The following is an 83467-nucleotide window of genomic DNA, read 5'->3' as shown; positions in this document are numbered from 1 at the left end:
TTATTTTCGTCCGAACAGCGTATTTTTAGAAAACTTCAGGTTATGAAGCAACATTTTCTCGGAAAATAGACGCTTATGATTTTTTTATTGATTTATGAAATTCCCCCGTTTTTGGGGGCTAACCATACTAATAGTTTGTTAAAAATGTAGGAAAATCATTCTTTTAACCTATCCTTAAAATAAAATTTAGTAAGAAGGAACCAGATGAAAAATATCCCTTGATAACTCCGGTATATATGTTAAAATAATTCTCAACTTTGATCAGGGGGCGCAAATGATGTTTTTATTTGAAATTGACGAAGAAATTGCTTTGAAGCACCTGGAAATCACTGATGCAGCTCCTCTGTTTCAGCTGACGGATGACTCAAGGGAAACATTGCGGCAATGGTTGTCGTGGGTTGACCATACCAAAACACCCAACGATTCCCGGTCCTTTATTGAATCCGTATTAAAGCAGTTTGCAGAAAGAAGAGGCCTCACCACCGGTATTCTCTATCAGGGTGAGCTTGCCGGTGTTGCAGGATTCAATTTATTTGACTGGACGAATGGCATTGGGCACATCGGCTACTGGCTTGGTGCTGAATATGAAGGAAGAGGGATTATGACACGCGCTGTCAGCGGTTTGATAGATTATGCCTTTTATTCACTGGAGCTGAACCGGATCGAAATACGGGCCGCTTATGCCAATCATAAAAGCCGGGCAATTCCGGAGCGGCTGGGCTTTGTGCAGGAAGGCCGGATCCGACAGGCAGAATGGCTTTATGATCATTTTGCAGATCACGCTGTTTACGGTAAGCTGGCACATGAATGGAAACATCATAAAAGATAAAATGCGGGTAATATGCCCGCATTTTTTATTTTGCTGCTTTTTCATAAAGATCATCAAAGTGGTTGACCATTTCAAAGTCCAGATCAGTCAATCCTTTCATCTGCCATGATGATATTTTCATCGTAACGATTTTATAATCAATTGAAATAAACGGATGATGCTGTTTGCTTTCTGCATATTCAGCAACCTGATCGACAAAGCGCACACCATTCAAAAAGTCACTGAACCGGTAGCGACGACCGATCCACTTCTCATCAATCCGTTTCCAATCAGGCAGACTTTCCAATTCTTTTTCAATTCGTTCTTCACTTAAACGTTCCATTTGTTTTTTTACCTCCATTCAATTTTCTTTACCCCGTATCATGTTGTTACCCACAGTTTAACAAATTTTAACGTTTTGAACAGTGGCTCCTGCACTATCCACAGACTATCCACAGAATTTTGGGGATAACCTGGTGAATAGTTCTCTTTTATTTTACTGAAACTACCCTTGAAAGAGAGGGGTCTAAATGAACGAAAAGGAATTATACTATACAATTTTAGAACAGAAGCAAGAGCTAGAAAGTCTTATGAAGGAACATTGGCAGCTATTTTCCGGCATGGATACGTGGTTTTTCTGGATTAATCTTGCTACCATTATTGTTCCGCTTATTATCTTATATTTTACAGTAGACAGGAAACGGTTGTTTGAAATCTCTTTCTTTGGTTATAGTGTACACGTATTGTGGCTTAATATAGACACACTGCTGACAGCCAATAACTATTTCAATCACCCGCACAGCATTTCATACCTGCTTCCGGAAGGTGTTACAGTAACAGCCGTTCTTTTTCCGGTGATCTTTATGCTGTTGTACCAGTATTGCACCAACAACGGGAAAAACTTTTATCTTTATGCGATTGTAGCCAGTATAATATTTGTATTTGGATATGGTACCTTTTCAGTATCGGTTGACCTGCTCAGGGTGCACAAAGGCATGAATTTTTTCTACTTAACACTGATTGATATTGCGATCGTTTTCATCGCTTTCTGGGCTACGAAACTTTTCCAATTAATAAAAAGACAAGCATAGTACAAGTTCCAGACTGTGCTTGAATACGGAGCTTTTTTATAAGAAGGTTGTCAAGGTTGCCCACTATCTTGCATACGTATTAACCATCACTAACGATGGAGGTGTTTCTCGTATGCAAACAATACATGGGTCTAAGTGGATTGCCTATGCGGTTGGGTATGTTTTTTTGACATCGGGGATTCTCAAACTCGTGTCCAGCGACTTCAAGACAACATTCATAAACCTTGGACTGCCATCCCCTGAAAACATGCTGCTTCTCGTCGCTCTCACGGAAATTGCCTGTAGTGCATTTATATTGGCGCGATTATTTGTTAGACATGCTGTTGCACCGCTTGTTCTCATAATCCTTGGGGCGCTTTGGTTCACGAAACTGCCAATCCTAATGAATCAGGGGATCCTGCAATTTGCCTTTGAAGCCCGGCTTGATATTGTGATGCTTATTTTATTGGTACTACTCTGGTGGCGTAAATCAGCCGGACAGCTTTGACAAGACTATCCACAAAATTATCCACATATGCACAAATGTTCGCGGTTATTTTGGTGCAGAAATGATGTTCTATACAAGATATGGATGTTATCTACATGTTGTTCACATACTGTGGATAACAAAAGAGAAGGCAGTTAGATATGATTAAAGCTATCCATTACATAATGGATAGCTTTAAACTTTTTAAAATGAACCGACTCTGCTTACAGCGCTCACCGCTGTTCAATCAATTCAAATGTTGCCTCTTGCTGTTTGCCATCACGGTAATAGGTGACCGTCAATGAATCGCTGACTTCTTTTTCCTGGTATAAAATTTTACGCAAATCAATCATGTTCATGACCTTGGTACCATCAACCGCCGTGATGACATCCAGTCGGGTCATTCCGGCTTTATCTGCCGGCGAACCAGGTTCAACGGTCCATACGTAGACGCCGCCCTCTACCTTATCCGGAAGGTTTAATGTATTTTTCCATTCTGTTTGCGGTACTTCTTCCAAAGAATATATTTCCACACCCATATATGGACGTTTCACCTGTCCGGTTTTTTCAAGCTCGTTTACAATCGGTCGCGCTGCATCGATCGGGATGGCAAATCCGATGCCTTCAACCGCTTCCTGATTGATCTTCATCGAATTAATCCCAATCAGCTTCCCATCAATATTAATCAGGGCTCCACCGCTATTTCCGGGATTAATCGCTGCATCAGTCTGAATAACTTCTGCCTGCCAATCATTGCGGCCATCCTGGTTAAAATCCTGTGGAATCGTTCGTTGTGTACCGCTGATAACACCTTGAGTTACCGATCCCAGAAACATGCCAAGCGGGTTGCCAATTGCAATGGCCGGTTCCCCAACCTTTATACTCTTCGATGATCCCATTTCAATGGTTTGTTGAACCTTGTCGCCGTTCATCCTTAACACGGCCAAATCAGAGAACAAATCACTGCCGAGAATTTCAGCTTCAACCCGTTTATCATCCGAGAGCACAACCTCAACGGTATCTGCTCCCTCAATCACGTGATGGTTGGTGATTACATAGGCCTTACCTTCCGATTTTTTATAAATGACACCGGATCCCGAGCCAGCTTCACTCTGCTGCTGACCTTCCTGCTGCTGCCAGAAGTCACCTTGCCGCTGAATATTGATGACGCCGACGACAGCAGGTGTGACCTTATCAACCACTTCCGTTATTTGAGAGGATACATTGACCGATACAAAACCACTTGATTCCGGACGAGTATGATTGCTATCTGTACTATCCTGAGCAGTTTCACGATCATTATTCCATGCTTCAGATAAAAAACCTGATTGTAACACACCGGGTAACGCGATCAGTGCAATAATAATGCCAATTATAATGCCGGCAAAGACAGGGCCTATCCAGCGCCGTTTCTTATGGCCCTCTTCCCGTTCATCATCAAAGTAGCCCATTTAAATTGCTCCTTTAACATAAAATGGCTCAGGCTGTTTCATTAGCTGCTTCATATCAAAAATAATGAAAACAGCCTTTCTTCACATTATAGTATTACACTAATCTTAAAATTATTATCCGACCTCATATAACCTTGTTGGGATTTTGGGGTCTGTATCCTGAATATCAAGTGTCATGCCGCGTTCTTTTAAAATATTATCCACTGACATACGCGCCAATTCCTTCATATTATTATCCTGGCTTAAATGCGCTAAATAAACCCGGTTTGTCCGATTCGTAATCAAGTCACTAAGGGCAAGACCACAGTCTTCATTCGACACATGTCCGGAGTCACTTAAAATGCGGCGCTTGACGTTCCACGGATAGCGCCCCATTCGCAGCATGCCGATATCATGGTTTGCCTCAAAAATGTAAACATCAGCGTCCTCCACAGTTCGCTTAATCCGCTCTGATACATATCCAAGATCCGTCACAAGAGCAACTTTTTTTCCATCATTCCGGAACGTAAAAAACATTGGCTCAGCAGCATCGTGGGAGACACCAAACGATTCCACTTCAATATCACCGAATGTATTGACTGTCTCCATACCAAAATCAAACTTTTGATCAGGCGAAATCGTACCTATGGAATTTTCCATGGCTTTCCACGTCTTTTCATTCGCATAAATCGGCAGATTATACTTACGGGCGATTATCCCAAGTCCTTTAATGTGATCACTGTGCTCATGGGTTACTAGAATACCATCCAAGCTCGCTGGATCAACCGCCACTTCGTCGAACAGCCTGTCCATTTGCTTCCCGCTCAATCCGGCATCAACTAACAACTTTTGCTCATCCGACTCTATATAAAAAGCATTTCCGGTACTTCCCGATGCCAGTACACTAAAACGTAATGTCATTCAATCTCACTCTCCGGTTGCTGATTAGATGTCAGTTTTTCATTCAGGTGTGATAACACAAAACCTTTCATATCATTGTCTTTATTAAGCTTTTGTACTTTTTCAATCGTAGATGAGATGGCACCTAGTAAAAACGTCTGTTCATTACTCGAAACGATCAGGTTCTCAATCGCATTGACATGAAAGCTTTCTTCATCATTCACTGTTATCCTCCATGCCGGAGAAAAAACTTGCTCGCCGCTCTCAAGCGGAATTCTTGTATGCAGTCCCATACTCACATTCGTTATCTCATCCCCATTTTCCAGCCTGTTACCATCAAACAAGGCCTGAATAGCCGTTATCGGCTCAACCAGCGCCTTCTCTTCTAACGGTGACTCATTGCCAAGCATTGTCTGTGTATAAAAAATCATTTCATTATCATCATTTAAGTAAACAAGCACGATTCCTTTTTGATTGTAATAGATCGGATAACCGTTTTTTTGCTGGAAAAATACAAGAACGTTCATTTCCTTGTTCCAACCGCCAAATCTATAATTATTAGATAGAAGAATGCTGTTCTTCACAACTTCTTTTATAAGGTTGTCATCAGCATCTTCCGGTATTGAAACGGGATTGTCAAAACGCGACAGTATTAATTTTTCATCAATGGCCTCAGCCTGCTGGTTCTCCTTATCGTCAAAAAAAGTCAGCTCTTCATCCGTAAATTTTTTTGAGTATAATGATAAGTAAGATGCGCTGAAGTCTCCGCTGGGCAAATCAGCGCTAATACTGATATCCTCGGACTTCAATTGTTCCTCAAATGAGGAATTGGATGTGTCCGGCAAAGCAAATTCAGCTTCACTTTGTTTATTCAAAAACGTCAGCAGCAGATAAACATCCAATATGAGAAAACAAAGGATAAAAAGCGTTTTAATCTGTTTCCATTGCATCCTCAGTTCCCTCCTTCTTGCTGAGGTGACAGATTAGAAAAATCAATTTTCTGCCAGCTGCCATTGTAATCCATAAACCATGCCGGTTCCAACATTACCGCGTCGGCATCGCTTTTATAAGTCAAACAATAGCCCACTTTAATATCATATACCTGGTCCATATGGTAAGAACTGCTGCTCGAAAGTTTGTCAATGACGCGTGCGCCTGATATTAGCTTCGTTGCCTCATCCCCGCCCAGATAGTTGACAAGCCTGAACAGCGGACGATTATACTGGTGCAGTTCCGTTTCCCGGTATTGCTGTTCAATGACCGAGGAATAGTTGCTGCCAAAAATCGGATAACCCTCATAATACATCTGATAGCGTACTTTGTTATTCGATGCGTTTGTATTAACAGCCATTAAATTATATTCATCCGTCCAGCCCTGGTGATCATTAATATTCAATCTGCTTTTATCTATCAATTCCGCCGGTTCCATCTGCTCATATGATGACTGGAGCGGATTCTGAAATTCAACTGTCCGCCTATTCGTGTAAACACGCATAATACCGCGTGCACTGTCAGTGAAGTAAATTTCATTTTCATTGACGCGATTCCGTCTTACAATATCCGGATCGGTGAACAGTGTATCAACCATAAGTTTTGGGTCGATTTTCTCGACTGCTATCGACTTGCTTGAGATACTCTGCTGATTGCCCGGTACATAGATAGACCCCTCAGCGCCTTCAGTCCGTATATATTTACTTAAGCCCTCAAATGTCGTGAGATACTCCCATAATTGCGCATATTTTTCAGAGTTATTGACAGTCGCCATTGCCTGCTTGTTACCGTCATCGGATAAGAAGGTTACGTTCATAGTCTTGGTATCCTGGTTAAACGTAAAAAACAGACGCTTAAATCCCCATCCGGGCATGTTAATGTCTCCGTTAAACGTAAACAAATCATCAGCCAGTTCCATTGGGACGACCTCCGGGAAGATAACTTCCACTCGGTACTTCCCGGAAGGCGTACCATTTGCACTGCTTGTCCGAAACTCATATAAACTCCATTTATGCATGTCCTGATATAACGAGTTGCGATCAGCCGGATTACTGAACCCATAGTAAGTATTGTCATTTTCAAAAATAATCGAGTCCGGTTCAATCAGCTCTTTTATGGACTTCTCAGATCCGCCAAGACTTGTGCTCTCCTCCACGACATTTTGGGGAAGCTCTTCGAAATTCGGACGGTAACTCCATAGGGCAAATGAAAGCACAAAGCTGATGCCTACCAGGACCCACAGTATAAATGACTTTACAGTTTCAAGCTGCATTATTTTCCCCTCCGCTTCTTATTCACCAGCGGAAGTGTAAAGAGAACCGTCGTCCCTTTACCTTCTTTACTCTTAGCCCAAATGCTGCCATGATGTGATTCAACGATTTCTTTGGCAATTGCCAGCCCCAGACCTGTTCCGCCAAGTTTCCGTGATCTGGCATTATCAGCTCTGTAAAAACGGTCAAACACTTTATCGACCTTATCATATGGTATGCCGGGGCCCTCATCTGAAACAGATACCAGTAATTGTCCTTTCTGCTTTTCTGCTTTAAAACGGATCGTACCGCCTTCCGACGAATACTTGATCGCATTGGAAATGACATTATCAAGCACCTGATTCATCTTATCCTGATCAATCCAGACATACAACTTTTCATTCGGCAGCTCGCGCTGCAGCGTTATTTGGTCTGATACGTTCATTTCAAAACGGTCAATCACCTGATGGAAAAAGTGTATGAAATCCGTTCGTTCCTGCTGCAGCGCCTCGCTTTGATTATCCATTCTGGAAAGCTGCAGCAAATCATTGACCATTCGGATCATTCGATCTGTTTCATTTTGGGTGACATCAAGAAATTTTGGCGCAATATCTTTGTCTTCCCATGCCCCTTCCGTTAGAGCTTCAATGTAACTACGCATCGTTGTCAGCGGTGTCCTTAACTCATGTGATACATTTGAGACGAATTCACGACGCTCACGCTCAATTTTCTCCTGTTCGGTCACATCACTAAGAACCGTAATAAATCCGCTGATATCATTATCTTCATCGGCAATGGTTGAGAAATTGGCACGAATCAGATAAATATCGTCATCATCGCTGAAATCAATAATCATCGTCCCGCTCTCGGCTAATTCTGAGAGGTCGACTGAATTCTCATCCAATTGCAATACATCAGGCAGGAAATTCCCCTGTACTTTATCAGGATCCTGACCCACCAGAAGCCCGGAAGCATCGTTTGCCAGCGTTATGAATCCATTGCGATCAGTTGCCATAACACCGTCGGACATGTTGGATAGGACTGAACTCAGCTTACGCCTCTCTTCTTCTGTCAGTGCCCTTGAATGTTTCAATTTGGCATTTAAATCATTAAATGATTCGGCAAGCTGGCCAATTTCATCCCTTCCATAGACATTAACTTTTTGAGAAAAATCCTCACGTGCCATTGTCTGTGCCTGCCTGCGCATTTCCTTAATCGGCTTGGTGATCGTTCTGGCAACGAGAATTCCCAGAAGCGCCGATACAGTAATGGCTAAAATGGAGCCCTGCAGAAAAACACGGTTAATGTCATCCAGTTGACTATAAACCCCTTCAAGTGATGCTTCAATATAAAGAGCGCCAACCTGTGTCTGTTCATTATCATAAATCGGGACTGCTCGTCTGTAGTTCCGATTTCCTTCGCTGTTAATCATCTTGCCTTTGTCTTCATTTCCGAATCGCAGGACATTATTTATAAAATCATCAGAGGTCCTTTTATCGATATTGCTGCTGCCGGATGTGTCATTTGAAGCAATAATCCGGCTTTGCATATTAACGACTTGGATCGTAATGATATCTGCCGTGTCGTTAACTTTTACGATATCCTGAACTTCCTGCTGCAGCGTCAACTCTTCATCATTGTTATCTGACCGATCCTTACTGAAGGCCTGCTCAAGGTTCACTTCCAAAATTTCGACACTGGCTTCAACCGACTCTTCGAAATTTTCTACAAGTTCCTGTTCCAGGCCACGGACAAAATAGGCACTGATCACCTGAATGGTTACAAGCAACAACAATATAAACATGATGATAAATTTCAATTGTATCGATCGGAAAAAACCAACATTGTGCATCAGAATGACCTACTCTTGTTCAGGATTACGCAAATAATAACCAACACCTCTTCGTGTCACAATCCACATTGGGTTACTTGGATTCTCTTCAATCTTTTCACGGAGGCGTCTGATTGTCACGTCAACCGTCCGGACATCACCAAAGTAATCATAACCCCATACCGTTTCAAGCAAGTGTTCACGCGTCATCACCTGACCGATATGACGGGCAAGATAATAAAGCAGTTCAAATTCCCGGTGAGTCAGATCCAACTGTTCATCATCCCGTGTTACAGCATACGCATCAGGATGAATCACCAGACGTCCAATCTCAATATTTCGTGTTGTCTGGACGGCATCATCAGGAATTTGCTGCTGTCTACGGATATTTGCTTTTACCCGGGCAATCACTTCCCGATTACTGAATGGTTTTGTCACATAATCATCCGCCCCAAGCTCCAGCCCTAGCACTTTATCAATTTCTGCATCTTTTGCTGTCAGCATAATAATCGGCATGGATCGTGTCTTGCGGATTTCCCGGCAAACTTCATTACCATCTTTGCCCGGAAGCATAAGATCAAGCAGCACAAGATCCGGTCCTTCGTCTTCAGCGAGCTTGATCGCCTCATCACCATCATATGCTATGATAACGTCATAGCCTTCTTTTTCAAGATTAAATTTTAAAATGTCTGCTATTGGTTGTTCATCATCGACTACCAGTATTTTTTGAGCCATACGGTCACTTCCTTTTCAACGTTGTTTCAATCAAACACGCACTGCCTGCGACTCCTTCTATCCATTCTATCGTACTTTTACTTAAATGTCTTTTGTTATAAGCCGGAATTTAAAAGGTCAGCATGTTCTTATTTTCCTTATTTTTTACTGACGATTATCTTCATAGAGCCGAAATCTTCTTATAAGGCCATCCATCATTTATACTTTCTGACGTTATAAAAAAGCCTAACCCTTATAACCAAATCAGTCACGGTTTTAGGCGTATTCTTCTTGCTAATTTTACATTTATATTACAGATTTTGGTGAACAGCCCAGATTTTTAGTGAACATTAAAATAAGCCCCCTGCTCAAGCCGAGCAGGGGGCTTATTTCCCATTAGGAGGCTAGGGTCTTGGACAAAAGTCGTTTTATTAAGGAAGAAACCGAACTAGTTAGAACGTATAATCTGCTCCGGAAATATACTTCGCACTGTGGCCTATGCCTATCCTTTCGCAGGAGTCTACATATATTTCCAGAGCTTAAGGTATATATTCCTAGCTATATACGCTTCTGACAACATTTGTCTGAGTGCGATCCGGTCCAACTGAAAAAATGGATAAACCGATCTCAGTTAATTGTGAAATCCGTTCAAGATAATGGCGTGCGTTTTCCGGAAGCTCATGGATACTTTTAACGTTTGTTATATCTTCATTCCATCCGGGCATCTCCTCATATACCGGTTCGCATGCCGCCAAATTGTTCAGGTTTGCCGGGAACTCATGGATAATTTTTCCTTTATACTTGTATGCCACACAAATTTTAAGTGTTTCAATACCAGTGAGGACATCCAGTGAATTAATCGATAAATCTGTAATTCCGCTCACTCGCTGAGCATGACGGACAACGACACTATCAAACCAGCCAACACGTCGGGGACGTCCTGTCGTGGTTCCATATTCATTGCCGGTCTCACGGATCCGGTCACCAACATCATCATGGAGTTCAGTTGGAAACGGGCCATCACCAACACGTGTTGTATAGGCCTTTGAGACACCGACAACATGATTGATTTTCGATGGACCGACACCCGATCCAATGGTCACTCCGCCCGCAATTGGATTCGATGAGGTAACAAATGGATATGTCCCTTGGTCAATATCAAGCATGACGCCTTGTGCCCCCTCAAACAATACCCGTCGCCCACTGTCGAGCGCCTCATTTAAAACAACTGATGTATCACATACGTACGCAGCCATCTGCTGTCCGTATTCATAATACGCGTCCAGTATATCCTCAACTTGAATTGGGTCAATTTCATAAACTTTTTCAAACAGACGATTTTTTTCCCGTAAATTTTGTTCGAGTTTTATACGGAATGTTTCTTTATCAAGCAAATCTGCAATCCGAATGCCACTTCTGGCTGCTTTATCCATATACGCCGGACCGATACCTTTTTTCGTTGTACCGATTTTATTGGCGCCTTTATCTTCCTCCTGGAGTGCATCCAGTTTTAAATGATATGGTAAAATAACATGTGCCCGGTTGCTGATACGCAAATTGTCCGTTGAAATATTGCGATCATGCAAATACTTGATTTCATCCGCAAATGCCTTTGGATCAATCACCATACCATTACCAAGCACACAAGTCTTATCATCGAAAAAAATACCGGATGGGATTAAGTGTAATTTATATGTTGCATTATCAAATTTAATCGTATGCCCTGCATTATTACCACCTTGATAACGGGCGACAACCTCAGCATTTTGCGATAAAAAATCTGTGATTTTTCCTTTTCCTTCATCGCCCCACTGTGTTCCTACCACTACCACTGAAGACATAGCGCACCTCCATGTATATTAACATCTGCTTTTTCCCTAATAACAGCGTAATTTTATCAACAAATTCACTTCCTGTCAAAATAAAAACGAATAATATTGCAAAAATAAATTTCAACGTTCGTGTTACTACTTAAAGATCAAGCAGAAAAAACAGCTTCTTTCTTTGAAGCTGTTTTATGCCTGTACAGGAGCCGGCGGTACATCACTGTCTGAATAGCGGTGATCCAAGTCAACGAATTTATTATATTCTTTTACAAATGCCAACTCAACATTGCCGACCGGACCATTCCGCTGTTTGGAAATAATGATTTCAATAATATTTTGTTTCTCTGATTCCTGATCATAGTAGTCATCCCGATATAAAAAACCAACGATATCCGCATCCTGTTCAATGCTTCCCGATTCACGCAAGTCTGACATCATTGGACGTTTATCCTGTCGGGACTCGACACCACGGGATAGCTGAGAGAGAGCAATCAGTGGCACATTAAGTTCACGGGCAAGAGCTTTAAGAGCACGTGATATTTCCGAAACCTCCTGCTGCCTATTTTCCCGAGAGTTACCGCTCCCTTGAATAAGCTGCAAATAGTCGATCAAAATCATACCAAGTCCGTGCTCCTGCTTAAGCCGACGGCATTTTGACCGGATCTCGCTGACACGAATACCGGGGGAGTCATCAATATAAATGCCCGCATTGGACAGGCTACCCATCGCCATCGTCAGTTTGCTCCAGTCATCCGGTTCAAGCCGTCCTGTCCTCAACCGTTGTGCATCAATATTGCCTTCTGCGCAAAGCATACGAGAAACCAACTGATCGGCTCCCATCTCCAAACTGAAAATCGCAACGTTTTCGTCGGTATTAACCGAAACATTTTGAGCAATATTCAAGGCAAAAGCCGTTTTACCAACTGACGGTCGTGCAGCAATAATAATAAAGTCATTTCGCTGGAAACCGGACGTAATATGGTCCAAATCACGATAACCTGTTGGAATCCCCGTCACATCACCATCGTGGTGGTGGAGTTGTTCAATATTATCATATACATCTATCAGAACATCTTTAATCGTTTTAAAAGTCCCGGTATTTTTCCTCCCCGAGACTTCCAAAATGTTCTTTTCTGCTTCATTTAAAACTTCTTCCACATTATCTTCATGAGAAAAACCCGATGTCACAATGTCTGTTGCTGTCCGGATCAGCCGGCGAAGTACAGCCTTTTCTTCAACAATCTTACTGTAGTAGACAATATTTGCTGCCGTCGGGACACTACCGGCCAAATCCGATAGATAAGCAACCCCACCGGCCTCGTCCAACTTTTTTTCATTCGACAGGGACGTTGTTACCGTCACTAAATCGATTGGTTCACCTTTATCCACCAGCTTCAGCATCGTATCAAATATGCGTTGATGACTTGCCCGGTAAAAATCTTCAGGCATCAGCCGTTCTGCGGCCGAAGATAGTGCATCAGGCTGCAAAAAGACAGCACCAATCACAGCTTGCTCTGCTTCAATATTGTGTGGTGGAGTGCGATCATTCCAAAGTTCGCTCATTGTCCTGCCTCCTCGTGAAGAAATTGTTCAAAGATGCCGGATATATCATGCAGCTTATTTCTCCACAATGTGAACTTTAATGATGCCGGTGACATCCGGATGCAGTTTCACTGGCACATCCGTATAACCTAGTGCGCGAATCGGATTGTCGAGTTCGATTTTGCGTTTATCGATTTTGTACCCGTAATCTTTTTTCAGCACATCAGCAATATGCTTTGATGTGACAGATCCGAAGAGTCGGCCGCCATCGCCTGATTTTGCTGAGATTTCAACTGTCGAGTCGGCAAGTTCATTTTTCAAAAGTTCAGCTTCTTTCTTTTCTTCTTCCGCTTGCTGCTGCTGCTTTTTCTGTCGTGCCTCAAGTGCCTTCATATTGCCCGGTGTCGCTTCTTCGGCCAGGTTATTTTTTAGCAGGTAGTTGCGGGCATAGCCATCTGAAACATTCTTTACCTCATCTTGTTTGCCTTTGCCTTTGACATCTTGTTTGAATATGACCTTCATTCGGTTTCCCCTCCTGTAAAATATTCCTCTAATATATCTTTCAGCAATGCCTCCGAGTCTTCAATCGTTGTATCTTCAATTTGTGTGGCGGCATTTGTCAAATGACCGCCTCCATTCATTTTCTCCATTATAATCTGAACGTTCACATCACCAAGTGAACGGGCACTTATTCCAATCCGTCCATCCTTTCGTTCAGAAATGACAAACGATGCGTTAATACCGCTCATTGTCAGCAAAGTGTCCGCCGCCTGGGCAATTAAGACACCACCGTACGATTGTCCGGGCTCTCCCTTCGAAATAGCAACTGTATCATGATAAATTCTTGCCCGTTCAATCAACTTGCTCCGTTTAATATAAATATCCAGATCTTCTTTCATAAACCGTTGAACCAGCACCGTATCTGCGCCTTTTGAACGCAAATAAGAAGCTGCATCGAATGTTCGTGACCCGGTCCTTAGTGTGAAACTCTTTGTATCGACGATAATCCCGGCCAGTAGAGCCGTCGCTTCCAGCATTTTTAGTTTCAACGTATTCGGCTGATACTCAAGCAATTCTGTCACCAGTTCAGCCGTTGACGATGCGTATGGTTCCATATAAACAAGAGTCGGATTATCAATGAATTCCTCAGCACGGCGATGATGGTCAATCACCACTTTATACTCTACTCTGTTTAAAAGTTTTTCATTGGCAACCATGCTTGGTTTATGCGTATCGACAACAACAGCAAGACTCCGGCTGGTTACCAGTGCTTCTGATTCTTCTGGTTCAATGAAGTGTTGCCATAAATCTTCCTCTTCTTTAAGCTCTTCAATAAGACGGTAAACACCGGTATCAATATCATCAGGATCAAGCACAATATATCCTTCCACACCATTGGCTTTAACGATATTTAATATGCCGATTGCTGCACCAATCGAATCCATATCAGGCGCTTTATGTCCCATAATAATGACATTATCGCTTCCCTGAACCAAATCCTTCAAGGCGTGGGAGATGACACGTGCTCTAACCCGTGTGCGTTTTTCCATTGGATTGGTGCGCCCGCCATAAAACCGGACTTTACCGGCATCATCTTTTATAACAACCTGGTCACCGCCGCGTCCAAGACCTAAATCAAGACTTGACTGGGCCATTTCACCAAGATCGGGCAACGTACTGTCCCCTACACCGATTCCAATACTCAATGTAATAGGGATATTTTGCTCAGCGTTCAACTCGCGCACTTCGTCCAGAATATCAAATTTCGATTTCTCCAACTGATCCAGTGTTTCTTTCGTTAAAACGGCCACAAATCGATCCTGAGACGTACGTTTCAGATATATGCCGTAATCATTTGACCAGTTATTCAGGACGGAAGTTACTTTGGAATTTAATTGACTCTTCAGTGTATCGTCCATGTTTTGTGTAATTTCTTCATAGTTATCAAGAAATATAATGGCAAGAACCGTTTTTTCATTTACGTAACGTGACTGAATTTCGGATTGTACGGTACGGTCTGACAAATATAAAAGACGTTCATCCTTTTTGATGAAAACCCGAAAATGATATCCTTCCAAATCAAGCCATAATTCATTGTCATTCTCTTTAACTTTAGACACGAGATCATCTGAGAGCATATTAAGGGAATTCCCGATCAACGTATCATCTTCTGTCAAACGGTTCATGTAAGGATTAGCCCATTCAATCTTATAGTCCTCATTAAATAATATAATCCCAATCGGCATTTCCAATAGTGCTTCTTCTCCAACACGTTTCACACGGTGTGAGAGCGTCGTGATATAATTTTCTATATCCTGCTGTCTCTTTTTCTCTGCATAAATGCTAAAGTACATTGATGCAGCAAGCACAATGGTCAACATCAGACCAATCGTCCAGTGAAAAAACCAAATAAAGCCAAGCAGTATAACAGATAGTGAATAAATCACCCACAGGTGACTGCTTAACATTCGCTTTCTTTGATAATCTTGCATATCATCAGCTCCTACCTGAACTCCCATTTACTTTTTATCATCGGAAATGCGATCTCTCAAGGAAAAGCCTAAATCAATTATACCCAACAGTCGCACAAGGTAAAGAAAGATGAACGGCAAAATAATCGTCAATACAACACTCCCGATTGGCAACGCCTTAGACATCTGTTTAACATGGGCGTAATAAAAAATAAACGAAAACCCTTGTAATGCCATCAAAATCCCGACAAGCATCAAAATGTTATTAACGGCGAGATAAATCATGCCATCCTGATCAAGACCAAAAAATGTCATAATGAGTGAAAAGAAATAAATCCAAATTAATGAAACCGGCAACTGCATCATCCGAAATGGAGGAAATTGCAGCTGTTTATTATCCAAGCGGCTAATCACTTTGTAACTTACCCATTGACTGACAAATGCGAGCAACAATGCTGTGATTGCTATGATAACAGGCAAGAGATCTGTCAGCATTCCGAATTGTTCGATTAGCATGGTCATCTGCTCTTCCGTCAACTTTTCCATACCCAATTGATCCAGGACATCCCGGCTCATTGTAATCGACTGCTCAAACATGTTGTTTAACTCATTTACCAAATTTACCTGAAATACATATTGGCTAAAAACAAATATAAATACAAGCCCAACCACAAATCCAATCGTTCCGCGAGCCAGCGTCTCATATGCAGAAAGTTTATGATAGATGGCACTGCCAACCATGATTCCACCAAGCCCCATTGCTATAGGGAGTGGCAAAGATAAAATGGATGTTAACAATGCTGACAAAATAGAAGCCGCTATCAGCATAATAGCCGCTGGCTTCCAATCATATCTGGAAGCAAACATAATAAATGGGACAGGCAATAAAAACACAGTGATTAATGTGATGACAGGAACAAAAATCGCAATCATCATTAATATCATAAATATCACTGTTAAAAGTGCACCGTCAGTTAGCTGTCGTGATTGGTTCATCGATTGCACCCTCTTGGATCACCTGAATTTATTGCTGTAGTTATTTTTATATTACACATGTAAGGGTATCACCTCATTATTATATGATAACACGATTTCAGCAGCATTTGGTGTTCGAAATAATATAAACTCATTATTTCCCGGGGAATATTTTCGGGAATTTTGTCGATATGTGAAATTCAAGGAATATTTATAGTCAACTTGTGTTATTAATGGTATTTTAAATATAGATATGTGAGTATGTATGAAGCCCTTTAAAGATGGCCTTTCTCGCACAGCTCATTGTATGATAATATACCGGAGATGAAAAGCGTGAAATTTTGGATTGCATTTATTAATAGTATTAAATTGCCGAACAGGCAAGCAATATTTGCCTTGAACCGAATTAGCATGGATATAGCAGTTCTGTATTTGTTTATTCTTCTGCTGATTGTCTCCGCCCCTTCGTTGGCTGATCAGCTAACCGATCCCGGAACGGGAATGCACTGGCTACTATTGCTTATTTACTTTTTTATTTTTTACTACTTGCCACTGAACATGGTTGTACTTTTGCTTGTTTCACTGATGGCGTATATAGGCGCGGGTATAGCAAAACTACTTAAACGCAAAATAAGATTCTCAATATTATGGAAGTTGGTTGTCTATATGACGACAATCCCTTTTTTGCTGTATACCATCATAGCATTATTTTTCCCGATTGGTGACGTATTAACAGGTTTATTTATTTTGTACACCTTTATATTCATGATCAAGGTTATTATAGCTTTTCCCAAACGAAAACGACGAAAATAGGAGATCTGGTTATGCGATATGTTACATTTGCTTTTCTGATTATCAGCACCATGTTTATTGCAGGCTGTTCAAGCGAGCAAAATACAGACGAAACAACATTACCTGTGGCAGCCGCCTCCAGTCTGAGCGGAACACTTTCCGAACTCAAAAAGGCCTTTGAATCAGAGCACCGCGACATCACATTAACGTTAAACTACGAGGCATCAGGCAAGCTTTCCCAACAGATTCGATCGGGTGCACCGGTTGATGTCTTTCTTACTTCTGATCCAAAGTGGATGGACAGACTTGCTCAGGAGGACGCCATTGTGGCAGATACACGAATCGACTTTGCCCAAAACAGCCTGGTTTTTGTATCAAGCCGCAACAAATCCATCTCAGCCAGCCAATTGAGTGATTTACCAAATATGGAAGTGGAACAAATTGCGATTGGCAGCCCCGATAGTGTATCGGCAGGAAAATATGCCAAACAGGCGATGACTGCAAGCGGCATTTGGGATAATCTTGAAGATAGACTGATTTACACCAATAATGCGCAGCAGACTCTTACATATATTGAATCCGGCAGAGCGGAATTTGGTATCGTTTGTGCTAGCGACCTGACCCAGTCTGATTTGATCAAGGAGATATTCCCGGTTGATAAGGCGCTCCATGAACCAATCCAGTATCAAGCTGCGGTCACTTCCACCAGCTCCACAATGGAAGCGTCCAAGGAATTTAATCAATTTCTTAAGACAGATAAGGCGCAGTCGATTTTACGTGAAAATGGATTTATGGACTGAAGTGAAGATAGGGATGAACATACCACCGCTTCTTCGTCTTCGAATTAAAAACCCGATTCACGCATTACCACGTGAATCGGGTTTTTATTACTCAGCCACGTATGGCAATAATGCCATTTGACGGGCACGTTTGATTGCTTTTGTCAATTTACGCTGATATTTTGCAGATGTTCCAGTTACACGGCGAGGGAGAATTTTCCCACGCTCGGAAATAAACTTTCTCAAAAGATCAACATCTTTGTAATCAATGTGCGTAATGCCATTCGCTTTGAAATAACATACTTTACGACGTCTTGCACGACCACGACGAGCCATATCGTAACCCTCCTTATTGCTAAGCTCTTTTAACACGGTTTGTTAAAAAGGCAAATCATCGTCTGATATATCAATCGGTTCTCCATTGTCTCTAAATGGATTATCACTGTTTTGATTTGGCTGGTTCTGGTTCTGATTTTGATTTTGGTTCTGATTTTGGTTGGGTTGGAATCCTGATGGCTGCTGACCTTTGTTCTGTGACGCTCCTTTTGATTCCAGAAACTGAACACTATCTGCCACTACTTCGGTTACAAAGACGGTATTACCATCACGTCCTTCAAATGTACGTGACTGGAGCCGGCCATCAACACCAACCATGCTTCCTTTTTTCATATAGCTTGCCAGGTTTTCAGCGGCCCTCCGCCATACAACACAGTTAATGAAATCGGCATCCCGATTTCCTTGCTGGTTAGAAAAAGGGCGGTTAACTGCCAATGTAAAATTAGCAACAGCAACACCATTTGGCGTATAGCGTAAATCAGGATCCTTCGTTAATCTGCCAACTAAAACGACACGATTTAACATCAGAACCACTCCCTGTTTTATTGATCTTCTTCTCGAATTGCCATACTGCGGATTATATCACCAGTAAACTTTGCCTGGCGATCAAATTCATTGATTGCCGTTTCGTCACCATTGAACTTAATGACAACATAATATCCATCACGATAGTCGTTGATTTCATATGCAAGACGACGCTTACCCATTTCATCAACTTTTTCAATTTCCGCCCCATTATTTTTTAACACGTTGGTGAAACGCTCGATTAAACTTGTTTGCGCTTCCTCTTCCATGTCAGGGCGGATGATGTACATGATTTCATATTTTCTCATCCGTAACACCTCCTTTTGGTCTTAGCGGCTCTTTTTTGTTAAAAAGAGCAAGGAGTAATATCATTTTCATTACTCACGATGGTATATTATATCAAAATAAACCTAAAAAAACAAGCACTCGAGAAATCCTGATTTGTAATATACGTCTATACATTCTCTTATTTGTCACAGCCAATAATACACGCCGTTTTTTTCAACCAACAATTAACCCTATTGTATTTACCAAGCTGCAGACTTGTCTCCAACTTTAAACATTAAATCGGAAATGGATGACATCACCATCTTGTACGATGTATTCTTTGCCCTCCAAACGAGCCCTGCCTCTATCTCGTGCATGGGCCATAGATCCAGCTTCCATAAGATCTTCATAGGAAACCGTTTCTGCCCTAATAAATCCACGTTCAAAGTCTGTGTGGATAATGCCGGCTGCCTGTGGTGCCTTTATCCCTTTAGGGAAGGTCCATGCACGTACTTCAGGTTCTCCTGCTGTAAAGTAGGTGCCAAGTCCCAATAAGTTATAGGATGCTTTGATCAGCTGATCCAGCCCAGCTTCTGATATCCCCAAATCATCGAGGAACATCTCCTTTTCCTCAGCATCCAGTTCAGCTACTTCCTCTTCAATTTTAGCGCAGACAACAATTACTTCGGCGTTTTCACCAGCAGCGTATTCTCTGACTTTTTGTACCTCTTTATTTGCTTCGGGTTCTGCTACATCATCTTCGCTCACATTCGCAGCATATAATGCCGGCTTGCTTGTCAGCAAATGAAGACCCTTCACCAGTTTCCATTGATCATCGGAAAACTCCAGAGCACGGACAGGTTTTTCTGATTCCAGTCCTTCTTTCAATTTTTCCAGCAGATCATATTCTGCTACAGCTTCTTTTTCTTTCTGTCTGGCCATTTTTTCGACCCGCTGCAACCGTTTATTAACTGTTTCCAGGTCTGCCAGAATAAGTTCAAGATTAATTGTTTCAATATCATCGATCGGACTAATCTCACCGGACACATGCGTAATGTTATCATCCTGGAAACAGCGGACCACCTGGACAATCGCATCCACCTGGCGAATATGGGATAAAAACTGGTTCCCCAGGCCCTCGCCTTTACTTGCTCCTTTTACAATTCCGGCTATATCTGTAAATTCAAATGTTGTTGGAATCGTTTTTTTCGGTTTAACCAATTCACTTAATTGATTTAAGCGATCATCGGGAACTTCTACAATCCCCACATTCGGATCAATCGTGGCAAACGGGTAATTCGCAGCCTCTGCACCCGCTTGTGTGATAGCATTAAACAATGTGGATTTGCCAACATTGGGAAGCCCGACAATTCCTGCTGTCAATGACATTAACTTTCACTCCTTAAGGATTCCATTCATATGAACGCGTCAGTCATTACAATTATAGATATAAGGTATTAAAATGACAAGCCGTAAAAATGCAAAAATAAGCATTCAAAGATGCTTATTTTCACCGTGTGTTTCACTAAAATTCATATTGTCATCCATAGTGTTTAATAAAACAAACAATTATAGCGTCTAAACCGAATTTCGGATAAATTTTAGAAAAACTTGGCATTCGCCTCGTCTTATAGCGAATGCCGAAGCTTTTCTTATAAGGTCAACCATTTTATACTTTCTGACGTTATTAGAAAACTTGGCTTATCGCCAAGCTTTAATGGCGAAAGCCTTAGTTGCACTTATGAAGTAAGAAATAATTTAAACCTTCTTAACTGCTAAAAATATATAACGGGATTCGTCGCGTTCACAAACCAAAATCAAAATCCCCGCGCCCCGGACTATTCAGCTTTCTTCTTCTACAGCGTGTTCAAGAACCTTTTTCATTTTTTTCGCAAACTCTTTACGAGGGATCATCACACTATGACTGCATCCCATACACTTTATCCGGATGTCCATACCCATGCGGATAATTTTCCATCGATTTTCACCGCATGGGTGCGGTTTTTTCATTTGTACAATGTCATTTATACCAAATTCCTTGTCCGCCATGCTTTTTCTCCTTTCTCACATTTCCCGCTGCCGGTCAACTTCTTGTGAATCATGCTCCTGATTCCGCGAATACATAATAAGACGTGGCGCCGGAATCTGTATGCCTTCTTTATAAAGTACTTCTTTAATCTCTTTCCGGATATTTCTGGCGCCTTTCCATTGATAAGAAGGCAATGTTTCCGCAACAACCCGAAGCACAAAGTGGGATGTATCCAATGCCTGTACTCCGAAAATCTCCGGCACTTTAACAATTTCTTCATGTTTATCAGGCAGTGTACTGATAACGTCCCCGATTATTTCTTCAGCAGCTGCAACGTCATTCTCATAAGGCACATTCACATCAACTATAGCAAGTCCATTATGAATTGAATAATTGGTCACCTGCGTTACGTTTCCGTTCGGAACAACATACTGCTCACCAGTCCAGCTCTCAATTTTGGTTGTGCGCATTCCGATTTCTTCAACATACCCTTCTACTCCGGCGGTAAAAATATAATCTCCAACGGAAAACTGGTCTTCAAATATAATGAAAAAACCTGAAATGATATCCCGTACAAGATTCTGTGCACCAAAACCGATGGCAAGACCTGCTACACCAGCGCCTGCCAGCAAAGCACCAACATCAAAACCGAATGCGTCATCCAGCACCATGATAAATGCAACGAAATAGACGGTATATTTCATTGAATTTTGAATCAGCTTCTTAATGGTGACTTCACGTCTTTCGGTAATACGTAATGGGCCTCGAGTTCGGCTTTCAAAAATTCGGCCGATGACTTTATTTCCGATTCTGACGATAACCAGAGCAATCACGATAATTGCAATTGCTTTAAATAATACTTCACCAAGTCCAAGCCAAAGCTTAGGTCCAGTTATATAATCCCATAAATCAACAAACTCACCATTTACAAAATCCAAAATAAAACCTCCGACAACTCAACTATATATATATTGATTTTACAATATCCACCCCATTATTAAAAGAGAAGTGAAATCACACACGTCTGTTTTCTTTCCCATTCCACAATGGATAAAGAAGTAATCGTGTCAGCACATATAAATTTAAAATACCATATACCGGATAAATATAGTTAATGAGTGCGGAAAACCCAACGGTCGTTAATGGTATCATCGGAATGATAACTGCTGAAGCCAATATCCAAACCGGTGCATTCCAGCGGTTTTGGATTCTAGTCACAATGCCAAGTACACCTGATGCAGCAGTTGTGAAAATTGCAAACCACAAAAGAATTGATAAAAAAATAAGAATTTCAACCGGATAATGCTTCAATATAGCAAATAATGGGATTTCATATAATAGCAGTTCATCTGCAATTTGTATCAAACTGTTATTATAAATAAAGGATATAGTGCCTAATATCAGCCCACTGCCAATTGCTGCAACATATATTTCCTGTTTTGATTTGATCTTATTGCCAATCGCCCCCAAGACAGCAATGAGTGGCAGTATATTCAATGCTGTAAACGGGAAAGCTGCTGTCCAATTCCGTTGTTCATGCAGATGAGCCCATACATTCAGTCCTTGATCATTGATAAATAATAACAAAATATACAGCAGCCCGCCAATCAATAACGGCAGTATAATTTGATTCATAGCCAAAATGCCGTTAATATCTCTTAAAAATAATGCAATTAGACAGGCTGTTATAATCAATACCCCCCACCAGTAGGATAAATTAAATGCTTGTCCGGTCGCACCGCTTCCTGCAATCATAACTATTGTTGTCGTCGTTAAATATAGGAAAATCATGACGTCATACACCTTTGTCAGCTTGTCCCCAACAATAGCGCGCAGTACCGGTAAATAATCACTTGATTCTTTTTTATAGCTTACATACATAATGACATAGCAGGACACCGAAAAAAATATGGCAAATAAAAGAATAGCCAGTCCGCTTTCATGGCCGAAAAATTGCCATAATTCCCGTCCGGAAGCATAACCAGCTCCAATTGTTGTCCCGATGATTAAAAACATCCATTTCAGACCAGATCGCATCATTGCTTCTCCTCCATTAGGTTTATCAGGTATAGATTGATATTTTTTTCCGTATACTAATACCAATATGTTTGTGGAGGAAAAGCTATGAATCTGATGAACCGTTTCATTTCAAAAAAAGAAAAACTTCAACTCAATTATATGAACCCGGATCTGCTTAGCAAGATGAATCAACGCATTATCTCCTGGTTGCCGGAAGCACCGAAAGAGTACATTGTCGTTTGTATTGGGACAGACCGGTCGACAGGTGACGCTCTCGGGCCTTTAATCGGTTCCTATTTGTCAGAACTTGAGCCAAGGTACTTACACGTATATGGCACATTACCGGAACCTGTTCATGCCACAAATATACCACATTACATTCAACACATTTATAAGCAACACCCAAATGGATTTATTATTGCAGTAGATGCTTCTTTGGGAAAAGCTGCTTCAGTCGGTAGCATCATTGCTGATATCGGTTCGTTGAATCCCGGAGCAGCTTTAAATAAAAGCCTTCCTGCCATTGGTGATATCCATCTTACCGGCGTTGTTAATATCAGCGGATTCATGGAATTCACTACATTACAGAATACACGCCTCTCCCTTGTTGTTAATATGGCAAAGCGTGTTGCGGCTTTATTAGAAAATATTGACAGGCAATTAACACACACAGCAACATTTCCCGCAGTTATTGCACCCGAAAAACAGCCACCAATGGAAAAAGAAATATAAAAACCCCTGCCCGAAACGGCAAGGGCTTTCATATTGACTGTTTTTCGTTGTTATTTAATCCCGCAGCAACATACACATGCTCGTCAACCTAATAAGAACTGGTGGTCTCTTGATTTGGCGCTTCTTGGGAGTCACTAAATCTTTGTTCACCTGTTACCTGCTTGTAACAGCTCGCTCAGAGTACCCGCCGAAAAGTGGTTTCCTTTTTCGAGGAAAGTGTTCTTTGCTTCCCGGGGAGGCTGAGGTCGTGTCCATGAAAAGCGAAGTGTATTGCCTAACCGTCTTAAACGCTTCTCGTATTCAGAATGAAAGAAGCCTTACACTATATCGTATTTCAACTGCAAGAGTAAAACCTAACGAATGATACAAAAAGCTTAAAAATCAGCTTCATCTTAAAACAACAAATAAATGTAATAGACGACTCCAACCGTCACAATTGCCGGAAGTAAATTACCGACTCTTATTTGAACAATTTTTAATAAATTCAAGCCGATAGCCATAATCAGTAGACCACCGACTGCTGTCAGTTCCCCAATAAGTCCATTTAAAATTGATTCAGGTATCCATTGATTAATATATGTCGCAAGCAAGGCAATCGTACCCTGATAAATAACAACCGGAATAACTGACAAAACAACACTGAATCCGAGTGTTGTTGTCAACACAAGAGCAACAAAACCATCGATGACTCCTTTTGTTATTAGCACTTCATGGTCTCCGCGCAAGCCACTATCCAATGCACCGATAACTGACAAAGCGCCAATCACAAAAACGAGTGATGCTGTGATAAATCCTTGCGCAACACTAAAATTATCATTTGTAGTCGTAATTTTACTGCCTATCCAGTTACCCATCCGGTTAAGTCCTTCTTCAAGATGTACGAATTCGCCTATAATAGCACCGGTCAATAAACTTAGTAACACAACAATAATCGATTCCGTTTCCAATGCCATCTGGACGCCTATTAAGATAACCGCCAGTGAAATGCCATGCATGACTGTTTCTTTATATCGTTCCGGAATTTTCGTAAAAAAGACTCCAACCAGACTTCCTGCTATTATACAAAGCGCATTAACAATCGTTCCAAATAGGGCCATTAGTCCATCTCCATCTTATGATCTTACATCTTACAAGGTTTTATAAGATTCTGCGATTTCTTGTATAACCTGCAAAAACTGCACAACTTCTTCTTCTGTATTATACATGCTAAAACTAGCCCTGACGACACCTTGTTCAGTTGTGTTTAACGTTTCATGTGTCAAAGGACTGCAATGAAGCCCCGCTCGGACAGCTATATTATAGTATGAATCAAGGATCATTGCGATCTCCTGGGATGGAATATCTGAAACATTAAACCCCACAATGGGCATACGTTCTTCCTGAATATCAGGCCCATAGCATGTGATTCCTTCAATCTTCTTCAGGCCTTTCAATACGACCTGACTCAAAATTGTTTCACGTGGAACATTTTCGGCATCACGTGCCTCATATGACTTCATCGCAGCGTTAAGTCCTGCGATACCCGGCGTGTTTAATGTTCCACTTTCCAGCTTTTCAGGCCACTGTGACGGCTGATCAGGACTTTCGGAAAAATAGCCGGTCCCGCCGTGATTCAATGGGTATAAATCGATGTCACCTTCGACTAACAACATGCCTGTCCCTTGAGGACCTAATAACCCCTTATGGCCCGGAATAGCCATCATGTCGATTCCCGCGTTTTTCATATGCAGCATTTTGTGCCCGGCGGTCTGTGATGCATCAACAAGTAAAGGTATATCATGCTGTTTGGCAGATAATGCAATTTTTTCAACAGGAATAACAGCTCCAGTCACATTGGAAGCATGTGTTGCTGCAATTAGTTTGGTTTCAGGTTTAATAGATTGTTTAATCCGATGCAAAAAACTTGTCTCATCCCCACACCAAGATACATATGTAATGTTTAGACCATACTGCTTTTTAAGACTTTCAAGTGGTCTTCGTATCGAATTATGCTCAAAAGTTGTTGCAATAATATGGTCTCCCTTGACCCATGACATTCCTTTTATTGCCTGATTCAAAGCAGCTGTTGCATTGTGATAAAACAATACTTTCTTGGGGTTGCTGCAACCAAAAATACGAGATGCGGTTTCTCTGGTTTCAGATATTAGATTTGCCGCTTTTTTAGCTAATTTATGGCCGCCTCTACCAGGATTGGCACCTATCTCATTTAATGCATAGAGCATCGCTTCCCCTACTGCCGATGGTTTGGGATGAGACGATGCTGCCTGATCAAAATATATCATATTTAACATCCTTTTATTATTGGACTAGAATAGAATCACGCGGCATTCGCCCGTCTTATAGCGAATACTGACGTTTCTTATAAGGTCATCCATAATTTATACTTTCTGATGTTATAAGAGGTTGTTCAAAAAGTCCGGTAAACATGACACTTCGAATTTCTTCGTTGGCTTGTTTCTCCGCTGCTCGAAACTGCGCCGTCTCGAACTTCTTGGTCCTTTTTATCCTCCTTTTTGAACACGCACTATAAAGAAAAAGACTGACCATTTTTCGCTCATAGAGTCAGTCTTTCCTTCATTATTTTTCCAGCGTGTCCAATATACGATCCAAATCTTCGTTTGAATAAAATTCAATCTCAATTTTACCTTTTCGTTTTCCCCGATTGATAGAAACTGCTGTACCCAGTCGGTCACGCAATACAGACTCATATTCTTGTAAAAAGATATCTTTCTTTGGTTTTTCTTTCTTCTTAGACGGTTTCTCATTCATCTGCGTAATCAATTGTTCAACCTGGCGCACATTTAATTTTTCATGGCGGATTTTATTAACAAGCGGAATCACTTTATCTTTATCTTTTACACCAAGAAGCGCCCGACCGTGCCCCATTGACAACTCACCGTTGTTAATATAGGCTACCACTTGTTCCGGGAGCGAGAGGAGACGGACAATATTCGCAATGTGAGACCGGCTTTTCCCGAGGCGTCTCGATAATTCATCCTGTGTAATGCCGAGTTCATTCATTAAGTTCTGGTAAGCATACGCTTCTTCAATAGCTGTTAAATCTTCACGCTGTAAATTTTCCAGCAGGGCTACTTCCATCATTTTGTCATCTGATAGATCTTTAACAACAGCTGGAATTGTTTTCAAATCCGCTTCTTTAGCAGCGCGAAAACGCCGTTCCCCAACTATGATTTCATAGCCTTTGATACTTTTTCTTACGATTAACGGCTGGACAATACCATACTCTAGAATTGAATTCTTTAATTCTTCAATAGCATCTGCATGAAAGGTTTTTCTCGGTTGATAAGGATTTGGACGGCACTCATTCACGGGAATTTCCTGAATAATGTCATCCGTCTCTTCTTCAAGTTCAGGCGGAAAAAACGCATTAATTCCTTTACCCAACCCTTTCGCCATTACCGACCACTTCCTTTGCTAATTCAAGATATACTTCAGCGCCCTTTGATTTCGGATCATACTTCAGAATAGGTTGTCCATGACTTGGCGCTTCTCCCAGGCGAATACTTCTCGGGATGACTGACTGATATACTTTATCCTGAAAATACTTTTTAACTTCCTCAATAACTTGGATGCCCAAATTCGTCCGTGCATCAAGCATTGTCAACAAAACACCTTCAATCATTAGCGTCTTATTCAGGTGTTTTTGGACTAATCGGATCGTATTCAATAATTGGCTTAATCCTTCCAATGCATAATATTCACATTGAACAGGAATAAGCACCGTATCTGCTGATGTCAAGGCATTAATGGTAAGAAGACCTAAAGAGGGCGGACAATCAATAATGATATAATCATACTGCTCTTTAAGGTCTTCGAGTGCCTTTTTAAGTCGAACTTCACGTGAGATTGTAGAAACGAGTTCAATTTCAGCACCCGAAAGTTGAATAGTTGCAGGTATCATATCCAAATTTTCAATTTGAGTCGGTACACAAACTTGTTCGGCAGGTAAATCTTCCACCAAAACATTATAGATACACTGATCCATGTCGGCTTTGCTGATACCTAAGCCACTGGTAGCATTACCCTGAGGGTCAATATCAACGACCAGCACTCTATTTTTTAGTTGAGCAAGACCTGCACTCAAGTTTACTGCTGATGTTGTTTTTCCAACGCCACCCTTTTGATTAGCAATGGCTATTATTTTTCCCATGTTGTCACCTACCTAACATCTATAGTTATATTCTATCACTTTTTTAAACAAGCACCTATTAAAAAGATATTTTTTCAAAAAACTAGCTACAATATATAGATTAACAAACCATTCCAAGCTCTTACTGCTTTGTAGAATTTATGGATTTAAAAACCACCCATCTTAAGCCTTTAAAAGATGAATGGTGTTTTAGTATATGATGGTATATATTAATTCTTCTTTGGTATTTTAATTGTTATTTGATAAAACTCATCAAGTTCCTCTTCATTTGTCTCTACATCGATTCCTGTATCAGAAACCATATTCAGAGATTGGCGGATTGTATTCATGGCGATTCGGACATCCTTGTTAACACCCTTCCGCTTAGGCTTTTTTTTCATTTGTTTTCCTTCAGGCTGGTTCATTTTCTCTATCTGTTCTTCAGTCTGCTTTACATTTAAATCGTTACCCAGAATTTTTTTTAGCATTTCCTCTTGTTTTGCTGGGTCATTTATTTTAATTAATGCCCTTGCGTGTCTTTCTGTTATTTGTTTATCCAATACTGCATTTTGCACTTGTTCAGGAAGCTTTAACAACCTTAATTTATTGGCGATGGTTGACTGATTTTTTCCGAGCCGCTGTGCTAGTGCCTCCTGTGTCAAATCGTGCAGTTCCAAGAGCCTTGCATAGGCACTAGCCTCTTCAATTACTGTTAATTCTTCACGCTGTAGGTTTTCAATTAACGCAACAGAGGCAATTTCAGTATCTGTCATGGTGCGGATGATCGCGGGGATTTTTTCCCATTCTAACGTTTGTGCTGCCCGCCATCTGCGTTCTCCAGCAATAAGCTCATATTTTTCTTCATTTTCCAGCCTTCGGACAACTATTGGCTGAATCATGCCATGTGTCAGGATTGTTTGGGCCAATTCGCTTATTTTTTCTTCATTGAACACAGCTCTTGGCTGGAATCTATTTGGTTCTATTTTTTCAACAGCAATTTCGGTTACCTCATCCGGATGGTAGTTTTCTTCCTCTGGTACGGATTCATTTTTACCGCCCATACCAAAAATTCGGTTTAAAGGCCTTACCACCACCTAACACCACCTTTATAATCATGTTCTTTCACTACAAACCTGCTGAATTCCCTATTAAATAACGAAAAAGTCATATATCATCACAACTAACATTGTTCCACGTGAAACAATTTATGAAGGCTATTATTTTTTGAGGAAACTTATAATCCATCAATCCGGCAAATCCTATTGTTATTTTATCATATATATTTCTGAATGAGTATGAAATCACCAAATAATCTTTCAGGTTAACAAATAGAAAAGGCTAAGTAATCGGGCTTTTATTTGGCAAACCCGGCTTTCGCGGATATTTCTTAGGTGTAATTCGGTTTTTATGTATAGATATAATAGACCGCTCACTATTTTCTTCAGGTAAGCGAAATGTATGCATTTTATCCAGCTCGCCACCTAATACGTTCACGGCATTTTGACCATCATTTAACTCATCTTCAGCCTGAGATCCTTTCATCGCGATAAACCAGCCATTTTTCTTTGTGAGTGGCAAACATAATTCACTCAATACTGACATACGGGCAACGGCCCGGGAAGTGACAATATCAAACGATTCCCTGAATTGTTTTTTCCTTCCAAAATTTTCAGCTCGATCATGATAAAAAGCAACATTTTTAAGACTCAGTTGTTCTCCCAATTGATTTAGAAAATTAATCCGTTTTTGCAATGAATCGACTATGGTCACACTTATGTCGGGAAAACATATTTTAAGCGGGATACTGGGGAACCCTGCCCCAGCACCCACATCACATATCATCACGTTTCCTGTAAAATCGTGATAAAATGCAGCTGAAATAGAGTCATAAAAGTGTTTCAAATACACATCTTCTACGCCTGTTAAAGTGGTTAAGTTTATTTTTTCATTCCACTCCACCAGAATTTGAAAATAATCAGCAAATTGCTCTTTTTGTTTTTCATTCAATTCAATTCCCTGTTCACTTAAAGCATCGACAAATTGTTCTGATTTCATGAAATGGCTCCTTAAGCAGTTAGTTGGCTACACGGGCAACTTTTCCTTGCTCAATATACACAAGCAGAATGGATACGTCTGACGGGTTAACCCCTGCTATGCGTGATGCTTGACCGACGGATAGTGGACGTACCTTTTTAAGTTTTTCCTTTGCTTCATAGGCAATGCCGTCTATATCATCATAATCAATGTTATTTGGAATTTTTTTATTTTCCATTTTTAGCATACGATCCACTTGTTCATTCGCCTTTTTAATATAGCCTTCATATTTGATTTGGATTTCAACCTGTTCTTTGACAATATTGGGCAAACGGTTATCTGTTTCAATGACATCTTCCAGCATATGATACGTCACTTCTGGACGCTTCAGCATATCATATGCTTTCACGGCTTCTTTTAATTGTGAACCGCCGGCATTTTCCAACATTTGCTGAACAGGCTTTTCCGGTTTGATAATTATTTTTTCAAGCCGTTTCTTTTGCTGCTCGACAAGACGCTGCTTCTCAATAAATTGATCATGACGTTCGTCAGTTATTAAGCCGTAGTCATAACCAATTTCAGTTAAACGCAAGTCAGCATTATCATGACGCAACAATAGCCGGTATTCAGCTCTGGATGTCAGAAGACGATATGGTTCTTTGGTTCCTTTGGTAACCAAATCATCTATCAGAACTCCAATATATGCGCGAGATCTATCAAGAATCAATGGCTCTTTGCCGACTATTTTTGCTCCGGCATTAATACCAGCCATAATTCCTTGTGCTGCCGCTTCTTCATAACCTGAGGTACCGTTAATTTGACCAGCTGTAAACAACCCTGGGATATTTTTCACTTCCATTGTTGGCCATAATTGTGTCGGAATAACTGCATCATATTCAATGGCATATCCACCGCGCATGATTTCAGCATTTTCCAGTCCTGGCACTGTTTTCACCATATCATGCTGAATATATTCGGGAAGTGATGTTGATAGGCCTTGAACATATACTTCCTCCGTATCCCTTCCTTCGGGCTCAAGAAAGACCTGATGACGGGGTTTATCATTAAACCTGACAATCTTATCTTCAATTGACGGGCAGTAACGCGGTCCTGTGCCCCGCTTCATACCGGAATACATAGCAGACGATGACAAATTATCGTTAATGAGCCGATGTGTAAATTCATTCGTATACGTCAGCCAGCACGGAATCTGATCTGTAATATATTCTGTCGTTTCATATGAAAAACTTTGTGGCTTTTCGTCTCCCGGCTGAATCTCAGTTCTGGAATAATCAATTGAGTGACTGTTCACGCGCGGCGGAGTTCCTGTTTTAAATCGTGTAATATCCAATCCAAGCTCCTCAAGGTTTTCGGAAAGTTTGATGGAAGCCCGCTGGTTATTTGGTCCACTCTCATATTCAAGATCACCCATCAACACTTTGCCACGCATAAATGTGCCAGTTGTCACAATGACATTATCAGCATAGTAAACTGCTTTTGTCTCTGTAATAACCCCTTTGCATTCACCATCTTCCATGACCAGTTCATTGACCATGCCTTGTCTGAGAGTCAGGTTTTCCTGATTTTCGAGTACATGTTTCATTTCTTTGATATACAGCGGTTTGTCTGCTTGTGCTCGCAATGCTTGAACTGCGGGTCCTTTCCGGGTATTTAGCATGCGCATCTGGATATATGTTTTATCGATAACTTTAGCCATCACTCCACCCAGTGCGTCAACCTCACGAACAACAATACCCTTTGCAGGTCCGCCGAGTGACGGATTACACGGCATAAAAGCAACCATATCAAGGTTCAGTGTCAGCATTAACGTTTTTGCGCCCATTTTTGCTGCCGCAACACCTGCTTCTACACCAGCGTGACCGGCACCAATAACAATTACATCATAGCGTCCAGCATCATATACCATCATTTTCACCCTTTCTGTTTTTGTAATATATCATCTAAATCGCGTTCAGCAAACTGCTCAGAAAAGCTTCTGAAAGGTTTATTTTATCCCTGAAAACTCTGCTCTTATTTTAGCTTTTTTCTAAAAGGTTGTTGTTTATGACGTTAAATCCATAAACTGCGACGTAAGTGTTAATGGTTGAGTACTATGAAAGCGCTCCAGCAGATTACTTCGCTTTCTGTGGGCACGGCTTCAGCCTCCTCGCGGAAAACCAATGCTGCGGGGTCTTCAGACACGTGCTTTTCCCACAGGAGTCTTCGTAATCTGCCTACGCTGATGGTGGTCTTTTAATTAAATATTTCAATGGTCCTGAGAATTATTCGGTCACATTTAGCGGAGGAAATACACTCCTCCGTGGAAAGCGGCGTGTGTTTCCGGAGCGGTATTATAGCACTCAAATATGGTTTCATAGTATGTCGCAGTTTATATCAACTGCGAGAGTTAACAAAGAGCAACAAAATTGACAAAAAACCATACTAATAAAAAAACGAATTTAACACCATTCTTATTTGCCTAAGCAAAATTGTGAGAATAACTGATCAATTAAGCTGTCACTGGCTGTATCACCTATTATTTCGCCCAAAAACTCCCATGTACGAGTGACATCAATCTGGACGATATCAAGCGGCATTTCCATATCAAGACTGCTCATGGCATCTTCCAGTGCTTCCTTGGCCTGTTTGAGCAATTGAATATGACGGATATTGGAAACATATGTCATGTCACCTGTATCAATATCACCAGCAAAAAAAGTCTCGGAGATAGCTGATTCCAATTCATCAATTCCTTCTTCTTTAATTAGGGAGGCAGTTATGACCGGTTTGTCCTCGGCAAGTTCATTTACCTTTTCTAAATCAAGCTTTTGTTCCAAATCCATTTTATTGATGATTACAATATAGTCCAATCCCTGTGCTGCTTTAAATAGTTTTCGGTCCTCTTCAGTCAATTCCTCATTATAACTTAAAACAAATAAAATAAGATCTGATTGTTCCAGTACTTTTCGTGACCGATCAACACCAATTCTTTCCACAATATCTTCTGTTTCGCGGATTCCAGCCGTGTCAACCAGTCGCAGCGGGACACCGCGGACATTGACATACTCCTCAATTATATCACGAGTTGTTCCGGGAACTTCAGTCACAATCGCTTTATTTTCCTGAACCAGGGTATTCATCAATGAAGACTTACCCACATTCGGCCGTCCAATAATGGCAGTGGACAATCCCTCACGTAATATTTTTCCTTGTTTGGCAACTTCAAGCAAATGCTCGATTTCAGCATGTACCTCTTTTGATTTTATACGCATCATCTCGTGTGACATTTCCTCAACATCGTCATATTCCGGGTAATCGATATTCACTTCAACATGTGCAACTGTTTCAATCAATTGCTGTCTGAGGCGACCGATTAATTGTGAGAGCCGTCCATCCATCTGTTTCAGTGCAACTGACATGGCTTTATCGGTTTTTGACCGAATCAAATCCATAACCGCCTCCGCCTGAGATAAATCAATTCGCCCGTGCAAGAAAGCGCGTTTGGTAAACTCACCTGGTTCTGCTATCCGCACACCTTGTTCAAGAATGACTTCGAGCACACGATTAACGGCGACCATGCCACCGTGACAGTTAATTTCAACAATATCCTCACGTGTAAATGTCTTTGGCGCCCGCATAATCGTGACCATCACTTCTTCAGCAATTTCATTTGTATTGGGATCAATGATTTTTCCGTAATGAATCGTATGCGAATCTACATCGTGCAGATTTTTCCCCTCAAACAGTTTCGCGGTAACCGGGATTGCTGCCGAACCACTCAAGCGAACAATTGAAATTGCCCCTTCGCCAACAGGGGTGGATATTGCTGTAATCGTATCAGTCTCCATTACCTCACCTCCATTCTACGTCATTTATTATCTATATCAATTGGATTTATTTTTTCTTTCACTAATACAATAGAATATCATATAATCAATTAAAAATAAACTTGTCCACAGCGATAATAAAGGGATCGATCAAAATCCATCTATCCACATGTGGATAGATGGATTCAGTAAGCCCCGCGAGATACTTAAGCCATTTCTATTATCTATTTCCTTTTTAGTGCATGTTCAAAAAGGAGGATAACAAGGACCGAGAAGTTCGAGGCGGCGCAGTTTCGAGCAGCGGAATGTATGCATTTAGATACATGAGCCGCGGAGAAACAAGCCAACGAAGAAATTCGAAGTGTCCTTGTGCCGGACTTTTTGAACAACTTCTTTTAATGCCTCTTATACAATAAGCACAAGATAAGCTTCGGCATTCGCCTCGTCTTATAGCGAATGCCGAAGCTTTCCTTATAAGGTCATCCATCATTTATACTTTCTGACGTTACAAAAAAACCTCCGTAATCCGGAGGTTTTTATTTTACTATGGTTTTATGACAATGTAACGGTACGGCTCTGCGCCTTCAGAACTAGTTATTACGTGCTCATTCGTTTGCAATGCGCTATGGATGATTTTTCGTTCAAATGCGGGCATTGCCTCGAGTTCTACTGTTTTATTAAATCTTAACGCCTTATCAGCCATTTTATGTGCCAACGATTCAAGTGTTTCTTTCCTTCTGCCACGATAGCCTTCCGCATCAACGCTAACTGTATAATAGTGATCCCCATCCTTATTCAAGACAAGGTGCACTAAATATTGGATCGCATTCAACGTTTGTCCGCGCTTACCGATCAATATAGCAATCTTGCCACCTGACAGATCAAACGTGATATGATTTTCAGAAAACGTTGTTGTTACGTTGGCGTCAACATTCATTTTTCCGATTACGTCACGCAGGAACTTCTCGGCCTCCTCAATCTGATTTTTTTCCATTGTTACCTTAACATAGGCACGCTTGGAACCAAATACACCCAGAAGCCCTTTTTTTCCTTCATCAATCACTTCAACTTTAACATGGTCTCTTGTGGTGTCTAACTGCTCTAATGCTGATTGGACCGCTTCATCAACCGTTTGTCCGCTAGCAGTTATTTCTCTCACTTTTTGTCTCCCCCATTTTTATTATCATTCATCATCGGTTTACGAATGAAAATCGTCTGGGCAACCATGAATACGTTACCTACTACCCAGTATAACGCTAATGCTGCCGGGAAGAAATATGCAAAGACCGTAATCATGATCGGCATCACATACATCATGACCATCATTTGCGGGTTTTGCCCCGCGGGACTGCCGGCCATCATCAGTTTTTGCTGGAAAAACGTCGCTGCACCGGCAATCAGTGGCAAAATATAATCCGGTGATCCCAGTTCAAACCATAGGAAAGTATGGGTTTGGATTTCGGGTGTCCGTCTTATGGCATGATACATTGCAATCAGAATCGGCATTTGCACAAATATTGGTAAACACCCTGCAAGCGGGTTCACACCATGTTTTTGGAATAACTGCATCGTTTCCTGCTGCAGTTTTTGCTGTGTATTGGCATCTTTTGAAGAATATTTTTGCTGAATTTCTTTAAGCTCAGGTTGTATTTCCTGCATCGCTTTTGAACTTTTCAGCTGTTTAACGTTTAATGGCAGCAAAATCAAACGCACAATAATTGTTACAATGATTATAGCTAATCCATAACTTCCATTGAACAATCCTGCAAAGTAAGTAATCACTTGCGATAGTGGCCATACAAAATATGAATTCCAAATTCCAGTACTCTCCGGAGTAATCGGTTCTGTTATATCCATGCATCCGGAAAGAAGCGCTAATAACCCGAATAAGGCTACTAGCAACCAAATCTTATTACGCAATTTATTTCCTCCTAACAAGCGAAAAACAACCTATGTATAAAACCTAATAGTTATTTTACCATTAATTCAATAGAAGATTCCATATATAATCAAAAAAGCCCACTATTTTTTTAACAATAGCCTTTCCTTGGACAATAGATGAACTAAACTTTTTTTAACTTCATGAAAATTCATCTGCCTCGTTGGATGACGCGCAATGATAATAATATCTTTTGTTGGCTTAATACAGCCTTCCAGCTCAAGAAACGCCTGTCGCAGATAACGTTTAATACGATTCCTCATGACAGCATTTCCAATTTTCTTACCAACAGACAAGCCAATACGAAAATGCTCCTGTCTGGGTTTTTCTATATAGTATAGAACGAGCTGCCGGTTTGCAAACGACTTGCCATGTTTAAACACATACTGGAATTCTTTATTGTCTTTTATCCGGTATATTTTTTTCAATTCGATCACCTTCACCATTCATCTTTCCACTATAGTGGAAAAAAGACCACTGATAATGTCAGTGGTCTATGCAGACAATACTTTTCTTCCTTTACGACGACGCCGCTTCAGTACTTGGCGCCCCTCTTTTGTACTCATTCGTTTACGGAAGCCGTGTACCTTTTTCCGCTTACGAGTATTCGGTTGAAATGTTCTTTTCATTTATCATACACCTCCCTGAGGAATTTAAACATAACATTCATATTTAAAGGCAGTCTTTGACATTATAAAGAAAAGCAATTCTGTCTGTCAACTTTTCTTTTCACAATTTTTATCCACATAATCCTGTGACATTTTTTCAGACAAACTTTTTTTATTCACAACACATATCGACAATTCACTCACAAAATATAGTGGTGTGGATAAAAAATGTCTACAAGCAATTGTTATTGTGGATAAGTATCGAAAAAGCGTTGCATGGTGCTTTTTTATTTGGTATTATAATTGTGTTCAACATGTGTAATAAATGATTTTAGGAATATGTTTTCCACAGAGTGTGGATAACGTGTGGATATTTTTACACACCTTTGTTTATTTAACTATTAACATCAGTGTGGACAACGTACATAACCCTAAATTTATGCTGCAATGGCCACACTTAAGCATCCACAACCAAATATGTATCCATTTTTAACAGAAAACCTTTCCGTCTGTTCCTGTCAGAATATGAACCGCGAAAGGGTTTTTCTATCATCTATTAAGGATGAAAGGGGTGAAGAAAATTGGAAAATATCGATGAATTATGGAATGCAGCGCTTGAAAAAATTGAAGAGAAAATAAGCAAACCCAGTTTTGAAACATGGCTAAAGAACACAAAAGCCCAATCTATAAAAGAAGACACACTAATTATTCTAGCCCCAAATGAATTTGCACGTGACTGGCTTGAAGGTCGATATACTAAACTGATAGATGAAATTCTACTGGAGATAACAGGTGCCCATTTATCGACACGATTTATCGTTCCGGATTCTAATGATTCGGCAGATAACGAGGATAACGCTCCAAAGAAAGTTCCTATCGAAAATAATAATGGCGGAACAAATCATACCAAAACGATGCTGAACTCTAAATATACCTTTGATACGTTCGTTATCGGATCCGGAAACCGCTTTGCACACGCTGCATCCCTTGCTGTGGCAGAGGCCCCTGCAAAAGCGTACAACCCGTTATTCATTTATGGCGGTGTCGGGCTTGGCAAAACACATTTGATGCATGCCATCGGTCATTATGTCCGGGACCACAATCCGGAAGCAAACGTCGTCTATTTAACATCCGAAAAATTTACGAACGAATTCATCAATGCGATTATGGACAATAAAGCAACCCAATTTCGAAATAAGTACCGCAATATAGACGTTCTATTAATCGATGATATTCAATTTATCGCCGGAAAAGAATCAACTCAGGAAGAATTCTTCCATACATTTAACGCTCTACATGAAGAGAACAAACAGATTGTCATATCGAGTGATCGGCCTCCAAAGGAGATTCCGACACTTGAAGACCGGCTGCGCTCTAGATTTGAGTGGGGACTGATTACAGATATTACACCGCCGGATCTGGAAACGCGAATTGCCATATTGTCAAAAAAAGCAAAAGCAGATGGTCTCGATATACCAAATGAAGTAATGCTTTATATTGCCAATCAGATTGATACCAATATTCGTGAGTTGGAAGGCGCATTAATACGGGTAGTTGCCTATTCCTCGCTTGTTAATCAGGATATTGACGCTTCACTAGCAGCAGATGCACTGAAAGATATTATTCCCAGCAGCAAACCACGTACTATTACCATTCAAGGTATCCAGGAAGCGGTCGGGAAAAAATACAATGTCAAATTAGAAGATTTTGCAGCGAAAAAACGGACTAAGTCTATCGCTTTTCCTCGACAGATTGCGATGTATCTATCGCGTGAACTAACAGATTTTTCATTGCCTAAAATTGGTGAGGAATTTGGCGGAAGAGACCACACCACCGTTATTCATGCCCACGAAAAGATTGTAAAAATGATGGAAAACGACACACTGTTACACCGGGATATCGAAGAATTAAAAGAAGAGATGAAATCACTTTAATAGATTTTCACTGTTAATCATGTGAATGAAAAAAACAAACATATAAACAGTTTATCAACATGTGTATAACTCCATTGGTGTGGAATTTCTAAAGATATCCACAAAATCACAGACACTATTAGTAGTATTATTATATATTTATAAAAAAATAATAATATGTATCCAAAAGGAGAATTAAAGTTCATGAAATTTATCGTTCAGCGTCAGCAATTGATTTCAAGTGTCCAAAATGTCATGAAAGCTATCTCATCCAAAACCGCTGTTCCGATTTTGACAGGAATGAAAATTGACGCGACAGCTCAGGGTATTACTTTAACCGGAAGTGATTCAGATATTTCAATTGAATCGTTTATCCCTTCAGAGGAAGACGGTATGGTAAATGTTGAACAGATTGAACCAGGCAGTATTGTAGTACAGGCGCGCTATTTTCCTGACATTGTGCGGAAACTCCCGGATAATACAGTCGAAATTAAAGCTGATGAAAACTTTAATATGACCATTCAATCAGGCAAGGCAACGTTTAACCTGAATGGGCAAGATGCCAGCGAATATCCACAGCTTCCTGTTTTACAGACAGACAACAATCTTGAAATCCAGTCTGACTTGCTGAAAAATTTAATCAAACAGACCGTTTTTGCTGTCTCAACGATGGAAACACGGCCTATTCTCACTGGTGTTAATATCAAAATCGAGAACGGTAAATTGCTTTTTACTGCTACAGACAGTCACCGGCTGGCACTACGCAGTATTCCGCTGGAAGATGTGACATTAAATTTACCAAGTATCGTCGTGCCAGGTAAAAGCCTGAACGAGTTGAATAAAATTCTTGACGATAAAGGTGAGAAGGTGGAAGTTAGTGTTACAAATAACCAAATTATGTTTCGTACAAAACATTTAAATTTCCTGTCTAGAATACTTGATGGCAATTATCCGGAAACATCCCGGCTAATTCCGGACCAGAGCCAGACAGAGCTTCATGCTAAAACAAAAGAATTAATCGATACTATTGACCGCGCATCTTTGCTTGCCAGAGAAGAACGAAATAATGTTGTTAAATTAACGACCCAGCACAACCAAATTTTGCAAATTACTAGCAATTCACCTGAAGTCGGTCAGGTCGCCGAAGAAATTACAGCGGAGTCATTTGAAGGCGAAGATGTGAAAATTTCATTCAGTTCAAAATATATGCTTGATGCCTTGAAGGCCATAGATAGTGATGAGATCGTTATTAAGTTTACCGGAGCAATGCGCCCATTCATTATTCGTCCAATTGACGATGATTCTATTTTGCAGCTGATTTTACCAGTGAGAACTTATTAAATAGGATAATGAGGAATCGGCTTATTCGCCGATTTCCTTCTTCTTCCATTCCCCGGATATCTGTATTTTCCGCTGATTTTATAATAATTAAGGTATCTTTCCTTTCCATAGCATCAAATCTTTAGTAAAATAGATAAGAAGTACAACAAACGTCAATCAATAACTGTAAAGTCTGGTGATCAGCATGCATGAACCTGAAAAGATACACATTGAGACGGATTATATCCTGCTTGGTCAATTCATCAAATTGTTGAATGTACTGGATTCCGGTGGTATGGTAAAAGCCTTTTTGCAAGATCGGGGAGTGCTGGTGAACAGTGAACCCGAGCATCGAAGGGGAAGGAAACTTTACCCGGGCGATGTGATCAAAATGGAAGATATAGGGACTTATGTTGTCACACGGGATTAATCAAGGGAAATTCGCATGAACATTGAACAATTGCAACTAAAAAACTACCGTAATTACGAAAAAGTGGATATTTCCTTCAACGACAAGATAAATGTGATTATTGGTGAAAATGCCCAGGGAAAGACCAATGTGATGGAAGCCATATATGTACTTGCATTTTCAAAGTCACATCGCACACCAAGGGAAAAGGAACTGATTAAATGGGAGCAGGAGTATGCTAAAATAGAAGGCAGGATCACAAAGCGGAACCAGACAATCCCCCTTGAAATCATTTTGTCGGCAAAAGGGAAAAAAGCAAAATTAAATCATATTGAGCAACGGAAATTAAGCGATTATATCGGTGCATTTAACGTCGTCATGTTTGCCCCTGAGCATTTATCACTTGTAAAAGGATCACCACAGACAAGAAGACGATTTATCGACATGGAACTTGGGCAAATTCAGCCCACATATATTTATCATCTTGGACAGTACCAGAAGATTTTAAAGCAGCGGAATCACTTGCTGAAACAGCTACAGCGTCGGGAGGTACAGGATAAAACAATGCTGGATATATTGACAGATCAATTGATTCAGCATGCAGTCATCTTGTTGGAACGCCGATTTATTTTTCTTGATTTGCTCCGGAAATGGACCAGCCCGGTTCATCATTCGATCAGTCATGGTACAGAGAGGCTTGAAATCAGCTATATTCCTACAGTTGAAGTATCAAAATCGGCAGATAAGGAAACGATAGAAAATATATATACCAATAAATTCCATGAATTAAAGAATAAAGAGATAGAACGTGGTACAACGTTAATCGGACCGCACCGGGACGATATCGTTTTTTATGTCAATGATAAAGATGTTCAGACTTATGGATCCCAGGGGCAGCAGCGAACAGCAGCGCTATCGGTGAAACTAGCGGAAATTGAACTTATCTGCAATGAAGTAGGCGAATATCCTGTTTTACTTCTGGATGATGTATTAAGTGAATTGGATGATCAGAGACAATCTCACTTGCTAAATACAATTAAAGGCAAAGTTCAAACGTTTGTATCGACAACGAACGTTAATGGCATCAATCATGAAACATTGCAGGAAGCGCAACTGTACCGAGTAGAAAATGGTATGATTGAGACATGATTGTGGAGGAATTCGATGTTTATCCATATTGGCAATGATAATGTAATCCAGTCAAAAGACGTCATTTCCATTATCGATCACAGTGTTGTAACATCTTCGGGAATAATGGCTAAAATGATGGAAAATGCCGTAAAGCAGCATACACTAATTGGTCCAACTGACGAAATAAAGTCAGTTGTTGTTACGAAAGAGAACATTTATTACAGTTCCTTATCCGTCTCAACACTGAAAAAGCGAGCCAGTATGATTTCGACAATCAGCAAATTGGATGACTTTTCAGATGAAATAGAGTAAATCATGAAGGTCTATTCAGACCTTATAAGAAAAACGTCGCTCTCGCTATAAAGCAAGAGGAGTGACGCGTTTTTCTAAAAGTATGCAAAAACTTTGGTCCTCGCTGCCTGAGTGAGCTGAGACATAAGTTTTTCCAGGAAACGTGGGTGAAAAAAATGTCAGCAGAGAGAAAAGTTTCAAATGAACAAGCTTATGGTGCCGATCAGATTCAAGTACTGGAAGGTTTGGAAGCAGTGCGTAAAAGACCTGGCATGTATATTGGCACGACCAGTGAAAAAGGACTCCACCATTTGGTGTGGGAAATTGTCGATAACAGTATAGACGAAGCACTTGCCGGTTACTGCGATAAAATACAGCTCATTATTGAAAAAGATAATAGTATAACTGTCATTGATAACGGTCGCGGTATTCCGGTTGATATACAGAAAAAGACGGGTAAGCCTGCACTCGAAGTCATCATGACAGTATTACATGCTGGTGGAAAATTCAGTAATGACAGTTATAAAGTGTCCGGCGGGCTGCATGGTGTTGGTGCATCAGTAGTTAATGCCTTGTCCAGCAGTCTTGACGTTTACGTACACCGTGATGGAAATATTTACTACCTTGGTTTCAAAAAAGGTGTACCACAGGGAAAGATTGAAACAATTGGTGAAACAGATATTACTGGAACTAAAACACAGTTCAAACCTGATCCGAATATTTTTGTCGAATCGACAGAATTTAATTTTGAGTTACTTGAACAACGTGTGCGCGAGCTTGCTTTTTTGAATAAAGGAATCATGATCTCACTTGAGGATAAGCGGACAGATCATGAGCCCGTCGAATATCATTACGAGGGCGGCATTAGTTCATACGTTGAATATATTAACCGTAACCGTGAAGTGCTCCATGAGCCATTTTATTCAGAAACTGAAGAAGAGCAGATTATGGTTGAAGTGGCGATTCAATATAACGATGGATTTGTCAGCAATATTTATTCGTTTGCGAACAATATTCACACATATGAGGGAGGTTCGCACGAATCGGGCTTCAAGTCCGGTCTGACACGGGTTATTAATGATTACGCACGTAAGAATAACATGTTTAAGGAAAATGACCCGAACTTGAGTGGTGATGATGTTCGTGAAGGCTTGACAGCTATCATTTCCATTAAGCATCCAAATCCGCAGTTTGAAGGGCAGACAAAAACAAAACTCGGAAACAGTGAAGTGAAAAAGGTAACGGATTCAGCATTCAGTGAAGCTTTTTCGAAGTTCTTATTTGAAAACCCCGATGTGGCAAAAATTGTTGTTGAAAAAGGTCTGATGGCATCACGCGCTCGTCTCGCTGCTAAAAAAGCTCGTGAATTGACGAGACGCAAAAGTGCGCTTGAAGTTTCCAATTTACCCGGAAAACTTGCTGACTGCTCATCAAAAGATGCAAGTATCAGCGAGCTCTATATTGTTGAGGGTGATTCTGCCGGCGGTTCAGCTAAACAGGGCCGGGATCGGCACTTCCAGGCTATTCTTCCATTACGCGGCAAAATATTAAATGTGGAAAAGGCACGTCTTGATAGAATTCTATCCAATAGGGAAGTTCAGGCAATGATTACGGCAATGGGGACCGGTATTGGTGAAGACTTTGATATTACGAAAGCCCGCTACCATAAAGTCGTCATCATGACCGATGCTGATGTTGATGGCGCGCATATCCGCACTTTATTGTTAACCTTTTTTTATCGCTATATGCGTCCTTTAATCGAACATGGCTATATTTATATCGCCCAGCCGCCACTGTACAAAATCCAACAAGGAAAGGCTGCTCATTATGCATATGACGATACCGAAATGGAACGTCTTCTGAATGAGCTTCCGAAATCGCCAAAGCCGGGTCTGCAGCGCTATAAAGGACTTGGCGAAATGAATGCCGAACAGCTGTGGGAAACCACTATGGATCCTGAGACTCGTACATTGCTTCAAGTGGGGCTTTCCGATGCAATGGATGCCGACAATATTTTTGATATGCTTATGGGTGATAAAGTGGAACCACGCCGGAATTTTATCGAAGAAAATGCCCAATATGTCCAGAACCTCGATATTTAGTGAAACGTTCTGATATGAAATAGATTGGAAGCAGGCAGGAAGATTTGGAGGTTTTGTTAATGGCGGATGAACAACGTCCCAGTGTTCAGGAAATTAATCTTAATCAGGAAATGCGCACATCTTTCCTTGACTATGCAATGAGTGTTATCGTATCACGGGCATTGCCGGATGTGCGAGATGGCATGAAACCCGTCCACCGCAGAATACTGTATGCCATGAATGATCTTGGAATGCATGCAGATAAAGCATATAAAAAATCTGCACGTATTGTCGGTGAAGTCATCGGTAAATATCATCCGCATGGTGATTCTGCTGTCTATGAGTCGATGGTACGTATGGCACAGGATTTCAGCTATCGCTATATGCTTGTAGACGGTCACGGCAATTTTGGGTCTGTAGACGGTGATTCAGCAGCAGCTATGCGTTATACAGAAGCACGTATGTCAAAAATTTCCATGGAACTATTGCGTGATATCACGAAAGATACGATTGATTTTGCGGATAATTATGATGGAACAGAACGAGAGCCGGTAGTTTTTCCTGCCCGCTTTCCGAACTTGCTGGTTAATGGTGGAGCCGGTATTGCAGTGGGTATGGCAACTAACATACCGCCTCACAATCTTGGTGAAACAATCGATGCGGTGTTGGCAATCAGCAGAGATCCTGACATTACGATTAATGACTTAATGGATAACTATATTTATGGTCCTGACTTTCCGACAGCAGGTGAAATACTTGGCAGAAGTGGTATCCGCAAAGCATATGAAACCGGAAAAGGTTCTGTGACGATTCGGGCTAAGGTTCATATTGAAGAACAGCCAAGTGGCAAGTCAACTATTATTGCGACTGAATTACCCTACCAAGTGAATAAAGCAAGATTAGTTGAAAAAATCGCAGACCTTGTGCGTGATAAACGGATTGATGGTATCACTGATTTGCGCGATGAATCGGACCGGAATGGTTTACGTGTCGTCATTGAACTGCGTCGTGATGCGAATCCAAACATTGTCTTAAACAATTTATATAAACACACAGCTCTTCAAACGACATTCGGTATCAATACGTTGGCATTGGTTGATGGGCGTCCGGAAGTGCTGACCATTAAACAATGTCTCGAACATTACCTGGAACACCAGAAAGATATTGTTAAACGCCGCACTGCTTTTGAATTGCGGAAGGCCGAAGCACGTGCGCACATTCTGGAAGGTCTGCGCGTAGCATTGGACCACTTGGATGAGGTTATTTCGCTTATCCGTAACTCAAAAACAACTGATATCGCCCGGGACGGACTAATGGAGAATTACGGTCTGAGTGAGAAACAGGCACAGGCCATTCTGGATATGCGGCTGCAGCGTCTGACAGGTCTGGAACGCGAAAAAATTGTCAATGAATACAACGACCTTCTCAAACAGATTGATGAACTGAAAGCTATTTTGGCTGATGAAGAAAAAGTATTGGATATTATCCGTGAAGAACTAAGAGAAATAAAAGAAAAATATAATGATCAGCGACGGACGGTGATTGTTTCCGGCGGAGCAGATTTTATAGAAGATGAAGATCTGATCCCAGAGGAAAATGTAGTCATTACGCTTACCCACCAAGGCTATGTCAAGCGCCTGCCTGCATCGACATACCGGACACAAAAGCGCGGTGGCCGTGGTATCCAGGGCATGGGAACAAACGATGATGACTTTGTTGAACACCTGGTATCCACGTCCACTCATGACACTATCCTTTTCTTTACGAATAAAGGGAAGGTATACCGTGCCAAAGGATATGAAGTACCTGAGTTCAGTCGGACTGCCAAAGGCATACCGATTATCAATCTGCTGCAGATCGAAAAAGATGAATGGATTAATACGGCTATTTCAGTATCTGAATACAGTGAGGATTATTACCTGTTCTTCACTACAAGATACGGGTTATCTAAACGTACTCAATTGTCACAATTTGCCAATATACGAAAAGGCGGATTAATTGCAGTTGGATTGCGGAAAGAAGATGAGTTGATTTCGGTCAGGCTTACTGACGGTACAAAAGATGTAATGATGGGTACCCAAAATGGTTATCTTATCCGTTTTTCAGAGGAGCAGGTTCGCTCAATGGGCAGAAATGCAGCAGGTGTACGTGGTATTTCACTGCGGGATGATGATGAAGTAGTATCTATGGAGATACTGGATGAAGACTTACAGATACTCCATGTCACCAATAAAGGTATCGGGAAAAGGACCCCTGAGGATCAATATCGTAAAACAAATCGTGGTGGAAAAGGTATTTTCACTTGTAAACTATCGGATGACAATCATGTTGTGGCGGTTAAAGCTGTTACAGGTGAAGAAGACCTTATGCTCATCACGGCAGCCGGCGTGCTCATCCGCATTTCGGTTGAAGGCATTTCCCAGACCGGACGGAATGCCCAAGGTGTCAAACTGATCCGCTTACAGGAAGATGAAGAGGTTGCAACGGTTACAAAGATAGATAAAGAAGAACCGGAGCCAGAACCTGAAGAATCCGATCAAACTGAAACCAATTCAGGATTAGCGGATGATCAGAAAAATGAAGAATTATAACATGTTAAATCATTCAACAAGTGACCCACAACGGATTAGGCTTCGATTCGTTCTGGGTTACTTTTTTTGAAAAGATCAGAAAAGTATAGAGCGACTGAGTTTAGCCTCACTTGAGGGTTAGTGCTTAAAGGGTGTGTCAATCATTCAGACATAATAAATATTCCTCCAATGCTTGCGGCATTTTTTCAGCAGTGATTGTCAGGAAATGTTTAATGAATGGATAGTCCGCATCGGGCTTCGAGGCGAGCAAATCCCCCCACCACTCGGATTCATAGCGACATAACATGCTCAAATTATAAAGAAGTAAATAGTGAGTCATCATGTCGGAAATCGGCAAAAAAAGATCGCGATATACCGGAAAATAAATCCCCTTGTTATGCATACTCGTGAAAAAAGGACTTGTATATGCCGGCTCGAATGGGGCTGATAAATCAACATGAAGAGTGCTGTTTTTTGTTTCCGTATGACGAATTGATGGTAAATGAGGGCTGAGACGTTTAATGAAAGCATTTGCCGTCAAATGGTAGTTGTCTAATAAAACAGTCGAAAATTGTAAACGGGTGGTTTCAACATTTCCGATGGTAATCATTTTTTCCGTCTGATGAAAATTAAATATTGGGGACATTTCAGGAATTAACGAAAATAGCTGCTCCATTTTTATTTTTTCAATTGGGGTCTTATTGGTCGAGAATAAGTGTTCAGAGAAATAAGGAAACAATCCATTATGTTGGATTTTGACCTCATCATCCATGAATGCATAATTTCGCTTTTTGCGTTTTCGGCTTGATACACCATGAGCCAATATTGCTGTTGATTCAGGGTAGTCCGGTCTTGTTGTTAAAAGTGCTGCTTTCAGTAAATGGACCATGCCATAAAAAAACAGCATGGGCTGCAAAAGGGTTTCCATTTGTTTGCCATTTTCATAAAACTTGAGACCATGATTCAAATAGTGCATGAATTTATTGCAGTTCTCAAAACTTTTTACCATGGCATCAACACCATGCAACCGGTGATAACAGTTCTGTAAATACATGCGGGCTGTTTGCTGTGACTGCAGATAGGTAAAAAAGCCGTTCAAATGATGTTTTGTCATAAACTGCGCTCCCTCGCGTGTGTAAATTTTCCGAATAGAATTTCTTTTATTACATATTGCTTATTGTGTTGAAAAAGCGTGCTGGTTGGCGTATTCTATAAAACAATAGAATTCCATTGGTGTATATGCGTTAGTTTCACCAATTTGCAATATAATTAATCATGTTGTTAACACCACTAAAGATAGGAGGATAAAAGATGCGTGATGATAAGTTTGCAAAAGAAGGTTTGACATTTGACGATGTTTTATTGATGCCAGACAGATCTGAGGTATTACCAAAGGATGTGGACGTCAGTACAGCGCTAACTGAAAAAGTCAGACTTAACGCTCCACTGATAAGTGCCGGAATGGATACAGTAACAGAAGCGGATATGTCAATTGCGATGGCCAGGCAAGGTGGACTGGGGATTATTCATAAAAATATGTCGATTGAAGATCAAGCAGAACAGGTTGACCGTGTGAAACGGTCAGAAAGCGGCGTGATTACGAATCCATTTTTCCTTACCCCGGAGCATCAGGTTTATGATGCTGAACATTTAATGGGGAAATTCAGGATTTCCGGCGTTCCAGTCGTTAACAATATTGATGATCAAAAATTGACCGGAATTTTGACGAACCGTGATTTGCGCTTTATTCAGGATTATTCCACCACGATTAAAGAAGTGATGACAAGTAAGAACTTGGTGACCGCACCCGTAGGAACAACACTGGAGGAAGCAGAAGGTCTGCTGCAGAAACATCGGATTGAGAAACTGCCTTTAACTGATGAAAACGGAATATTGAAAGGTTTAATTACGATAAAGGATATTGAAAAAGTGATTGAATTCCCGAATGCAGCGAAAGATTCTATTGGAAGACTATTAGCTGGAGCAGCTGTCGGTGTAACAGGTGATGCGATGACGCGCATCAACAAGCTGGTTGATGCAGGTGTCGATGTGATTGTTATCGATACGGCCCATGGTCATTCCTCAGGTGTACTCGATCAGGTTCATGCAGTTCGCAAGGCATATCCCGAGCTTGATATTATAGCGGGAAATGTGGCAACTGCTGAAGCAACAGTCGGATTAATTAAAGCAGGTGTATCGGCAGTAAAAGTTGGCATAGGTCCGGGTTCCATATGTACAACCAGGGTTGTGGCTGGTGTTGGTGTTCCGCAAATAACTGCTGTTCACGACTGTGCACTCGCAGCTTCCGAATATGGTGTGCCGGTTATTTCTGATGGCGGCATCAAGTATTCGGGTGATATTGTGAAGGCACTTGCAGCCGGTGCTCATGCTGTTATGCTCGGCAGTATGTTTGCCGGTGTAAAAGAAAGCCCCGGAGAAACGGAGATATTCCAAGGAAGACAATATAAAGTCTATCGCGGTATGGGATCAGTAAGTGCCATGAAATCCGGTTCCAAGGATCGCTATTTTCAAGAATCTGAAGATGCCAAAAAGCTGGTCCCTGAAGGTATAGAGGGTAGAACAGCCTATAAAGGCCCGCTTGCTGACACAGTTCATCAGTTGATGGGCGGACTTCGTGCAGGCATGGGCTATTGCGGTACGGAATCAATCGATGCATTACGGCATGATGCCCGGTTTATCCGGATTTCAAATGCCGGATTAAGAGAAAGCCATCCACATGACGTGCAAATAACGAAGGAAGCTCCGAATTACTCATAAATAAAACAGGTTATACAGCTGTAGCCGCAATAAATATAACCCGTTAAATTTTTGATGGATAGGGCTATACCCTATCTATTTTTTTTCTGTTTTTTATGATAAAATATTTTGGTGTGGTAATTAAACGAACATAAACCATTCATTTCATTATATGGCGGGGGTAGAGAAAGTGAAATACAACATGAAGAAAAGTGTATCTTTATTTCTTGCGGTACTGGTGTTGCTGACAACAGTAACGGTACAACCGTTTTCTGTGCAATCAGCAGAAACGCCAGATATTAATGCAAAATCAGCTATATTAGTTGATGCTGAAACCGGTAAGGTGATTTATGCCAAAAATCCCGATATGGCACTGCCTCCAGCAAGTATGACTAAGATGATGACTGAATATCTGGTTCAGGAAGCGATTGAGAAAGACGACATCAGCTGGGACACGAAAACAAAGATCAGCGACTATGCCTATAGCATATCAGCAAATGCTACTTTCTCAGGTATCGGTCTGAGACAGGATAAGAAATATACAGTCGAAGAATTATATAATGCCATGGCTGTCTTTTCGGATAATGGTACGACCATTGCACTGGCAGAACTTATTGCAGGTTCTGAAGGTGACTTTGTCAAGATGATGAACGACAAGGCAAAAGAAATGGGGCTGCCTGAGTATGAATTTGTTAACTCAACTGGACTAGCCAATAGTTCACTCGGTGAGAATGCGCCTGAAGGGACAGATTCGAACGGAAATAACCGATTATCAGCCAGGTCTGCAGCATTACTGGCCTACAACCTGGTGAATGACTACCCGCAGGCATTGGAAGTAACCAGCCAGACGAAGACTGAGTTTGAAGGCTATACAGTGGAAAACTTAAACTGGATGTTGGAGCATGACTCTGTTAACTTAGAACAATTCTATTATGAAGGCATAGACGGATTGAAGACCGGCTTCACTGACATGGCAGGTTATTGCTTTACAGGAACTGCTAAAAAAGATAATAAACGATATATATCTGTTGTCATGAAAACAGACAGCAAGGGAGCCCGTTTTAAGGAAACGGCAAAATTACTGGATTATGGCTTTAAGAAATTTGAAAACCAGGAAATTTTCCCAGCAGGGTATCAACTGGAAGGTAAGTCAGACATCCCCGTTTCAAAAGGTAAAGAAGATAGTGTACAAGTCGCTACTAGCCAAGCATTTAAAGCACCTGTAATTGGCGAACAGTCCGAAAATTACAGCATTAAATATAAACTGGATAAAGACAAACTGAATAAAGATGGCAAGCTGGCAGCGCCAATTGAAAAAGGCGAACAAGTCGGTACAGCCCAAGTTGTCTATAATGGCAAAAATGATTATGGCTACATTTTCCCGAATGCTGACAAACAATCAATCGATCTGGTGGCACAAAAAGGTGTTGAAAAAGATAATTGGTTTATGCTGACACTTGGTGCCATTGGTGGATTCTTTGGCAATATTTTCAATACGGTTGTTGATACGGTGAAAGGCTGGTTTAACTAGTTTAAATAAATGGAGGGGAATCATATGGCAAACACAGGAACTGAACGCGTTAAACGCGGTATGGCAGAAATGCAAAAAGGCGGCGTCATCATGGATGTTGTCAGTGCTGAACAAGCAAAAATTGCGGAACAGGCAGGTGCAGTTGCTGTCATGGCATTGGAGCGGGTGCCATCTGATATTCGCGCTGCCGGTGGTGTGGCCCGGATGGCAAGTCCGGAAATCACAGAAGAGGTTATGAACGCCGTTTCCATTCCAGTCATGGCAAAAGCACGTATTGGACACATTGTGGAGACGCGAGTCCTGGAAGCAATGGGTGTTGATTATATCGATGAAAGTGAAGTACTGACCCCTGCAGATGAAGAATATCACTTGAAGAAATCCGATTATACTGTGCCGTTTGTGTGTGGATGCCGTAATCTTGGTGAAGCAGCACGCCGTATCGGTGAGGGGGCAAGCATGCTCCGGACAAAAGGTGAGCCGGGTACAGGGAATATCGTTGAGGCAGTACGTCATATACGTCAGGTTCAATCGGAAATAAGAAAGCTAACGTCCATGTCAGCAGATGAAGTGATGACCTATGCAAAAGAAATCGGTGCACCATATGAACTGCTGATGGAAGTCAAAGAGCAAGGCCGTCTTCCGGTCGTCAATTTTGCAGCAGGCGGTGTAGCAACACCGGCTGATGCAGCATTAATGATGCAACTTGGAGCAGACGGTGTGTTTGTCGGATCCGGTATTTTTAAATCGAACCATCCGGAAAAATTTGCAAGAGCTATTGTTGAAGCAACAACAAATTATACGGATTACCAATTGATTGGCGAGCTTTCTAAAGATCTTGGAACTGCTATGAAAGGCATTGAAATGGGTACTTTGGAAGCACATGATCGCATGCAGGACCGCAGCGAGTAGAAGGAAGGCATCGTTATGAACACTATTGGTGTACTGGCATTGCAGGGCGCTGTGCGTGAGCATATCCGATCAATTGAGGAAACAGGTGCTGCAGCCGTTGAAATTAAACGTAAAGAACAGCTGACACAAATTGATGGTCTGATTCTGCCTGGCGGCGAAAGTACAACAATGCGCAGGTTGATTGACAGCTATGGTTTTTTTGATGCAATCCAGAAGTTTGGAAAACAAGGTAAACCAGTTTTCGGTACGTGTGCCGGATTGATTTTAATGGCGAATGCTATTGAGAATCAAGAGCAGACACATTTAGGATTAATGGATATGAAGGTTGCCCGGAATGCATTCGGCCGCCAGGTGGCGAGCTTTGAAGCGAATTTGGATGTAAATGATGTTGGGGTTGCATTTAACGCAGTGTTTATCCGCGCCCCGTATATACTGGAAATGGGATCTGATGTGGAAGTGCTGGCTGCTTACAAGAACAGGGCTGTTGCTGCTAGACAAGGACATTATTTGTGTACAGCCTTTCATCCTGAATTGACCGATGACAATCGCTTGATTGAATATTTTGCCCAAATGGTGGAACAATCAAAACAGACACTTGCATTTTAATGCAAAATTCGTTATGATATAGCTTAATATTAGGAACAGTCGTGATAGGAAGCAGTAGCAGGATTGCCTTTCTAAAGAGAGTCGGTGGCGGGTGAAAACCGATAAGAGCACCCTGTGAATCCATCCTTGAACTGGTTTGCTGAATGTTTTAGTAAGCATACCCGGCTAAACGCCGTTATCGTATTTGAGCCGGAAGCGAACATGCGCTTCAATAAGGGTGGCAACGCGGGAAAAACTCCCGTCCCTGATTTATCAGGGACGGGAGTTTTTTATTTATAACGTCAGAAAGTATAAAATATGGATGACCTTATAAGAAAAGCTTCGGCATTCGCTATAAGACGAGGCGAATGCCGAGTTTTTCTAACTTAATTTAAATTTTTTGCCCATCTGGTGCCAATTTTGGTTAACGGCAATGTATTTTAAAAGGAGGCATTTACTATGCTGGATATGAAATTTTTACGGAATAATTTTCAGGAGGTAAAGGAAAAATTGGCTCATCGCGGAGAGGACCTAGCAGAGCTTGAACGGTTCGGTGAGCTTGATGAACGGCGCAGAGCATTAATTTCTGAGACCGAGTCACTGAAAGCGAAGCGCAATGAGACATCGAAACAGATTTCCGCTCTGAAAAAGGAGCAGAAAGATGCGGATTCAGCCATCAAGGAAATGCGGGAGGTCGGAGCAAAAATTAAGGATTTCGATAAAGAACTGAAAGAAATTGAAGATGCGTTACAATTAATGATGCTCTCGATCCCGAACATCCCTCATGAAAGTGTTCCGATAGGTGACAATGAAAATGATAATGTACTGGTTCGTAAATGGGGTGATCAACCAGTATTTGATTTTGATGAAAAACCGCATTGGGATATTGGTGCCGATTTGGACATTCTTGATTTTGAACGGGCTGCTAAAGTTATCGGAAGCCGTTTCGTTTTTTATAAAGGGCTTGGAACGCGTCTGGAACGGGCGCTGATAAGCTTTATGATGGATCTGCATGTGGATGAACATGGCTATACAGAGATGATGCCGCCGCAGATCGTTAACCGCGGAAGCCTGACGGGAACCGGGCAATTGCCCAAATTCGCTGAAGATGTATTCAAACTGGAGGACTGGGATTATTTCCTGATTCCAACAGCTGAAGTACCCGTTACCAATTTCCATCGTGATGAGATTCTGAGTGCAGAAGACCTCCCTAAGAAATATGCGGCATACAGCGCCAATTTCCGGTCTGAAGCAGGATCAGCCGGACGTGATACACGCGGGTTAATTCGTCAGCATCAATTCAATAAGGTCGAGCTGGTCCACTTCACAAAACCTGAGGACTCTTATGATACGTTGGAAACATTGACGGGTAATGCAGAAAAAGTGTTGCACCGTTTAAATTTACCATACCGTGTCATGAGCATGTGCACGGGTGATTTAGGTTTTACAGCAGCCAAAAAATACGATATTGAAGTGTGGATTCCGAGCCAGGAAACATACCGTGAAATTTCGTCGTGTTCCAACTTTGAAGACTTCCAGGCCAGACGTGCCGGCATCCGTTTCCGTAGAGAAGCAAACGGCAAACCGGAATTTGTGCATACGCTGAACGGCTCAGGCCTTGCTGTCGGGCGCACAGTGGCTGCCATTCTGGAAAATTACCAGCAGAAAGACGGATCGGTTATGATACCTGAGGCCCTTCGTCCTTATATGGGCGGTAAGCACGTTATAAGGATATAAAACACAATTAAGGAACAAGTCATTTCATTTTCATGTGAATTGATAACGGGTTGGGATAAGATTAACTTACTTCCAACCCTGCTATCAAAAGAATAAAAAAGAATTGACAACTTAATGAATGCATGTTAAATTTATTCTTGTCGTCAATATGGAGGTATACCCAAGTCTGGCTGAAGGGATCGGTCTTGAAAACCGACAGGCGGGTCAAACCGCGCGGGGGTTCGAATCCCTCTACCTCCTTCACTTTATCTAATGCGTAAAAATAGAAAATAAGCAATTCTACCGTTATATTATATGTAGCGGTTTTTTAAACGTTAAAAAGTATAAATTTATGGATGACCTTAAAAGAAAGTATAAAATTTGAGAATACCCAACACTGAAGCGGAATGAGGATTTGTTCTGTCGGGAAAATCCAGCTTCGGCGGATCCTCATTCCCTTATTTGCGTCAATTAAAGCTTTTCCAGCACGTTAGCGGATCCTCATTCCCTTATTTCCTCTTTCCACCCTATTTTCGCTCTGTTTTTACCCGAATAACGGAATAGGGATTCATTACAGCACTAAATAGGGTGATTTGTGTCCATTTAGCGGAATGAGGATCCGTTAGATATGGATGCCCCGGTTTAGGCGGCCCCTCTCTTCCGTTATTTGCTTCTTTGGATCGTGAGCCTGGGCAGTTACGGAAGTGGGCCGTCGGAACAAGTTTCTTAAAAATAGTTGACATTCGGAAGGTTAGCAGGTATAGTACATAAAAATACTATCATATACGTGAAGATAATAATTTTACAGACATATAACGATATAACGAAGAAGAGGTCAGTAGCAAAAATGCTATCCGTAAGAGAGTGGAATTCACCGGCTGAGAGATTCCATGGGAACACAGCTTTTGTGAAACCTGCCTTGGAGTTGTCAGATCAAACCTGACCGCAGACCCCACTGCGTTATGAAAACAGAGTGGGTATGTTCAGCATGCCAAACAAGGTGGTACCACGGAAACACCCCAATCCGTCCTTTTCACACAGGATTCGATTGGGGTGTTTTTAATATAACTGAATTCATAAATCAACCTAAAATTCAAAGGAGAGAAAAAGATGAGTGGAAAATTGGCATTTATCGGCGCCGGATCAATGGCTGAATCAATTTTGACCGGAATATTAAATAGTGAGTTTTTTCCGAAAGAGCAAATTGTTGTAACGAATAAATCTGATAAAGACCGCCTGGCATTTCTGGAAAAACAATATAATGTTCAAAATACAGACGACAAACAAAAAACAGTGAATGGCGCTGACATTGTAGTCATAGCCGTTAAGCCTTATGACGTAGAGAGTGCGGTGACGTCAATCAGAAATTACCTGGGCACGGATCAGTTGCTTATTTCAGTGGCAGCGGGTGTTTCAACTGATACAATATCAGAATTGATCGGCAAAGAGGTACCTGTAGTCCGAGCAATGCCTAATACATCTTCTGCAACAGGTCAATCTGCCACAGCTGTCACCCGGGGGGAATTTGCCACGGAAAAACATCTTCAAACGGCTATGGAGCTGTTTAATACAATCGGTACAGCGACCGAAGTAGCAGAAGCGGATATGCATACGGTTACCGCCATATCGGGAAGCGGTCCGGCATATGTTTATTATCTGGTTGAGGCAATGGAATCGGCGGCAGCCAAAGCCGGTTTGGATTCTAATACAGCACATGATTTGATTACACAAACAATAGTTGGCGCCGGGGAAATGCTGGCAAAATCCGGATTGAATCCGTCCGAACTTCGTGAGAATATAACAAGCCCCGGAGGCACTACCCAGGCAGGACTTGAAACATTAGCTGAACATAATTTTCAAGAAACGATAATGTCGTGTGTGGAAAGTGCCCGCGGACGCTCGGTTGAATTAGGAAAAAAGTTTTAAAAAAACAAAGGACCCTGTGATACACTGGATCCTCTTTTTTCTTAAAACGTTACTTGAGCATGCAGGGCTGCAATCATGCCATAGAATGCATAGAAAAATTCATCCGGCGCAGAAACGCGGATATGCCCAACATCGCTTGTATCAAAATTAAATGTCGCTTCCAGCAACCGATATGTTGAATACGCATAGAAGCAAAAATATATATAATCAAACTTTGGCATTTTATCATAAATCATGGCAATCTCATCTTTGTATACAACCAAATTCGATGTTGCCTCATTAATGAATGCCTGGAGATCGGATAAATCTGCTTCTACGACCAGGTCCTTTTCATTTTCCGTTCGAATGACAGCCAATGTGATGCCCCTTTCTGTTTACGAGAGTATGTTTCATCGTTTACTGTAACGTAAATGCGAAAGGCTAGTGGTGATATAAATCACTACAGAGGGTGTTATAAAATTTTCTTTTAAAAAGTGCTCCGTATTTGGGAGCACTTTTCACTTGATGATTTCTCTTGTCTTCCATTTGCGTGATTGCTGAATAAAGTGGCCGATTTTTTCCAGAATCGGTTCAATGGGCTCATCTTGTTTAAGTAGATCATAATCAGAAATATCGATGCGTAATATCGGACAAGCATTGAAGTTGTTGATCCATTCTTCATAGCGGTTATACAATTCTTCCCAATAGGAAATTGATGTATTTTTTTCCATTTCACGTCCGCGGTTTTGTATTCGCTCAAGAATGTGGTCAAAAGAACCCTCTAAATAAATCAATAAATCGGGATGTGGAAAATAGGGTGTCATCACCATGGCTTCAAATAGATTGGTATAGGTTTCATAGTCCGTTTTGGACATCGTTCCATTCTCGTAATGCATTTTAGCAAAAATGCCTGTATCTTCATATATGGAACGATCTTGGACAAACCCGCCACCATATTCAAATATTTTCTTTTGTTCCTTGAAACGCTCAGCTAGAAAATAAATTTGGAGATGAAAGCTCCAGCGTTCAAAATCTTTATAAAACTTTCCGAGGTATGGATTCGTGTCAACCTTTTCGAAGGATGTCTTAAAGTTCAAAGCGTTTGCTAACGCTTTTGTCATCGTGGATTTGCCGACGCCGACAGTTCCGGCAACAGTAATGATACTGTCATGCGGAATCCGGTATTTATCACGTAAATTCATGTTTGTTCCCCTTTACTTACTATTTGGATATTTTTTTGCGGTTATTCATTTGCTGTTCCACTATATTGATAATTTTATCAAGATCTTCCTGGTGTTTAACAAAATCCATTTCATCCGCGTTGATCCGTATGACCGGAATATCGGGATGAAGCATCTCAAATTCATGCATGAACCTTTCATAATCCTGTGCGAGCTGCGACAAATAAGACGCTTTGATGTTTTGTTCGATATCCCTGCCGCGAAGCCGAATCCGTTTTAAAATCGTGTCAAGACTGGCATGTAAGTAAATCATTATATTTGGCACAGGCATATCCTTCGTTAATATGTGGTAAATTTGTTCATATTTATCAAACTTATCCGGTTGTAGTGTGCGTCCGGCAAAGATCATGTTTTTGGATATATGGTAATCGGCTATGACCGCTTTGTTTCGGTTCAGATATTTGTGTTCAATATCTTCCAATTGCTTAAAACGATTGCATAAAAAAAACATTTCCGTTTGAAAGCTCCATTCTTCAATATCATCATAAAATTTTCCGAGAAACGGATTTTCCTCAACAATTTCTTTTAACAGATGAAAATCAAAATGGACGGAAAGTTTTTTTGCAAGTGACGTCTTTCCGATTCCGATAGGCCCTTCGATTGCAATAAATGGAACTTGTGGCATGACTTTCCCTCCAATCCGTCTCTATCACTTTTGACATTGTAGCACAGAAAAAAAGCCACTTCCACGTAAAATCAAAATCTGCCTTTTCATTTAGCGTGAAATTTTGTATAATGTTTATTGTGCCTTTTTTCCGCTGTTAGAATTAAGCATTAAGGTGCTTTTCATGAGTATGTTGCCCCCGTAGCTCAGGGGATAGAGCAACGGCCTCCTAAGCCGTGTGCGCAGGTTCGATTCCTGCCGGGGGCGTCTGTTATACGTGGTATGTTACCGTCTCCTGTATGAAAGCTGGTACAGAAGTGTTTTTCAATCATAAACAATTAAAATACTTTAAACTTGTCACAAAATGTTCTAAAATAATGGATAGTACCCGGAAATTTTAAAAATGCATTATGATTGTATAATTAGTACAATTATAACGTATTTTGAAGTAAGCGGTTTTGCAACCGATTACAAATTTTACTGGATGAGGTGATAGGAATGGATATGCAGCGTATACCTGCACAAGATGGTACGTACAATCTGCAAAACTATGAAAAGATGCGCAAGACATTTTCATGGGATGATATGAAAAAACATTTTAGCTGGAATGATACGGGTAAAGTCAATATGGCGTATGAAGCTGTTGACCGCCATGCGGAAAACCCGGATAAAAAAGATAAAGCTGCGTTATTGTATTCATCACCCGATCGTGAGGAAAAAGTAACGTTTGGTGAACTAAGCAAGAAGAGTAATCAATTTGCCAATGTCTTGAAAAAACAGGGTGTTGAAAAAGGCGATCGCATTTTTATGTTTCTGCCGAGAAGCCCGGAATTCTATGCAACATTCTTTGGTATTCTGAAAATAGGCGCTATTGCCGGACCACTATTTGAGGCATTTATGGAACAGGCAGTACGTGACCGTCTGGAGGACAGCGAGGCAAGTATGCTGATTACGACACCGGATTTGCTTGGCCGGGTGCCGCAGGATGATTTGCCTGATCTTAAAAAGATTGTGCTTATAGGTGAACACAACGAAACATCTGACAAATACATTGATTATCAGCAAGAAATGAAAGAAGCATCAACGGATTTCGATATGGAATGGGTTGACCTTGAAGATGGCATGCTCATTCACTATACTTCCGGTTCTACAGGTAAGCCAAAAGGTGTCTATCACGTGCATAACGCCATGGTACAGCATTATGCCACTGCCGAGTGGGTGTTGGACCTGCGTGAGGATGATGTTTATTGGTGCACTGCCGATCCCGGCTGGGTAACCGGCACAAGTTATGGAATCTTTGCACCGTGGCTTCACGGTGTAACGAATGTTGTACGCGGAGGCCGCTTCAGTCCGGATGCCTGGTATGGCACGATTGATAAGTATAATGTATCGGTATGGTATACAGCGCCTACTGCCCTTCGTAAATTGGTCAGTGCCGGTACAGATCCTGTTAAAAAACACGACCTTTCATCATTGCGGCATGTCATGAGTGTTGGTGAACCGCTCAATCCGGAAGTCATTACCTGGGGATTACAGGCGTTTGATTTGAGAATTCATGATACGTGGTGGATGACAGAAACAGGTGCTCAACTTATCGTTAATTTGCCGTCCCAGGAAATTCGTCCGGGTTCAATGGGGAAACCCATACCGGGTGTAGAAGCATCAATAGTTGATAATGAAGGAAATGAAGTCCCGCCAAATCAAATGGGGAATTTGGCGATCAAAGCACCTTGGCCAGCTATGATGCGGAAGATCTGGAAGCGTCCGGAAAAATATGAGAGCTATTTTATCAATGGTTGGTATGTCTCCGGTGACAGTGCCTATATGGATGAAGACGGTTATTTCTGGTTCCAGGGCCGGCTGGATGATGTCATTAACACATCTGGTGAACGTGTTGGTCCGTTTGAAGTGGAAAGCAAATTGATTGAGCACCCTGCTGTTGCGGAGTCCGGGGTAATTGGTAAACCCGATCCTGAGCGGGGAGAAATAGTGAAAGCATTTGTCACACTGAATGAAGGCTATGAAGAGTCTGATGATCTGCTTGAGGATATCCGTCAATTTGTCAAAAATGGCCTAAGTGCACATGCTGCACCACGGGAACTGGAAATTAAAGATGCAATTCCGAAAACGCGCAGTGGTAAGATTATGCGCCGTCTTCTGAAATCGTGGGAGCTGGGATTGCCAACAGGTGATACTTCAACGCTTGAAGAATAGTGTAATAGCATAGAAATCTTTACTTGCGGCAGTTGGTTCGGTTAAAGCCGCATGTGAATAAGTTAGGAATTTAAACAGACCATCAATTTTTATATTAAATTGGTGGTCTGTTTTTTTATATGGGTTAATGCGTTTAATAGCTTATAAGTAAAGTTTGCCCGCATGTTTGAATTCAACCATTGCCGGGTAGAAATATCATGGAGCATTTCTTAAGGAGTGAATTTAAATGGCTAAAAAAATAGCAACAGTCATGACAGACATGTTTGAGGATGTTGAATATACAGAGCCGGCCAGAGCATTTAAAGATGCTGGGCATGAAGTGATTACAATTGGTGCTAAGAAAGGTAAAGAAGTAACGGGTAAAAATAACGAAACAACTGTCACCGTTGATGAAGGTATCGATGATGTGAAGCCTGAAGAATTCGATGCATTATTTATTCCCGGTGGTTTTTCACCGGACATGCTGCGGGCAGATGAACGTTTTGTGACATTTGCTAAACAATTTATGGATGACAAAAAACCGGTATTTTCCATCTGCCACGGCGCGCAGTTGTTAATTAATGCAAGGGCACTTAACGGACGTAGGGCAACTGGTTTTAAGTCTATCCGCGTTGACCTGGAAAATGCAGGTGCAGAGGTATTGGATCAGGAAGTCGTTGTCTGCAATAACCAGCTGGTGACAAGTCGTGATCCTGATGATATTCCGGCATTTAACAGAGAAGCCTTGAACATCTTGAGCGCATAATAAAAGAAATACCCCCTGATCGCTTCAAACAGCGGTTAGGGGGATTTCTTTAATCGAGTTTACGTATTATAAAGTTATCTTGTAGGAGAAGCCAGTTTTGCGGGAATGCCAGGCCTAATTTCCAGTAGCTGATGCCCAAAAGGTTAAGTTCTTTAATCATATCGAATTTTGCCTGAATGGAACGTGCATCTTCAAACCATACTTCATGACTATTCCCCTGGGCGTCGGTATACGTATAAAAAGGAGCCTGTGCTTCGGTATCAAATTCGATGGCCACATTATGGTTGCGTGCACGTGTAATAGCTTCCTGGGGACTGATGGCTTCCGCAGGTTCACCACCCTCTGTGTATGGGAGCGTCCAATCGTAGCCGTAGAGGTTTTGTCCAAGCAGAATTTTATCAGCAGGCATGACACTCAATGCGAAATCAACGACTTTTCGTACTTCATCAATCGGTGATACAGCCAGTGGTGGCCCATAGCTATAGCCCCATTCATACGTCATCAGTACAACAAAGTCGGCAATCTCGCCGTGAACGGCATAATCATGTGCCTCATACCATGCCCCACTCTGCTCTGCACTCGTTTTGGGGGCAAGCGCAGTGGACATTAATAAACCTTCCTCTGATAAGCGCTGCTTTGCCTTTCGTAAAAAATTATTATACGCTTCACGGTCTTCCGGCGGCAAAAATTCAAAATCGAAGTGAACATCTCTGAAACCGATTTCGTTTGCCACATTAATGATATTATCCAATAGCGTATTTTGAACAGCTTGGACTGTCAGGATTATGTGACCAAGTTCACGGCTGAATTCGCCTTCCTCCAGATTGGTGACAGCAAGCATTAGCGCTGTGTTATGGTTTGCCGCAATTTGTGCAAAGTTATCCAGCGGCGGGGCTGTCAGGGTTCCATCACGGCTAACCTGATAACTGAATGGCAAAAGATAGGTGAGGTATGGCGTTATTTTCTCTGCAGAATTGATCAAGGTTTGAGAAACTTCTCCCCCAGTAGGTTCAATATAGGCATTTGCAGTGATTTCCGGCTTAGGCTGTTCGGGAATGTATAACCGTGTCCCCACAGATAACGTGCCGTCAACCGGAATATTGTTGATTTGAGCAAGCTGTTCAGCGGTCAGACCAAATTGCCTGCCAATCGAATACAAGCTGTCTCCTTGCTGTACAAAATAAAATTGTCCCGCGATTGGAATGACAAGTGCCTGGCCAACCACAAGGTTATTCGGTGCATCCAGTTCGTTCGCATCAATTATGTCCGTTGGTATGGTGCCGTATGTATCGGCGATGTTATAGATCGTATCTCCTTGTTTGATAACATGAATTTGCAAAAAATCCCTCCTTTAAATTCATTCCTTTTTTACACTATGATTTAAGGAAGGCGGATATAACTTAGATTGAATCAATCAGGGCATCCATAACGGAGTGCATCAGATAGAGCGCGTACTCATTGCCATCTTTTTCTTCGGACGCCATACAGTTTTCCGGAATGTGCATACTGTATTTGTACATATAAGCATCTTTTGCCGTGAATAAGATACAAATATCCCCGGCAATGCCTGCCATTATGAGATGGGTTCTGTCTAACTCATCTAGCAATGTATGCAATGGTGTTTGGAAAAACGCTGAATGTTGTGGTTTAATAAGAAAGTAATCAGAATCATCCGGTTTTAACGTTTGAATAATATGCTGATTCCGACTGTTTTGGCAATGGTCGATGATCTTTCGGAAATCTGCTTGCCAGATATGGTAATGATCGTTGACATAGATAATAGGGATATTATTTTCTTTGCCGAATTGCCTTAACTTTTTTAAGGCGGGTAAAATTTCATTTGTATGTTTCAGCAGGTTTTCACTTCCATCAAAGTTAAAATCGTTTATAATATCAACAAATATAATGGCACTGTTATCAATAGACGTATCCATAAAGCCACTCCTTTCTTGTTTAGTTTTTCCTTTATGGATTATTTCAAACGTTATGAGGTGTTGAAATGGGAAATGATGCCGTATATATGCAAGAAGCAATTAGACAAGCAAAAAAGGCAAAAGCGATGAATGAAGTGCCGATCGGGGCGGTAGTTGTTTATCAGGATGAGGTGATTACGACAGGATACAATATACGTGAATCATCACAGACGACGCTATCCCATGCAGAGCTGATTGCGATTGAGAAGGCAAACCAAATCATCGGCAGCTGGCGACTTGAAGAATGTACATTGTATGTCACGCTTGAGCCGTGTCCCATGTGTGCCGGTGCTATTGTCCAATCACGTATCAAACGGGTCGTGTTCGGGGCGCCGGATCCAAAGGCAGGTTGTGCCGGTACACTGATGAATTTATTGCAGGATGAGCGTTTTAATCATCGTGTTGAACTTACAGACGATGTACTACGCGCCGAATGCAGTGCCCTCTTGACAGACTTTTTCCGGAGGTTACGGGGGAAGAACTAACCAGGGTAGTTATGTACAATTTATCTTATCAATGGTTTTTTTCGGTAAGTCTGTCTGTAAATTGTATCCACTTCATGATTATGATTGCATTTTGCATTTATAGTAAGTATAATAATGGTTGCCGTGCTAAGCGGGGAGGTAGCGGTGCCCTGTACTCGCAATCCGCTATAGCGAGGTCGAATTCCCATTCGAGGTTAAACGTCTTTAAGGTCTGCCTCAAGGGAATGGTGTTGACGCCCAGGTCCTGCGCAACAGGAACCCATGAACCCTGTCAGATCCGGAAGGAAGCAGCAGTAAGTGGTCATTCCTGTGTGCCGCGGGGAAGCCTGAGCCGAGCCATGAACTTGGGTAACGCTTAGGGACGCTTGATCAACAATGGGTGCACGGTTTACATAATGAAAAGAGACTGTATCAATGTCCTAAGCGACAGTTGGTGCAGTCTTTTTTCTAATAAAGTGAAAACAAATGGGTTTGTTGGAGAAACCTATACAGAGGGATTTAGAAACTATAAGGTTTTATAAAGCGGTGAGCCTTCCGTTTATTTGCAATCCCCCTTCACATTCACCCCTGACTTCGAGTATAATTTAGATAGAAATTATAAATGTATGTTTAAAAAAAGAGGGGAAAAGGATCGGAAATTGGCTGCATTATCTCTCCGGGACTTTTTCAAAGCCTCATAAAGGGGAACCATTCATTATGACCTACCAGGCACTATACCGCGTATGGCGGCCCAAAACATTTCAGGATGTTGTCGGCCAGTCCCACATCACTAAAACACTACAAAATGCGATTGCCCAGGAAAAATTTTCACATGCCTATATTTTTTCCGGCCCGCGTGGAACCGGAAAAACAAGTGCCGCGAAGATTTTTGCCAAAACGATTAATTGTGAACATGCCCCTGTCAAAGAACCGTGTAATGAATGTGCATCCTGTCGCGGTATTCAGGATGGTTCGATTAACGATATTATCGAAATGGATGCGGCCTCGAATACAAGTGTTGAGGATGTCCGCGAGATACGTGATAAGGTCAAGTATGCTGCAAGCTCAGTCCCTTATAAAGTGTATATCATCGATGAGGTGCATATGATTTCAACAAGTGCATTTAACGCTCTTTTGAAAACATTGGAAGAGCCTCCAAAGCACGTCGTCTTTATACTGGCTACGACCGAACCTCACAAAATCCCGCTGACAGTTGCTTCAAGATGTCAGCGCTTTGACTTTAAACCAATTTCGAATAAGTCCATTGTCGACCGGATGCGGATGGTGATTGAAGCGGAGCAGATCGCTGTATCGGATAAAGCGATGGAAACGGTGGCACTGGCGGCAGAAGGCGGAATGCGGGATGCACTTAGTATCCTCGATCAGGCGATTTCGTACAGTGATGAACAGGTCGAAACAGAAGATGTCCTGGCCGTCACAGGCGGTGTTGCTCAGGGGATTTTAACAGATGTTGCTCAAGCCATGTATGATCAGGACGTGCAAAAGGCGTTAACATTGCTTGATGATTTGATTCAGAATGGAAAAGACCCAGCACGTTTTGTGTATGACCTGATTTATTTCCTGCGCGATTTGTTGCTGTACAAAAGTGCGCCGACACTTGAAGGGATTCTCGAGCGGGCCATGGCTGATGAATCATTTAAACAGCTTGCTGTGACTATCACAGAAGACTGGATTCAGGATGCGATGACGCGTCTTAACCAGTGCCAGCAGGAAATTAAATGGACGACCAGCCCGAAAGTATTTATCGAAATTGCTATTTTAACAATAACGAATAAGGATAACCGGAAAAAAGAGACCCAGAATGCGGCAGAATCGGAGGCTGTTACAAGGCTTATCGGCAGACTGGAGTATTTGGAGAAGGAATTGACCGCTTTGAAGGAATCGCCTTCAGCAGCCAGGCAGCCGGCACCAGCACCAGAGCCGAAACGCTCAAAACCAAGAACAGCCAAGAACAGTTACAACATTCCATATGAAAAAATCCGCGCTGTCCTGGATGCAGCGGAGCGGCCAAAGCTGAAAGAAGTGCAGTCGCAATGGGCTTCATTTTTAAACAAACTGAAATCGACAAGCGCTCCTGCACATGCTACAATACAAGACAGCAAGCCTGCAGCGGCATCTGAAGAAGCATTAGTTGTTCAATTTAAATATGAAATCCATTGTTCATTGTTTCTGGATAATCAGGATACCGTCGAGTCGGTGCTGACGAGTGTTACGGGAAAAAAGTGGACGATTATTCCGATTCCGGCAAATCAATGGCAGGAGCTGCGCAATGAATATATAAGCAGGCAGGAACAATCAGCTACTAAAGAGGAAGGTCGGCAGGAAGACCCCCTAGTGGAGGAAGCTAGAAAATTGGTAGGGGATGAGCTGCTTGAGATCCATGATGAATAGATTACTTTTAGGAGGCGTTTTTCCATGAAGGGAAATATGAACAATATGATGAAGCAGATGCAAAAAATGCAAAAGAAAATGATGAAAGCTCAGGAAGAACTTCATGAAATGACATTTGAATCTTCAGCGGGGGGCGGAATGGTGACCGTCGTGGCCAATGGCAAAAAGGAAATAACGGATATACAAATCTCAGAAGAAGTTGTGGATCCTGATGATGTTGATATGCTGCAAGACCTTATTTTGACTGCGACAAATGATGTGATCAAGCAAATTGAAGATAAGACGAATGACACGATGGGAGAATTTACAAAAGGGATGAATTTGCCTGGCGGAATGTTCTAATCATCGAAAAACATGTGATAGATGACCTTGTATGAAAAACTCCAGTATCCATCCGCTATAGCGGTCAGGTCTGAGTTTTTCTAATGGAGGCGTATGTATGTATTACCCGGAACCGATTTCCAAACTGATTGACAGTTTCACAAAATTGCCAGGGATCGGCCCTAAAACTGCTGTTCGTCTGGCATTTTTTGTTTTAAATATGAATGATGACGACGTGATGGATTTTGCCAAATCGCTGGTGAACGCAAAACGTGAATTAACACACTGTTCAAACTGCGGCCATATTACAGATCAGGATCCATGTGCCATTTGTCAGGATACGTCCCGTGATAGCTCTGTTATCTGTGTCGTACAGGATCCGAAAGATGTTATTGCGATGGAAAAAATGAAAGAATTCAACGGGAGATACCATGTGCTGCATGGTGCGATATCACCAATGGACGGGATTGGCCCTGAAGATATAAATGTGCCGGACCTGATTAACAGATTGAAAGATGAAGCGGTTGAGGAGCTGATACTGGCGACAAACCCAAATATTGAGGGTGAAGCGACAGCAATGTATATTTCCCGTCTTGTTAAGCCATCAGGCATCAAAACGAGCCGTATCGCCCACGGATTACCGGTTGGCGGAGACCTTGAATATGCCGATGAAGTAACGCTGTCAAAAGCATTGGAAGGCAGAAGAGATCTATAAAGACAGGTGAGGCGCATGGGGAAGAAACGGAAAAAACAGGCAGTTGACGAGCAATTATTGGATTCATTGTTCACGCTTGAAAAAGAGTGGAAAGACATCCAGTCAATTGTGAAAAAAAGTATCGAACCAACAGATGATGGCCATTATAAAGAAAATCTCGCTCAGGCAAAGTACTTATTCTTATGGCGGGAGGCAAGATATCGTAAAATCAGTGCTATCAGATACAATCCATAGATTTCAGTTCTTTTTCCGGATGCTCTTTCATATAAAAGTAGAAAGGGACAAGGAAAAGGGAGTGATTCGGCATGAGTTCGACACTGGTTATTTCGATTATGGTTGCGTTGATCGTCATTCTATTATTTGTGGGAGCTCCTGTTAAACCAATGCGTTTTATTGCCAACAGTACTGTGAAATTGGGAATCGGCATATTGTTTTTGTTTTTCTTTAATGTGTTCGGCGGGGCAATCGGTCTGCATATTCCTATCAATCTATTTACCGTCCTGATTTCAGGATTTTTAGGTTTGTTTGGCCTGACATCACTGGCCGCCATTCACTTATTTATTTTATAGTGTCAGGAAGTATACATGATGGATGATCTTATAGTGCGTGGTCAAAAACGAGGCTAAAAAGGATCAAGAAGTTCGAGACGGCGGAGTTTCGAGGAGCGAAAGGGTATGCCTTTAGATACATGAGCACAAGTAATGCTGTCCTGAATCCGCTTCGCACGCAGGAAAAGTGTTTTTCTTTTCCAAGGAGCGGAGAAACAAGCCAACGAAGAAATTCGAAGTGTCATTTTTACCGGACTTTTTGAATAACCTCTTATAAGAAAAATTTGTTCTGGCCTGTGCTTGTATGAAGTGTAAAGAAATAAGCCCCTCCGGAATATACTTTTATTGAAAACAGCTTTTAAAAAGTTTCAATGATTTGTATAAAATTCGTTAGATTAGGAGACACTAAACTAACGGAGGTGGGGACATGGTACAAAAACTAATGACGGAACGGTGCGGGATTTGCGAAGAGGAAAAGGAACGAGGCATTCATTTATACAAATTGTTCATTTGTTGTGAATGCGAAACGAACATGATTCATACCGAACCAAGAGAAGAAAAATATCGCTATTATCTGCAAAAATTAAAAAATATGAATCAGCCAACACTATATTCCTAGAACACAAGGGACCGCTCAATTTGTTGCAGCGGTCCTTTGTGTTGATTATGATAATGATCAGACATACAAAAAGGACGGTTATCATGAATCTTAATCAGAACAACACACCATTATTTGATGCCCTGAACCAATTTTACCGCAATGATCCGATTTCATTTCATGTGCCCGGCCACAAAAGTGGCAAAATTTTCGAGAAATATGCACGGGAATTTTTTGATGCGATATTGCCATTGGATTTGACGGAACTGCCCGGACTTGATGACTTACATGGAGCGGGCGGTGTGATTGATGAAGCTCAGAAACTTGCTGCAGCATACTTCGGTGCGGACCAAACCCACTTTTTGGTCGGCGGTAGTACAGCAGGGAATCTGGCCATGATATTATCAGTTTGCGCTGCAGGGGATAAAATTGTGGTTCAGCGCAACTGTCATAAATCAATTTTTAATGGATTGGAACTGAGTGGTGCAAAGCCTATTTTCATGGCACCGGCATTTGATAATTCGGTCAATCGTTATACGGCACCGGATATTAAAACAATCAAAATGGTTCTGCAGCAACATCCGAATGCCAAAGCTGTGGTACTGACTCATCCGGATTATTTTGGTCAATCATTTGGGATAGAAGAAATGATTAATCTCATTCATGAATATGATATACCAGTCCTGATTGATGAAGCGCATGGTGTCCATTTTTCAAGCAGCACGATGTTTCCAGAGTCTGCTTTGACACATGGGGCGGACGCGGTTGTTCAGTCGGCACATAAGTTAGCTCCTGCAATGACAATGGGTGCTTTTTTGCATGTTCAGTCAGAACGGCTCTCCAATAGCCGGATTCATCACTATTTGCAGATGATTCAGTCAAGCAGTCCGTCATACCCGATTATGGCTTCGTTGGATTTGGCACGTTCGTTTTTGGCAAATTTAACGGAACATGAAATGGCATTGATAATGAAAAGTACCCGTGATGTCAGAGAAATTTTAGACTCGAGTGAGTCTTGGGACGTCCTTCCGGCAGATGACCCGCTGAAAATAGTACTGGAGGCAAAACCAGGCATCACTGGTGGTATGATAGCGGAGTTGTTTGGACAGGAAGGTATATTGCCGGAGTTTTCCACTAACTATCAGGTTTTATTCATTCATGGACTAGCTCCTTTTGAGGCAGTTAAGCGGCTAAAAAAAGTCATTAGGCAGATTGATGCACAATTAAAAAATCAACGCAATCATGATATAATGAATGTAGACAATCTTTTTACAGAACAATTGACGGAACTGGATTTAGATTATTCAACCATGTCGCGCATGTCGCGGTACCAGTTGGCCCAAATACCGCTTGAAGAGGCAGAGGGATATATTGCGGCAGAAGCAATCACACCGTATCCGCCGGGGATTCCTTTTATCATGAAAGGCGAGCGGATTAACCGCATCCATATCCGAGCGGTGAAAGAGTTAGCACAGAAAGGTGTTCATATGCAGCATTTCGATATAAATGATGGAATAAACGTTTTTCTCGCATCTAATCAGCGATAAGATTTTTTTCATTTCTATCCAACTCGGGGTGCAGTTGGAAGAGGATAAGTGGTGGTCCAACTGCCAGTACATGTCCTTTTCGGTTCAACTGACTATCAGCGGGACAAACTCGCTACTGATTGAGGTTTCACTTTATTAACAAAGGAGCAACAACACGTGAAGGGTTACTTTATTACATTGGAGGGTGGAGATGGTTCCGGTAAGTCGTCAATTCTCCAAACGCTATCAGCAAAACTTACAGGAATGGGTTATGATGTCCTGGCGACTCGGGAACCAGGTGGTATTGAAATAGCTGAGAAAATACGTGGGATTATTCTCGACCCGGCACACACAGCTATGGATGGACGTACCGAAGCCCTTTTATATGCGGCATCCAGACGTCAGCATTTGATAGAAGTCGTCCTTCCTGCTTTGAAATCAGGAAAAATTGTCTTATGTGATAGGTTTGTTGACAGCAGTCTTGCCTATCAAGGTTATGCAAGAGGACTTGGGATGGAAGAAGTATTTTTGATAAATAAGTTTGCCATACAGGATGCTATGCCTGACTTAACATTATTTCTTGATATTGAACCAAAAAAGGGATTGGCCCGTATTGCAGCGAATAAAGATAGGGAAAGGAACCGCCTTGACCTTGAAGAAATCCGGTTCCATGAACAGGTTTATGAAGCATATCAATTACTTGTATCCAGATATCCTCACCGGATTCAAGTAATTAATGCAGACCAGCCATTCACACAAGTCGAATGTGACGCAGTCAAATATATCGATTTCCACTTAAAAAATAAGCAAAAAAGGGGTGAAGAGCCGTGAAGTTACTAGTTGCAGTTGTTCAGGACAAAGACACTAACCGTCTCCTTGATGCTTTGGGTGAAGAGAACTTTAAAATTACGAAGCTGGCAACAACCGGCGGATTTTTAAAAGAAGGAAACACTACATTGATGATCGGCTGTGAGGATCAATATGTCGATCATGCATTGAATGTCATCAAGGACAATTGCTCCAAGCGCGAACAGATGGTAGCACCGATTTCTCCAATGGGTGGTAATGCCGACTCGTATATTCCAAAACCAGTCAAAGTCGAGGTTGGTGGTGCGACCGTATTTATCCTTCCGATCGAACAATTCATACAGTTTTAGTTCACAGGCATTGCAGGCTAGAGCCGCGATGCCTGACCAAAAACCGTAAACTGCTGACATGCAGGATTTATAGGTCAATATATAATAAAGAGGGAAGAAAATGAAAACGTGGTCTGACATAGCCGAAATCCAGCCGCTGGCCAGCAGAATCATAACCAACAGCATTCATAAAGACCGCATCTCCCACGCTTACTTGCTTCAGGGTGAACGCGGAACAGGGAAAACAACGATTGCCACATTACTTTCAAAGACACTCTTCTGTACAAACCGGTTTAATGTTGAGCCTTGTCAGGAATGCAGTGCGTGCAAACGGATCGATTCGGGCAACCATCCTGACATGCACTGGATCGAACCGGATGAACAGTCCATCAAAAAAGAACAGATTGAACATCTTCAAAAGGAGTTCATTTATTCAGGCCTGGAAACCGACCAAAAGGTATATGTCGTGAAAGGTGCTGATACGTTAACAATGAATGCATCTAATCGTATTTTAAAATTTTTGGAAGAACCATCCAAAAAGACGACGGCGATTTTGATGACCGAAAACAGTTCATCAATTATTCCGACTATTCGGTCGCGCTGTCAGACGATTGATTTAAAGCCGCTCAATCCGCAGGCGTTTCAGCAGCAGTTAATCAATCAAGGGATTTCCCGAGGGACGGCTGTTTTACTGAGCACATTAACCAACAACTTGGATGAAGCAATTTCTTGGAATGGGGATGAGTGGTTTGCTCAGGCAAGAAAATTAATGATACAATTGGTAGAAATATTTTCAACACATACAAATGATGCTTTTTTATTTATCCACCAGCAGTGGATACCGCATTTCAAGGAACGCCCTCAGCAGGAACAGGGTCTGGACCTTTTGATGTTGGCATTTAAAGATATACTTTATTACCATATCGGCAAAGAAGAGGACATGATCGTTTTTTTCAAGGAAGATGAGAAAATCAACAATCTGGTGATGTTCTTCTCACAGGAAAAATTGCTGGAAATATTGAATAATCTGCTTGATGCAAAACGAAAACTCAAGCAAAATGTCCACCCGACACTTGTGATGGAGCAGCTCACCATTCAAATACAGAGGTGATTGAATGATAGAAGTAATTGGGGTCCGTTTTAAAAAAGCGGGTAAAATATATTATTTTGATCCAGGAAACATTGATATAGAGGTTAACCAATATGTTGTTGTTGAAACGGTTCGCGGGATTGAGTTTGGAAAAGCAGTCATTACGAATAGACAGGTTGACGAAGAGGATGTTGTCCTTCCGCTTAAGAAAGTTATTCGTGTGGCGGATGAAAAAGATAAATCAGCAGTGGTTGAAAATCACGAACTTGCTGATAAAGCGCTGGAATCAGGAACTCAAAAAATTAAAGAGCACCAGTTGGATATGAATCTGGTGGACGTTGAATATACATTTGACCGCAATAAAATTATTTTTTACTTTACGGCTGATGGTCGTGTCGATTTCCGCCACCTTGTAAAAGATCTGGCAGCAACCTTTAAAACACGGATTGAACTAAGACAGATTGGTGTGCGCGATGAGGCCAAAATGCTCGGCGGAATCGGGCCGTGCGGCAGATTGCTTTGCTGCTCAACTTTTCTTGGCGACTTTGAGCCGGTTTCGATTAAAATGGCCAAGGATCAGAATCTGTCCCTTAATCCTGCAAAAATCTCGGGATTGTGCGGCAGACTGATGTGCTGTCTCAAATACGAAAACGATGACTATGAAACGGCAAAACGTGAAATGCCGGATATCGGTGAGAAAATCAACACGCCGTACGGTGAAGGAAATGTCATCGGTTTGAATATTCTGGAACGTGTCATTCATATAGAAATACCCGAAAACGAACATGTTATTGAATATACCTTAGATGAGATGGTTGATGAAGGTATTATTACAGCGCAAGCCACAGAATAGTGGGGTGAATAAGCGTGTCACAGCGGCAAATTTTCGATCAGGTGTCCGATATGGAGACCCAGATTGGCGAATTATATGAACAGCTTGGTGATTTAAAGGGCAAACTAAGCAATCTCTTAGAGGAAAAGCATCGCTTGGAAATGGAAAATCACCATTTACGCGGCCGCCTGGAGCAAGCGGATGATGATTTTAAGGAAAATAAAGTGGTAAATGATTCTAGTATTATACCCGGAGAAGGCTACGACAACCTGGCACGGCTGTACGAAGAGGGTTTTCATATTTGCAATGTCCATTTTGGCACGCCACGACAGGAAGAAGATTGCTTATTTTGCCTTCAGTTTCTTAGTAAAACAAAATAGCATATTATAGAGGTTGTTCAAAAAGTCCGGTAAAAATGACACTTCGAATTTCTTCGTTGGCTTGTTTCTCCGCTCCTTGGAAAAGAACACCACTTTTCCTACGTGCGATGCAGATTCATGGAAGCATTACTTATGCTTATGTATTTAAAAGCATATATTCCGCTGCTCGAAACTGCGCCGCCTCGAACTTCTTGGTCCTTTTTATCCTCCTTTTTGAACACGCACTTATAGGACTGTCTCTAGCCGATAGAGACAGTTTTTGTATCGCTGAAAGAACGGAAGTGTTGAATGGTACAATTATTTGATGATGAACGGCTGGACTATTTGCTGTCAGAAAACAAGATGCATATTATTCAGAGCCCTGAAGTATTTTCATTTTCCCTTGATGCTGTATTATTGGCTCAATTTGCGTATGTTCCGATCAAAAAGGGCAATATTCTTGATTTATGTACCGGTAATGGTGTGATACCATTATTGTTATCCCGACGGACGAATGCGTCAATCACAGGAGTTGAGATACAGGGGCGGCTTTTTGACATGGCGAAGCGGAACATGGAATTGAACGGGCTGGCAGATCAACTCACGATGATTCATGGTGATTTGAAGGAAATGAAAAATGTGCTTGGACACAGCAGATTTGATGTGGTCACCTGCAACCCGCCATATTTCCCGACACCCGCCAGAACAGAACACAATCGAAATAATCATTTAACGATTGCCCGCCATGAAGTGCACAGCACACTGGAAGATACCGTCAAAGCAAGCAAATTGCATGTGCGTCCGGGCGGTAAAGTTGCAATGGTACATCGTCCGGCTAGATTGGCCGATATTATCACGTTATTCCGTCAATATAAAATTGAACCTAAGCGGCTTCAGTTTATCTATCCTAAGCACGGACGGGATGCTAATATGATTTTAATTGAAGGAATCCGGGATGGAAGCGCTGATTTGACAACTTTACCGCCTTTATATATTTATAATGATGATAATACGTATACAACGGAAGCAGAGGAGATTATTTATGGAAAACAATGAGCATATCGTTTATATCTTAAAATGTGCTGATGACACGCTTTATACCGGGTATACAAATAATCTGGAGCAACGTGTTCAAATGCACGAGGAAGGAAAGGGCGCTAAATATACACGCGGCCGCGGACCATTTCAAGTGGTATTTGTAGAGAAGTTTGAAACGAAAGAGGATGCCTTGCGCAAGGAACATGAGATTAAACAGCTATCACGGAAAGGGAAAGCCGAGTTAATCCGGGATAAGCTGAAAGAAGTGATAAAATATGAAAATTCAAAAGAGCTTTAGCGGACAGGAAAACAGCACGGTTTATGTCATACCGACGCCGATTGGCAATCTAGAAGATATAACGTTTCGTGCATTGAGGGTATTGAAGGAAGTTTCCATCATTGCCGCTGAGGATACGAGGAACACAAAGAAGCTGTTGCATCATTTTGATATTTCCTCCTATCTCATCAGTTATCATGAACATAATAAAGAAACACGCGGCAGGCAGCTGTTGGACCGGCTTGACAATGGTGAATCAATTGCTATTGTCAGTGATGCAGGTATGCCCGGTATATCAGATCCGGGATATGAATTCGTTCAGACAGCGATTGAATCTGATTATCCAGTTGTTGTACTGCCGGGAGCGAATGCAGCCTTATGTGCATTGGCCGGGTCAGGGCTGCCCGCGGATGAGTTTTTATTCTACGGATTTCTGCCACGCAAAAAGAAGGAGAAAGAAACGGAACTCGCGCGGATAAGATTGATCAGTGGCACGCTTATTTTCTATGAATCACCTTTCCGGATAAAAGATACGTTGAAAATGGTATATACCCATCTTGGCAACCGCCGGGTTACAATAGCCCGAGAATTAACGAAGAAATTTGAGGAATATGTACGCGGCACTGCTGCAGAAATTATCGATTGGGCTGATAAAACGGAATTGAAAGGTGAATTTTGCCTGGTGGTTGAAGGGGCTTCCCAAGAGTGGACACAGGAAAATGACCGTTGGTGGAGCAGTCTTTCAGTCGTTGAGCACGTTTCTCACTATATTAATGAATCGGATTTATCGAGTAAAGATGCCATCAAATGTACCGCTTCTGACCGGCGCATGCCAAAACGGGACGTTTACCAAGCATACCATATTGATCAATAGCAATGCGGTTTAATGACCATGCATAAATGTCACCATTAAACCCTCTATTATTTTTGCTTTCTGATCTTTGAACAAAGACGCTGGAGCCGGACGTGGTAACATTCGACAAAGCATCGATAAAGCTAAAAATTTTATACTTTCTGACGTTAATAAAAAAACAGCTGACGTTGGACAACCAAAGCGTCAGCCGTTTTTTACACATACAGATGTTTTTATATAACATTTGAGTTACTTATCTAATCGGGATTGAAGTTCTTCAATCAGTTGCTCTGCCCCATTAGGACTAAGGACGATTTTACCATTTGCCAATGAGAAGTTATCATCTGAATTTTCCCCTGTGATTTGACATGTCATATTCGGTATATGTTTTCGCAATATAACCCTGTCATCGTCGATGTAAATCTCCAGTTCATCTTTCTCGTTAATGTCAAGCGTACGGCGCAATTCAATCGGAAGAACGACACGACCGAGTTCATCAACTCTCCGAACGATTCCAGTGGATTTCATGTTTTCCATTTCTCCCCTCTAAATGGCTTGTTTACTGCCAGGTATTCCAAAATTTTTCGGCATGTTTCGACAGTTACTTATGGAATATAGTACCAGTCATTATAATAAGTGTCAATAAATATATATACTAAAATATAAATAAATGAGAAAATTTAATAAACTAAACAACGTATATGTTTTTTGTTAAAATAACGTTTATCGTGACATTTCAACCGACATAAATAGCAGTTTTTTGCCTTATCCTGCATGTAACAGGCTGCAGCATCCGTCAAAGACGGCGGCTATCTGTTCATAAATGCCCGATTCTGTTCAGCTAACATTCAGTGGGAAAAAAGCGTCCCACTGAATGAAGTTTCACTTTATTGGCAAACTGATTTAAAATAGCTACAATAGAAATAATGATAGAGGAGGCAAGCCAATGCCAAACAGAAAGAAAACATTTTATATCACAACCCCGATCTATTATCCGAGCGGAAATTTACACATAGGACATGCCTATTCCACAGTTGCCGGTGATGCTATGGCACGCTATAAGCGGCTGCGCGGATACGACGTTATGTACCTGACCGGGACGGATGAACATGGTCAGAAAATCCAGCGTAAGGCGCAGGAAAAAAACATGGAGCCACAGGAATATGTCGATGATATTGTCACTGGTATCCAAAGCCTATGGGAGAAGCTGAAGATTACCAATGATGACTTTATCCGCACCACGGAGGAACGGCATAAACAAGTGGTGGCTCGTATTTTCGATCAACTCGTGAAACAGGGTGATATATACCTTGATGAATATGAAGGCTGGTATTGTACATCATGCGAATCGTTTTTCACGGAACGCCAATTGGATAATGGGCACTGTCCCGATTGCGGTAATCCTGTTGAAAAGGTGAAAGAGGAGTCGTATTTCTTTAAAATGAGCAAGTATGTTGATCGGCTGGTGGCATTTTATGAGGAAAATCCGGAATTCATTCAGCCGGAAAGCCGCAAAAATGAAATGCTGAACAATTTCATTAAACCTGGTCTGGGCGATTTGGCTGTATCACGGACAACCTTTGACTGGGGAATTAAAGTGCCGGGAGATCCGAAGCACGTTATCTATGTATGGATTGATGCTCTGACCAACTATATTACAGCGTTGGGCTACGGAACGGATGACGATTCATTGTACCGGAAATTCTGGCCAGCAGATGTTCACCTGATGAGTAAGGAAATCGTCCGTTTTCACACGATTTATTGGCCGATTATGCTGATGGCATTGGATCTGCCATTGCCGAAAAAAGTCTTTTCACATGGATGGATATTGATGAAAGACGGTAAAATGTCCAAGTCGAAAGGAAATGTGGTTGATCCTATTCAGTTGACTGACCGGTATGGGCTTGATGCGCTGCGGTATTATTTGTTGCGCGAAGTTCCATTCGGTTCTGACGGTGTGTTTACGCCTGAAGGTTTTGTTGAGCGGATGAATTACGATCTGGCAAATGATCTTGGTAATCTGCTGAACCGCACTATTGCGATGATTAAAAAATATTTTGACGGCGAAATGCCGGCATACATTGCATCTGAAACAGACGTTGAACAATCTTTGGAAAAACTGCAGAGCGAAACAATCGAAAAGGTTGAAAATGCGATGGAAAATATGCAGTTTTCAGTCGCCCTTTCGTCATTATGGCAACTGATCAGCCGTACCAATAAGTATATTGATGAAACAGAACCATGGATTCTTGCCAAAGACGAAGCAAACAAAGAGCGACTTGGCAATGTGATGGCCCACCTTGCTGAATCACTACGCAAAATCGCGATTATGCTACAGCCATTTTTGACGGAAGCACCTCAGGAAATCTCCCGTCAGCTTGGGTTGGATAAAACCTTACTGAATGAATGGGATAATGTTTATCAAAATGGGCTGATCAAAGCAGGAACTCCCGTTCAGAAAGGCGAACCCATCTTTCCGCGGCTTGATGTCGAAAAAGAGGTTGAAACCATCAAGGCAATGATGCAAAAGCCGGCGCAGGAGGAAGAAAAGGCAACAAGTCAAATTCCGGAACAAAAAGAGGAAATCGCGATTGACGACTTCATGAAGTTGGATTTGCGGGTGGCAGAAGTTCTGAACGCTGAACCGGTGAAAAAGACCGATAAATTGCTGAAGATTCAGCTTGATGCCGGTACAGATAAGCGGCAAGTCATATCCGGGATAGCTGAGTTTTATAAACCGGAAGATCTGATCGGAAAAAAAGTTATCTGTGTGACCAATCTGAAACCTGTGAAACTTCGGGGGGAAAATTCTGAAGGAATGATCCTTTGCGGTGAAGACGACAGCGGGCAAGTGGTTCTGACTTCGGTTGAACAGTCATTGCCAAATGGCTCAATCGTAAAGTAATGATATAAAATCGGGAAAAGGTCAGCTCAGCCGAGTTTGGCCTTTTCCTATGATAAGGAGTGGCGCTATGTTATTTGATACGCATGTTCATTTGAACGCGGACCAGTTTTTTGAAGATCGGGAAGAAACCATCCAGCGGGCTTTTGATAACGGGGTGAAATACATGGTTGTTGTCGGGTTTGACCGTCAGACAATTCCGCTGGCAATTGAGATTGCAGAGGCATATGAAACAATTTATGCAGCAGTGGGATGGCACCCGGTTGATGCCGTGGATATGACCGATGAAGATCTCACTTGGATTGAGGAACTCGCAAGTCATCCCAAAGTAGTGGCGATCGGCGAAATGGGACTGGATTATCATTGGGACAAGTCACCTGAGGATGTGCAGAAAGAGGTTTTTCGTAAACAGATAGCTTTGGCCAAAAAGGTCAATATGCCAATTATCATCCATAACCGTGAGGCAACAGAAGATATTATGGAGCTGCTGCAGGAGGAAAAAGCTCATGAAATCGGTGGTATTATGCATTGTTATAATGATTCGCCCAGATATGTGCAATCTTTTCTAAATATGAATTTTTATATATCGCTCGGTGGCCCGGTTACGTTCAAAAATGCCTCTCTACCAAAGGAGGCAGCGGTTGAAATTCCTCTTGACCGGCTGCTGGTTGAAACGGATGCCCCGTTTTTGGCTCCTCATCCAAATCGGGGCAAACGTAACGAACCATCCTACGTCAAATTAATTGCTGAGAAAATTGCTGAACTTCGGGGAATACCGTTCGATGAGCTTAGTAGCATAACGACAGAAAATGCTTTTAAATTTTTCAACATCACCAAAAAACCTTGAAATTTGTCGTAATCTCTTTGTAATAAAAACGTTTTTTTCAATGAGGCCGGATAAGTTTACGGTCTCATTTTTTATAACGTCAGAAAGTATAAATGATGGATGACCTTATAAGAAAAGCTTCGGCATTCGCTATAAGACGAGGCGAATGCCAAGTTTTCTAATGTGCAAAAGTTGTTATGCCAGTATTTATAGAGATTTGTTATACGATGGTTACCTTTTGTAATTTAAATGTAAACTAACCGTAAACGAATTTTCGTTGTAATTGCATAGTACTGTCTATATAATCAAAATCGCGATGGAAGGAGGCAAAAAAGATGAATGTTTTTTCTAATCTTTTGCCGAAAGGAATCTGGCAATGGATTGTGTCTGGAGTTGGGTTGTTAGCACTTATTGTATTTTCAGGATTTATCATTGTTGAAACAACCGAAGCAGAAGTAGCCATTGTTGATAATGGAGAAAAGCGGGTTATTGAGACACACGCGGATACCGTTGACGAATTACTGGATGAAACAGGTATTGCCTACGACGAACATGACAAACTATCACATAAAACCGATGCTGTGATTGAAGACGGCATGACGATTACATACAAAAAAGCAAATGAAATTACCCTTATGATTAATGGCAACGAAAGAGATTACCATACAACGGCTGACAATCTCAATGAATTTCTTGAAGAACAAGGGATTGATGTCACCAAACATGATAAAACTTCTCATTCCAAAAAAGAAGCTATAACTGATAAGATGGTCTATTCGATTGATCGGGCATTTCAGGTAACGGTTAATGACGGCGGTGATAAACAAAAAGTCTGGACCACCGGCGGAAAAGTCGGGAAGCTTCTGGATGAAAATAAGATTACGCTTGATGGTGCAGACAAATTAAAACCTGGTAAGGATAAAAATATCAAAGAAGATCGCCCCATCACCATTACACGTATTAAAAAAGAAACGGATCAAGTAAAAGAAACCATTGATTTTGAGGTAGAAGAGCGCAAGGATAATACCCTTGAGAAGGGTGAAAAGAAGGTCATTTCTAAGGGGCAAGAAGGTACTCTCGTTAAAACGTTTGAAATAACAAAAGAAAATGGAAAAAAAGTCAACAAAAAACTTGTTAATAAAGAAGTGAAACAGGAAAGCAAAAAACGCATTGTAGCACTTGGTACGAAAGAAAAAGAGCCAGAGCATAACCTGACTACATTGTCCTCGGAAAGTAGCAACAGCAAAGAAAGTAGCCCGAAAAGCGACAGTGAACCAAAAAGCAGCAGCAAATCAAGCAGTAATGATACCAGCAGCAGGTCGAGCAACGGGGAAGTACTGCAAATGTCGGCGACAGCTTACTCAGCAGATTGTTCCGGATGTTCAGGTGTTACAACCACCGGTATCAATTTAAATGAAAATCCTAACATGAATGTTGTTGCCGTTGATCCAAGTGTTATTCCGCTGGGAAGCAAAGTACATGTGGAAGGATACGGAACTGCGGTTGCCGGCGATACCGGCGGAAACATCACAGGAAACCGTATTGATCTACATATGCCATCTCAGGCAGATGCACTCAGTTTTGGCAGAAAATCGGTTACAGTCAAAATTCTTGATTAAGATATGGTATAATGCTCCTGTCACATGTGACAGGAGCATTACTGTATTCCGACTATCAACTGGCAGCAAATACACGGATCATTCATCTAACAATCCAATTATGAGAAGAGGTATGTATGTGAAAGTAAAAGAGATCATTGTTGTGGAAGGACGCGATGATACGTCTAAAATCCGTCAGACAGTGGAGGCGGACACAATTGAAACAAATGGCTCCGCAGTCAATGATCGTGTGATAAAACAGATCAGACACGCGCAAGCTAAACGGGGAGTCATAATTTTTACAGATCCAGACTATCCCGGTGATCGGATTCGTCATATTGTCGATCAGGCTGTACCGGGCTGCAAACATGCTTTTTTGCCGCGTGATGCCGCTCGTGCGAAACATTCAGTCGGAAAAAGTCTCGGAATCGAACATGCATCGCCTGAGGCAATAAAGGAAGCGCTTCATGGCGTTTATGACATAACTGAAAGAGAGGCTTCCGACATTTCGAGAAATGACCTGATTTCGGCAGGTCTGATTGGCGATTCGAAGGCGGCCGCAAGACGGGACCACCTTGGTGAACTGCTGCAGATTGGGCATACCAACGGCAAGCAACTCCTCAAACGGCTTACCATGTTTCAGATCACAAAAGATCAATTTGATAAGGCCATGTACCAGGTTATCCAGGAGGAAAATAAAGATGGCTAAATGGATTGCAACGCCTAAGCGGACAAAGGAGATACTCGGGGCGCATGGATTTTCCTTTAAAAAAAGTTTGGGACAGAACTTTATTATCGATGTTAATATCCTGAACAATATTATTCAAAAGGCAGGTATTGATAAGCAGTCCGGTGTCATAGAAGTCGGTCCCGGCATTGGTGCGCTCACAGAGCAATTGGCGTTTTATACCGATAAGGTGATAGCCTATGAAATTGATCAGCGTCTGCTCCCCATCCTGCAAGATGCACTGGCGCCATATGATAATATACAAATCATCCATCAGGATATTCTGGAAGCGGATCTTTCTGCTATGGTGCAGAATCAGTTTAAATCTGATCAGCCAATTCATGTCATTGCTAATCTGCCGTATTACATCACGACACCAATTTTGATGAAATTGCTGCGTGAACATTTACCGGTAACACGCTTTACGGTTATGATCCAAAAAGAGGTAGCTGAGCGGATGGCTGCAAAGCCAAATAATAAAAAGTATGGCTCATTGTCCATTGCCGTACAGTATTATACGCGTGCAGAAGTGGTCATGAATGTACCTAAAAGCGTCTTTATGCCGCCACCAAATGTTGATTCGAGTGTTTTGAAACTGACTAAGCGAGAGTCACCTCCTGTTCAGGTCACCGATGAAAGCTTTTTTTTCGCTATCGTTCAAGCGTGTTTTGCACAACGGCGTAAAACGTTGCGTAATAATCTTATCAGACACTTTAAAGCATCACTCGGCAGCGAGACGACAGCAGATGGCTTGAAGCAGGCGGGGATTGACGGGACAAGGCGTGGCGAATCCCTGAACATGAAGGAGTTTGCAGTCTTAGCCAACACATTTCACACAATAATTGAAAACAGTACGTAAAACTGTTGACCTCATATGGCAACAGTTTTCTTATTGCCTTTATGGCGAGCTTCTGTACAGAATAAACACAAGGCAAGCCCTGGTATCATAGCCTGTAGATAGAGACCTATTTAGCATGAATGCTACTTAATCAGCGGAGAAGCCAATTCACGCTGGCTGTAGTTGCATTTCATCATCCGGATCAGAGGCTATGAGGTGTATTTATGAATTTTTCAGCAGGTGAACGTGTCACACGCCAATCACATAATCATGATTTATTGTTCCGTATTGCATCAATCACCGGGGATACAGCTATCCTCCATGGCGAGGATATGCGGCTGGCAGCAGATGCACCTTTGGATGATTTGGAGCATGTCGGGAAAAGAGATTTAAAAATGCTGAAACAGAAGGTGCGGGAGCAGGAGGAATATTCTTACCGGTTGTTTCGGCAGGATTATCGGTTAATGAAAGATAAGCGCGATTATCACTCAGGCAATGGATATCAGCATACTGCCGGTTTATTCCAGTTGCCAGCCAAGGTTCTGCATGTGGACGGTGACCGGACTTATCTTAGAAAATGTACCGAACTATACCAAAGGGTGGGTTTGGAGGTCCATGGGGTCTACGTTCATGAACAAGAAATGCCACAAGAAATTGGCCCGCTCGTAGACGCTGTTCAGCCCAATATTATTGTGATTACAGGCCACGATGCCTTTTCCGAAAATAAAGGGGCTAAAAGCGATCTTCGTGCCTACCGCCATTCAAAATATTTTACTGAAACTGTTGTAAATATAAGAAAAAAGAATCCTCGACTGGATGATCTGGTGATATTTGCCGGTGCTTGCCAATCGCATTTTGAATCGCTTATCCGGGCCGGGGCGAACTTTGCGAGCTCACCATCCCGCATTAACATTCACGCACTGGACCCGGTTTATATTGCAGCAAAAATCGCGTACACACCGTTTATGGAGAAAGTGGCAGTATGGGATGTCCTCCGCAATACATTAACTGGCGAAAAGGGTATGGGAGGCGTGGAGACAAGGGGGCTTTTACGAACAGGGATGCCCTATATCCCGGAGGAGAATGACAATTAAAATTTTAGTATCAACCATGGAATCGGCATCACGCCGATTCCGGTCACATATGCATACATAATTTGTAAAGAATTTGTCATAATAAGCATGAAAGGGCAATTTTTCTTGTTGACATCTAAAAAGCTATACTGGTATAATAAAAAGTTTTACTTGACTGTTATACAAGCATATGCTAACATGATTATGAGTGAGGTGGAGTATAGTGGCAAAAACATTAATCGAAATTAAGCAAGGTCTTGAGTGTCATGTCGGCCAACGATTACGTTTAAAAGCAAACGGTGGCAGACGCAAAACAATTGAACGCTGCGGCATATTAGCAGAAACATATCCTTCTGTTTTTATTGTTGAATTGGATCAGGACGAGAATGCATTCGAACGTGTTTCATACAGCTATGCCGACGTTTTGACCGAGACAGTGGAGTTGAACTTTCAGGGTGGGAAAGCAATGATTGCAGAGCAGTGACCTTTGGTTTACTGCTTTTTTAATTGATATAAGCTGTCTGTTATGTTGAACATCATTCCGGCTGATTTAAGTTCGCCTTTTTTAGTTTTGTAATGGTATCAAAATAATATACGAAAACATCCGGTAATAAAAATTTCCTTTTTTGTATACATATTACGGGTGTTTTTTGCTGTGGTCTCCATAAACTATAGATGTCGTAACCACTCTTGACAGGAAAGGGGATATTCTTTCATGGCCAGACGCAGCGGAGCAATGTCAGATCAATTGAAAGAAGAAATTGCAAAAGAGTTAGGTTTTTACGACACAATCCAGAAGGAAGGCTGGGGCGGCATCAGAGCACAGGATGCCGGCAATATGGTGAAACGTGCAATTGAAATGGCCGAGCAAAACATGAAGTCATGAGGCAGACCCTTTAGGGGGTTTGCCTTTTTTATAACGTCAGAAAGTATAAATTATGGATGACCTTATAAGAAGCTTTGGCATTCGCTATAAGACGATGCGAATGCCGAGTTTTTCTAAGAAGATCAGAAAGTATATAATTTTTAGCCCTATTGATACTTCGTCGAATATTGCCACGTCCGGCTCTAGCACTAATGCTGTAGCGTGACTCCTCGATAAGTCAAT

At 41.6% G+C, this 83467-nt stretch carries 83 protein-coding genes, 2 tRNA genes, 1 other RNA gene and 2 other annotated features; of the genes, 48 read left to right on the top strand and 38 right to left on the bottom strand.

Features of this window, described 5'->3' with window-relative positions; all coding sequences use genetic code 11:
• Nucleotides 1–277: 277 nt before the first annotated feature.
• The gene (locus tag IEW67_RS05415; protein WP_188632048.1) at nt 278–829 is read left to right on the top strand and encodes a GNAT family N-acetyltransferase; all 552 of its coding nucleotides are present in this window, start codon (nt 278–280) and stop codon (nt 827–829) included.
• 25 nt (nt 830–854) lie between these two features.
• On the opposite strand, the gene IEW67_RS05410 is transcribed toward IEW67_RS05415, so the two are convergent.
• A complete protein-coding gene (locus tag IEW67_RS05410; protein ID WP_188632044.1) occupies nt 855–1151 on the bottom strand; it encodes a 4a-hydroxytetrahydrobiopterin dehydratase in 297 nt (98 codons plus the stop codon).
• A gap of 187 nt (nt 1152–1338) precedes the next feature.
• On the opposite strand from IEW67_RS05410, the gene IEW67_RS05405 reads away from it, so the two are divergent.
• Both IEW67_RS05405 and IEW67_RS05400 read left to right on the top strand, forming a co-directional pair.
• The gene (locus IEW67_RS05405) at nt 1339–1899 is read left to right on the top strand and encodes a hypothetical protein (protein WP_188632043.1); all 561 of its coding nucleotides are present in this window, start codon (nt 1339–1341) and stop codon (nt 1897–1899) included.
• Between the two features lie 112 nt (nt 1900–2011).
• The gene (locus IEW67_RS05400) at nt 2012–2386 is read left to right on the top strand and encodes a DoxX family protein (RefSeq protein WP_188632042.1); all 375 of its coding nucleotides are present in this window, start codon (nt 2012–2014) and stop codon (nt 2384–2386) included.
• Nucleotides 2387–2598: 212 nt separating this feature from the next.
• Here the strand turns inward: IEW67_RS05400 and IEW67_RS05395 are convergent, their stop codons facing one another.
• From IEW67_RS05395 to IEW67_RS05345, 11 genes are all read right to left on the bottom strand, one after another.
• The gene (locus IEW67_RS05395) at nt 2599–3816 is read right to left on the bottom strand and encodes a S1C family serine protease (protein ID WP_188632041.1); all 1218 of its coding nucleotides are present in this window, start codon (nt 3814–3816) and stop codon (nt 2599–2601) included.
• A gap of 114 nt (nt 3817–3930) precedes the next feature.
• Nucleotides 3931–4716 (bottom strand): MBL fold metallo-hydrolase, encoded by a 786-nt coding sequence (locus IEW67_RS05390; protein ID WP_188632040.1) that lies wholly within the window; start codon nt 4714–4716, stop codon nt 3931–3933.
• The gene (locus IEW67_RS05385) at nt 4713–5645 is read right to left on the bottom strand and encodes a two-component system regulatory protein YycI (protein WP_188632039.1); all 933 of its coding nucleotides are present in this window, start codon (nt 5643–5645) and stop codon (nt 4713–4715) included. Before IEW67_RS05385 ends, IEW67_RS05390 begins: the two co-directional genes overlap by 4 nt.
• Before the next feature lie 2 nt (nt 5646–5647).
• Nucleotides 5648–6958 carry a YycH family regulatory protein gene (locus IEW67_RS05380; RefSeq protein WP_188632038.1) on the bottom strand — a complete coding sequence of 437 codons (1311 nt, stop codon included), beginning with the start codon at nt 6956–6958 and terminating at the stop codon, nt 5648–5650.
• A complete protein-coding gene (gene walK, locus IEW67_RS05375; RefSeq protein ID WP_188632037.1) occupies nt 6958–8787 on the bottom strand; it encodes a cell wall metabolism sensor histidine kinase WalK in 1830 nt (609 codons plus the stop codon). The genes IEW67_RS05380 and walK overlap by 1 nt, the downstream gene beginning before the upstream one ends.
• Before the next feature lie 9 nt (nt 8788–8796).
• The gene (yycF, locus tag IEW67_RS05370; RefSeq protein ID WP_188632036.1) at nt 8797–9501 is read right to left on the bottom strand and encodes a response regulator YycF; all 705 of its coding nucleotides are present in this window, start codon (nt 9499–9501) and stop codon (nt 8797–8799) included.
• Nucleotides 9502–10034: 533 nt separating this feature from the next.
• Nucleotides 10035–11321, bottom strand: a complete 1287-nt coding sequence (locus IEW67_RS05365) for an adenylosuccinate synthase (protein WP_188632035.1) — start codon at nt 11319–11321, stop codon at nt 10035–10037.
• A 174-nt stretch (nt 11322–11495) separates the two neighbouring features.
• Nucleotides 11496–12869 carry a replicative DNA helicase gene (dnaB, locus tag IEW67_RS05360; protein WP_188632034.1) on the bottom strand — a complete coding sequence of 458 codons (1374 nt, stop codon included), beginning with the start codon at nt 12867–12869 and terminating at the stop codon, nt 11496–11498.
• A gap of 54 nt (nt 12870–12923) precedes the next feature.
• Complete coding sequence (gene rplI / locus IEW67_RS05355) at nt 12924–13370, bottom strand: 50S ribosomal protein L9 (protein ID WP_188632033.1); 447 nt, start codon at nt 13368–13370, stop codon at nt 12924–12926.
• Nucleotides 13367–15340 (bottom strand): DHH family phosphoesterase, encoded by a 1974-nt coding sequence (locus IEW67_RS05350; protein ID WP_188632032.1) that lies wholly within the window; start codon nt 15338–15340, stop codon nt 13367–13369. The genes rplI and IEW67_RS05350 overlap by 4 nt, the downstream gene beginning before the upstream one ends.
• Before the next feature lie 27 nt (nt 15341–15367).
• On the bottom strand, nt 15368–16315 hold the full coding sequence (locus IEW67_RS05345) for a YybS family protein (protein WP_188632031.1): 948 nt from the start codon (nt 16313–16315) through the stop codon (nt 15368–15370).
• Nucleotides 16316–16627: 312 nt separating this feature from the next.
• Here IEW67_RS05345 and IEW67_RS05340 point away from each other — a divergent pair, with 312 nt between their 5' ends.
• Both IEW67_RS05340 and modA read left to right on the top strand, forming a co-directional pair.
• A complete protein-coding gene (locus tag IEW67_RS05340) occupies nt 16628–17107 on the top strand; it encodes a hypothetical protein (RefSeq protein WP_188632030.1) in 480 nt (159 codons plus the stop codon).
• A gap of 11 nt (nt 17108–17118) precedes the next feature.
• Nucleotides 17119–17886, top strand: coding sequence for a molybdate ABC transporter substrate-binding protein (gene modA / locus IEW67_RS05335; protein ID WP_188632029.1), 768 nt, complete (start codon nt 17119–17121; stop codon nt 17884–17886).
• An 87-nt stretch (nt 17887–17973) separates the two neighbouring features.
• Here modA and rpsR read toward each other — a convergent pair whose 3' ends face one another.
• The 7 genes from rpsR to IEW67_RS05300 all read right to left on the bottom strand — a co-directional run bounded on the left by rpsR (nt 17974) and on the right by IEW67_RS05300 (nt 23062).
• Nucleotides 17974–18201: a 30S ribosomal protein S18 gene (rpsR, locus tag IEW67_RS05330; RefSeq protein WP_188632028.1), complete on the bottom strand. Its 228-nt coding sequence runs from the start codon at nt 18199–18201 to the stop codon at nt 17974–17976.
• 42 nt (nt 18202–18243) lie between these two features.
• Nucleotides 18244–18726 (bottom strand): single-stranded DNA-binding protein, encoded by a 483-nt coding sequence (gene ssb / locus IEW67_RS05325; protein ID WP_188632027.1) that lies wholly within the window; start codon nt 18724–18726, stop codon nt 18244–18246.
• A 17-nt stretch (nt 18727–18743) separates the two neighbouring features.
• Nucleotides 18744–19034, bottom strand: coding sequence for a 30S ribosomal protein S6 (gene rpsF / locus IEW67_RS05320; RefSeq protein ID WP_188632026.1), 291 nt, complete (start codon nt 19032–19034; stop codon nt 18744–18746).
• Between the two features lie 247 nt (nt 19035–19281).
• A complete protein-coding gene (ychF, locus tag IEW67_RS05315) occupies nt 19282–20382 on the bottom strand; it encodes a redox-regulated ATPase YchF (RefSeq protein ID WP_188632025.1) in 1101 nt (366 codons plus the stop codon).
• Nucleotides 20383–20835: 453 nt separating this feature from the next.
• On the bottom strand, nt 20836–21042 hold the full coding sequence (locus IEW67_RS05310; protein WP_188632024.1) for a DUF951 domain-containing protein: 207 nt from the start codon (nt 21040–21042) through the stop codon (nt 20836–20838).
• 15 nt (nt 21043–21057) lie between these two features.
• The gene (locus IEW67_RS05305; RefSeq protein WP_188632023.1) at nt 21058–21960 is read right to left on the bottom strand and encodes a mechanosensitive ion channel family protein; all 903 of its coding nucleotides are present in this window, start codon (nt 21958–21960) and stop codon (nt 21058–21060) included.
• A 76-nt stretch (nt 21961–22036) separates the two neighbouring features.
• Complete coding sequence (locus tag IEW67_RS05300) at nt 22037–23062, bottom strand: YkvI family membrane protein (protein ID WP_188632022.1); 1026 nt, start codon at nt 23060–23062, stop codon at nt 22037–22039.
• 84 nt (nt 23063–23146) lie between these two features.
• Between IEW67_RS05300 and yyaC the strand changes: the two genes are divergently transcribed.
• Nucleotides 23147–23773, top strand: a complete 627-nt coding sequence (gene yyaC / locus IEW67_RS05295) for a spore protease YyaC (RefSeq protein WP_188632021.1) — start codon at nt 23147–23149, stop codon at nt 23771–23773.
• 392 nt (nt 23774–24165) lie between these two features.
• Here yyaC and IEW67_RS05290 read toward each other — a convergent pair whose 3' ends face one another.
• From IEW67_RS05290 to rpmH, 12 genes are all read right to left on the bottom strand, one after another.
• The gene (locus IEW67_RS05290) at nt 24166–24870 is read right to left on the bottom strand and encodes a DUF554 domain-containing protein (RefSeq protein WP_188632020.1); all 705 of its coding nucleotides are present in this window, start codon (nt 24868–24870) and stop codon (nt 24166–24168) included.
• 30 nt (nt 24871–24900) lie between these two features.
• The gene (locus IEW67_RS05285) at nt 24901–26055 is read right to left on the bottom strand and encodes an aminotransferase class V-fold PLP-dependent enzyme (protein WP_188632019.1); all 1155 of its coding nucleotides are present in this window, start codon (nt 26053–26055) and stop codon (nt 24901–24903) included.
• A gap of 295 nt (nt 26056–26350) precedes the next feature.
• Nucleotides 26351–27190: a ParB/RepB/Spo0J family partition protein gene (locus IEW67_RS05280; RefSeq protein ID WP_188632018.1), complete on the bottom strand. Its 840-nt coding sequence runs from the start codon at nt 27188–27190 to the stop codon at nt 26351–26353.
• Nucleotides 27171–27944, bottom strand: coding sequence for a ParA family protein (locus IEW67_RS05275; RefSeq protein ID WP_188632017.1), 774 nt, complete (start codon nt 27942–27944; stop codon nt 27171–27173). Before IEW67_RS05275 ends, IEW67_RS05280 begins: the two co-directional genes overlap by 20 nt.
• Before the next feature lie 209 nt (nt 27945–28153).
• The gene (gene noc, locus IEW67_RS05270) at nt 28154–29014 is read right to left on the bottom strand and encodes a nucleoid occlusion protein (protein WP_188632016.1); all 861 of its coding nucleotides are present in this window, start codon (nt 29012–29014) and stop codon (nt 28154–28156) included.
• A 247-nt stretch (nt 29015–29261) separates the two neighbouring features.
• A complete protein-coding gene (gene rsmG / locus IEW67_RS05265) occupies nt 29262–29978 on the bottom strand; it encodes a 16S rRNA (guanine(527)-N(7))-methyltransferase RsmG (protein WP_188632015.1) in 717 nt (238 codons plus the stop codon).
• Nucleotides 29979–29997: 19 nt separating this feature from the next.
• Nucleotides 29998–31884 carry a tRNA uridine-5-carboxymethylaminomethyl(34) synthesis enzyme MnmG gene (mnmG, locus tag IEW67_RS05260; protein ID WP_188632047.1) on the bottom strand — a complete coding sequence of 629 codons (1887 nt, stop codon included), beginning with the start codon at nt 31882–31884 and terminating at the stop codon, nt 29998–30000.
• A gap of 544 nt (nt 31885–32428) precedes the next feature.
• A complete protein-coding gene (mnmE, locus tag IEW67_RS05255) occupies nt 32429–33805 on the bottom strand; it encodes a tRNA uridine-5-carboxymethylaminomethyl(34) synthesis GTPase MnmE (RefSeq protein ID WP_188632014.1) in 1377 nt (458 codons plus the stop codon).
• 523 nt (nt 33806–34328) lie between these two features.
• Nucleotides 34329–34943 (bottom strand): RNA-binding cell elongation regulator Jag/EloR, encoded by a 615-nt coding sequence (gene jag, locus IEW67_RS05250; RefSeq protein WP_188632013.1) that lies wholly within the window; start codon nt 34941–34943, stop codon nt 34329–34331.
• Entirely contained in the window at nt 34940–35704 is a 765-nt protein-coding gene (gene spoIIIJ / locus IEW67_RS05245; protein WP_188632012.1) for a YidC family membrane integrase SpoIIIJ, read from the bottom strand. The genes jag and spoIIIJ overlap by 4 nt, the downstream gene beginning before the upstream one ends.
• A 102-nt stretch (nt 35705–35806) precedes the next feature.
• Nucleotides 35807–36151 carry a ribonuclease P protein component gene (rnpA, locus tag IEW67_RS05240; protein WP_188632046.1) on the bottom strand — a complete coding sequence of 115 codons (345 nt, stop codon included), beginning with the start codon at nt 36149–36151 and terminating at the stop codon, nt 35807–35809.
• Between the two features lie 66 nt (nt 36152–36217).
• Nucleotides 36218–36352 carry a 50S ribosomal protein L34 gene (gene rpmH, locus IEW67_RS05235; protein WP_188632011.1) on the bottom strand — a complete coding sequence of 45 codons (135 nt, stop codon included), beginning with the start codon at nt 36350–36352 and terminating at the stop codon, nt 36218–36220.
• A 560-nt stretch (nt 36353–36912) separates the two neighbouring features.
• Between rpmH and dnaA the strand changes: the two genes are divergently transcribed.
• From dnaA to gyrA, 7 genes are all read left to right on the top strand, one after another.
• Entirely contained in the window at nt 36913–38265 is a 1353-nt protein-coding gene (gene dnaA / locus IEW67_RS05230) for a chromosomal replication initiator protein DnaA (protein ID WP_188632010.1), read from the top strand.
• 183 nt (nt 38266–38448) lie between these two features.
• Nucleotides 38449–39585, top strand: coding sequence for a DNA polymerase III subunit beta (gene dnaN, locus IEW67_RS05225; protein ID WP_188632009.1), 1137 nt, complete (start codon nt 38449–38451; stop codon nt 39583–39585).
• Between the two features lie 184 nt (nt 39586–39769).
• Nucleotides 39770–39994, top strand: coding sequence for a S4 domain-containing protein YaaA (gene yaaA, locus IEW67_RS05220; protein WP_188632008.1), 225 nt, complete (start codon nt 39770–39772; stop codon nt 39992–39994).
• A gap of 15 nt (nt 39995–40009) precedes the next feature.
• Entirely contained in the window at nt 40010–41122 is a 1113-nt protein-coding gene (gene recF / locus IEW67_RS05215) for a DNA replication/repair protein RecF (RefSeq protein WP_188632007.1), read from the top strand.
• 15 nt (nt 41123–41137) lie between these two features.
• Nucleotides 41138–41416, top strand: a complete 279-nt coding sequence (gene remB / locus IEW67_RS05210) for an extracellular matrix regulator RemB (RefSeq protein WP_188632006.1) — start codon at nt 41138–41140, stop codon at nt 41414–41416.
• Nucleotides 41417–41571: 155 nt separating this feature from the next.
• Nucleotides 41572–43497 carry a DNA topoisomerase (ATP-hydrolyzing) subunit B gene (gyrB, locus tag IEW67_RS05205; RefSeq protein WP_188632005.1) on the top strand — a complete coding sequence of 642 codons (1926 nt, stop codon included), beginning with the start codon at nt 41572–41574 and terminating at the stop codon, nt 43495–43497.
• Between the two features lie 59 nt (nt 43498–43556).
• Nucleotides 43557–46067 (top strand): DNA gyrase subunit A, encoded by a 2511-nt coding sequence (gene gyrA, locus IEW67_RS05200; protein ID WP_188632004.1) that lies wholly within the window; start codon nt 43557–43559, stop codon nt 46065–46067.
• 136 nt (nt 46068–46203) lie between these two features.
• On the opposite strand, the gene IEW67_RS05195 is transcribed toward gyrA, so the two are convergent.
• Nucleotides 46204–47160, bottom strand: a complete 957-nt coding sequence (locus IEW67_RS05195; protein WP_188632003.1) for a YaaC family protein — start codon at nt 47158–47160, stop codon at nt 46204–46206.
• A gap of 197 nt (nt 47161–47357) precedes the next feature.
• On the opposite strand from IEW67_RS05195, the gene guaB reads away from it, so the two are divergent.
• The 7 genes from guaB to proC all read left to right on the top strand — a co-directional run bounded on the left by guaB (nt 47358) and on the right by proC (nt 55470).
• Nucleotides 47358–48824 (top strand): IMP dehydrogenase, encoded by a 1467-nt coding sequence (gene guaB / locus IEW67_RS05190; protein WP_188632002.1) that lies wholly within the window; start codon nt 47358–47360, stop codon nt 48822–48824.
• 169 nt (nt 48825–48993) lie between these two features.
• On the top strand, nt 48994–50334 hold the full coding sequence (locus IEW67_RS05185) for a D-alanyl-D-alanine carboxypeptidase family protein (RefSeq protein WP_188632001.1): 1341 nt from the start codon (nt 48994–48996) through the stop codon (nt 50332–50334).
• A 24-nt stretch (nt 50335–50358) separates the two neighbouring features.
• Nucleotides 50359–51243, top strand: coding sequence for a pyridoxal 5'-phosphate synthase lyase subunit PdxS (gene pdxS, locus IEW67_RS05180; protein WP_188632000.1), 885 nt, complete (start codon nt 50359–50361; stop codon nt 51241–51243).
• Between the two features lie 15 nt (nt 51244–51258).
• Nucleotides 51259–51849, top strand: coding sequence for a pyridoxal 5'-phosphate synthase glutaminase subunit PdxT (gene pdxT, locus IEW67_RS05175; RefSeq protein WP_188631999.1), 591 nt, complete (start codon nt 51259–51261; stop codon nt 51847–51849).
• A gap of 32 nt (nt 51850–51881) precedes the next feature.
• Nucleotides 51882–52098, top strand: a binding site (T-box leader).
• A gap of 189 nt (nt 52099–52287) precedes the next feature.
• Nucleotides 52288–53565 (top strand): serine--tRNA ligase, encoded by a 1278-nt coding sequence (serS, locus tag IEW67_RS05170; RefSeq protein WP_188631998.1) that lies wholly within the window; start codon nt 52288–52290, stop codon nt 53563–53565.
• Nucleotides 53566–53715: 150 nt separating this feature from the next.
• Nucleotides 53716–53805, top strand: a tRNA-Ser gene (locus IEW67_RS05165).
• Nucleotides 53806–54361: 556 nt separating this feature from the next.
• Nucleotides 54362–54579, top strand: a binding site (T-box leader).
• A 75-nt stretch (nt 54580–54654) separates the two neighbouring features.
• Nucleotides 54655–55470: a pyrroline-5-carboxylate reductase gene (gene proC / locus IEW67_RS05160; RefSeq protein ID WP_188631997.1), complete on the top strand. Its 816-nt coding sequence runs from the start codon at nt 54655–54657 to the stop codon at nt 55468–55470.
• 41 nt (nt 55471–55511) lie between these two features.
• Here the strand turns inward: proC and IEW67_RS05155 are convergent, their stop codons facing one another.
• The 3 genes from IEW67_RS05155 to IEW67_RS05145 form a co-directional block, all read right to left on the bottom strand.
• Complete coding sequence (locus IEW67_RS05155; RefSeq protein ID WP_188631996.1) at nt 55512–55826, bottom strand: hypothetical protein; 315 nt, start codon at nt 55824–55826, stop codon at nt 55512–55514.
• Nucleotides 55827–55967: 141 nt separating this feature from the next.
• Entirely contained in the window at nt 55968–56651 is a 684-nt protein-coding gene (locus IEW67_RS05150; protein WP_188631995.1) for a deoxynucleoside kinase, read from the bottom strand.
• Nucleotides 56652–56670: 19 nt separating this feature from the next.
• Entirely contained in the window at nt 56671–57315 is a 645-nt protein-coding gene (locus IEW67_RS05145) for a deoxynucleoside kinase (protein WP_188631994.1), read from the bottom strand.
• A 174-nt stretch (nt 57316–57489) separates the two neighbouring features.
• Between IEW67_RS05145 and IEW67_RS05140 the strand changes: the two genes are divergently transcribed.
• The 3 genes from IEW67_RS05140 to IEW67_RS05130 all read left to right on the top strand — a co-directional run bounded on the left by IEW67_RS05140 (nt 57490) and on the right by IEW67_RS05130 (nt 60253).
• Nucleotides 57490–57561: transfer RNA gene (locus tag IEW67_RS05140), tRNA-Arg, on the top strand.
• 231 nt (nt 57562–57792) lie between these two features.
• Entirely contained in the window at nt 57793–59508 is a 1716-nt protein-coding gene (gene acsA, locus IEW67_RS05135; protein ID WP_188631993.1) for an acetate--CoA ligase, read from the top strand.
• Between the two features lie 226 nt (nt 59509–59734).
• On the top strand, nt 59735–60253 hold the full coding sequence (locus tag IEW67_RS05130) for a type 1 glutamine amidotransferase domain-containing protein (RefSeq protein ID WP_188631992.1): 519 nt from the start codon (nt 59735–59737) through the stop codon (nt 60251–60253).
• Nucleotides 60254–60302: 49 nt separating this feature from the next.
• On the opposite strand, the gene IEW67_RS05125 is transcribed toward IEW67_RS05130, so the two are convergent.
• Both IEW67_RS05125 and IEW67_RS05120 read right to left on the bottom strand, forming a co-directional pair.
• Nucleotides 60303–61592, bottom strand: coding sequence for a glycoside hydrolase family 18 protein (locus IEW67_RS05125; RefSeq protein WP_188631991.1), 1290 nt, complete (start codon nt 61590–61592; stop codon nt 60303–60305).
• Nucleotides 61593–61653: 61 nt separating this feature from the next.
• Nucleotides 61654–62187: a cysteine hydrolase family protein gene (locus IEW67_RS05120; RefSeq protein WP_188631990.1), complete on the bottom strand. Its 534-nt coding sequence runs from the start codon at nt 62185–62187 to the stop codon at nt 61654–61656.
• A gap of 65 nt (nt 62188–62252) precedes the next feature.
• Between IEW67_RS05120 and tadA the strand changes: the two genes are divergently transcribed.
• From tadA to rsmI, 17 genes are all read left to right on the top strand, one after another.
• A complete protein-coding gene (gene tadA, locus IEW67_RS05115; protein WP_188631989.1) occupies nt 62253–62711 on the top strand; it encodes a tRNA adenosine(34) deaminase TadA in 459 nt (152 codons plus the stop codon).
• 121 nt (nt 62712–62832) lie between these two features.
• An RNA gene (gene ffs, locus IEW67_RS05110) (signal recognition particle sRNA large type) lies at nt 62833–63098 on the top strand.
• A gap of 309 nt (nt 63099–63407) precedes the next feature.
• Nucleotides 63408–65102 carry a DNA polymerase III subunit gamma/tau gene (gene dnaX / locus IEW67_RS05105; RefSeq protein WP_188631988.1) on the top strand — a complete coding sequence of 565 codons (1695 nt, stop codon included), beginning with the start codon at nt 63408–63410 and terminating at the stop codon, nt 65100–65102.
• Nucleotides 65103–65126: 24 nt separating this feature from the next.
• Nucleotides 65127–65444, top strand: a complete 318-nt coding sequence (locus IEW67_RS05100; RefSeq protein WP_188631987.1) for a YbaB/EbfC family nucleoid-associated protein — start codon at nt 65127–65129, stop codon at nt 65442–65444.
• 97 nt (nt 65445–65541) lie between these two features.
• Nucleotides 65542–66138, top strand: a complete 597-nt coding sequence (gene recR, locus IEW67_RS05095) for a recombination mediator RecR (RefSeq protein WP_188631986.1) — start codon at nt 65542–65544, stop codon at nt 66136–66138.
• A 15-nt stretch (nt 66139–66153) separates the two neighbouring features.
• Complete coding sequence (locus tag IEW67_RS05090) at nt 66154–66372, top strand: YaaL family protein (protein WP_188631985.1); 219 nt, start codon at nt 66154–66156, stop codon at nt 66370–66372.
• Nucleotides 66373–66443: 71 nt separating this feature from the next.
• Nucleotides 66444–66707: a pro-sigmaK processing inhibitor BofA family protein gene (locus IEW67_RS05085; RefSeq protein ID WP_188631984.1), complete on the top strand. Its 264-nt coding sequence runs from the start codon at nt 66444–66446 to the stop codon at nt 66705–66707.
• Between the two features lie 406 nt (nt 66708–67113).
• Nucleotides 67114–67305 carry a sigma factor G inhibitor Gin gene (locus IEW67_RS05080; protein ID WP_188631983.1) on the top strand — a complete coding sequence of 64 codons (192 nt, stop codon included), beginning with the start codon at nt 67114–67116 and terminating at the stop codon, nt 67303–67305.
• An 83-nt stretch (nt 67306–67388) separates the two neighbouring features.
• Entirely contained in the window at nt 67389–68831 is a 1443-nt protein-coding gene (locus tag IEW67_RS05075) for an aminotransferase class I/II-fold pyridoxal phosphate-dependent enzyme (RefSeq protein ID WP_188631982.1), read from the top strand.
• Nucleotides 68832–68987: 156 nt separating this feature from the next.
• On the top strand, nt 68988–69641 hold the full coding sequence (gene tmk, locus IEW67_RS05070) for a dTMP kinase (protein WP_188631981.1): 654 nt from the start codon (nt 68988–68990) through the stop codon (nt 69639–69641).
• Nucleotides 69638–69967: a cyclic di-AMP receptor DarA gene (darA, locus tag IEW67_RS05065; RefSeq protein WP_188631980.1), complete on the top strand. Its 330-nt coding sequence runs from the start codon at nt 69638–69640 to the stop codon at nt 69965–69967. The genes tmk and darA overlap by 4 nt, the downstream gene beginning before the upstream one ends.
• Before the next feature lie 100 nt (nt 69968–70067).
• Nucleotides 70068–71057 (top strand): DNA polymerase III subunit delta', encoded by a 990-nt coding sequence (holB, locus tag IEW67_RS05060; protein ID WP_188631979.1) that lies wholly within the window; start codon nt 70068–70070, stop codon nt 71055–71057.
• Between the two features lie 4 nt (nt 71058–71061).
• A complete protein-coding gene (locus tag IEW67_RS05055) occupies nt 71062–71889 on the top strand; it encodes a PSP1 domain-containing protein (protein WP_188631978.1) in 828 nt (275 codons plus the stop codon).
• A gap of 14 nt (nt 71890–71903) precedes the next feature.
• On the top strand, nt 71904–72248 hold the full coding sequence (gene yabA / locus IEW67_RS05050; protein ID WP_188631977.1) for a DNA replication initiation control protein YabA: 345 nt from the start codon (nt 71904–71906) through the stop codon (nt 72246–72248).
• Nucleotides 72249–72536: 288 nt separating this feature from the next.
• Nucleotides 72537–73283: a tRNA1(Val) (adenine(37)-N6)-methyltransferase gene (locus IEW67_RS05045; protein WP_188631976.1), complete on the top strand. Its 747-nt coding sequence runs from the start codon at nt 72537–72539 to the stop codon at nt 73281–73283.
• Nucleotides 73270–73563 carry a GIY-YIG nuclease family protein gene (locus tag IEW67_RS05040; protein ID WP_188631975.1) on the top strand — a complete coding sequence of 98 codons (294 nt, stop codon included), beginning with the start codon at nt 73270–73272 and terminating at the stop codon, nt 73561–73563. Before IEW67_RS05045 ends, IEW67_RS05040 begins: the two co-directional genes overlap by 14 nt.
• A complete protein-coding gene (rsmI, locus tag IEW67_RS05035) occupies nt 73541–74416 on the top strand; it encodes a 16S rRNA (cytidine(1402)-2'-O)-methyltransferase (protein ID WP_188631974.1) in 876 nt (291 codons plus the stop codon). The genes IEW67_RS05040 and rsmI overlap by 23 nt, the downstream gene beginning before the upstream one ends.
• A gap of 228 nt (nt 74417–74644) precedes the next feature.
• Here rsmI and abrB read toward each other — a convergent pair whose 3' ends face one another.
• Nucleotides 74645–74923 (bottom strand): transition state genes transcriptional regulator AbrB, encoded by a 279-nt coding sequence (abrB, locus tag IEW67_RS05030; protein ID WP_188632045.1) that lies wholly within the window; start codon nt 74921–74923, stop codon nt 74645–74647.
• Nucleotides 74924–75341: 418 nt separating this feature from the next.
• On the opposite strand from abrB, the gene metG reads away from it, so the two are divergent.
• The 8 genes from metG to IEW67_RS04990 all read left to right on the top strand — a co-directional run bounded on the left by metG (nt 75342) and on the right by IEW67_RS04990 (nt 83245).
• Nucleotides 75342–77300 (top strand): methionine--tRNA ligase, encoded by a 1959-nt coding sequence (gene metG, locus IEW67_RS05025; RefSeq protein WP_188631973.1) that lies wholly within the window; start codon nt 75342–75344, stop codon nt 77298–77300.
• A 67-nt stretch (nt 77301–77367) separates the two neighbouring features.
• Nucleotides 77368–78144: a TatD family hydrolase gene (locus IEW67_RS05020; RefSeq protein ID WP_188631972.1), complete on the top strand. Its 777-nt coding sequence runs from the start codon at nt 77368–77370 to the stop codon at nt 78142–78144.
• A gap of 314 nt (nt 78145–78458) precedes the next feature.
• A complete protein-coding gene (locus IEW67_RS05015) occupies nt 78459–79742 on the top strand; it encodes a resuscitation-promoting factor (protein ID WP_188631971.1) in 1284 nt (427 codons plus the stop codon).
• A 118-nt stretch (nt 79743–79860) separates the two neighbouring features.
• On the top strand, nt 79861–80430 hold the full coding sequence (rnmV, locus tag IEW67_RS05010; protein ID WP_188631970.1) for a ribonuclease M5: 570 nt from the start codon (nt 79861–79863) through the stop codon (nt 80428–80430).
• Complete coding sequence (gene rsmA, locus IEW67_RS05005) at nt 80423–81307, top strand: 16S rRNA (adenine(1518)-N(6)/adenine(1519)-N(6))-dimethyltransferase RsmA (protein WP_188631969.1); 885 nt, start codon at nt 80423–80425, stop codon at nt 81305–81307. Before rnmV ends, rsmA begins: the two co-directional genes overlap by 8 nt.
• Nucleotides 81308–81510: 203 nt before the next feature.
• Nucleotides 81511–82380 carry a sporulation peptidase YabG gene (yabG, locus tag IEW67_RS05000; RefSeq protein ID WP_188631968.1) on the top strand — a complete coding sequence of 290 codons (870 nt, stop codon included), beginning with the start codon at nt 81511–81513 and terminating at the stop codon, nt 82378–82380.
• 202 nt (nt 82381–82582) lie between these two features.
• The gene (gene veg / locus IEW67_RS04995; protein WP_188631967.1) at nt 82583–82843 is read left to right on the top strand and encodes a biofilm formation stimulator Veg; all 261 of its coding nucleotides are present in this window, start codon (nt 82583–82585) and stop codon (nt 82841–82843) included.
• A 231-nt stretch (nt 82844–83074) separates the two neighbouring features.
• Nucleotides 83075–83245, top strand: coding sequence for a small, acid-soluble spore protein, alpha/beta type (locus IEW67_RS04990; protein ID WP_188631966.1), 171 nt, complete (start codon nt 83075–83077; stop codon nt 83243–83245).
• Nucleotides 83246–83467 lie beyond the last annotated feature (222 nt).

The sequence above is a fragment of the Lentibacillus kapialis genome (assembly GCF_014646635.1).
Lineage (GTDB): Bacteria > Bacillota > Bacilli > Bacillales > Amphibacillaceae > Lentibacillus > Lentibacillus kapialis.
This window is presented reverse-complemented; position numbering and strand designations above follow the sequence as displayed.

Bases quoted from the DNA above. Each gene is read 5' to 3' on its own strand.
- IEW67_RS05415 (WP_188632048.1), top strand. From the start codon at position 278: ATGTTTTTATTTGAAATTGACGAAGAAATTGCTTTGAAGCACCTGGAA.
- IEW67_RS05300 (WP_188632022.1), bottom strand. From the start codon at position 23,062: ATGATGCGATCTGGTCTGAAATGGATGTTTTTAATCATCGGGACAACA.
- abrB (WP_188632045.1), bottom strand. From the start codon at position 74,923: ATGAAATCCACTGGAATCGTTCGGAGAGTTGATGAACTCGGTCGTGTC.
- IEW67_RS05130 (WP_188631992.1), top strand. From the start codon at position 59,735: ATGGCTAAAAAAATAGCAACAGTCATGACAGACATGTTTGAGGATGTT.
- IEW67_RS05145 (WP_188631994.1), bottom strand. From the start codon at position 57,315: ATGCCACAAGTTCCATTTATTGCAATCGAAGGGCCTATCGGAATCGGA.
- pdxT (WP_188631999.1), top strand. From the start codon at position 51,259: ATGAACACTATTGGTGTACTGGCATTGCAGGGCGCTGTGCGTGAGCAT.
- metG (WP_188631973.1), top strand. From the start codon at position 75,342: ATGCCAAACAGAAAGAAAACATTTTATATCACAACCCCGATCTATTAT.
- IEW67_RS05080 (WP_188631983.1), top strand. From the start codon at position 67,114: ATGGTACAAAAACTAATGACGGAACGGTGCGGGATTTGCGAAGAGGAA.
- holB (WP_188631979.1), top strand. From the start codon at position 70,068: ATGAAAACGTGGTCTGACATAGCCGAAATCCAGCCGCTGGCCAGCAGA.
- IEW67_RS05350 (WP_188632032.1), bottom strand. From the start codon at position 15,340: ATGCAAGATTATCAAAGAAAGCGAATGTTAAGCAGTCACCTGTGGGTG.
- IEW67_RS05040 (WP_188631975.1), top strand. From the start codon at position 73,270: ATGGAAAACAATGAGCATATCGTTTATATCTTAAAATGTGCTGATGAC.
- IEW67_RS05055 (WP_188631978.1), top strand. From the start codon at position 71,062: ATGATAGAAGTAATTGGGGTCCGTTTTAAAAAAGCGGGTAAAATATAT.
- serS (WP_188631998.1), top strand. From the start codon at position 52,288: ATGCTGGATATGAAATTTTTACGGAATAATTTTCAGGAGGTAAAGGAA.
- rpsR (WP_188632028.1), bottom strand. From the start codon at position 18,201: ATGGCTCGTCGTGGTCGTGCAAGACGTCGTAAAGTATGTTATTTCAAA.
- IEW67_RS05400 (WP_188632042.1), top strand. From the start codon at position 2,012: ATGCAAACAATACATGGGTCTAAGTGGATTGCCTATGCGGTTGGGTAT.
- IEW67_RS05090 (WP_188631985.1), top strand. From the start codon at position 66,154: ATGGGGAAGAAACGGAAAAAACAGGCAGTTGACGAGCAATTATTGGAT.
- IEW67_RS05405 (WP_188632043.1), top strand. From the start codon at position 1,339: ATGAACGAAAAGGAATTATACTATACAATTTTAGAACAGAAGCAAGAG.
- IEW67_RS05075 (WP_188631982.1), top strand. From the start codon at position 67,389: ATGAATCTTAATCAGAACAACACACCATTATTTGATGCCCTGAACCAA.
- rpsF (WP_188632026.1), bottom strand. From the start codon at position 19,034: ATGAGAAAATATGAAATCATGTACATCATCCGCCCTGACATGGAAGAG.
- tadA (WP_188631989.1), top strand. From the start codon at position 62,253: ATGGGAAATGATGCCGTATATATGCAAGAAGCAATTAGACAAGCAAAA.
- IEW67_RS05275 (WP_188632017.1), bottom strand. From the start codon at position 27,944: ATGGGAAAAATAATAGCCATTGCTAATCAAAAGGGTGGCGTTGGAAAA.
- IEW67_RS05410 (WP_188632044.1), bottom strand. From the start codon at position 1,151: ATGGAACGTTTAAGTGAAGAACGAATTGAAAAAGAATTGGAAAGTCTG.
- IEW67_RS05045 (WP_188631976.1), top strand. From the start codon at position 72,537: ATGGTACAATTATTTGATGATGAACGGCTGGACTATTTGCTGTCAGAA.
- IEW67_RS05195 (WP_188632003.1), bottom strand. From the start codon at position 47,160: ATGACAAAACATCATTTGAACGGCTTTTTTACCTATCTGCAGTCACAG.
- walK (WP_188632037.1), bottom strand. From the start codon at position 8,787: ATGCACAATGTTGGTTTTTTCCGATCGATACAATTGAAATTTATCATC.
- IEW67_RS05365 (WP_188632035.1), bottom strand. From the start codon at position 11,321: ATGTCTTCAGTGGTAGTGGTAGGAACACAGTGGGGCGATGAAGGAAAA.
- rsmI (WP_188631974.1), top strand. From the start codon at position 73,541: ATGAAAATTCAAAAGAGCTTTAGCGGACAGGAAAACAGCACGGTTTAT.
- IEW67_RS05290 (WP_188632020.1), bottom strand. From the start codon at position 24,870: ATGGCCCTATTTGGAACGATTGTTAATGCGCTTTGTATAATAGCAGGA.
- rplI (WP_188632033.1), bottom strand. From the start codon at position 13,370: ATGAAGGTCATATTCAAACAAGATGTCAAAGGCAAAGGCAAACAAGAT.
- IEW67_RS05020 (WP_188631972.1), top strand. From the start codon at position 77,368: ATGTTATTTGATACGCATGTTCATTTGAACGCGGACCAGTTTTTTGAA.
- IEW67_RS05345 (WP_188632031.1), bottom strand. From the start codon at position 16,315: ATGAACCAATCACGACAGCTAACTGACGGTGCACTTTTAACAGTGATA.
- ychF (WP_188632025.1), bottom strand. From the start codon at position 20,382: ATGTCATTGACAGCAGGAATTGTCGGGCTTCCCAATGTTGGCAAATCC.
- yyaC (WP_188632021.1), top strand. From the start codon at position 23,147: ATGAATCTGATGAACCGTTTCATTTCAAAAAAAGAAAAACTTCAACTC.
- IEW67_RS05395 (WP_188632041.1), bottom strand. From the start codon at position 3,816: ATGGGCTACTTTGATGATGAACGGGAAGAGGGCCATAAGAAACGGCGC.
- proC (WP_188631997.1), top strand. From the start codon at position 54,655: ATGAGTGGAAAATTGGCATTTATCGGCGCCGGATCAATGGCTGAATCA.
- IEW67_RS05285 (WP_188632019.1), bottom strand. From the start codon at position 26,055: ATGATATATTTTGATCAGGCAGCATCGTCTCATCCCAAACCATCGGCA.
- yabG (WP_188631968.1), top strand. From the start codon at position 81,511: ATGAATTTTTCAGCAGGTGAACGTGTCACACGCCAATCACATAATCAT.
- ssb (WP_188632027.1), bottom strand. From the start codon at position 18,726: ATGTTAAATCGTGTCGTTTTAGTTGGCAGATTAACGAAGGATCCTGAT.
- yaaA (WP_188632008.1), top strand. From the start codon at position 39,770: ATGCATGAACCTGAAAAGATACACATTGAGACGGATTATATCCTGCTT.
- IEW67_RS05150 (WP_188631995.1), bottom strand. From the start codon at position 56,651: ATGAATTTACGTGATAAATACCGGATTCCGCATGACAGTATCATTACT.
- recR (WP_188631986.1), top strand. From the start codon at position 65,542: ATGTATTACCCGGAACCGATTTCCAAACTGATTGACAGTTTCACAAAA.
- remB (WP_188632006.1), top strand. From the start codon at position 41,138: ATGTTTATCCATATTGGCAATGATAATGTAATCCAGTCAAAAGACGTC.
- rsmG (WP_188632015.1), bottom strand. From the start codon at position 29,978: ATGAAATCAGAACAATTTGTCGATGCTTTAAGTGAACAGGGAATTGAA.
- IEW67_RS05085 (WP_188631984.1), top strand. From the start codon at position 66,444: ATGAGTTCGACACTGGTTATTTCGATTATGGTTGCGTTGATCGTCATT.
- yycF (WP_188632036.1), bottom strand. From the start codon at position 9,501: ATGGCTCAAAAAATACTGGTAGTCGATGATGAACAACCAATAGCAGAC.
- IEW67_RS05120 (WP_188631990.1), bottom strand. From the start codon at position 62,187: ATGGATACGTCTATTGATAACAGTGCCATTATATTTGTTGATATTATA.
- IEW67_RS05280 (WP_188632018.1), bottom strand. From the start codon at position 27,190: ATGGCGAAAGGGTTGGGTAAAGGAATTAATGCGTTTTTTCCGCCTGAA.
- dnaN (WP_188632009.1), top strand. From the start codon at position 38,449: ATGAAATTTATCGTTCAGCGTCAGCAATTGATTTCAAGTGTCCAAAAT.
- gyrA (WP_188632004.1), top strand. From the start codon at position 43,557: ATGGCGGATGAACAACGTCCCAGTGTTCAGGAAATTAATCTTAATCAG.
- IEW67_RS05015 (WP_188631971.1), top strand. From the start codon at position 78,459: ATGAATGTTTTTTCTAATCTTTTGCCGAAAGGAATCTGGCAATGGATT.
- pdxS (WP_188632000.1), top strand. From the start codon at position 50,359: ATGGCAAACACAGGAACTGAACGCGTTAAACGCGGTATGGCAGAAATG.
- IEW67_RS05310 (WP_188632024.1), bottom strand. From the start codon at position 21,042: ATGGCGGACAAGGAATTTGGTATAAATGACATTGTACAAATGAAAAAA.
- IEW67_RS05100 (WP_188631987.1), top strand. From the start codon at position 65,127: ATGAAGGGAAATATGAACAATATGATGAAGCAGATGCAAAAAATGCAA.
- IEW67_RS04990 (WP_188631966.1), top strand. From the start codon at position 83,075: ATGGCCAGACGCAGCGGAGCAATGTCAGATCAATTGAAAGAAGAAATT.
- recF (WP_188632007.1), top strand. From the start codon at position 40,010: ATGAACATTGAACAATTGCAACTAAAAAACTACCGTAATTACGAAAAA.
- modA (WP_188632029.1), top strand. From the start codon at position 17,119: ATGCGATATGTTACATTTGCTTTTCTGATTATCAGCACCATGTTTATT.
- guaB (WP_188632002.1), top strand. From the start codon at position 47,358: ATGCGTGATGATAAGTTTGCAAAAGAAGGTTTGACATTTGACGATGTT.
- rsmA (WP_188631969.1), top strand. From the start codon at position 80,423: ATGGCTAAATGGATTGCAACGCCTAAGCGGACAAAGGAGATACTCGGG.
- IEW67_RS05390 (WP_188632040.1), bottom strand. From the start codon at position 4,716: ATGACATTACGTTTTAGTGTACTGGCATCGGGAAGTACCGGAAATGCT.
- mnmE (WP_188632014.1), bottom strand. From the start codon at position 33,805: ATGGAGACTGATACGATTACAGCAATATCCACCCCTGTTGGCGAAGGG.
- rpmH (WP_188632011.1), bottom strand. From the start codon at position 36,352: ATGAAAAGAACATTTCAACCGAATACTCGTAAGCGGAAAAAGGTACAC.
- dnaX (WP_188631988.1), top strand. From the start codon at position 63,408: ATGACCTACCAGGCACTATACCGCGTATGGCGGCCCAAAACATTTCAG.
- acsA (WP_188631993.1), top strand. From the start codon at position 57,793: ATGGATATGCAGCGTATACCTGCACAAGATGGTACGTACAATCTGCAA.
- dnaB (WP_188632034.1), bottom strand. From the start codon at position 12,869: ATGAGCGAACTTTGGAATGATCGCACTCCACCACACAATATTGAAGCA.
- mnmG (WP_188632047.1), bottom strand. From the start codon at position 31,884: ATGGTATATGATGCTGGACGCTATGATGTAATTGTTATTGGTGCCGGT.
- gyrB (WP_188632005.1), top strand. From the start codon at position 41,572: ATGTCAGCAGAGAGAAAAGTTTCAAATGAACAAGCTTATGGTGCCGAT.
- IEW67_RS05380 (WP_188632038.1), bottom strand. From the start codon at position 6,958: ATGCAGCTTGAAACTGTAAAGTCATTTATACTGTGGGTCCTGGTAGGC.
- IEW67_RS05385 (WP_188632039.1), bottom strand. From the start codon at position 5,645: ATGCAATGGAAACAGATTAAAACGCTTTTTATCCTTTGTTTTCTCATA.